Annotated in this window: 80 protein-coding genes and 2 pseudogenes; 43 read left to right on the top strand and 39 right to left on the bottom strand. The window is 43.0% G+C overall.

Annotated features, from left to right (window positions below):
* Positions 1–393: 393 nt before the first annotated feature.
* The 3 genes from QME20_RS05505 to QME20_RS05515 all read left to right on the top strand — a co-directional run bounded on the left by QME20_RS05505 (position 394) and on the right by QME20_RS05515 (position 2,814).
* Complete coding sequence (locus QME20_RS05505) at positions 394–948, top strand: type 1 glutamine amidotransferase domain-containing protein (RefSeq protein WP_281715579.1); 555 nt, start codon at positions 394–396, stop codon at positions 946–948.
* Positions 949–962: 14 nt separating this feature from the next.
* Positions 963–1,655, top strand: coding sequence for an SDR family oxidoreductase (locus QME20_RS05510; protein ID WP_281715580.1), 693 nt, complete (start codon positions 963–965; stop codon positions 1,653–1,655).
* A 271-nt stretch (positions 1,656–1,926) separates the two neighbouring features.
* The gene (locus QME20_RS05515; protein ID WP_281715581.1) at positions 1,927–2,814 is read left to right on the top strand and encodes an SDR family NAD(P)-dependent oxidoreductase; all 888 of its coding nucleotides are present in this window, start codon (positions 1,927–1,929) and stop codon (positions 2,812–2,814) included.
* Positions 2,815–2,881: 67 nt separating this feature from the next.
* On the opposite strand, the gene QME20_RS05520 is transcribed toward QME20_RS05515, so the two are convergent.
* Genes QME20_RS05520 through QME20_RS05535 form a run of 4 tightly spaced genes read right to left on the bottom strand, consistent with a single transcriptional unit; the run spans position 2,882 to position 7,753 of the window.
* On the bottom strand, positions 2,882–4,312 hold the full coding sequence (locus QME20_RS05520) for an ATP-binding cassette domain-containing protein (RefSeq protein ID WP_281715582.1): 1,431 nt from the start codon (positions 4,310–4,312) through the stop codon (positions 2,882–2,884).
* The gene (locus tag QME20_RS05525; RefSeq protein WP_281715583.1) at positions 4,294–5,163 is read right to left on the bottom strand and encodes an ABC transporter permease; all 870 of its coding nucleotides are present in this window, start codon (positions 5,161–5,163) and stop codon (positions 4,294–4,296) included. The genes QME20_RS05520 and QME20_RS05525 overlap by 19 nt, the downstream gene beginning before the upstream one ends.
* Positions 5,160–6,143 carry an ABC transporter permease gene (locus QME20_RS05530; RefSeq protein ID WP_281715584.1) on the bottom strand — a complete coding sequence of 328 codons (984 nt, stop codon included), beginning with the start codon at positions 6,141–6,143 and terminating at the stop codon, positions 5,160–5,162. The genes QME20_RS05525 and QME20_RS05530 overlap by 4 nt, the downstream gene beginning before the upstream one ends.
* A gap of 2 nt (positions 6,144–6,145) precedes the next feature.
* Positions 6,146–7,753, bottom strand: a complete 1,608-nt coding sequence (locus QME20_RS05535) for an ABC transporter substrate-binding protein (protein ID WP_281715585.1) — start codon at positions 7,751–7,753, stop codon at positions 6,146–6,148.
* Between the two features lie 637 nt (positions 7,754–8,390).
* Here QME20_RS05535 and QME20_RS05540 point away from each other — a divergent pair.
* Positions 8,391–8,504, top strand: a pseudogene (locus tag QME20_RS05540) (dienelactone hydrolase family protein); the annotation flags it as partial.
* A 206-nt stretch (positions 8,505–8,710) separates the two neighbouring features.
* Here the strand turns inward: QME20_RS05540 and QME20_RS05545 are convergent.
* On the bottom strand, positions 8,711–8,938 hold the full coding sequence (locus tag QME20_RS05545) for a 2Fe-2S iron-sulfur cluster-binding protein (protein ID WP_281715586.1): 228 nt from the start codon (positions 8,936–8,938) through the stop codon (positions 8,711–8,713).
* A 243-nt stretch (positions 8,939–9,181) separates the two neighbouring features.
* On the opposite strand from QME20_RS05545, the gene QME20_RS05550 reads away from it, so the two are divergent.
* Together QME20_RS05550 and gloA are read left to right on the top strand one after the other, a co-directional pair.
* Positions 9,182–9,832, top strand: coding sequence for a DUF1456 family protein (locus QME20_RS05550; protein ID WP_049587962.1), 651 nt, complete (start codon positions 9,182–9,184; stop codon positions 9,830–9,832).
* Between the two features lie 169 nt (positions 9,833–10,001).
* On the top strand, positions 10,002–10,550 hold the full coding sequence (gene gloA, locus QME20_RS05555; protein ID WP_014950300.1) for a lactoylglutathione lyase: 549 nt from the start codon (positions 10,002–10,004) through the stop codon (positions 10,548–10,550).
* A 171-nt stretch (positions 10,551–10,721) separates the two neighbouring features.
* On the opposite strand, the gene QME20_RS05560 is transcribed toward gloA, so the two are convergent.
* From QME20_RS05560 to QME20_RS05590, 7 genes are all read right to left on the bottom strand, one after another.
* Positions 10,722–14,240, bottom strand: coding sequence for a DUF748 domain-containing protein (locus QME20_RS05560; RefSeq protein WP_281715587.1), 3,519 nt, complete (start codon positions 14,238–14,240; stop codon positions 10,722–10,724).
* Positions 14,241–14,385: 145 nt separating this feature from the next.
* On the bottom strand, positions 14,386–14,976 hold the full coding sequence (locus tag QME20_RS05565) for a DUF2780 domain-containing protein (protein ID WP_061486323.1): 591 nt from the start codon (positions 14,974–14,976) through the stop codon (positions 14,386–14,388).
* Between the two features lie 306 nt (positions 14,977–15,282).
* Positions 15,283–16,524 carry a M56 family metallopeptidase gene (locus tag QME20_RS05570; protein WP_281715588.1) on the bottom strand — a complete coding sequence of 414 codons (1,242 nt, stop codon included), beginning with the start codon at positions 16,522–16,524 and terminating at the stop codon, positions 15,283–15,285.
* On the bottom strand, positions 16,517–16,909 hold the full coding sequence (locus tag QME20_RS05575) for a BlaI/MecI/CopY family transcriptional regulator (protein WP_014950296.1): 393 nt from the start codon (positions 16,907–16,909) through the stop codon (positions 16,517–16,519). The genes QME20_RS05570 and QME20_RS05575 overlap by 8 nt, the downstream gene beginning before the upstream one ends.
* 162 nt (positions 16,910–17,071) lie before the next feature.
* A complete protein-coding gene (locus QME20_RS05580; RefSeq protein WP_281715589.1) occupies positions 17,072–19,057 on the bottom strand; it encodes a class I adenylate cyclase in 1,986 nt (661 codons plus the stop codon).
* A gap of 169 nt (positions 19,058–19,226) precedes the next feature.
* Positions 19,227–19,886, bottom strand: a complete 660-nt coding sequence (locus QME20_RS05585; protein WP_239257960.1) for a hypothetical protein — start codon at positions 19,884–19,886, stop codon at positions 19,227–19,229.
* Positions 19,887–20,073: 187 nt separating this feature from the next.
* Entirely contained in the window at positions 20,074–20,625 is a 552-nt protein-coding gene (locus QME20_RS05590; protein WP_281715590.1) for a DUF4136 domain-containing protein, read from the bottom strand.
* Between the two features lie 275 nt (positions 20,626–20,900).
* Between QME20_RS05590 and QME20_RS05595 the strand changes: the two genes are divergently transcribed.
* Positions 20,901–21,962: an L-dopachrome tautomerase-related protein gene (locus tag QME20_RS05595; RefSeq protein ID WP_281715591.1), complete on the top strand. Its 1,062-nt coding sequence runs from the start codon at positions 20,901–20,903 to the stop codon at positions 21,960–21,962.
* Positions 21,963–21,979: 17 nt separating this feature from the next.
* On the top strand, positions 21,980–22,531 hold the full coding sequence (locus QME20_RS05600; protein ID WP_281715592.1) for a DsrE family protein: 552 nt from the start codon (positions 21,980–21,982) through the stop codon (positions 22,529–22,531).
* Between the two features lie 316 nt (positions 22,532–22,847).
* Here the strand turns inward: QME20_RS05600 and QME20_RS05605 are convergent, their stop codons facing one another.
* Entirely contained in the window at positions 22,848–24,530 is a 1,683-nt protein-coding gene (locus tag QME20_RS05605; RefSeq protein WP_281715593.1) for an acyl-CoA dehydrogenase family protein, read from the bottom strand.
* Positions 24,531–24,779: 249 nt separating this feature from the next.
* Here QME20_RS05605 and QME20_RS05610 point away from each other — a divergent pair, with 249 nt between their 5' ends.
* The 4 genes from QME20_RS05610 to QME20_RS05625 all read left to right on the top strand — a co-directional run bounded on the left by QME20_RS05610 (position 24,780) and on the right by QME20_RS05625 (position 29,684).
* Positions 24,780–25,580, top strand: a complete 801-nt coding sequence (locus tag QME20_RS05610) for a PaaX family transcriptional regulator (RefSeq protein ID WP_039228509.1) — start codon at positions 24,780–24,782, stop codon at positions 25,578–25,580.
* Positions 25,581–25,765: 185 nt separating this feature from the next.
* On the top strand, positions 25,766–26,878 hold the full coding sequence (locus QME20_RS05615) for a hypothetical protein (protein WP_281715594.1): 1,113 nt from the start codon (positions 25,766–25,768) through the stop codon (positions 26,876–26,878).
* Between the two features lie 184 nt (positions 26,879–27,062).
* Positions 27,063–28,988, top strand: a complete 1,926-nt coding sequence (locus QME20_RS05620; RefSeq protein WP_281715595.1) for a GGDEF domain-containing protein — start codon at positions 27,063–27,065, stop codon at positions 28,986–28,988.
* Between the two features lie 228 nt (positions 28,989–29,216).
* Positions 29,217–29,684, top strand: a complete 468-nt coding sequence (locus QME20_RS05625; RefSeq protein WP_014950289.1) for a hypothetical protein — start codon at positions 29,217–29,219, stop codon at positions 29,682–29,684.
* Between the two features lie 204 nt (positions 29,685–29,888).
* Here the strand turns inward: QME20_RS05625 and QME20_RS05630 are convergent, their stop codons facing one another.
* Together QME20_RS05630 and QME20_RS05635 are read right to left on the bottom strand one after the other, a co-directional pair.
* Complete coding sequence (locus tag QME20_RS05630; protein ID WP_101565404.1) at positions 29,889–31,232, bottom strand: M24 family metallopeptidase; 1,344 nt, start codon at positions 31,230–31,232, stop codon at positions 29,889–29,891.
* A 160-nt stretch (positions 31,233–31,392) separates the two neighbouring features.
* Positions 31,393–31,773: a VOC family protein gene (locus QME20_RS05635; protein WP_069944783.1), complete on the bottom strand. Its 381-nt coding sequence runs from the start codon at positions 31,771–31,773 to the stop codon at positions 31,393–31,395.
* Positions 31,774–31,879: 106 nt separating this feature from the next.
* On the opposite strand from QME20_RS05635, the gene soxR reads away from it, so the two are divergent.
* The gene (gene soxR / locus QME20_RS05640; protein ID WP_014977126.1) at positions 31,880–32,356 is read left to right on the top strand and encodes a redox-sensitive transcriptional activator SoxR; all 477 of its coding nucleotides are present in this window, start codon (positions 31,880–31,882) and stop codon (positions 32,354–32,356) included.
* 6 nt (positions 32,357–32,362) lie between these two features.
* Entirely contained in the window at positions 32,363–33,352 is a 990-nt protein-coding gene (gene rlmF / locus QME20_RS05645; protein WP_278346147.1) for a 23S rRNA (adenine(1618)-N(6))-methyltransferase RlmF, read from the top strand.
* Positions 33,353–33,470: 118 nt separating this feature from the next.
* Here rlmF and QME20_RS05650 read toward each other — a convergent pair whose 3' ends face one another.
* From QME20_RS05650 to QME20_RS05670, 5 genes are all read right to left on the bottom strand, one after another.
* Entirely contained in the window at positions 33,471–34,193 is a 723-nt protein-coding gene (locus QME20_RS05650; protein WP_014979915.1) for a TorF family putative porin, read from the bottom strand.
* A 138-nt stretch (positions 34,194–34,331) separates the two neighbouring features.
* Entirely contained in the window at positions 34,332–35,549 is a 1,218-nt protein-coding gene (locus QME20_RS05655) for a BCCT family transporter (RefSeq protein ID WP_187446756.1), read from the bottom strand.
* A 170-nt stretch (positions 35,550–35,719) separates the two neighbouring features.
* Positions 35,720–37,372, bottom strand: a complete 1,653-nt coding sequence (betA, locus tag QME20_RS05660; protein ID WP_281715596.1) for a choline dehydrogenase — start codon at positions 37,370–37,372, stop codon at positions 35,720–35,722.
* An 18-nt stretch (positions 37,373–37,390) separates the two neighbouring features.
* Entirely contained in the window at positions 37,391–38,857 is a 1,467-nt protein-coding gene (betB, locus tag QME20_RS05665; protein WP_281715597.1) for a betaine-aldehyde dehydrogenase, read from the bottom strand.
* A gap of 678 nt (positions 38,858–39,535) precedes the next feature.
* A complete protein-coding gene (locus tag QME20_RS05670) occupies positions 39,536–40,399 on the bottom strand; it encodes an META domain-containing protein (protein ID WP_281715598.1) in 864 nt (287 codons plus the stop codon).
* 187 nt (positions 40,400–40,586) lie between these two features.
* Between QME20_RS05670 and QME20_RS05675 the strand changes: the two genes are divergently transcribed.
* Positions 40,587–41,102, top strand: a complete 516-nt coding sequence (locus QME20_RS05675; protein WP_281715599.1) for an Mpo1-like protein — start codon at positions 40,587–40,589, stop codon at positions 41,100–41,102.
* Positions 41,103–41,160: 58 nt separating this feature from the next.
* Here QME20_RS05675 and QME20_RS05680 read toward each other — a convergent pair whose 3' ends face one another.
* From QME20_RS05680 to QME20_RS05690, 3 genes are all read right to left on the bottom strand, one after another.
* Positions 41,161–41,817 carry a crotonase/enoyl-CoA hydratase family protein gene (locus QME20_RS05680; RefSeq protein WP_281715600.1) on the bottom strand — a complete coding sequence of 219 codons (657 nt, stop codon included), beginning with the start codon at positions 41,815–41,817 and terminating at the stop codon, positions 41,161–41,163.
* Between the two features lie 106 nt (positions 41,818–41,923).
* Positions 41,924–42,130, bottom strand: coding sequence for a hypothetical protein (locus QME20_RS05685; RefSeq protein ID WP_014977119.1), 207 nt, complete (start codon positions 42,128–42,130; stop codon positions 41,924–41,926).
* Between the two features lies 1 nt (position 42,131).
* Complete coding sequence (locus QME20_RS05690; RefSeq protein ID WP_281715601.1) at positions 42,132–42,497, bottom strand: hypothetical protein; 366 nt, start codon at positions 42,495–42,497, stop codon at positions 42,132–42,134.
* A gap of 198 nt (positions 42,498–42,695) precedes the next feature.
* Here QME20_RS05690 and QME20_RS05695 point away from each other — a divergent pair, with 198 nt between their 5' ends.
* The 8 genes from QME20_RS05695 to QME20_RS05730 all read left to right on the top strand — a co-directional run bounded on the left by QME20_RS05695 (position 42,696) and on the right by QME20_RS05730 (position 50,740).
* Entirely contained in the window at positions 42,696–44,729 is a 2,034-nt protein-coding gene (locus QME20_RS05695; protein WP_281715602.1) for an aminotransferase class V-fold PLP-dependent enzyme, read from the top strand.
* 146 nt (positions 44,730–44,875) lie between these two features.
* Positions 44,876–45,157 carry a hypothetical protein gene (locus tag QME20_RS05700; protein WP_014950274.1) on the top strand — a complete coding sequence of 94 codons (282 nt, stop codon included), beginning with the start codon at positions 44,876–44,878 and terminating at the stop codon, positions 45,155–45,157.
* A 4-nt stretch (positions 45,158–45,161) separates the two neighbouring features.
* Positions 45,162–45,467, top strand: coding sequence for a hypothetical protein (locus QME20_RS05705; protein ID WP_014977116.1), 306 nt, complete (start codon positions 45,162–45,164; stop codon positions 45,465–45,467).
* Positions 45,468–45,643: 176 nt separating this feature from the next.
* Complete coding sequence (locus QME20_RS05710) at positions 45,644–46,426, top strand: RNA methyltransferase (protein WP_061486297.1); 783 nt, start codon at positions 45,644–45,646, stop codon at positions 46,424–46,426.
* A 38-nt stretch (positions 46,427–46,464) separates the two neighbouring features.
* The gene (ylqF, locus tag QME20_RS05715) at positions 46,465–47,469 is read left to right on the top strand and encodes a ribosome biogenesis GTPase YlqF (protein ID WP_014977114.1); all 1,005 of its coding nucleotides are present in this window, start codon (positions 46,465–46,467) and stop codon (positions 47,467–47,469) included.
* 94 nt (positions 47,470–47,563) lie between these two features.
* Complete coding sequence (locus QME20_RS05720) at positions 47,564–49,627, top strand: glycoside hydrolase family 97 protein (RefSeq protein WP_281715603.1); 2,064 nt, start codon at positions 47,564–47,566, stop codon at positions 49,625–49,627.
* 13 nt (positions 49,628–49,640) lie between these two features.
* Positions 49,641–50,135, top strand: coding sequence for a WbuC family cupin fold metalloprotein (locus tag QME20_RS05725; protein WP_039228479.1), 495 nt, complete (start codon positions 49,641–49,643; stop codon positions 50,133–50,135).
* 383 nt (positions 50,136–50,518) lie between these two features.
* A complete protein-coding gene (locus QME20_RS05730) occupies positions 50,519–50,740 on the top strand; it encodes an XRE family transcriptional regulator (protein ID WP_014950268.1) in 222 nt (73 codons plus the stop codon).
* A gap of 218 nt (positions 50,741–50,958) precedes the next feature.
* Here QME20_RS05730 and QME20_RS05735 read toward each other — a convergent pair whose 3' ends face one another.
* Positions 50,959–52,242 (bottom strand): pectin acetylesterase-family hydrolase, encoded by a 1,284-nt coding sequence (locus tag QME20_RS05735; RefSeq protein WP_281715604.1) that lies wholly within the window; start codon positions 52,240–52,242, stop codon positions 50,959–50,961.
* 328 nt (positions 52,243–52,570) lie between these two features.
* On the opposite strand from QME20_RS05735, the gene upp reads away from it, so the two are divergent.
* Positions 52,571–53,200, top strand: coding sequence for a uracil phosphoribosyltransferase (gene upp, locus QME20_RS05740; RefSeq protein ID WP_014950265.1), 630 nt, complete (start codon positions 52,571–52,573; stop codon positions 53,198–53,200).
* A gap of 185 nt (positions 53,201–53,385) precedes the next feature.
* Positions 53,386–54,411 (top strand): LacI family DNA-binding transcriptional regulator, encoded by a 1,026-nt coding sequence (locus tag QME20_RS05745; RefSeq protein ID WP_281715605.1) that lies wholly within the window; start codon positions 53,386–53,388, stop codon positions 54,409–54,411.
* 15 nt (positions 54,412–54,426) lie between these two features.
* Here the strand turns inward: QME20_RS05745 and QME20_RS05750 are convergent, their stop codons facing one another.
* The 4 genes from QME20_RS05750 to QME20_RS05765 form a co-directional block, all read right to left on the bottom strand.
* Complete coding sequence (locus QME20_RS05750; RefSeq protein ID WP_281715606.1) at positions 54,427–55,929, bottom strand: tryptophan halogenase family protein; 1,503 nt, start codon at positions 55,927–55,929, stop codon at positions 54,427–54,429.
* A 150-nt stretch (positions 55,930–56,079) separates the two neighbouring features.
* The gene (locus tag QME20_RS05755) at positions 56,080–58,983 is read right to left on the bottom strand and encodes a TonB-dependent receptor (RefSeq protein WP_281715607.1); all 2,904 of its coding nucleotides are present in this window, start codon (positions 58,981–58,983) and stop codon (positions 56,080–56,082) included.
* A gap of 350 nt (positions 58,984–59,333) precedes the next feature.
* A complete protein-coding gene (locus QME20_RS05760; protein ID WP_014950261.1) occupies positions 59,334–59,912 on the bottom strand; it encodes a thymidine kinase in 579 nt (192 codons plus the stop codon).
* A gap of 5 nt (positions 59,913–59,917) precedes the next feature.
* Positions 59,918–61,936, bottom strand: coding sequence for a bifunctional diguanylate cyclase/phosphodiesterase (locus tag QME20_RS05765; RefSeq protein WP_281715608.1), 2,019 nt, complete (start codon positions 61,934–61,936; stop codon positions 59,918–59,920).
* A gap of 478 nt (positions 61,937–62,414) precedes the next feature.
* On the opposite strand from QME20_RS05765, the gene QME20_RS05770 reads away from it, so the two are divergent.
* A complete protein-coding gene (locus QME20_RS05770) occupies positions 62,415–64,925 on the top strand; it encodes a TonB-dependent receptor (protein WP_281715609.1) in 2,511 nt (836 codons plus the stop codon).
* 73 nt (positions 64,926–64,998) lie between these two features.
* Here QME20_RS05770 and QME20_RS05775 read toward each other — a convergent pair whose 3' ends face one another.
* The 3 genes from QME20_RS05775 to QME20_RS05785 form a co-directional block, all read right to left on the bottom strand.
* The gene (locus QME20_RS05775; protein WP_281715610.1) at positions 64,999–65,379 is read right to left on the bottom strand and encodes a hypothetical protein; all 381 of its coding nucleotides are present in this window, start codon (positions 65,377–65,379) and stop codon (positions 64,999–65,001) included.
* Complete coding sequence (locus QME20_RS05780; RefSeq protein WP_281715611.1) at positions 65,345–65,713, bottom strand: hypothetical protein; 369 nt, start codon at positions 65,711–65,713, stop codon at positions 65,345–65,347. Before QME20_RS05780 ends, QME20_RS05775 begins: the two co-directional genes overlap by 35 nt.
* A gap of 143 nt (positions 65,714–65,856) precedes the next feature.
* Positions 65,857–68,106, bottom strand: coding sequence for an acyl-CoA dehydrogenase (locus tag QME20_RS05785; protein WP_061095566.1), 2,250 nt, complete (start codon positions 68,104–68,106; stop codon positions 65,857–65,859).
* A gap of 410 nt (positions 68,107–68,516) precedes the next feature.
* On the opposite strand from QME20_RS05785, the gene QME20_RS05790 reads away from it, so the two are divergent.
* The 4 genes from QME20_RS05790 (at position 68,517) to QME20_RS05805 (ending at position 71,326) form a co-directional block, all read left to right on the top strand.
* On the top strand, positions 68,517–69,071 hold the full coding sequence (locus QME20_RS05790; RefSeq protein ID WP_014950256.1) for an outer membrane beta-barrel protein: 555 nt from the start codon (positions 68,517–68,519) through the stop codon (positions 69,069–69,071).
* Positions 69,072–69,176: 105 nt separating this feature from the next.
* Entirely contained in the window at positions 69,177–69,434 is a 258-nt protein-coding gene (locus QME20_RS05795) for a DUF3081 domain-containing protein (protein WP_014950255.1), read from the top strand.
* Between the two features lie 185 nt (positions 69,435–69,619).
* Positions 69,620–70,555 carry an LpxL/LpxP family Kdo(2)-lipid IV(A) lauroyl/palmitoleoyl acyltransferase gene (gene lpxL / locus QME20_RS05800; RefSeq protein WP_278346159.1) on the top strand — a complete coding sequence of 312 codons (936 nt, stop codon included), beginning with the start codon at positions 69,620–69,622 and terminating at the stop codon, positions 70,553–70,555.
* A gap of 153 nt (positions 70,556–70,708) precedes the next feature.
* Positions 70,709–71,326, top strand: coding sequence for a TcpQ domain-containing protein (locus QME20_RS05805; protein WP_049587172.1), 618 nt, complete (start codon positions 70,709–70,711; stop codon positions 71,324–71,326).
* Positions 71,327–71,336: 10 nt separating this feature from the next.
* Here QME20_RS05805 and glnE read toward each other — a convergent pair whose 3' ends face one another.
* A complete protein-coding gene (gene glnE / locus QME20_RS05810; RefSeq protein WP_281715612.1) occupies positions 71,337–74,270 on the bottom strand; it encodes a bifunctional [glutamate--ammonia ligase]-adenylyl-L-tyrosine phosphorylase/[glutamate--ammonia-ligase] adenylyltransferase in 2,934 nt (977 codons plus the stop codon).
* 314 nt (positions 74,271–74,584) lie between these two features.
* Here glnE and QME20_RS05815 point away from each other — a divergent pair, with 314 nt between their 5' ends.
* Positions 74,585–75,490: a DUF350 domain-containing protein gene (locus tag QME20_RS05815; RefSeq protein ID WP_014950251.1), complete on the top strand. Its 906-nt coding sequence runs from the start codon at positions 74,585–74,587 to the stop codon at positions 75,488–75,490.
* 45 nt (positions 75,491–75,535) lie between these two features.
* On the opposite strand, the gene QME20_RS05820 is transcribed toward QME20_RS05815, so the two are convergent.
* The gene (locus QME20_RS05820) at positions 75,536–75,883 is read right to left on the bottom strand and encodes a GIY-YIG nuclease family protein (protein WP_281715613.1); all 348 of its coding nucleotides are present in this window, start codon (positions 75,881–75,883) and stop codon (positions 75,536–75,538) included.
* Between the two features lie 238 nt (positions 75,884–76,121).
* Here QME20_RS05820 and QME20_RS05825 point away from each other — a divergent pair, with 238 nt between their 5' ends.
* Positions 76,122–77,186 (top strand): XrtA/PEP-CTERM system-associated ATPase, encoded by a 1,065-nt coding sequence (locus tag QME20_RS05825; protein WP_049587179.1) that lies wholly within the window; start codon positions 76,122–76,124, stop codon positions 77,184–77,186.
* 139 nt (positions 77,187–77,325) lie between these two features.
* Here the strand turns inward: QME20_RS05825 and QME20_RS05830 are convergent, their stop codons facing one another.
* From QME20_RS05830 to QME20_RS05845, 4 genes are read right to left on the bottom strand one after another with little or no spacing between them, the layout of a single operon-like run.
* Positions 77,326–78,957, bottom strand: a complete 1,632-nt coding sequence (locus QME20_RS05830; protein ID WP_281715614.1) for a TIGR03016 family PEP-CTERM system-associated outer membrane protein — start codon at positions 78,955–78,957, stop codon at positions 77,326–77,328.
* 10 nt (positions 78,958–78,967) lie between these two features.
* Positions 78,968–79,918: an XrtA-associated tyrosine autokinase gene (locus tag QME20_RS05835; protein ID WP_281715615.1), complete on the bottom strand. Its 951-nt coding sequence runs from the start codon at positions 79,916–79,918 to the stop codon at positions 78,968–78,970.
* A complete protein-coding gene (locus tag QME20_RS05840; protein ID WP_014977097.1) occupies positions 79,918–81,486 on the bottom strand; it encodes an XrtA system polysaccharide chain length determinant in 1,569 nt (522 codons plus the stop codon). Before QME20_RS05840 ends, QME20_RS05835 begins: the two co-directional genes overlap by 1 nt.
* A 31-nt stretch (positions 81,487–81,517) precedes the next feature.
* The gene (locus tag QME20_RS05845) at positions 81,518–82,150 is read right to left on the bottom strand and encodes an XrtA/PEP-CTERM system exopolysaccharide export protein (RefSeq protein ID WP_014977096.1); all 633 of its coding nucleotides are present in this window, start codon (positions 82,148–82,150) and stop codon (positions 81,518–81,520) included.
* Positions 82,151–82,299: 149 nt separating this feature from the next.
* Here QME20_RS05845 and QME20_RS05850 point away from each other — a divergent pair, with 149 nt between their 5' ends.
* From QME20_RS05850 to QME20_RS05900, 11 genes are all read left to right on the top strand, one after another.
* Positions 82,300–83,712 carry a TIGR03013 family XrtA/PEP-CTERM system glycosyltransferase gene (locus QME20_RS05850; protein ID WP_281715616.1) on the top strand — a complete coding sequence of 471 codons (1,413 nt, stop codon included), beginning with the start codon at positions 82,300–82,302 and terminating at the stop codon, positions 83,710–83,712.
* A 2-nt stretch (positions 83,713–83,714) separates the two neighbouring features.
* On the top strand, positions 83,715–84,554 hold the full coding sequence (locus tag QME20_RS05855; RefSeq protein ID WP_281715617.1) for an XrtA system polysaccharide deacetylase: 840 nt from the start codon (positions 83,715–83,717) through the stop codon (positions 84,552–84,554).
* Between the two features lie 53 nt (positions 84,555–84,607).
* A complete protein-coding gene (gene xrtA / locus QME20_RS05860; protein ID WP_281715618.1) occupies positions 84,608–86,095 on the top strand; it encodes an exosortase A in 1,488 nt (495 codons plus the stop codon).
* Between the two features lie 68 nt (positions 86,096–86,163).
* Positions 86,164–87,450: a right-handed parallel beta-helix repeat-containing protein gene (locus tag QME20_RS05865; RefSeq protein WP_281715619.1), complete on the top strand. Its 1,287-nt coding sequence runs from the start codon at positions 86,164–86,166 to the stop codon at positions 87,448–87,450.
* Positions 87,451–87,458: 8 nt separating this feature from the next.
* Positions 87,459–88,607, top strand: coding sequence for a glycosyltransferase family 4 protein (locus QME20_RS05870; RefSeq protein WP_281715620.1), 1,149 nt, complete (start codon positions 87,459–87,461; stop codon positions 88,605–88,607).
* 29 nt (positions 88,608–88,636) lie between these two features.
* Complete coding sequence (locus tag QME20_RS05875; protein ID WP_281715621.1) at positions 88,637–90,058, top strand: oligosaccharide flippase family protein; 1,422 nt, start codon at positions 88,637–88,639, stop codon at positions 90,056–90,058.
* Positions 90,059–90,148: 90 nt separating this feature from the next.
* Positions 90,149–92,128: an acyltransferase family protein gene (locus QME20_RS05880; RefSeq protein ID WP_281715622.1), complete on the top strand. Its 1,980-nt coding sequence runs from the start codon at positions 90,149–90,151 to the stop codon at positions 92,126–92,128.
* Between the two features lie 116 nt (positions 92,129–92,244).
* Entirely contained in the window at positions 92,245–92,835 is a 591-nt protein-coding gene (locus QME20_RS05885; RefSeq protein WP_281715623.1) for a sulfotransferase family protein, read from the top strand.
* Between the two features lie 65 nt (positions 92,836–92,900).
* Positions 92,901–93,707 carry a hypothetical protein gene (locus tag QME20_RS05890; RefSeq protein WP_281715624.1) on the top strand — a complete coding sequence of 269 codons (807 nt, stop codon included), beginning with the start codon at positions 92,901–92,903 and terminating at the stop codon, positions 93,705–93,707.
* Entirely contained in the window at positions 93,694–95,115 is a 1,422-nt protein-coding gene (locus tag QME20_RS05895; protein ID WP_281715625.1) for an oligosaccharide flippase family protein, read from the top strand. The genes QME20_RS05890 and QME20_RS05895 overlap by 14 nt, the downstream gene beginning before the upstream one ends.
* Positions 95,116–95,117: 2 nt before the next feature.
* Positions 95,118–96,446, top strand: coding sequence for a glycosyltransferase (locus tag QME20_RS05900; RefSeq protein ID WP_281715626.1), 1,329 nt, complete (start codon positions 95,118–95,120; stop codon positions 96,444–96,446).
* Positions 96,447–96,485: 39 nt separating this feature from the next.
* Here the strand turns inward: QME20_RS05900 and QME20_RS05905 are convergent, their stop codons facing one another.
* Both QME20_RS05905 and QME20_RS05910 read right to left on the bottom strand, forming a co-directional pair.
* Positions 96,486–96,881: a hypothetical protein gene (locus QME20_RS05905; protein WP_015066045.1), complete on the bottom strand. Its 396-nt coding sequence runs from the start codon at positions 96,879–96,881 to the stop codon at positions 96,486–96,488.
* Positions 96,853–97,038, bottom strand: a pseudogene (locus QME20_RS05910) (transposase domain-containing protein); the annotation flags it as partial. The pseudogene QME20_RS05910 and the gene QME20_RS05905, both read right to left, overlap by 29 nt.
* Positions 97,039–97,110: the final 72 nt, after the last annotated feature.

Here is a 97,110-nt window from a genome sequence, read left to right on the forward strand (position 1 = left end):
TCCTCATGTTTTGCCTAAACGATAGAACTCTTAGAGCTTGATACATGAAAACTTCGCTGTCGGCTTACATCAACTTAAAAAGGAGCGAGAAAGAAGCTCTGTAAATCGTTCACAAAATCTGAATATGTGCGTGGCTATCAATGGTGGTGAAATTGTTGGTATTTCATTTATTGTAATTGAATCAATGGCTTGTGTTTCTTGGTTTGGATGGTTTGTAATTTGCACCTTCAACAGCATCGTAGCTAGATAGTAAGAGCTAGGTTATGCCATGCACAAACTAACGCGTTCACCTGATGGGATTTGCTAAAGGTGGTAGGCGGACAGTTATTCCTGTCGTGCGGCGACCCTGTTTTTACTAGCTTTACATTTCGTCTTTCAAAAGGAGTGAACATTATGAGCAACACCCAAAACCTTAAAGGCAAAAAAATCGCTATTTTGGCAACTAATGGGTTTGAGCAAAGTGAGTTGATTCAACCAAGAGACAAGTTTATTGAGCAAGGTGCTGAAGTTGATGTGTTATCTATTGATGATCAGACAACAATTAAAGCGTGGGATAAAGACAACTGGGGGAAGGACGTCAATGTTGATAAACAAGTTACGTCCGTTAATCCTGAAGATTACGATGCCCTTGTGCTACCTGGCGGTCAAATCAATCCCGATGTGCTGCGTACCAACGAAGATGCAGTTGCCTTCATCAAAAGTGCAAACAGCGCGGCAAGTATTAAAGCAATAGGTGCTATTTGTCATGGACCATGGTTGCTGGTGGAATCTGGATTAGCGAAAGGTGCAGCACTCACTTCGTTTCCTAGTATCCAAACAGATCTGAAAAATGCTGGTGCGACGTGGGTTGATGAGGAAGTGGTGACCCATGCAAAGCTGGTGACCAGTAGAAACCCAGATGATATTCCAGCTTTCGTAGACAAAATTAGTGAAATGGTTGCCCAATAAAAAGGAGGAAGTGTATGCCCACCGCAGCTACAGATAAAAAGGTTATCGCGATAACGGGGGCTTCCAGCGGCATTGGCGAAGAAACAGCAAAGCAACTGGTAAATAACGGTTATAACGTTGCCCTCTTAGCGAGAAGTGAGGACAAACTGCGTGCCTTGGTTGAAGAACTTGGCAATGATAATGCATTTGCTGTCAAAGCTGACGTAAGCGACTTTAATGAGTTAGATAAGGCGTTTAAACAGGTAAGCGAATATTTCGGTCGCATTGACGGCATTTTCGCCAATGCCGGGCGTGGCGCGAAAGCCGCCGGCATTGAAAAGGGGGACGTAGATGACTGGGATGGCATGCTGGGCGCAAACGTAAATGGACTGCTTTATACTGCAAAAGCTGGATTGCCGTACCTGCGCGATACGCAAGGCCACTTCATTATTACGTCTTCGGTCGCCGGTCGAATAGCCCTGAAAGGCTCTGTATATGGGGCAAGTAAGTGGTTTGCTTATGGTTTCGGTCAGAACCTCGCCGAAGAAATGCGCGAGTGGGGCGGCCGCTGTACAACTATCTGCCCTGGCATGGTGAATACGCCATTTTTCGATGAGCCTAAGGAAGATAAACTTCAGCCAGCGGATATTGCAAAATCGGTATTATTTGCCCTAAGCGCAGAAGAGTCAGCCTGCGTTCGCGAGGTTTATGTTATGCCGGCGAAGTAAACGAACTGACCACGGGCAAGAGATATTCTATTCAAGCAAAGGGCAGGGTTAGTCACTGCCCTTTTTTGTTTGCCCCGCCCTTTCTTTTAACCTGCCTTATTAATTTCATGAAGCTATTCAAATTAGCCAAATAAAGTATTTTCCTCATCCTGTTACCCCTAATCTAGGTTGTCAATAAGCGCTAGTTGAGTGAGATAGGCGATTGCAAACTCCTCATTGAAATGGCTTTCCCAAAGGGCCCGCGGCGCAATAACAATAACAGGAGAGTAAGATGTCTAACGAATTTACGGGTAAGACCGCTATTATTTCTGGCGCCGCTGGCGGCATAGGGTTAGCGCTGGCAGAGGCATTGGCAAGGCAGGGTATGAATATCGTCATGGGCGATATTGATAATGCTGCATTAACCGAATCGGGTAACGACTTACGAGAGAAAGGTTTTGATGTATTGACTTGCGCCCTTGATGTTACCGATTACGCTCAGTGGGAAGATATTGTAGCTAACGCCAAAGAGAAGTTTGGCAAGGTTCATATGGTCATCAATAATGCTGGTGTTGGCGGTACGCCGGGGAAAGTCGAAGATTCGGAGCATGAGACCTGGCGCTGGGTAATGGACGTCAACGTTATGGGCGTACTCTATGGCGCACAAGCATGCGTGCCAGCTATTAAAGAGCACGGCGAAGGAGGCTGGGTGCTAAACGTGGCGTCGATGGCAGGAATGATGGGCATGCCATATGCGGCGGCCTACTGCGCATCAAAGGCTGCGGTTGTCTCTATGACAGAAAGCTGGGTACCAGAACTGAAACCTTTTGGAATCCATACTTCTGTATTGTGTCCAGCATTTGTGAAGACCCGCATTCACGAGTCGTATAGAAATAGGCAACAAAAATACGCAGTAGCCGCTGAAAAACGCATTGATAAAGAGAAGCTCAAAGCCGGAGCCCAAGCAGCCACTAAAGCAGTAGAGTCGGGAATCGGTGCCTCTGTGCTAGCTGAGCGCGTGATAGAGGCGCTTCAGTCAGAGCAAACTTATATTTATACACACCCGAATTATCGAAGAGTTACTACGGCGCGTTTTAGCGCTATTGATAGCGCCTTTGTCGATGCTGAGCAGAGTCAGGCTGTTGGTCATCTTATTGATGATGAAATCGTGACTTTTTAGTTCATTCGCGGCTACGGTTTGCGTATAAACACACGAAAGTGCCCTGAATCTTGTCTTCCAAAAGCCGTTATATAACGGCTTTTGATGTTGTGAGACTCTGAAGGTCAATGACTCGGTCACAGACTTTTTCTAGCTGTGTTCTATCGTGGCTGATAAAGAGCACCGTGCAATTTTCTTCTTTGCATTGATCGACAAGTAAGTGAGTAATTGCCTTACTTGTAATGGGGTCGAGCCTAGATGTTGGCTCGTCAGCTATAAGTAGCTTGGGCCTTAGTAGCAGCGCGCGCAGCAATGCAATGCGTTGAAGCTCACCTCCACTTACCTCAGAGGCGCTGCGCTCAAACAATCGCTGGTTAAGGCCTAGTTGAGATGAAAGTAAATCGGCACGCTTTTTAGACACCTTGTGAAGCTTTATTACGTCATCAATCAATGATTTAAGCGTAGTGTGATCGGCAAATGAACTGGGGGGATCTTGATATAGCTTTAGGGTTTGATAACGGTGTAAAAGCGTATGAAACGCAATATTGCCTTGATAGGGTAGAAGCCCAAGTAGAGCATCACCTAGAGACGTTTTTCCACTGCCGCTATCACCACAAAGCCCGACAATTTCGCCTTCCCCTAAGGAGAAACTAAGGCCAGTAAATAGTGTATGGTTACCTCTCATAATTGTGAGATCATTCACCGATACCAGCGGTGCAAACCTATGCGTTTTTTTTGTTGTAGCCGTCCAGTGTTGCGGAGCCGACGCAATAAGGGCTTTGGTATAATTTGATGAAGGGGTGGACAGTATCTTGCGGGTATCACCTGTTTCAACCAGTTTCCCGTTTTTAAGCACCATACATTTACCACCCAGTGCCTCTGCCACTGAAACATCGTGCGTAATAGTAAGTAGCGTACCGTCGTTAGCTTTTTGCTTTAGTTGCTCAATAATATGATGTTTGCGTCCGGCATCTAGCCCTTTTGTGGGTTCGTCGGCTAGAAATAAAGGTGCATTAGTCGCTGATGCACAGGCAAAAGCGACACGCTGTGCCATTCCACCGGAAAGTTGAGAAGGGACCTTATCACTGTCGTCTTTAAGAGCCAGGTTGTCTAGCTGTGTCTTCGCACTCTTTTGTGCTTCGCGAGCACCGTTACCCAATGTAAACCGAAAAACTTCGGCGACTTGCTGGCGAATTTTCATCATTGGGCTTAGAGAATGCCATGGCTCTTGCGGCAGCATAACAATGTCTCGCCCCCACAATTGTTCACATTCACGTCGGTTCGCACGAAGCATATCTACACCGTTTACCAGAACATTTCCCGTAACCCTCAGTGCAGGCGGTAAGTCGCCCATAATTGCTTGCGCTAGCAGACTTTTACCTGCCCCGGTTTCACCCAATATAGTAAGCGTCTCGCCTTGTTCAAGGTTAAGGGATAGATCCTCTACAATAATGGTGTCTTGCGCGTAAATTGATAAGTGTTCAATAGCAATGTATTGGCTCACAGTTTGCGCTCCCATGCATCACTCTTTGATAGTCTACTGCTGCTGTCAAAAATTAACTTATTTAAACGAGGTGTTTTGTCACTCTTCGCAGAAAGTAAGTGAAATCCCAGTACGAGAACGAATAGGGTGAAAATAGGTTGTGCGAGCAGCCAAGGTGCTTCGTGATAGTATGGAAAAAGCTCAACTATCATCAGCCCAAGCTCAGGGCTGGGTGGTTTCAAACCAACATAAACGAAGCCCACCGATGCCATGGCGATAATTGAGGAGGAGGCACCAAAAGCAGCAAGTGATAACACGTCTTGTCGAATGGCGGGCCATATATGCTTACTAAATAAATAGCGTTTTGGAAAACCCATTAGCGCCGAGTTTTCCAGTGCAGGGCCTGTCACTACTGGTAGAGTGATAGCACGTACCAGCCTGAAGTACTCGACGGCCAGTACTAGGGAAATGGCTAAATACAGCATAATGAAAGAGCCTGGTACTAGCGCCGCGAAAAGAAGAATAAGTACCAGTCCGGGGAGCGCCAATATCGTATTGGCAATGAAATTCAACATCGTATCTACCCAACCTCTACACCACGCTGCAATTACGCCCGTTAGCACGCCAATGATTGATGAACTTAGTACACACAGTGCAGCGAGAGAAAGTGATATGCGCAAACCCTCTGAGATTCTGGCTAACATGTCGCGTCCGAACTGATCTGTACCTAACCAATGTTGCGCACTTGGGGCTTCGAGCACTTGCTTTAAATTTTGTTGATTGCCGTTTGTTCCCAATAGAACAGGCTCGCCCAACGCAAGTAATAAGAGCAGCATCAACAGTGAAAAGCCAATCACTTTTTCAACAGGTAAAGCGAATGTCTTCATTGGCTATGTCCTCGATTTTCCCTCACCCTTGGGTCGAGTGCATACTGACTTAAATCGACTAGTGTGTTGACCAATACGAATAACATGCCCATTAGCAAAGCGGTGCCTTGTAACATAGTGATGTCGCGGGCAAAGACAGCATGGGAAAGTCCGTGTCCTATGCCGGGCCAAGCAAAAAGGCTTTCAATCATAATTACGCCTTCAATTAACCCGATAAGTTGTATGCCCATGAAGGCTAGAGCAGGTATTACAATGTTAGGTAGCGCATGGCACCTGAACGCTTCTAGAGCGCTTAACCCTTTTATCTTGGCGAAATGGAAGTAACCCGATTGAACCGCATTAACAGTACTATTGCGAATTACGCGGTTTGATATAGCCGCCAGGCTTAACCCTAAGGTCATTACAGGTAATATGGTATAGACAAAGCCTGAAGAGCCCGCAACCGGTAGCCATTTGAGCTCTAGTGCAAAAATAAAGATGAGAATTAGCCCCAAGCAAAAGACCGGTTGAGAGCGCACGAACGTGGAAAATACTAATGCTGTTTTATCAAAAAGAGAAGCACGGCTCTTAGGAGTATTTTCACTTTTTCGAGCGCTTCTGATGCCGCTATAAATTCCCAGTGGAAACGCAATTAATGCGGATACCAGAATAGCGAGTCCAGCGAGAACAAGGGTGTAAGAAAGCTGATTTTGTAGCTCAACAACAATGGGGGCCCCCGTGACCAAGCTATTGCCTAAATCCAGTGAGGCTAAATCAGTCATCCAGCTTACGTACTGTTCGAAAGCGCTTCTGTGCAGACCAAGTTCTTCTGCTACGGCGTTAGCGGCACTTGTGCTTACCGCATCGTCACCGTAGCGGCCAGCCGCTATTTTGTAAGCCATATCTCCAGGTAGTGAACGGGTTATAATAAATGTGAGTGTGCCTACACTCCACGCCATCAGTACAGCTTGAAGCAGCCGTTGAAGTAGGATTTTTCTCATTATTATGGGGCTATTCTCATTTGAGATACGCGAAAAGAACGCTCGTAAGGGTCGAAGCTGAAGTTTCTTAGTCGGCTAGAAGTCGCCGTTTGCTGCACATAGTACATAACGGGGATAAGAGGAACGTCTTGCTGAACTTCTTGCATAATTGATGATATCAACGATTTGTAAGCGTGTTCATCCGTGGTGCGACTCAAGGTCTTTAAATCGTTAAACACTTTTTCATTTTGCCAGTTCATTGGCCCCCAATCGCCGCCTTCTTTTGAAGAAAAGTCAGCCAGCATTATACCGAGAGGGTCTGGGATGTTAGCAAAGTTACGCGCCATAAGTGCAGTTTGTAATGTACCATCAGCATGCCCTGAAGGAATGGCACTTACATTTTCCATATGGACAGAAAGCTTCACTCCAATGCTAGCCCACTGATCTTGAATTGCCGTGGCAATGGTAATCAGTTCTGGCCGATTGGCGTAGGTAATCATATTCAGCGTTAAAGGTGAGCCATCTTTGTAGCGCACGCCATCCTCACCAACTAACCATCCCGCGTCGGTTAGCAGCTGTGCCGCTTTTTTCCTGTTTAATAATAAGTCGCCATTTTCAACGCTATTTTTAATTGTTGGATTATTGTCAGCGTCACCCATTGAAATAGTATTGGTAGCATTATCTGTAGTAGAACGAATATGCCAGTCTCGAATATTTGGGCCAAATAGCTGATCAGCAGAGATATTCGATATACGCATTACGCCAGATGCAATGCCTTTTCTATCAATCGCTAAACTCAGTGCTTGCCTTACTTTTACATCTGAGAGGATAGGATGGCCGCTATTTAACTTAATTAAAGTGGTGCGAGGGATCCTGTCGCTAAACACGTTTACGTTAGAGTCAGTGCGCAACATGCTAACCGCGGCAGGGTCGAGGTTGTACACAATATCTGCTTGCCCCGTTCGTACCATAAGCGCCCGCGTTTCAGAGCGGTGACCCGTTACGTACTCAACGTTTTCAATAACAGCGGGCTCGCCCCAATAATTGTCGAAGCGTGTGGTTGTAATATTGTGAGGTGGTTCAAAGTGCGTAATCTGATAGGGGCCTGTACCTATTAAGGTTTTAATTCGATTGAACTTGCCGAAGGTAGCAGGTGCCACGATCGCAGTTGCATAATTACTTAACAGGGAAGGGAAAGGACGGTAACTTTGGTTCAAGGTGAACTTGATAGAATATTCTGATACCACCTCCATGTTGGCGATCATATCTTTTGAAAATGGCGTTGGTTTACCAAACGCGACCGAAAGGCTTTTGTAGACGGCGTCGGCGGTCATTAACGTGCCGTCATGAAAATACACATCAGGACGTAAATTAAATGTCCAAACAGTAAAGTCCTCATCATTTGACCATGAGCTAGCAAGCCCTGGGATAAGCTGACCTTGGTTATCCACGTCTATGAGAGTTTCCAGAATTTGCATTCGTGTAAACATGTAGCCGGTACTTGCCGGATCGTTATTGACTGGTTCAAAAGGACCACTGATCAGAATTTTGTTTGTAGGTTGTGAAGGTGTGCAGGCACTAAGTAGAACGCTGGCAACGACGAGTAAAATTGTTAGATGTCTAATCCGCATATTATTTTTATGTATTCCCTTCGAGCCTTTAAGCTTTTTCGTGTCTATTTGAATCCTGTGAATCAGTATCAGTATTCTTAGGCTGACGCCCTGAATAGTAAAACAAAGATCCAGATTGGATAATATACGATTTGTTGAATAAATGTACAGATTGAGTCGGTAGGGCTAAACTACTTTTTGAAAAAATGCACTGGCTAATGACCATCAAGATATTAAGTAATGTTAAGTCGGTGCACAATATTTTCAACTTTTGTAATGGGCAGTTGGTCGTATGTTACATTGTAACTTTAAGCATTTATTAGTAATGCTATAGAGTGATAGTACTACAAATTAAAAAAGGGTTTTGAGCCCTATCAAACACACTGGATAACAATAATGAAAAAGCTTCTTAAGGCGGCAGTTGCTGTATCAGTTGCACTTGCGTGCCCCCCGCCTTTGCAGACAAAAATGACAAGAATCAGAAAATATTCGCTGACCAACATCAGTTTGACCGTGTTTATATCGCCAGTAACTACAGCAAAGTGTCGGATGACGGCGGCAAAACGTGGACGCCCATAACACTAAATGCAAGCGCGTAGACGACCACGCCATGGCGTTCCATCCTACCGCCCCATATTTCGTATTGATGGGACCCGATGGTGGGTATATTGCTAATTTTCTAGCAGCCAGCATACCTGACAAGTTGGACGCTGCCGTTCCTTTCTACGGAACCCCAGCGAAACAGCCCTTAGTTGACCAAGTAAAAGGCCCTTAATTGATTCACTTTGCTACGCCATGGCCGATTTGTTTTCTGGGTGCGGACTGTACTTTATGCTGCCATTTGAAGTTTTGCGCGCCTTGACGAAGGCACTCACCTAAATTGTGGGTAGTAAACCGCGTGCTTGTCATGGGGTGTACGACGGGCAGATTTTTTATGCCAAACGTTTTTGCTTCGGATAACTCAGCTTCCGCAGCTTGCTATATGACTTCTTGGGTTGGTTCAGCGCCTTCTAACTGGAATGCAAACACTAAGCATGCATTAATACGCTTGCCGTCAGCGATAACGGTACAAGCACCACATTGTCCGTGGTCACAACCTTTTTTGGTGCCAAAAAGTGATAAATGCTGGTGGAGAAAATCTAACAAAGTCGTTCGTGGATCATCGGGAAGACTGACGTCTCTCCCGTTGAGATTTAATGTTGCCATGGAAGTATCCTTCTACCAATGAGCTCAATTTCGGTACGCCGATGAAATGAGCGAAACCAGATGTACAATGTCGTTACGCCAAGTACATTAATTTGGTTTCACTATGTGTTGGTGGAAATAACGCTCCTGACAGCCCGCGATAGATGCAAATGGCCAAGTAGTGTAAAATATGCGAAAGCGTGCTTTGCGCTACACTTTAATCCATACCAATTATTGGCTACTCCACTTTTCAGGCCCATTTTCATGATCCACAACGATGTTCTGCGTCGCCTTCGTTATGCATTAGCGATAAACGATACTGCCGCCATAAGTATTTTTAAATTAGTGAACTACGACATGGAAATTGATTATTTACATGCTGTGATGAAGCGGGAAGGCGAAGAGGGCTATCTGCCGTGTCGCGATAAGATTATTGCGCTGTTTCTAGATGGATTGATTATTAAAAATCGTGGTCGTCAAGAAGGGCAAATGCCTCAAGAGCTGGGGCCAAAAGAGCGATTAAGTAATAATGAAGTACTGCGCAAAATCCGTATTGCGATGAGTTATAAAGATGACGATATGATAGCGGTGCTTAAATTAGCAGACTTTAGAATGAGTAAAGGTGAGCTGTCGGCGTTTTTTAGAAAGCCAGACCATCGCAACTTTAAACCTGCTGGCGATCAAGTGGTTCGCAATTTGTTGCAAGGTATGGTGAAAAAATATCGACCGGAGTCCACGCGACAAACTTCGCCTAAAAAATCAGATAGCTCAAGTACTTCTGGTACTAAGCCAAGCTCATTTAATAAAGGCGCTAGCAAACAAAAAGAAGCGGCTGGCAAAAACACCAATACTAAAGTGTCGCCAGTGAAAAAAAGTGATGCAGGTTCGGTTTGGGGAAAGCTCCCTAAAAAATAAAAGCGCTGTAAAAATAGGCGTTGAATAAAACGCATCTGAGGTAAAGCGCGTAAGAGGATAGACTAAGTGCTGTTGTGAAAAGAAAATTACCCCTCACTTCTATGCACTCGTTTTTAGGCAAAGCAAGATTGCCTTGCCTTAATTATCTATATCGCTAAGGACGACTATTATGAGCCGACATTTCGATAAGGCCGAAGGCCTGTATGAAGAGAAAGATGCCGCGACACAAGGTTTTGTGTTCAACCAAACTATGCTGCGCATTGCCGACCCCAAGCGTTCGCTAGATTTCTATACGCGAGTTATGGGAATGACGCTAATTAAGCGTCTAGATTTTGAAGAAATGAAGTTCAGCCTTTATTTTTTGGCGGCAGGTGATGATTTCTCTGATATTTCTGACGATGTAGACGAACGTACTCAGCAAACTTTTGGTCGCCCGGCCATGTTGGAGCTAACCCACAATTGGGGCGATACACCAGAAACGGTTGATTATCATAACGGAAATACAGAGCCAAAAGGTTTTGGGCATATTGGTTTTCATGTGCCTGATGCTGAAGCTGCATGTGCACGATTTGCATCACTAGACGTTCCTTTTCAGAAAGGGCTTAATGATGGTTCTATGAAAGGGATCGCATTTATCAAAGACCCAGACGGCTATTGGATCGAAATTTTCAACGCGTCTAACGTATCCGCAACTTGCGCGCCCCATTTGAAGAAGTAGGCGAGGCACGCACTACGGTACCATTTGCTAGCTGGGTTTTAAGTAGCAAGTAGTATCAGAAGTCACTGTTTACAAAAAAGGGTAGCTTAACTGAATAAGCTACCCTTTTTTATTTAATGACCTTATGGCTCTCTAAATTATCGGGCTTTATTTCTCAAGCCAACCCGTTCGTTACTTCGCCTCTAACGTTAACTCCACACCGCTAAATTCGGTATGTAGGTCGTGCTGAGTATTTAGCAAAAATAGGCGATTCGCTTCAACTTCAGCTTCATTTGCTAAATAACCTTTCACTGCTTTACTGCGCGCGTCAGCCAGAAGGATTAAGTCACTTTCAGGGATATCAATGTTGTTACGTAGTTTGTTGTATCGGGCAATGCTTAATGCTCGGTTTACACTTTCTTCGTTAATGACTTCCTTATTGTTATCCGCACTCTTTTGGCTCTGTTCATTGTCTGAATTTGTGAGTTCAGGGTAAAGCTGTGCCACCATGTTTTCATATTCTTGATTAAGATCAGGTGTAAATACCTCAACATAGTAGGATAAAAGCGCATCGGCTAAAGGGCCTTCCAGTGGGATACTACTGCCACTTATTGAGTCGCGCTGTACGCTGCCAAGGGTGTTGGAACTTTCATTTTCACCGCCAGCAAGAGAATTTTCGTTAGTACTAGCGTTGCCGGAAGTAGCAGATGCATCAGCATAGCCGCTTCTTGTTAAAAGTGTAGTGTTCAACTGACGTTGCGCTAGGGCACTTGCATCAGACATGGCGTTGACTGTACCTTCGATATTAACCCTAAGCCCTGGACGTTTTTTAAGGGCTTTGGCAAGGGTATTCAGTTTTTCTTGAGCGTCCGCATTTAGCGAATGCTCTCCAAACCCGAACTCAACATTGTCGAGTTCGTCGTCACTGCCAACCAGGTTCGCAAGTAGCGAAAAGGGTGCAGTAACAGCTTTTGTAATAATATTGCCAATAGCATTGAGGACAATGGAGCCGAAACTGAAGTCCGGACTATCGATATCGCCAGACACATCCAAACCCAAATCGATAACGCCGTTTCTGTCTTCTAATAACGCAATAGCAAGGCCAAGCGGTAGGCTTAATGCCTGATCAGAGTTCGACTTCTTGCCCAACGTTAATTGGTCAATAACCACACGGTTCTTACCTTCCAGTGCCTTACCGTTTAGTTTGTATTGCACAGCCAATGACAGCAAGCCTTTGTCAATGTAATAGCCCATGTAGGTGCCTGAGTAAGGGTTAACTGAAGTCAGTTCGGCGCCTTTGACTGAAAAATCTAAATCAAGGTCTATATCATCTTTTAATGGGTGAATAGTGCCTGCTAGTTTGACCGGAGCATAGTTGTCTATCTTTCCGGTGATATCAACATTGGCAGGGGAGGTTGAGCGAGAGTCAATTCCCAATACTTTGCCATTTAAACTTTCTATAGCAGACGCAAATTTTGGCGTTAATGAATGGTCAGCAAAGTACGCTTTGCCGTTTTCTATTGATATGGTGTTAACGGCAATGGCCAATTCGTTGGCTTGTGAAGGCTCAGCTGTAGTGCTTGCATGCACGTTTGCGTTTGATGCTTTCGACGTGGTTGCGCTGCCATTTTCGCTGGCACTTTCACTGTTAGCGGACTTGTCTGATGAAGCGACAATCAGCTTACTCACATTGGTCTGTTTAGCTTCATCAATAATAAGTCGTGCAAATGGCGCTTGTAGGTGAATGATGTCTACGCTTAGCTGGTTCGATGCGTGGTCAAATTCGATGTTGTCTACATTTAAGGACTGCCACTGTAGTAGGGGAGAGCTGTCGTCATCCAGCACGCTTAAATTATTAATGCTAGTACTCGCCTTAACGTTTAGTGAGTCGATATTTTCTTTATCAGCGGCGTTCATAAATGCCCCATCAAACTCAACGTTTAAATTAAATAGCCCTTCTTCAAGTGTCACATTTGCGTGGGGGGAAACGTACTGCTGGAACTGACTTAGCACCAGTTGCTCAATCGCTGCTTTACCCTGCACAGTTTGTTCTGCAATAACTACGCTGCCGCTACTGCTTAGTGCACCTTTGGATGTGTCGCTAAACGTCTGTGGGTCGGCAGAGATATGTAAACTGGTGGTGTAGGAAATAGGTTTAGAGAAGTCAGTAGTGACTTTTCCACTTTTAATATTGAGGTTGCTGATGCGGTAGTAGGTCCCGTCACTTACGCTACGCTCTAAAAGATCAATGCTACCGTCATTAAATGCAAATTGGTGAAGCTCAACATACCACGAGGTCTCATGTGCTAGTTCATTTGTGCTGTCGGTTGCTACGTTGGAAACATCCTCATCTTCTGTTTCACTATTTCCCTTTTGCGCTGTGCTATTACTTGTATGCGCTGCGCTATTACCTATATGCGCTGCGCTATTACCTATATGCGCTGCGCTATTTCCTTCTTGCGCTGCGCTGGGGTTAGCGTTAGCTGATGTAGCATCTGCCGCTGGGCTTTTTGGGGTAAACAGACGCTGTAAATCAAGCCCTGACTTGTCAAATAGGCCCGATACTCGAACGTTGTCAAAAGCAACTTCAGCAATGCTAACTTGCTGTTCTAATGCGTTTACGTTTATATCGTGTATGGCAAACGCGGGTATGGCAATGATCTCTTGCGAACTCTTGGCGGTGCCTGTTGTGGCAGGCGAAGAACCAGCGCTAAACACAAGGTTGTTAACAGCAAATTCGCCACGCTCTAGAATAAACTGGAAGGCTGTATCTTGTTCAAAAACTTCAGCATGTAAGCTTAAGTTAATCTTGCCGTCTACTAAATCTGCTTCTATCAAATTTTTCGAAAGTGACCAAAGCGGCGTAAGCGCTACATCGTTTATCGTGATGTCTGTCGTAACTTTTAGTGGAGATAATTGAAACTCGCCATCAATGGCGATGTTACCTTTCTCTGCGGTGAGCAAGTTAAATTGATATTGGTTGAACGCTAACTTACCTTTTGACTGAGCGCTCTCACTTTTATCGCTTTTAGGGTTAGCGTTTTTGTTGCCAACACTGCTTGAACTGATCAAAGCGTGAGTATCCAAATCTTGCAAGTCAACGCTCAATTCTGGGTAATCAAGTAGGGTGTTGGTCACCTTGTCTTCAATAACCACTCGCCCTTCGTTAAGTGCAAAATCACGTAACGTAATTCGCGGAATTTGCCCTTCGCTAGTGTCATTAGGCTCTTCAGGTGCTTTTGTACTGCGTTTCTCTACGTGGGTAAGAATGTCAGAGAAGTTGAAGATTTGTGTGTCTTCACTTTCGCTTAAACGTGCAATGGAAACAAAAGGTTCGTCTATGGTTAGCGATTCAACGGCAGGAGTGAAGGTGAAAAGTGATTGCCAGAATCCAACGTCCAGTGAAACATTGCCTACGCTAAAGAAATGATTTTCTTGGTTCTGGATTACGGCGTTATCTTCGCTTTCATTTGAAGAGTGTATATTTGGATAGATAACAAAATTAGTCACTTCTATTTTTAGCAAGAAAGGGTTGATTGCAATATCTTCAACAGCAGCATCTCTTCCAGTGTTTTCTTTCACTATGTTGGGTAACTTTGCCTTTAACACCGCAGGCGTAACTACGCCGATAAGAAGCGCGTAAGTAAGGTAGATGAGAACAAGATAAGTGGATAGTCGAAACCATTTGGGCTTCGTAGAAAACCGAGACATTGCATTTTGCATAGGCGATTAGGCTGTGTATTTAAGTGTAAAAAGATAAACAGGAGTTGCTATTTCACCAAGCTAAAAGCCCCTGCAAAAAAGTTAAAGCGTATTAATTTGGATTGTAGAAGAGAATTAATACGCCTTATACAGGTTACAGAGCGGTTAGCAAATTATCTAGGCCAGATTTAAACAACGCCTGTGTTTCTTCATCTGCATTTACATTTAAATACGAGCTGATTTGAGTGACAAAGCTGGCAATCATATCGGTTGAAAGGCCTAGCGCTTCAAATTGTTGCTTTAAGTCGTTTACCGATTTAAGTGTAGAGCTGTACTCAGAGGCCTTATTGAGTAAGCCTGATAGTGAAGAGCTTGAGCTTGCTGCTGAGTTACCACTAAGAGAGGGAACATCTTCAAGCAGGGCATCAATACCTGGAATGCTGCTTGCCAACTGGGCGTAATCAGCGCCTGAAAGGTTGCCTTGTACATAGTTCATAATTGACGCTATGCCACCTTCCGATTGGTTTTCAGACACGTTAAGGTTACCTGCAACTGAACTCACTAAGCTAGCCAAGTCGATATTAGATGCTGCGCTGGTTGCCATTTCAGTTAGGCTACTGGAAGTAACTGTCGATTCCGCTTTCTTACCGCCTAACAGACCTTTAAGCTGATCAATATTGGCATTAGCACAAGTAGTAAAAAAAGTAAGGGCAAGCACTGTAGGTGCTAAAACGATACGATTCATTATAGATTTCCTTTTTGTACACCAGCAGCGAAAGCCCGTCTGGAGTAACATGATTGAAAATAACCGTAGCAATTGCGCTATCGACTATTTAAACCTTCCATAAATTAGAAGTTTTCAGGTGTGTGAATACTCACATTCTAACGTAGTGAGGTCGTAAATTCTCTATAGAAATTGTAAAGGCACTTTACATTTTATAAGAGACTTGGGTGATCGAGTGGTAGTGTGCAGTAGGCAGGAACTAAGTCAATTAGACAAAACACTAAAAGGAGCGATACGCTCCTTTTAGTATTCTGACAATTTTGGGGCTTACTTGCTCTGTTTGGGTGGAACGATTATACGCTCTACATCAGGGGAAGCGTTCTTTTCAACACTCGCCGTATCAAGAGAGGCACCAAGTTGATAGTCTAGCTGCACCAGAAGGCCGGTCTGCCTCACGCCTTTGCCACCTTGAATACGAGGCTTGTATTCCCATTGTTTCAGGGCAACTTTTGCACTTTTATCAAATACGCCAGCAGGTACCGATTTTACTACTTTTACATTATCTGTAGCGCCCGTTTCAGTAATATCGAAGGAGAGTACAACGAAACCTTCTACATTTTGCTGCGCTGCTTTTTCTGGATAGCTTGGTGGAACGCGTTTAACCGGCGATGCCTGGTTAATCTTAGCTTCAGATTTGGTCTCTGCTACTGGCGCATTGGCTAAAGCCGTGTTGATGGTGAGCATGGCGGCAATTGAAAGTACGCCTGCAGCTAGTACCTTATTGTTACGCATAGGTTGCTTTATCGCGTTTAAACGTTTGATCATAGTCCTTTTTTCTCCAAAGGTTGGGTAAAGCCCGCGTGTAAAGTGCAGGGCGTCTGAACCATGCTCGGCACACTGCACGAGTGCTTTTGCATAGGTGAGTTTTTCGTTGTCTGTCTTGTCTTTCAGTACTGCGTGATCACAAGCCAATTCTTGATTAATTCTGAAGGATTTTAGCGCAAGCCAAACCAGTGGGTTGAACCAAAATACAATAGCGATAACCAGCGCTAACGCGTTCCACAGGTGATCGTAATGCTTGCGATGTACGTTCTCATGCTCTAATACCAGTGCTTGTTGTTGAATCGAAAATGCACTTTTAAATGAGAAGGGAATAAGCACCTTTGGGAAGATAAAACCAAATAGCATAGGTGTGGTAGCTTTACTGGAATAGTAGGCATTGGTGTGGATAGCGTTGCGCTTTCCTATCGATGCCCATATTTTAAGATGATGCGCTAAGACATAGGCTGTAATTGCGCTTACGCCAATTGCCCATACAGTAAACCAGGTTTCAAACTCAACGGTGTTTAATGTGGGCTTAACGCCAACCACATAGCGAGCAAAGCTATTTGATGGAATGTTAACCAGCGACATTGGAAGGTTGTTGACTATGAGGCAAGCTGGTATCAGCGCCCATAGCTTATAGGTAAGCGAAGCCCCAATTTTATTAGTGAAAAAGTGTTCGCACACCATGAGTAAAACAAGCGCTAGCGACAAAACACCCTGCTGAACAATAATCCAATCAATCATTGTTTTCTTCCCATTTCTTGATAAGGGCTTTGAGCTCGTCCACATCTTGTTTAGATAACGAGTTTTGATTTGCAAAACCAGCGACCATAGGGGCGATCTTGCCTTTAAACAGTCGGCTAACAAAACTTGTGGTTTCTTTTTTTGTATAGTCTTCTTTAGCAATCAGTGGATAATAAAGATACTGGCGCTGCTGCTTTTCAAACCCTAACACTTCTTTTTTTACCAAGCGGCCTAACAAGGTTTTGACGGTTTTTTCGTGCCAGTCTTTTTTGTCATTAAGTCGCGCAATAACCTCGTTCGACGTGGCAGGATGGTCGTCCCACAGTACGTCCAGCACTTCAAATTCAGCGTTTGAAATTTCGGGTTTGTCTGACATTTTACTCATAATTACGACGTCTTTTATTTTGATTACATTTGTAGTCCATGCTTTTAGATTACACTTGTAATTCTAAAGCGCAAGCTTTTTCTGCATGTTTTTTAAACGGAGAGATAGTGTGAGATGGAGTACTACGCTTGGCGCTTCTTTGAAAGCGTTACGTTGGGTGTATCAGTATAAAACGGTGAAATTAAGCTCGTTAGCTTCTAAGAACTCGCCGAGTATTCGTGCTTGTTGATTTCCACGTGGCACCATTACATAGCACGGCGGCTTTGGGGTTACTTCTTGTAAGTCGTACCACAGCGTATCCAGCACGTCGCTGCCGTGTCTCAAAAAGGTTTCACCCCAAGACGTCGTATAAAGAATGGATACATTCTCTACCGTGGCTTTTTGGCGTAGGGTGGGGAAGTTCACAATGGCAAAACATGCCGTTATGCGTTCTGGCGCCAGCAAGTCATTACGCGGTAGTGACGACACTTTGACAGGAGGAAAATACTTGCACAAATGCTTAAGCAAATCGTTCAAGTCTAGTTCGCTCACTTCACCGTAATTGTAATCGAGATAAACCTTACTGTTTGTATCTATTATTTTGCTCGACACAAGCCAGACCATCAGTGCAATGGCGCTAGCCGCTTGAGTAACTTTCTGTGAATCGTCGATAATGCCCGATTTGCTCAGTAAATCACCAGCATAGGCTGACCATACTTCATCACCATTTTTGAGCTGACGCATAGCAATGGTGATCTTTTCACAGTAAAGGCTTTCATCAAAAGCGCGTCGCAAAAACTCAATTTTATCCGGCTTTTTAGCGTAATAGGTACTTAATCGGCGACCTAGAACGGTCATGTCTTTTTGATCCATCACCTGTTGATGATGACTGATCTCTTTGGAGATACGGCGGTAACACTTTAATAAAAAGCGGTGAATTCGACGGCTCAGCTGCACACGTTCATTGAATGTCCAATCTTGTTGGTTATCCAAGTGGGCAAGTAGTTTGCGGCTCCACCCCCACTGTTTTGCATACGAGGCCATAATTTTGCGTTTGAAATTCGCTTGCTCACCTTCTACAAGCGGGTGGCTCAATGTACACCCACATTTCAAATATAAACACTGCTGCAATACAGCAATATCTTCCGCCTGACCATTGGCTTTGTAGTGAGCGATGAGTTCGTCAAACATGAGTGCGTAGGGGTCGATATCTGCAACATGCCCTGGAGCTTCAGCACCGCGGTGTACATGCTTTTTCAAAAGGTTGCACAGTGGTTGTCCGTGGGAGATATTGGCAAGGTATACTTCAAGCTTTGCCATTTTTAATACGGACTTGAATGGCGAGTCCATGGCTTTGCCTAATTGCCAGATGGCGGCGCCAAAAAGTTCGCTTGCGTCTAGTCGCTCTAAGTGACCCAAGTCCATGAACCAGTCTACGTCTGGTGAGCCGCCTTTTTCCAAACTATTGTAAATAGCCTGATACTGCTTCTCTGTTGTTTTCTCTGGAGTAAGCCACCAAAACGGCGCTTTGCCTGCTACTACTATATTGGTGTTGTAAAACTCAGCTTTTAGAAACAGGGCTTGCGCCGAGCCCGCGCTTTCACCTTCAGCGACGCCAAAATTGTTTTGCTTAACTTTATCTATCTCAGATAAAAAGAAATGCACTTCAATACCAAAGGTGTTATCCGCCCATTTTTCAATGGCTGTTAGCTTTTGTTGAAGTAAAGTCAGCTCAGTCGTCGAAAAACGTTTACCGTCAATACACACCCAAAAATCAAAGTCTGAGTCGTCAGTCTGAGCAATAGTCCCCACGCTACCCATTAAAACTAGTGCATCAACCGCCCGCTGTCTTGGCCAAATTTGCTTAATGTCTGAAAACAAGTGACTCTGTGCAGGAAAACAGCGCTGCAAAGCTTGTTCTACATCAGGTCTAAACGAGTAATTGTTGATACCAAATGGAACGGTTTCACCCGAAGTGAGTGGGGCCACATATCCTGGAAGGGCTTCGTGGTTAACATGCACAAGAAAGGGTAGCACATGAAAAAGCGGCCTGTGCTTTTCAGGCATGAGCGTGAGTGCACGCTCAATACGTGCTTTGTTGTATCGCAATACGCGCAATAACCTAATGGTAAGGTTTTGCTGAACGGAAAGCGGCTGTTGCGCTGCCATTATGTCAATCTGCACTTCATCATGCAGTCAAGCATAGCGTTATTTCGCGTCGACTTCCTCTAATTTCGCACAGAAAAAGTGATTCTTAATTTGTGATATTCCGTACTTACCTGCTCTCGTGTAAGAGGGAGGTAATGAATAGAGACTTATTCACTTTGTAAGATTGCCCTTACTGCTTATCAAATGCATCAATTAGCGCATCAGTTTTACCATCGGAAGAAAAGCCGAACCCGTTTTTATTGAATATCAGCGTATTGTCAGACGTCACTGACGTTCGGGCTTCTTTTAAAAATGACTGGATAGTCGCTTCGTCAGTGCCTTTCTCTTGTAGTGTTGATGCAAATGTCGTGGCATCTCCCCATTCTTTGAACTGAGACAGACGAGATGTTTGTTGAATAAGTGACGTAAGGTTGGTGTCCTTTTCTAGGTACTGTTGTAGGCGCAACGTGGTTTTATCAAGCTCTTGCTCGCCCTGACTGCTTTCAATTACCAGCTCGCCTTTACTCACCGTTAGCTTTGTATCGTCTGAAATACCAAGTTTTGCCGCTAAATCACTTAATTCCGAGGCAAGCTTTTGCCGATTAAAATCGAGGTAGTTTGCAATTGTGTTGCCGTTGAGTGAGGCCTCGCCGCTTTCTATTTTTTCAAGATATGTGTCAATTTGATTGCCCTGTAGTTCACCATTAAACGCACTAAACGCATCACCGAGAGCATTGGCCTGCTTGGATTTTTCTACAACATCTTGAAGTGCGCTTTGGGCATTTGCTGTGTCGCCCAAGTAATTGAATAGTGAAGGTGAAGATGACAAGTGGCTGTATGTGGTATCCATTTTTGACTCTGTGTAGCTCACTTCATAGCGTGGGGCATAAAAGTGGGGACCTAATGTAGGCATTCATATGCAAAATAAAGTGCAAAATCAGCGCCAAGTTCATCGTTATGAAGAGTTTTTATGGAGTAAGGGCTCTTGCGAGCCCCTAGCGAAGAAGTCAGTTCTTAATTGTTGACCCAGGTGTGAGCTACCTGTTCGACGGATATTGTTCAAGGAGCTTGATGACGAGTTCATCAAGTTTATTTTGAATGCTGATACTGTCTTTCGACTCCAGCTCTACCGCTCCTGACGCGCTGTAAACAAATGTACCGTCTTTAACCATGTCAATTTGAAGCCCTTGTTGAAGCGTGGTTTGCTCTCCAACCGGAATGCTAAAAATGCTGCCCAATGAAATGCCGCCAGAGCGACCGTAACTTCCAGTGCCCAGCCCTAGATTCAAGGTGGTGCCATCCTCTTTAGTGGTGGTGGAAGGTAGGTATCCCACCGCGATATCGGCGTCCTCCTCCGAAGATGGGGTGAGGCCTTTCTCAATGAGGCGCTGGGTAATGGCTGAGGAAAGATGATTGGCCAGCGTCGCGTTGATTGGGTTTAGAGGAGGCTGAATATAGAACGTTTTAATATCGGCAAAGTTTTGTGTTTCATCCATATTTACCTGAGGCTTACTACTACTGCATGCTGCAACCACGACCATACATGCTGTTAAAAGTAGCACTGTTTTCAAATACTTTGCCTTTTGCATTAAACCAGTTCCACGTTTTTTCATCATACTGCTGTGCATAATTTCAGTAAAGTTTGTTAGCTCTTAACTTAAACGAGAGCATACCGTGTTTTGGATCTCATAAGTGGTAAAGCTAGTTTCACCACTTGATTTTCGTCAGCCTGCATAGATAAGCCGCTAAAAGGTGTTCCACATTCACAATATGACCGTATGCTTTATTCCATTCAGTTTTGTTAATGCGCACCGCTTTGTGGTGTGTGCTGACAAGCTAAGCCACTAATTAAAGGTAAAAGGACATGAATACAAAGCGTATAAAACAAGGGGTACTTGCCACGAGTGTCGCCGCACTTTTTTCTGTAAATGCAATCGCGCAACATTCACCAGACGCGAATGTTGAATTAGTGGGCGACATAAAGGGCACGCAAATTACCGGTGTTACGGTAAGTAATGATGGTCGTGTATTTGTGAATGCGCCTAACTGGCGTGACGGCGTTCGCTTTTCCGTAGCTCAGGTTACCGACACTGGAGAATTTGTCGCTTACCCTAATAGCCAAACAAATGAATGTGTGGCACAAAGTGAAGTAAGAAAAGACTGCTTTTTAGCGGTGCAGTCAGTGGTTGCGCACAAGGATAAGCTGTATGTATTGGACACCCGAAACCCTAAGTTTAAAGGTGTAGTGGATGCACCTCGCTTATTTGTTGTTGATTTAGCCTCAAACGAGATAGAAGGAACCTTGATACTTAGCGAAGACGCTTACCATCCTGATTCGTACATTAATGACTTGCGAGTAGACGAAAAAACGAATCGCATTTATATGACCGACTCGGCTCACGCGGGTTTAGTGGTATATAACCTTGATGACAATACCAGCTATCGTATTTTAGATAACCATAAAACCACTAAAGCTGAAGTCGATGCGTTAAGTATTCAGGGCAAACCCTTTACTATGCCTGTTCAGTCTGACGGGATCGCGCTTGATACGTTAAACGATACACTATATTTTCACGCGTTGTCTGGCTATTCGCTGTATGCCATCAACACATCTGACATCGAGAAATCGTCAAATGACGTGTTGGCAGAAAAAGTGCGAAAAGTAGCGACGACAGGCGCACCAGATGGCATGATTTTTCATCAAGGTAATGTTTATTTGGCCGACTTGGAAAAGCAAGAAGTACAGTACCTTACGCCAAGCCTAGACCTTCGCACCCTTGTGAAGGGTGATGTGGTGAATTGGGCTGATACCTTTAGTATCTACAACAATGCGCTTTACTATACCAATAGCAAAATACAAGATGCGGGTAGTGATGTTAGCGACATGACATTTGAAGTGTATAAGACAGCGCTACCTGCGCGTTAAAGTTCGAGGAATTAGCGATGAGCATCACAAAAGGGAGCGGCAGCGCGTCACTGGGGTTTGCAGCAGCACTCATAGTAGCCGGGCAAGCTTCAGCTAAATCAGATTTTGATTATGGCCCTGTGTTTGACACTTTCGGCAAGCATGCTCATGTTGAGGGCGTAAGTTTTCCTGAAAATCAGACATTCAAGGTTGCGTTTGACGTAGCCAAAGCGGCAAGCCCTGGTGAGGTAAACCGCAAGTTTGAATCACTGGCACGGTTTATCAATATGCACGTAGCCAACGGCGTTAAGCAGGAAAATCTTTCGCTTGCGCTTGTCGTTCACGGCTCTGCCACAGAAGAAGTGCTTAAAACTGCAAACTTCAAAGAGCGTAAGGGCTTACCTAATGGAAACGAAACGCTACTTGTAGCGTTGATGGAGAAAGGTGTAGACATAATAGTGTGTGGGCAGTCTGCCGCTGCCCATGGCGTTGAAAAAAGTGCGTTGATAGACGGAGTGAAAATGGATTTGTCAGCCATGACAGCCCACGCGCGCCTGGCACAAAAAGGGTATTCGGTTAACCCTTTTTAAGTTGTGAGTTAATTCCTCTTGCGCACAGGAGCTTAACTATAGCTTCTGTGCATTGGCTAGGTAGGGCCTGTTGACCTTTGCTGTACATTTTTGCAGCGGTCTGTGTGCCATCTAGACAAGGCGAATGTTTGACGGTTTAGTGGTTCTAAATCGAGAACATTCAACGCAGTATAGATGGCACAAAGGCGCTGCCCGAAGGGGTCGTTATGGAAGCCTTTTACTCTTTGTCACAGTCCTTTAACTTAGCCCGCTAGGCTTGCAGGACTGTTTCGCGATTAAAAGGCTTCCATTTAGACCAAAATTCGTACACCAAAGGTCAACAGGCCCTAGACGATACCTGCCCAAACGCAATAATTTTCTCAAACGGTGTGGTGTCGGGTAATGTACCTAAGGCAAAACCACATGCATTGCCAAGCCTTGATTCACAGAAGGTGTGGGCAATGTCGATAAGGGCGTTGTCGTTATTAAGTGACGTAGCAAGAAGTGAACATGCTTGTAGCGCTAGCGCCATTTGTTCTGTTAAATATCGGCTGCGCGTTTCCATATTCTGCGTGTTTGATAGCTCGTCAAATAGCTTACTAAGATGAATATCATAGTGCTTGTTTTTGCCTGCTTGTGTTTTAAGCTCACTAAACAAAGCCTCTTTAACATTGGGCTCTTTGGCGAGTGCGCGCAGTACATCTAAACATTGTACGTTTCCGCTTCCTTCCCAAATAGAGTTCAGAGGCGCTTGGCGATAGTATCGTGGCATGGGGTTTTCTTCAACGTAACCAATACCGCCTAAACACTCTTGAGCTTCGTTAACAAACATAGGCGTGCGTTTACAAACCCAGTATTTTCCAATGGCGGTGGCCAGCCTTGCCAGTGCAGCTTCATGATTATTGCTCGATGCACTATCAACCGCTTTGGCAACGCGCATAGTGAGTGCAGTAGCAGCCGCACATTCAATGGTGAGGTCTGCCAACACATTTTGCATTAAAGGCTGATTGACTAAGGTCTTGCCGAATGCGTCGCGATGACTTACGTGGTGTAAGGCGTGAATCAGTGATTGTCGCATAAGTGCTGATGAGCCAATCATACAGTCTAACCGCGTAAGCGACACCATATCTATGATCACCGGCACACCACGGCCTTCTTCGCCAATCAAATATGCCGTGGCTTCCTGAAATTCAACTTCAGACGATGCATTGCTCCAGTCACCCAGCTTGTCTTTCAAACGCTGAATTCGCACGTTATTGAGTGCACCATTTTCCAACAACCTTGGTAGTAAAAAACAGGTTAGTCCGCCTTCGGCTTGCGCAAGTATAAGATGAGCGTCGCACATGGGGGCTGAGAAAAAGAATTTATGCCCTACGATATGGTAACTTCCATCAGCCTGTTTAACCGCTGTAGTGGTATTACGCCTAACATCCGACCCACCTTGTTTCTCAGTCATCCCCATACCAATGGTCAGTCCATGTTTCTGACTAGCTGGCAGGGAACGAGGATCATAAACACCATTAATGGTTTTCTCTAGGTATACGGGTGGCAGCTGCTTTCCATACCGCATGGCCGGAATAGCTGCGTGGGTCATAGTCAGCGGGCAAGACGTGCCAGACTCAGCCTGATAATGCATATACATTAGCGCTGCCCTGAAGGTGTGTGCGCCTTCAATGCCTTCATGCTTCCACGAATAGTTGTGTACATTGTGCTGCATCGCACTTTCCATAAGCGCGTGATAGCTGGGATGAAACTCAACATCGTCAATGCGGCGGCCATAGCGATCGAATGTGTGGAGAGTTGGCTTATTCTTATTAGCAAGCTCTCCGTGAGCCATAAGTGCATCCCCCGCGATTTGACCATACTGGCCTAATAACCCTTCGTCATGCTGGTGGGATGATGGCAAATGCTGATCGACTAACACGCGCAGTAAGGTGTCATCACGCCACAAATTGTAGGGCGTGGAAATGGTGGGTTGGTTTTCTACAACGTGCGTAACAAATCGATTTGATGAAGTCATGGCATTTCCACTTGGTGAATATACAAGGTGTACCCTTGAAATGGGCTTTTACTTTAAAGGGCTACGTTAAAGCACTATCTCCAAGTACTACCTTAAAACATTACATTAATAGTTGTAAATTGGTATTTCATGTAATATTTGTGCGCGGCGCGTGTTTATATAATGATGAATGCGTATATGTTTGGCCTTAAGCCAACTTATATTTCAATTAAAATTACGTCCTATCTGAGACAAAGAAGTAAATAGAGTTTGCAATTAGAAAAACAGAAAAAGCCCAATGCAAGAAAGCTACTGCTAAAGCTATTGGGCTCCCGTGACAATATTCAAATGAATGCCAGCGCAGCTGTTCGCGTAGGGGCGCTGTTTGGTATTTCTGAAAATAACATTCGGGTAACGCTCACGCGTTTACAGTCTGCACAGCTTATTACCTTGGTTGAACGCGGTTTTTACAAGCTGGGCGACAAAGGCATTCGTTTTGCAAAGGAAATTCATCAGTGGCGAGAGGATGAGGATGGGCTTGTACCCTGGCAAAACGATTGGGTTGTCGCTCAAACCAGCACGCTTCCTAAAAGTGATAAAAAGCAGCTCAGAAATAATGAACGAGCGCTGAAGCTTTTGGGGATGAGAAAGCTGACAAACGACGTTTACCTCAGACCGAACAATTTCTCAGGCGGAGCAGGCGAAGTAAGAGACAAACTTTACACACTTGGTCTATCGAGAAAGGCGCTCGTGTTTAGTGCCAGCGACTTTGACACTAAATCACACAGCAGGGCGATGGGATTATGGAGCCACCTAAACCTAGAGGCACTTTATAAAGACGGATGCATCGAAATAGAGGAATCTCTTGCTCGATTAACGTCTTTACCCCTTGAAGAAGCAACCAAAGAATCTTATGTGATAGGAGACAGGGCGTTATACCACTTGGTGTTTGACCCCTTATTGCCATCGCCACTTGCAGATGTAGCAATGCGTGAGCGCTACCGTAATCTAGTAAAACGGTACGATGATGCTGGCGCACAAATTTGGCACCGCTTTTTAAATCAAAACTAAGCGAGATTAAAGGTAAACAGCTCAAAAAGAGGGTTACAGATACGTTACACACAGTTGAGCGTAAATTTCACATATAGATGTATTGTGTGAGAACAGTCAGAGAGATGAGACGGTAAGTAATTATTTGGCCGCATAGAACGCTAAGTGTAATTAGCTCTAATGGAAGTAGCGTAAATGGAGAGAAGATGACCGCATCAAGACCGTTATTTAAGCATATTCGTAATCATACAGCGCTTTTCAATGAGCTTTCTCAGTATCGAAACGCCGCTGTAGATACCTTGGGGTTTACGGGGTATGAATTTCATAAAACGCCAAAGTTTGTAACTGAAGGTGGAAGTCGGCTTACCATCGAACCAGAGAGAAGCATTGTACTGCCTAAAGTTCATGCGTTGTCGGGCTTGAAGAATAAGCTGACACAGGCTATTCCCACGTTACATATGGTTGAGCATAGTGAAATAGGCTATCGCTACCCAACGGCAGCGTTGGCTGGGCTAGACGCGCCATTTATTAAACGTATGCGTTCTGAGTATTTTCACAAAGTGGATGAAGATAGAAGTATTTGCCGCCCTGTGAATTTGTCGTTCGGAATTAAAAGTCGCGGAAAAGCTGACAACCGACAAGAATACGAAGTGTGGATGCCAGATGAAGCGCCAGATCAAAATCCGCTTCCTTTGCTCATCAATGCCTATGGCGAAGACTTACCCGATGATGTAAGACACTTTGTTGAACAACCCTCAAGAGTACACGGTTGGATGGGGGTTAAGCGGGCAGCATTTGAAGCGCTTTACACAAACAAGCAACATTGTGGTGATTTGATCATTTGCGTCGCCATGAGTGTAGACGCCTACAACATTGGCGCTAAACCCGATCTAGCTTATTCTCCTGAAGCAGAAAGCTCTATTGCTGTAAGCAACGCAGAGTTTGAGTGGGAAATAGAGGGGTACTATGCTCCGCGAGGCTGGGCGTTTGACCACGATGATGTGTGGGCAGCAATAAATCACACGTTAGAAACTATCAATGCGCCGCTCGATGATTTATACGGCAACGAAATCATTCCTATTGCCGAAAGTAAAACGGAGCGAATTTTGTCAACATTGCAATCACTGGGCGTTAAGCAGGAAGAAGTAGACGAACTCAATCTTCAGCCTTGGGAGTTCATGCTAACCGAAAGTGAGCATAGGGTTAAAGCGCACGATCCCAGCCGTTCGGTTAATTTATTAGGTAGACTAAATCGACTCTTTTACCAACCAGAGCAGCAGTTGCCTTCACTAAATTGGATGCATGACTTAATTGTTTAAGTTGACGAATTAGAGTAATATAAGGGTTTGCTGATGCTTCGAGCCTAGAGGCTAGTTAAAAGTTTGCTAGGATGAAAATGTTGGTTCTTTTTCGACGTTTTTGCTGAAGTATAGGTAAGCGTTTGCTCCTTAAAGAAGTTTTAGTGCTATACATTAAGTTATAACTAAAATAGGGGAGCACGTCTTGAAGCATTCTCAGTCCTTATATTCCCTTCAAATGAAGTCAACTCAAATGCGCCTCAAACATTATCTATTGATCACCTGTCTTTTCAGTCTACAGGCGTTAGCTAATATCAATGATTTTTCTGAATTGAATGCTGATAGGACTTATGCCGATAGCGCTGAAAAATTATTGGAGCGGTTAGCCAATAAATTAGATGCATCTTCTCAAGATAAACTCCATAAACTCGGTGCATTGAGTTCGCCGCTTCAATCAAAGTTCGAGTTGAGTAAATTGTTGATGTATTACTATATATCTTACGACGAATATTCACTCGCTCTAGAGCAAGTAAAGTCAATTGAACAAAACGCTCTGAATACGAAGTCTGAAAGCCAACTCGCTTTTGCGAAGCTATCCGAAATTGCTATTCTCAGCCGTTTGGACAGGGTCAAAGGGAAGCGCGCTGGAAGTGATGATTTAAAAAGGTACTATTCCGGTCTCTCTTCACAGGTAAAAGACGCACTCAAGTTCAACTATATTGTTTTTGTCGCGCTATCTGAAAGGAGTAGTCGAGAGGCCATGCTTCTTGGCACGGAAGTAAACTATTTATCAGAAAATAACTCTGGAGTGGGGGATCTGATGATGGGTTTACACGCTGCCTATGTAGTAGAAAACGTTCCCTCTATCAAAATTGAGCTTTTAAATCGATATATAGACTTCTGTGAAGCTCATGATATACCCGTTAAATACTTCATTCATTTTTACAACGTTATTAGCTACTTTCTAAAGCAAATAGGTGACCCCAATATTGTAGGCACTTACACCGATCGATATTTGGCCTACGCGACCGCATCTGAGGATCAAAACGAGATTTACTTTGCCTCACTAAAGAAAGTTGAACAATTATTTTTATTAGGCAAAAACAAAGAAGCTCTCGTACTGTTGGAGCAGGCTGAAAATGGCCACAATTCAGTACCCGAGCGCTGGAAGTTACAAGGTAAGTTTTTGAAAGTTGAGTTACTCGCCTCCCTTGGTCAACTAGAGCGAGCAAATCAATTGTCAGAGTATTTAAGTAACGTACTTAATTCTAATGGCTTAGACGAGCCTTCAGAATTCAAAATTGCCAACACATTGCTTTCATCGTCACAAGGTAACGTTGCGAGTGCATTAAAGCAGATTCAAGCCGAGTTTAGGCGATTCCGCTTTGACGTAACAATGGACCGTTTGAATTACTTGGAAGAGCTAACGAATGCGAAAGAGCAGGAGCGTAAGGCACTATTTGATTCAAGAGACAAAGCACGTCAGCTAGAACAAACTAATCAACTCCTTGTTTTCTGTATCGTTTCCATTTCATTGATGGCGATATTCTTAGTCAAAATGATTGTAAGCAAGAGAAAAGCCTACGAAAAGCTTGAAATCGCAAACAAAACAGACTTATTAACGGGAATGCTCAACCGTCGATTCTTGCAAATGAAACTGGAGCAAACTTTCTCCATGTTGAGTAAGAGTCGTAGAAGCGAAGAGGCAGTACTGCTTTTTATTGACATCGATATGTTCAAATCTATTAACGATAACTTCGGTCATACAGTGGGTGATAAAGTTATTTCTATGGTCTCTGGGCAAGTGATGGACTGTATTAGAGAGCGAGATTATGCAGGTCGTTACGGTGGTGAAGAATTTGCGGTAATACTTAATAACCTAAATGCTGCGCAAGCCATGGATATAGCAGAGAGGATCAGAGTTAAAGTTAGAGAGCTAGAGGACTGTACTTTGCTTGGACAAAGAAAAGTGTCAGTAAGTATAGGTGTATCAGCATTTGATGATCGATTTAAGTCTCTTAACGAATGGTTGAATGATGCTGACCAAGCTCTTTATGAGGCGAAACGCAGTGGAAGGGATCAAGTCGTTCGGTCTAACTTCAATGAACCACCTCAAATAGTGGAAGTTTAACCCTAGTCGACCTTTTGGAAATCTGTAACTAAAAAGACTTATATGTAAAATTTTATATAAAATATGTTGGTTTTTGTAAATAACTTTCAGTTTTGTCGTGATTTGTCTGTTTATTTTGCTATTTCTGTAATTGAATTACGAAAAATGCTTTATTTTTTGAAAGTATTGTTCATAATGTATTCATCACTCAGGTGATATCTAATTTAGTTACAAAATAGGAATTCAAAAATGAAACTGTCTACTTTCGCTATTGCTCTAACACTATCTGTTGCTGCCACTCAATCTTTCGCAAAAGATGTTGTACTAAAGCCAATTAACGACAACATCGAAACACAAGCATGTTTAACTGCTGCTGAAGATGGTTTTGGTCCTGCATTGCGTCTTATCCGTTCAAAAGGTTTTAATGCAGAAGAGTTCAGTGCATCTGTACGTTGCAACGGCGAATCGCTTCGCACTTTTGCTTACATGTACAAAAACAACAAGGCGACTGAAAACGCGAAAACTGTAGCACTTGTTGCTAAAAACCAAGATGTTGCGTCACAGGCTTGTCTAGAAGCGCTTTCAGTAGGTAAAGAAGCGGCACTAGCGAAGTTTGGTTTGGAAGGTGAGAACATTATTTGTAACCACAAAACAATGTCTGACTTTGTTCGCGAATACAGTGCAGAGAACGTAGTTGTTCGCACTGCTGCTGAATAAGACTGCGTTTTAGGATAGCAACCTACTGCTAATATTTAGTACAGTTTCATGGCCTTTCGCTTGAAAGGGCGAAAGGCCTGATACTTTACGCTTCGCTTAATTTAATTCTACGTAAATCTTCTCGCATCGGCCAACCTTTAGCCGCGCCGTTCAGTTTCTTCATTTCGTATAGGTCTTAAAATAGGCGTAACGCTCCACCTATAGTTATTGGTTTTCATCTGAATGAATCAAATGAAACTCAGTTTGCCTGCCATCTAAATAGGTTACTGACTGACCATCAAAAAATGCATCTTCTTCCAGCATAATTCTAATTTCTTTGTTCCACTCTTTAATAAAGCTTGCTGCATTGAGTTCTATCGAATAAGCCGTTTGTGCAAACACTGGATAGTCACCTTGAACTGGTACTCCTTCCTGTGCATCCCACATTCCTATCGTTGGACCTGCCGCGTGCCCATGAAAACCAAGCGGGTGGGTGTAAATAGCGGGCGTAATGCCTTGTTCGATAGCCTGCTGTCGCGACATACTCAAAATAGTGTTACCTGTTCTGCCTACTTTAAAATTACCGGTCAGAATGTCCTGCAACTGGTTTCCAGATTTAAGTGCTTCCTTAAGTGAAGCTGGCGCGTCTTTTTCACCAGGCTTTAACACGTAAGCATGCTGCTGTTGATCAGTATTAAGTCGAAGGTAAGTAATGCCGAAATCGACATGAATGAGATCGCCCGGCCGAATGATGTTTTCACCAGGACGCTTGCTAAACGCGGTAATTTGGTCGAAGACTTCACTGTCTTTACGTTGAATTGAGACAGTAGGATGAAACCAGTTGGTCAGCCCTAAAGCGCGCGTTTGATCACGCAGCCACCATACTACATCGTCAGTGGTGGTCACGTTAGGGGTTATAACTTCATTTGAAAATGCCGTTGCTATCAATGAATGACCAATTTGAGTAAGTACCGGATAATATTGCATTTCAAGGTCACTGCGCGTTTCCAGCCAACCGATTGAGAGTCTTTCGCCACTTACAACGCGGCTTTTCAGCGCTTCAGGAAGTACGGCCATAAATTTATCGTGTTCGGTAGAGGTCATGCCATCAGCGAGCGCAAATGAATCAGACGTATTAATGGCAATTTTAGCGGGATTCCGGGCTTCGATAACGTGTTTCAATGCCTTCCACTGGTCGGGTTGTGCTTCCTTATCCCACGCTTTTTTAAATAGTGACCCTACCGCATATCTTGCAACGGCCAAACGTTCTAGCGGTTGACCATTGCCGGGGTTATAAATGACTAACATGGTATGACGTCGTGCGGAAATCCAAGTAGAAGGTAACATGGTTTTTAAAACGGGATCTTCGTTGTATTCCCGGGACATTAACACCCACATGTCGATGCCTTCACGCTCCATAATTTGGGGCAGCACAGAATTGAAGCGTTCAACGGTGATTTTATCAATCAGCTCGCTTCGCTGTTTCATACTAAGAATGTTATTCGCCCATGCGTTTGCCGATAGGGACAACATTACTAAACCTAAACTTATCGCTAGTAACTTTCTCATCCATGTTTCCTGTCTATTATTATTAAAATGACCACAGTGCGCGTTCATTTTTAGTAAACAAACCTAGCAAACAAAAATACAAAGTAAAACGCGCACGAGTGGGGTAACGTTAATCTAACACTAAATTTGAAAGTTCAGCTAGGCGTATCAATTAATAGCCCTAGTTATATGAAACGACTTCAATCTCTATGTTTTGCTGAGCCATGAAATAAAAGCGTCTACCTGGTTCATAATCGCCATGGCTAAAAGTATTGAAATTTAGTGCCAGAACCCGCTGCTCTGTTTCGTCTAAATTAGGCACAACAATACCGATGTGGTTGATATTGGCGAGGGTTTTATAATCGCTTTCAATATCATTGATAGCTTTAGGTCTGTAAAGGGCTAGGTAGTCTTTATCGTTTCCTACGTGCACCGTGTAGCCGTCATTTTTGGCGCCGCCGCTCCACCGTACTTTCCAACCAAATAGCGTACAAAGTAAGCTGGCTAGCTCATCTGGGTTTTCAACGGTGATATTCGCGTGCTCTAAGTATGCAGTTGTCATGTGTTTTTCCTTGTGTAGATAATCAACGAAAAACAGCTTAATATCTAAAGCTAACTTTAGATCAAGCATTTTTTACCCGCTATTTCGAAATTGGAAAAGGGGCGTTATGGCACCAGAACCTATGGTAAGCATTGGCTTTATTGCTAAACGTACTGGCAATGCTGTTTCATTAATTCGCTATTATGCCAACGAAGGGCTTATTCCTTCTGTGCGCACAAATGGCGGAAATAGAGCATTTCCTCGCTCTGTCATTCGTAGAGTTTCCTTTATTTTGATCGCGCAAAATATGGGGTATTCCCTTGCTGAGATAAAGAGTCTGTTGTCTACACTTCCAGACAACAGAACGCCAACACAAGCTGATTGGGCAAAATTAAGTACGGTGTTTAATCAGCATATCGAAGCAAAAATTGCAGCGCTGACCAGTTTGAAGACGTCGTTAGAAGGCTGTATTGGCTGTGGGTGTTTGTCATTAGACCGCTGTAGGCTTTACAATACCGACGATAAAGTGGCAGCCCAAGGTAGCGGTGCCCAGTTGCTCGATGAAAACGTGCAATCCCAGTTCTTAGTTTCACACAAAAAGTAGCGCTTCATGCACCCAAAAAATCTTCACAAGAACGGCTATCCTATGGATACGCTGTGCCAGACATACCCAGCGCTCAAGTCTTTTCTTGTTCGTGCTAAAAGCGGCAATACCAGTATAGATTTCACCAGCCCAAAAGCGGTGAAGGTGCTTAATGCGGCCTTACTTCATCACTACTACCGCCTTGAATATTGGGATATTCCTGATGGCTACTTATGCCCTCCTGTACCTGGAAGAGCAGATTATATCCACGGTATTGCTGATTTATTGAAATCAACGAGCAGCAGTGCGCAGGGTGAGCAGAGTCAACAGGGGAAAGATCAAAACGTTCGTGGGCTTGATATAGGCGTAGGCGCAAATGCTATCTATCCTATTATCGGCGTTACATCCTATGACTGGTCGTTCGTAGGGAGTGATGTTGACGACGTCGCAGTAAAAAGTGCTAAAGCTATTGCTAGTAAAAATAGTGTGTTAGCCCATAAATTCCAAGTGCGTAAACAATTGAATAGAGCAAGTATTTTCAACGGCGTGATTGAAGCAAATGAACGATTTACGTTTACTATGTGCAATCCTCCGTTTCATAAGTCTGCGCAAGAGGCACTATCAGGCACGCGAAGGAAGACATCTAATTTAATCCGCAATAAACAGAAACGAAGTGGTGCGAAGTTCACCGATAATCGTGAGCAAGGTTTTGGGCATCGTACATCCAAGCTACAAGGTAAAAATGCCGCTTACCAAGGTAAGGACGCAAACTTGAATTTTGCGGGCCAAGCGAATGAACTGTGGTGCGAAGGCGGTGAACTTGCCTTTATTCAGCGCATGGTTAAAGAGAGTGTCTCTGTAAAAGACAATGTAGAATGGTTCACCTGCTTGGTGTCGAAGAGTGCCCATTTGAAACCAATTAAAACCAGTATTGGTTATTACGGTGCTGCGCAGTGTAAAGTGATTGATATGGGGCAGGGAAGTAAATTGAGTCGTTTTGTTGCGTGGACTTTTTAACCGTCGTATCGCTAAGTTAAATTGACCGAGTACAGTTGAAGCAGCATAGTGCGAGCACGCATAGCATTTGATAAGGAAAGTGGCTCTTGTTCTGAAGAACCACTTTCCAATTCAACGTTTAGAAGCTGAAGGTTTTTGATACACCAAACACAATGCGCTCATCGGCGGTATCAAAATCAAGATTGGTGTTTTCAGCAGCAATTTCGAAATCGAACCCTTCATAGCTTGTTTGGTAAGCCAAACGGTAGTGGTAGAAAGAGGTGTCATCACCATTCCACAGCCACTTGTCACTGTCTAGTGAGTTAGATACGTCAAAGCTTGCACGTAAATGATGGTTGGGTGCTAGTTCAAAGGTATGAGCAACCATTGCGATAGCGTGTTTTGCGCCTGTTCCAAAGTAATCCCACGTGTACCAGAAGTTTAGTTCTGAGCTACCGTAGTCACTGGCATAACCAAACTTGGTATACACCTCTGGGTAATTGCCATCACTTGAATCATCGCCACCGTGATAAGAGTAATAAGCGATGCCGTAGTCCAAACTCACCGTTTCGGTTAGCATTTGGTAACGACCCACGTAAAAATCCCATTCAAGGTTTGTATCGCCACCAAAATCTACATTAGATGCCCACGTGCCTGCATAAGTGCCGTTATCAAATGCTTTATCAACACCGCCTTGTAGTGCAGGGTCGTTTTGTGTTTGGCTAACGCCGTTGAAGGTATAATCTGAAACCGCAGAGATATTGGCGCTCCAATCAGCGAATGAAGCTGAAGAATATAACGCTGCGACAATAGCCACTGTGAAAATATGCGTGGATGTAAAAAAAGAATTCAATTTTTTCATTGTTAAACACCTGTTTTTATCGTTGTTTTATTTGGCCCGCTTCCTAGTTAATGCGCTTTTACGCCGGTTTCGGGCAACACTTACCCCCATTGGCTCAAAGTGAGCCAATGTTAATGAGGTAAGAAGTGATTGATTTAATTAGTTGAGATTTTCTATCTTGGTAAAGTCGATTTTGTTTTCTTTCGGCGATGTTTTGATGGCCGTCACCGATTTAAACTTCTGACTTAGAATGAAAGCAAAGCAGCTAAAGAAGATAGCGATAACTAACGCACCCACCCACTGAATTTGCAAGAAGTCTAGTTTGAACAGCAGCGTGAGTAGCGAAAGCGCCACGATATTGAGAGCAATGTAATTGCCTTTACCGATGCGTTCAACGGTCATGTTTAGATTATCTGTGTACAGTCTAATCAGTGAATCAAGTGAGTTGATCACAAAGACGACACCCACACACACCATGGCTAAATTGGTTATCCCCTCAGTAGGAATACCTGCACTGTGATAGTGGTACAGTACCGAAAACCAAGCCGCAATGGGAATAGATGGAATGACCATCATAGCCAACATGACTTGATAAGTTTTAAGACCGCCCACAAAACGAGACGTAAACTGACCAATCATGATGCTCCAGCTGAACCACCAGAATAGATAGAACTCGTGATACTCATTAATGGGTAATACGAAGTTATCGATGTTCGCAAAGTACCCACCAATAAGACCTAGGTTGGTAAAATAAGCCGTTATCTCACTTTCGCCAAATACAAATGCTGCCGCCCACATGCCAACAATGAGTGCGATGAATACCCATGTGGTTGTAAGGCTTAAAATACGCACGTATTTAATGCTAGTGCTCGAATATACGGCAAAAGCAATGGCTGCAAACACAATCAGGTAGAACGCAGGCACGACAGATTCTCCGTCGCCTACCGACGGTAAATACCACGGAAGGTTAGACAGCAGTAGAAACGCCGTGAAAGCACAGGTTCCGATGATTACAACGTTGTTTACGAACTTAACAACGGGAAGCTCGAAGAACTTTACTTTCGGTTCGATTACGCAGAAATAAAAACAAGTAAGAAAGTAGAATCCCCAAATTAAGAATCCCCAGAACCCAAACTCAATGGCGAGCGGATTGGTGAAGGCATATTCAGGACTTGCGCTTATGTCAGCATAACCAGCAAATTCAGTGAGCGGGAACATAATAAGGCCCACGTCCAAACCTGAGGTAAAGAGAATGGCAATAAAGGTAAAGGTTCTAACTGGCGTTACGCCGACCACTTTCATGTTGCCCCATTTAAACAAAATATAGGCTACAGAAAGTAGAGTGAAAATAATGCCTGCACTAAGCCATACTGTCATTATCACCCTCCCAATATTGATAAAAATGAAACATGTTTTTTCCTTTTTTTCGTTATTAAACAGTCCACCCAACTACACATTAAAGCCTTATAGTAAAGGCGGCATGTAGGCACTGTGGAAGGTGCGCTTGTATTAACAACAAGCACACTGGTGCGAGATAGTTTAAAAATTTAGCGTTGCTCTGTTTGCCAACGCGGGTGAATATCCACGGGTACATTTTGTGGTGGCAAAGCGGGTTTACCCAGAATGATGTCTGCCGCCTTTTCCGCCACCATGATGGTTGGCGCATTTAGGTTTCCGTTTGGAATTGTGGGGAAGATAGAAGAATCCACCACTCGCAATCCTTCAATGCCATGAACATTGGTTTGAGAATCTACCACTGCCATCTCATCTTCCCCCATTTTGCAAGAGCATGATGGATGGTAAGCGCTCTCAACGGCTTCACGCACAAAAGCGTCTATTTCTTCATCCGTCTGAATGTGCTCGCCAGGCTGAATTTCGCCGTCTCTGAAGTCGTCGAATGCTGACTGTGCGATGATTTCTCGTGTAAGTCTTACGCATGCTCTAAACCCTTCGATATCATCTGGATGCTGCAAATAGTTAAACAAAATTTTAGGTGGAACCGTCGGGTTAGCCGACTGAAGGGTTACGCTACCTCTACTTTTAGGTTTGTTGTGACCTACGTGCACTTGAAAACCATCGCCATCAAACGCGGACTTTCCGTCGTATCGAATAGCGGCAGGCAAGAAGTGGTACTGAATGTCAGGCCACTCTACGTCTGCTTTCGAGCGAATGAAGGCGCAAGACTCAAAGTGATTCGTAGCGCCTAACCCAGAACGGTTTAACAACCAGCGAGCGCCGATCAACCCTTTTGAAATTAAGCCCAGTTTGCGGTTTAACGTTATTGGCTGTTTGCACTTGTACTGGAAATAAAACTCCAAATGATCTTGCAGGTTTTGACCCACACCCGGCAGGTGGTGCTTAACATCGACACCTGCTTTTTCAAGAATATCTTTGTCGCCAATTCCAGAAAGTTGCAGGATATGTGGTGAGCCAATAGAGCCGGCACTTAAAATCACTTCGTTAGAGGCGGCGGCAGTTTCGGCTTTACCGTTAACTACATATTCAACGCCTTTTGCGACTTTATCTTCCAGCACGACTTTAGTAACCAGCGCGCCAGTCACTATAGTTAAATTCTTACGCGATTTTATCGGGTCAAGATATTCACGGCTTGCCGAACTGCGTACACCATCTTTAACGGTCATATGCATAGGGCCGAAGCCTTCTTGCTGCTTACCATTGTAATCGCTAGTGATATCGTAGCCCGCCTGTTCGCCGGCTTTAATGAAGGCCGTATAAAGCGGATTCTTCATTTCGTTACCGTTGTTAACGCCGAGTTCACCATTGCCACCTCGGTAAGCGTCGTTACCTTTGTACCAGGTTTCAGCTTTTTGGAAATAGGGGAGGCACGCCTGATAATTCCAGCCCTCTGCGCCGTGAGCTTCCCATTCATCAAAGTCTTTAGCGTGGCCGCGTACGTATACCATTCCGTTAATGGATGACGAGCCGCCCAACACTTTACCGCGTGGGCAGTGCATTTCACGGTTGTTTAAATAGGGCTCTTTTTCAGTGTTGAATTGCCACGCATACTTGTCGGTATTCATAGGAATAGACAGCGCCGTTGGCATCTTGATGAAAATGCTTTTATCTGAGCCACCGGTTTCCAGTAGCAACACCTTGTGCTTTGGGTTTTCTGATAAGCGGTTCGCTAGCACGCAGCCAGCAGAACCAGCTCCAACAATAATGTAATCAAATGTCTGCATATGTACTCCTACTGCGGCTTAAAACGGGCTCTCAATTTGGCTCATACCTACATAAACCGATTTGGTCTGTGTGTAGCTATTAAGCGTTTCAACGCCGTTTTCACGTCCAATGCCAGACTGTTTGTAGCCGCCTACAGGCATTTCAGCCGGAGAGTTACCATATGCATTTATCCAGCAAATACCGGCTTGAAGCTGGTGGATAACGCGGTGCGCGCGCTGGATATCCTTACTAAATACACCGGCAGCTAAACCTAGCTCAGTGTCATTCGCGCGTGCGATCACTTCGTCTTCATCATCGAAAACTAACACGCTCATTACTGGTCCGAAGATCTCTTCTTTAACGATAGTCATATCGTCAGTGCAGTCAGTGAAAATTGTTGGCTCAACAAAATAGCCATTTGGCGCAGATGCCGGAGAGGCAGCGTTCCCGCCGGTTAACAGCGTTGCGCCTTCTTCTTTTCCTTTGGCAATATAGCTAAGTACTAGCTCTTGGTGCTTTTTAGAAATAAGTGCGCCTAGGTTTACGTTAGGGTCAAGCGGATCGCCCATAACAATGTTGTTTTCGGTACGGGCTTTAAGCTCATCAATAAAGGCTTGATAAACAGAACGTTGAACGTAAACACGGGTGCAGTTAGTGCAGATTTCACCTTGGGTATAAAAATTACCAAGCATAGCGGCGCTAATAGCTTGGCTAATGTCGGCATCTTCAAATACCACAAGCGGTGACTTACCGCCAAGCTCCATTGTCACGTCTTTTAAGTTCGACGCAGCGGCGCTTTGCATCACTTTTTTACCTGTGCCTACTTCACCAGTAAACGATACTTTCTCTATGTCAGGGCTGTTTGTAAGCCACTGACCTACTTGTGCTGCGCCTTGAACCACATTAAATACGCCGTCAGGTACGCCAGCTTCGGTGAAAATTTCAGCCAGTTTAAGCGCACCCATCGGGGTTTCTTCTGACGGCTTAAATATAAACGCATTACCTGCGGCAAGGGCAGGGCCTGATTTCCAGCAAGCGATTTGAATAGGGTAGTTCCATGCGCCAATACCGGCACAGATACCTAGCGCTTCTTTGCGCGTGTAGAAGAAATCGCTACCCACAGGTTGCTGGGTACCTAGTTGAGTAGGAGCTAGGCCGGCATAGTACTCAATGACATCAGCGCCAGTTTCAATATCAACACAGTCGGCTTCTTGAATAGGCTTACCGGTATCGAGTACTTCAAGTTTAGCGAGTTCGTCATTACGCTCACGAAGCAATGCAACCGCTTTATTAAGAATGCGGGTTCTTTCAATTGGCATCATTGCTGACCACACTGAAAAACCTTCTTTAGCGCTTTTAATTGCTTCTTGTTGAATAAACTCATCAGCCACTTCTACGTGGTAAATTATCTCACCGGTTGCGGGGTTGGTTACAGCAAAGGTTTCTTTGCTTTTGTTTGCCATCGGCTTGCCGTGAATGAAATTCTGATAAGTCGGTAATGACATGCATAAACTCCTACTTTTAAAAGGACTAAAACTTTCGCCAATTTGCGGGTACTGCGAATTAACTTCTATTACAAATACCTAATACGTAGAAATAGTTTCAAAATGATGAATAGTGTTGAAACTATTTTCTTTATTGAAGTGCTAACTTGCTCGAATAGAACACTTTCGCTTTGTAAAAGTCACCCTGTAAAAAACATCATTACCTACTGCGCCAATGGCGCATTATTGAAGGTTTTAGGACGTAATGTCGCACGTCTTTTTACTGATGTTTTTATTTTAATTGATTGTTCAATAAAAATAAATTGTATAGTGTTCTAACTATTGTTTCAACTTGTGAGCATTGTTACAGAAGCGGAATGGCTAGGAGTAACCTGCGAAGCTTGCTGGTAAGTGAATGATTTTAAACAGTAAAAGTGTAAACATTAAAAATATAAAGAATTAGCTATCCCCATGCTTAATTCGTTTTTGATTGACCAATTAAAGGTGCGAAAATGTTTAACTGAAACTAATTGAGTTGGAGGTAAGGGTTAACCTTGCGGGGCTAAAAGCAATTGCTCTAAGCAATTTGATAGTGTTGAAAAGAGAAGTTAAAAGGGCAGCTGAGGCCCTTTCATCATGTGAGGTAAATATTAAGGTAGAGACTAAGCCTAAAACAGACAAGTAAGCGTCGATTTCGCTTTAGGTGCTTAAACTACAATGGTAATAACCTGAGTTGATCGATAGGGTAGCAACATCACCTTTATTCCAAAACACTATGTTCTTGTTGTTGGTGTATTTTGCCCCCGATGCTGAACGTGATAACTGCACAATGTGATGGGTGTTGTTTAATGATAAAGCCAATGTGTCAGGCCCCAGCGTATTTACACGTAATGTAGCGAGATTGGCATTAGGCGTTTCACATTTGTACGTTTTGGTAGACTCTTGTTCATTTGAGCCAACCACATCTTGTTTTTGCGATGAAGCCAGGTCAGACAATTTCGTATCTACATTACTTTTTGTCGCACTTGCCGATTTGTTTGTCGTCGATTGAGAAATCTGTGCAGCAATCGCTCTAATCGTTTCATTGCCATTACTGTCGTAAAGCACTAACCAAGTATTTTCCACTATCGAATAAGTTGCCGATGCGGCCAACATTTCGATGAAGCGTTGCTCTTGTTTCATCAGTGCAGGCGCACATGCCTTTTTGGTGAGAATGAGCTTATCAGTGGAAAAGGATTCAGCTGAGCTTTTATCACTAAATACCGTATCGGCTTCATCAACATCTAGCGCTCCGGTAAACTGATTACAACCTGTACTGCCGCTTACTCTGCTAGTGTCTCCGTTTGAATTTACGTTAAGCGTAACATGGCTGAAATCGATAATTCCTGCTCGGTCTATACTTTCAACCTGCCAATGACTGTCCGCTAACGTAAGTGGTTTGCCTTCGGTATGCTGTTGACTACCTTCACTTTCATTTGAATAGAGAGAGGAGACCGAGCTGCACGCTGTTAAAGAAAGAAGCGCAGAACCTGTCAAAGCCCAAAGGTACTTCCTGTAAGTCATGAAAACTCCAATTGTTTTTAATCAATTTCACTATGATTCGCGATAGCCAACTAAGTTCATCTTTAATCGTTGAGCTCAAATAGCACGAAGAGCACCACTATACCTCCACTTTGTCGTCAAAACGACAGTTCGTAAGCGAAAGAAGGGAGTAAACTAACACCTTGATATAACTTATGGGTGACGCAGTATGAAAAATTTAGAACAGCACTTGAGTGAGTACGCCAAGTACCACAGAGATCAAAGAAACATATACACCCATTATGTCGGTATTCCGCTAATTGTTTTCTCGGTTTTCTGTCTACTAAGTAAGCCTGTGTTTCTAGTTAGTGCGCCAATTTTGGGGGATATGATCATAAGCCCAGCGCTCTTTGTTTGGGCAATTGGTAATGCGTTCTACATTAAGTTAGATATAAAACTTGGCATAGTGATGACGCTTATCACGGGCGCTATGGTCTATTTCGCCCAACCTATCGCGCAAAATGAAATGGGAACATGGTTTGCTATCTCACTTGGCATTTTTATTGGTGGTTGGGTGCTACAGTTCATTGGTCATCACTATGAGGGTAAAAAGCCTGCGTTTGTCGACGACATTATGGGGTTGGCGATAGGGCCACTTTTCGTGCTTGCTGAATTGAGTTTTGAATTGGGCCTTAGAAGTGCCCTTAAAGAAGAAATAGAACGCCGGTCGGGGCCTGTAAAGTAATCACTTCTAAACAACGCGTTGAAATAACAAAGCTCAACGCGTTGTTGCAAATTAGGGCCTAGGCTTGCATCTTGGCTATTGTTTCTTTACGCAACTGAATTTTAGACTCAGCAAAAGACTGCCTAGGCAACATTTTCAGTTTTTCTGCATAACCCATAGCCGTTGCTAAAACCTGCTCTTGAGGTACTGCAGCGTCTAAAAAGCCCGCTTTAACCGCTTCACTGCCTTGATAAATACGTGAAAAAAGTAAGGCTTCAGTTTGAGACGTGTTAGCTAATCTTGCTTTGGCTAGTTCCATACCGAAAGGCGGGAGAACCATACCAATGGCGGTTTCATTAAGACCATACTTAGTATCTGAATCTTTACCAATGCGCAGGTCAGCAGCCATAAGCATAATTGCGCCCATTGCAATGCTGTGACCTTCAGCAGCAATGACTACAGGTAGTGGGAAGCTATAAAGACGTACGATTAACTCAGCGCCTTTTGATACCAACTCGTGTTGTTTTGCTTTGTCATCGGCTTTCATTACCGATAAATCAAACCCTCCGCAAAACTTGCCTTCACCACCGTGTAATACAACCGCTTTCGCGTTTTGTTCTGCTTCATCTAAGGCATCATTAAACTGCTGAATAAGATCAAAGCCTACAGCGTTAACTTTTCCGTCGTCAAAGGTGATTACTGCAATATCGTTATTAATAGCTAAATTAAACGCCATGGTATGTCCTGTCACTTTCTCAGTAGGAATTAATTTACGTTACACTCTGTTAAGCGCAACTTTCTAGCAGTGATTGTAGGTAATTGATTTCTTTTATGATAGTGCTTTAGGCTTCATCTTCGGGATATGTGCTATGAATATCGGTGATAATTCGCGGAAGTTCTGCAATAAGCTTCTTTTTATATCGGCGTTGCCTGCGACGCGCTTTCGCGTTATTAGCCCGCCATTGCGCTCGCTTATCTTTCACAATTCGCTCTAGGTCTTGGCCATCCTCTATTAAAATTGCGTCGTTAATGGTTGTTCGTTTTGTCATACTAAAACTCCAGCTTTAGCTGCTTAATGCGCCATTGTTTCGAGCGTTGGTTGAGTGCGTGAAGCGAGACACTCTCAGTGGCTATTTGTTTGGCAAGGTTTAATGCAGCGCTGGCTTGCTCGTCGGTCAGGTTTTTATAGGCCGGCGAGGGAATGACCTCATACCACGCACAGCCGACAATATTGTCTAAAATCACCCGCATAAAACAGTGGTCATGATGTATTGGCCAAGTGCTTTTCTTCGTTGAAGCAATAGAAGGGAGCACATTTTTCGCGTAGTGTAAGAATTCTCGTAGGTTACTTTTGTGCTCTGTTGAGTTTGCAAGATAAGCGTGTGGGAATTGGTTTTGAAGGGAAGGTGTGTGCATGAGTGGTTTAGCCCCGGTCCAATTCGTTTAGGCACTATTATTACGACATAGCAAGAGTTTACACGACACCAGTGAAATTCAGAGTTACACTATTTTTAGTTTTACTGTTTTTGTTTATAGATTCTTAGTTTATTGATTCTTAGTTTTATGAGTTTTAGCCTAGCGCTAAATGCTCATTATTAATTACATGGTTGGTTAATGCGCCCTCATTTAAAAATTCTTGTTATAGAAGATGCTGTTGATTTATTGGAACAAATCACCTCGAGTATAGGCAACACCATCACTTACTTTGACCGAAGTGACGTTGAAATAAGCCTGCTTGAAGCGAACTCTGTTGCAAAGGCACTACAATTTGTTCGTGAAGACGGTGACATTCAGGCTGTGGTATTTAGCTGGGATGTGGTGGCGAAGGTTAAAGAGCTGACAGACGTTGTGCCTTTAAATGGCGTACTTAATGAAAATACAAGCCCCGCAGCCGAAAGCGCTAGTTCACAAAACGCGAACGAGAAAGCCACAGGCGAAAAGTCGTCTGCACGCAACGCTGTTATTGATAATAACGCCAGAGTTATAGACGCCATTAAACGCATTCGCCCTGAACTCCCCGTATATGTCTTAGGCGATGCAGTAAAAGGGTTGGATATTGTAAACCAAGCCAATGGCATTGAATCGTTCTTCTATCGTAACGACATTATTTCAGACCCAGAGTCTATTTTGGGTTATATCATCAACGACTTTGATGATAGAAACGAAACGCCGTTTTGGACTGAATACAAAGACTATGTAGTGGAGTCTAACGACTCGTGGCATACGCCAGGTCACAGCGGTGGCGCAAGCTTTAGAAATTCACCCTATATCAGTGATTTTTATCGCTTCTTTGGTCGTAACGTGTTTGTTAGTGACTTATCGGTAAGCGTAGACTCGCTGGGCTCATTATCAGATGGCACTCACGCTATCGGGAAAGCGCAAGCCGCTGTCGCGAATACATTTGAAGTTCGCCATTCCTATTTCGTCACGAACGGCTCTTCGACATCAAACAAAATCATTTTGCAGACGCTGTTGCGCGAAGGCGACAAAGTAATTGCCGACAGAAACTGCCACAAGTCAGTGCACTACGGCATTATTCAGGCGCGAGCCATGCCGGTGTATTTAGACAGTGTATTTAACCCTGAATACGGTATTTTCTCACCGCCTAGAATGGCGCAAATTAAGCAGCTTATTGAAGAAAATACTGACGCTAAACTTATCGTACTGACGGGCTGTACCTACGACGGGTTATTGACTGACCTTAAGCAAGTCGTAAATTTAGCCCACGAGCATGGCATTAAAGTGTTCATTGACGAAGCATGGTTTGCGTATTCCTTGTTCCATCCTGCATTGCGTGATTACTCGGCTATCGCCGCTGGGGCAGACTATATTACTCACTCTGCGCACAAAGTGGTGTCGGCGTTCTCGCAAGCATCCTTTATTCATGTAAACGATCCAGATTTCGATAAAGACTTTTTTAAAGAAGTGTTTGCAATTCACACCAGTACCTCGCCCAAGTATCAACTCATTGCCTCGCTTGATGTATGTCGTCAGCAGCTGGAAATGGAAGGCTACAAAATCCTTAATGAGCTATTGAGCAATGTTGCCGAACTCAAATCGCAAATGGCCAAGTTTAAGCGACTTAAAATACTTTCGCCTAGTGACTTTGCGAATATGTTTTCTCACTTTGAAAGTGACAACATTGGGCATGATCCGCTTAAAATCTTAATTGACGTATCGGCGCTTGATTATTCAAACCAAGAAATACATCGTTTCTTAATGGACGAAGTTGGTTTAGAAATCGAGAAGTTTACTCATAGCACTATTCTAGTACTGCTTACGCTAGGTGGAATGCGCTCTAAAATTGTAAGGCTATACAACGCGTTAAAACGTCTTGATGATGGCGCCGTTAACCTAAGCAAGCGCAAGAGCAAGAGTCCGTTACCGGCAGACATTCCGCCAATTCATTTAGACGACCTTCCGTCAAAAGCGTTTTTCAGCCCTAGGGAAGCCATTCCATGGCAAAACAGCGTTGGACGCACTGCAGCAGGTTTAATTACACCGTATCCGCCTGGTATTCCGCTTATTGTTCCTGGACAGAAAGTGGAACAAGCGCATATTGATTACCTTCAGGCACTGGCAAGCCAGAAGCTTACCGTCCAAGGTATTTACGACGGTGAAATTTATGTTGTAGCTGACCAACAGTAAGAAAAAAAGCGAACCAAACCAGTTTGGACGATGCTTTAGCTCTTAAGTGTTTTAAAACCCGTCCATCGAACAGTTTCTATTTGTTATTCCATTTTTTACCCTGTTTTTGGCTTCGAATGGAAGCCTAATAAAACAAGGAAATGTAAATGAAAGAGTTAAATACAAGTGAAATTGAAATGGTGTCCGGCGGCTTTGATGGTTGGGAGCAGCTAGGCGTTGGCATTGCTATGATTGGTTTGGGTATTGCCATTGTTGGCACAGCAGGGTTAGCAACTGTGCCCATTGCTCTTGCGGGCGCTGCAACGCTTGGTGAAATCGGAGTTGGTGTCGTTGGTATTGGTTTAGCAGGCGCAGGTGGATTTGCCGCTGGCACGTCATTAGCGTCAACGAGTGATGATACTCAAGAAGCAACAACATTAGACGAGTAATTCAATGTTTAAAGTACAAATTCAAGGTGGCGATATCACCTCAGTTGCATCGTTAAGAGTATTGCGTACTTTATGGCCGCTTTCACTAAAAGCGGTAGAAGAGTTGGCTACAGCGTTGAAAAAGCAAAACGAGTTTGTGCTGGTGGAAGGTGTGACGGAAATATTTGCAACAGAACTTGCTCACGAGTTTAAAAGTGCAAATGTTGTATGTCAGATTTTACCAAGTGAAAAAGAAGAGGCCTGCTTATGTATTCCAATTGGTGAGCCACGCAAACGTTGGAACGCTTTAGGTGTCTTGGTATCTCGGTAATTAAAAAGGCGTTTACAAGTATATTTGAAACGCCTTTTTGATACTCCCCTTTATCCTGTATTTCTCCACTACAATCTTTTTCTCTCATTATTTGTTTCACTATTAAGCGTTGCCGCTTTGCGTTTTGGGTTTCATACCTTACACTTGCGCCGAAAGTTATAAAAAGGGCAGTGCAAATGAAACTAAGTGACGTGAAAAAGCTTCATCAAAAGAAATTTAGAACGCAGTTCGGATTCTATTTGGTGGAAGGAGAGCACTTAGTTTTAGAGTTAATTAATGTTGCTCAGCATGACAGCAGTACATTAGGTGATATAACCCTTTATGTGACAGCTGATTATGAGGCGTGGCTGAAAGAAAAACTTGATTCTTCAGTCTCTAATATGAAGGTAGAAACGGTATCGTCTCAACAAATGCAGCAACTCAGCGACACTAAGTCACCTCAAGGTATTATTGCTCGCGTTCCACTTCCTAACTCCGCGTTATATTCAGAGCGGTCACAAACCAGCATTTCAGCAAACAAATCCAGTGCCGAAAAGTACATTTATTTGTATGAAGTTCAAGACCCTGGCAACTTAGGCACCATACTAAGAACGCTAGCGTGGTTTGGGGATTTTACATTATTACTAAGCCCAAATAGCGTAGATCCATACAACTCGAAAGTTGTACGCTCAAGTATGGGGGCTATTTTCCATGTAAACATGGAATTAAACGTGGCGCTTGAAAGCCTAGGCGAGCGGTTCGAACGTTTCGCTTTCTTGGATATGAATGGTAGTAATATCACCTCTAACACCTTTGGTGATTATCAGTGTTATCTGTTTGGTAACGAAGCCCGTGGCGTGCCTGTTGAGGCACTATCAAAGCTAAACGCAACGGCGTATACCATTGCGGGAAGCGGTAAGATTGACTCGTTAAACTTAGCCAGCGCTGTGAATATCTGCGCTTATGAATTAACCCGTTAAGCACACTCCCCTCAACTCGATTACGATAGGAAACAACCATGGCATTACAATGGTTCCCAGGGCATATGCACAAGGCCCTGAAAGAAATTAAAGAGTCGCTTAATCAAGTAGACATTCTTATTGAGGTGCTTGACGCACGTATTCCATATTCAAGTGAAAACCCTGAAATTGCAAAAATACGCGGCGATAAGCCCTGTATTAAAATTCTTAATAAGTATGATTTGGCAGACCCAGAAATTACTGCGCGCTGGCAGGAGAGCTTAGAGAAAGAGCGCGGCGTGAAGACGATCACGACCTCTAGCGATAACCCGGGCAACAGCAAGCAAATTATGCAGCTGGTTAAAAGCATTTGTTCGTATAAAGAAGGTCAGCCAAAAGCAATTAAAGCTATGATCACGGGTATACCTAACGTGGGTAAATCGACGCTAATTAATATTTTAGCCGACCGAATCATTGCTAAAACAGGCAACGAGCCAGCTGTAACGAAAAGCCAGCAGCGCATAAATTTAGGCAGCGGTATTATCTTGTTTGATACACCGGGAGTACTGTGGCCTAAGCTTGAAAACCCACATTCAATTTATCGGTTAGCTTCATCGGGCGCTGTTAAAAATACTGCCATGGAATACGACGATGTCGGTTTTTTTGCGGCAGATTACCTTATTAAAGCGTATCCAGAAGTAATGAAGGAGCGCTATAAGCTGGACGAGTTGCCAGATACTGAAATAGAGTTTTTGGAAGCCGCAGCCAAAACGCGTGGAGCAATTCAAGCGGGTGGTCGCGTAAATCTTCATAAAATATGCGAGATCCTGCTTAAAGAACTGCAGTCGGGTAAGTTGGGGCGAATAACCCTAGAGACACCAGAAATGCTGGAAGTCGAAAAAGAAGAAATGGCACTTGAGGCGGCGAAGAAAGCTGAAGCGAAAGCCAAGCGTAAAGCAAAATTCAAAACAGGTTCGTTAACGCCGGATAAGAAAGATCGGAAAGAAAAACGAGAAGAGAAGCGTCAAGAACAAAGCCGTAGGATGAAGAAAAACAAGCGCTAACCAAAAAATAGGCTTAATCGATTAAGGAATGGGTTGCAAAAATTCACTATTACTTGATACTAACATTAGGTTAACAACTTTTGTTGGATAATTTATGCGCGTATTTTTGCTCCTTCTATTGGCCGTCTCCTTGCCTTCAATAGCTAATGAGTTGTCGGTTCTCTCCCCAGATAAAAAAGTAAAGTTATCGTTCACAGATGATGGCGAATTAGCGCAATATCGGGTGTCATTTAACGGAGAACCCGTTTTAGGGCTCGGTAAGCTTGGTTTTACTTTTGCAAAAGCCGCCCCTTTATATCGCGACTTTAAAGTAGAAGAGATAAGCAGGAATACGGTGGATCAAACATGGCAGCAGCCGTGGGGAGAGCAGCGAGACATTCGCGACAACCACAATGAGCTTTTGGTCAAGTTCTATAACCCAAGCGATAAAGACCGCACTTTTCTTGTAAGGGCAAGAGTTTTTAACGATGGTATCGGCTTTCGCTACGAGCTACCTGCAAGCGGTAATCGCATAATTACTAGAGAGCTGACTGAATTTAACTTAGTCGATTCTCATCAAGCAAAAGCGTTTTGGATCCCTGCCCATGGTCGAGATAGATATGAATATGTTTATCAATCCACTAATCTGCAAGACGTTCACACCGCTCACACGCCATTCACGGTGAAGTATGAAAACGGCACTCATGTCGCTATTCATGAAGCTGCCCTTGTTGATTACGCGGGTATGAGCCTTAAAAGACAAGAGTTAGGGCGTTTTACAGCGTCGCTGGCACCTCGTCACGACGGAAGTTTGGTGCATAAAACTGGTAGTTTTGTTACCCCATGGCGCACTATTACGTTAGGAAATGACGCAACGGATTTGGTTAATTCATACCTTGTTTTGAATCTTAATGAGCCAAATAAACTCGGTGACGTGAGCTGGGTTGAACCAGGAAAATACATAGGTATTTGGTGGGGAATGCACATTGATGAGTATACGTGGGGCTCTGGAGACAAGCATGGTGCTACTACTCAGCGCACAAAGCAATACATGGACTTCGCCGCTAAACACGGTTTTGATGGTGTATTGGTTGAAGGTTGGAATAAAGGTTGGGATGGTGATTGGATAGCGAATTCAGAGTTATTTTCTTTCACAGAAAGTTATCCAGACTTTGATATTGAAGCGGTGACCAGCTACGGCGAGAAAGTTGGCGTGAAGTTAATAGGACACCATGAAACATCAGGAGGAATAACCAACTACGAAGCGCAGATGGAAGACGGTTTTGCCCTGTACAACAAGCTGGGGGTTTCTCAAATTAAAACGGGCTATGTTGCCCATGGCCAAAATCTCAAAGTGCGCGACGACAACAACGTACTGCGCTATGAATATACCGACAGCCAGGACGTGGTAAATCATTTCATTAAAAACGTCACAACCGCTGCGAAATATCAGTTGTCTATCAACACTCATGAATCGGTAAAAGATACTGGCCTTCGCCGTACATATCCGAACTGGATATCGCGAGAAAGCGCTCGAGGTCAGGAATACAACTCAGGGTGGGCGGCACCTAATCCGCCTAACCATATTCCCATGTTGGCGTTTACTCGCATGCTCGCTGGTCCGATGGATTTCACACCTGGCATTTTCAACTTTGACTATGTAAGAACTAATGACGGCGGAATCGAGTGGGGCAAAGGAGAGGTTATGCGCCCTCAAACAACGCTTGCCAAGCAACTGGCCCAATATGTAGTGCTGTATAGCCCTATCCAAATGGCTGCAGACTTGCCTCGCAATTATGAGAATAATTTACCGGCGTTTCAGTTTATCAAAGACGTCCCTACAGACTGGTCTCATAGTAAAGCGCTTCAAGGGGAAGTGGGCGAATATATTGTAATGGCGCGTAAAGCGAGCAAGCACAAATCCTATTCTGAAAACGATTGGTATGTTGGTGCAATTACGAATGAAGAAGCCAGAGAGTTATCATTGCCATTAACCTTTCTAGAGGAAGGTCAGCAGTATGAAGCGCGGTTCTATCTGGATGGAGAGAAAGCGCATTGGAAAACAAACCCCTACGCAATGAACATCGAGAAAAAGGTAGTGACGTCTGCTGATGTCTTGTCATTAAAGCTTGCACCATCGGGGGGAGGAGCGATACGCTTTAAATTACTATCGCAATAATAGACAGGGTGTGATGTTGGATAAGATTCAGTATTTTGATAAGGCGTTGTTTGAAACGCTTAAACAGTCGGCTGAGGAAAGTCCTCGCCGACGGGCTAATTTGAACGTACATAAATCTTATACCGACATGGTACAGCGTTTGTTTATTGCAATGATGCCTGACTCCTACGTGCGGCCTCATCGACATGTACAGTCTCATAAGTGGGAGTTCTTCATGGTGGTAGAGGGCGAGTTAGACATTCTATTTTTCAGCGACGATGGCGACGTTGAAAACAGAGTGACGCTAACGGCTCGTGGAGAGACCAGCGGAATTGAGATTCCTCCTAATACCTGGCACGCAACGGTGTGTCACAGCCCGGTAGTTTTCATGGAAGTTAAACAGGGTCCTTACGAAGTCACCGATGATAAAGGCTTTGCAAGCTGGTCTCCTGAAGAAGGAAACGACCAGGTCCCCAATTTTCTAGCATCACTGAAGAAAGCGGCGGTGGGTGATAGCGTAGCCTTTTAAAGGCACTTCTTGTCTAATCACGCACTCATAGCATGCTTTAGGCACTTTCCTTTTTGGAAAGTCATTGCTATTGCTTATCTACATGGTATGGTTAAGGATAAGTGACATAAGGCCGCTGCTGAATTTTTGAAAAGCACCGAAGCCTCAACATTTAGCTTAGTCGCGGCACAGGGTCGTTTGTACAAGCACATTGTGAAAAGAGAATTATCATGCAAAACGTTTCAACTGGTTATTTTTATAATTTTAATTACTGATTGCACCTGACCGTCGGTGTTCAGGGGCAAGTATTGGCTTCTGGGCACTGCAGGTAGAACGTTTTGCAAAAGCCCAGAAGGTATCACCATCTGGGCTTTTTTAATGCCCGTAATTCTCGGTAAAAGACAATGAAAGAAATCACATTAGGTGACATCAGAAAGCAGCACAGAGTTAAACAGGAAGTCGTGGCAATGGCGTTATCGGTCACAGCTTCTGGTGTAAGTAAGTTGGAATCAAAACGTATTCAGGACGTTTCACTTCAACGTGCGGCTGCATATTTAGCTGCGGTTGGCGGGAACATGAAAATTGAAGTAACTATGCCTGATGGCGCTACTTTACAAGTAGGGTAGTAGGGCGTGTTAATTTGTTGCTGCATAAATGCACAGCAAGGAACGACAAATCCTAGTTTTAATACCAGTCCTCATAGATAATTACCCACTCAGCGAGACTTAAAATGTTCGTAATCGCGGCGTGTTACCGCAGGTAAAAATATGGCTAATCCAACCACTGCTGGGTTGGACTTGCCATGTTATTGATTACTTTTTATTACAAGTTCGCACTACGTATCCTAGTGATAGTATGCCGCGCTATTTTCTCTAAAGCGGCGTGACGTAGCAAACGTGTGTAGCCATTCGTTAAAGGAAATACCCCGCGCACTCTGCTCATTATAAAATGGGCTAGGTGAGGATACTGGGAAGGCATTATCTTCACAAAAATCGTTTAGCACCATGTGGCAGGTGCCTTCACCAAGGTAAAATTGATAATTCCATGTGAAAGCTGACAGCGCATGAAGTGACGTATTAGCCTGAAGTTGCCAGCCAAGTATGTAGCCTAAATCAGATTCTGTTACACCCCATGTCGTTGGGTCTAAATTATCTCTAGAGACCTGATCAGAGATTTTAGAAAACTGAATTTGAACAATGTCGGTTCCTGTTGAATATTGCGCAAAACGGTTCCAAGGGTACTGATAAGCTAATCGCAGCATCACCTGCTTATTGAGCGTTAGATGGTTAAAATTGCCAATCAGTGATTGGAAATTACGTGGTAGTGTATCTTCTATCCCCCATGGTCCTTGATAGTTTAGGACTGTTTGCGTAAAGCCTCGGGATATAACACCAAGCGACGCATCAGCGAAGAGGGCAACCTTTGTGCGACCAAACAGCGATTGGAAGTAGGGGAAGTTGAACGTTGCACCATAACCGCCCGCACTGCTTCCACTGAGTAGCACTTTGTTGGGTGATAAATCATCGTTGTTCAGTTTTTCTTTAATCCACTGCATAACAACTAGCGCGTTGTCGTGACCACGGTGCTTTAAAGTAACTTCGGCACCAGGTAGACCTGTAACGATACCAAGCTCGTCAACGTACTGCGTGTCTTTTGAGCCTAAGTGTAGGTCGCCAGTACAGTAGGGAATGAAAACTTTTGACCAAGTTTGAAAAGGGTTCTCTTGTGTATCTTCAAATATTCCGCCTGAAATAAATGGTGTATTTTCGATTACGGCTGATGGGTTATAAGCGGCTCGCGACATCGGGTTGTCGTCAAACTCAAGCTGCATTGACGCTAAGCAAGTGGCACTGTCCCAGCATGCGCCGCCACCATTGAAGTAGATAAGTAGGTTATCACTTTCTCCTTGTTCGAAATAAAACGAGAATGGGTTGGGGGCTAACCCCTCTGGTCCCGGTAAAGCGGGAAGAGAACATGATGGGTACACGGTTTTTTCACCGCCGCCAGGTACTGATACCACCACCTCATTTTCAGGAGTGATTTGCTCCCATTGTGCAAAGGCATTATGGGCACAGAAACTCAGTGCCATTACAGCAAAATAGCGAAAACGTTTAGCGTAAGAATGCATAAACAATTCCTTTTGACATAGATAAACATGGTTTGAATAGTAAGTTTGATTCGGCTGTTTTGAGAAAATTGAACTTCCTGAAACTTTCTCAATCGATCTCATTAGCGCGTAACTACGACAATTCATAGCGAGCGCTATACATTCATGATCGTGAATTGCGCCACGAACTGTGGCTATAGCCTACGCAATAGGTTATAGCATTTATCCACTCTGTCTAGCGTTGATGTGGCGTTTTAAAGCATTGAATAAACATATTTTTACGACTAATCGCTTTAACTAAAATACTTCTGGGTTAAAATATAGCTAAATCGATTACAAGGAGTCTTACATGGCCGTTCACGAAATTACCCACCCGCTTATTGCGCACAAACTAGGGCTTATGCGATACGCTAAAATTAGCAGCAAAGACTTTCGCGAGCTTGCCTCTGAAGTAGGGAACCTTCTGACTTATGAAGCAACGCGAACACTGCCTACGGAAAGAGCGACGATTAAAAGTTGGTCGGGAGATGAGGTAGAAGTAAGACAAATTAAAGGTAAGAAAATAACTGTTGTCCCTATTCTTCGTGCTGGCTTAGGTATGCTTGAAGGCGTACTGGAACTTATTCCAAATGCGAAGATTAGTGTAGTCGGTCTGTACCGTGATGAAGATACACTGCAGCCAGTTGCCTATTTTGACAAGGTAGTAAAAAACATTGATGAACGTACCGCACTGATTGTTGACCCCATGCTGGCAACAGGCGGAACGTTGATTGCAACAATCGATCTTCTGAAAAAGAAAGGCTGTCGAAGAATAATGGGACTATTCCTTGTTGCTGCGCCTGAAGGCATTAAAGCCGTTGTTGAAGCACACCCTGATGTTGATATCTTTACCGCCGCAATCGATGATAGATTGAATGAGAAAGGCTATATCCTACCGGGATTAGGAGATGCTGGAGACAAAATCTTTGGCACGCGCTAAGAGCGAAAATCTCTAAAAATTAAGCCATTGAGCAATTTGTTACACAACTCATCGAATTAGCGCTAAATTTCACGCGTTAAACGTTTAAGTTAATGATATAGTCAGAGGGTAGTCAGAGCGCACGCTTGCTACCCTTTTTTGTTTTTAAATCTGGGTAGTTAGTTTCGTGAAAAGAGCTAAAAATAATGAATAAAACAAAACTTACCCTAAAAGATGTTGCTGAACAGTTGGGCGTTTCAACGGCAACCATTTCAAATGCATTTAACCGCCCGGACCAATTATCAAAAGCGAAGCGCGAAGAGATTTTAGCGCAGTGCAAAAAGATTGGTTACAACGGCCCCAATAAAGCAGCACAGATCCTCAGAAAGGGCACATCAAATATTGTGGCTTTAGTATTAGCCGACAGCATTTCATATATGGTGAGTGACCCCGTCGCGAGTACTTTTATTAAAGGTGTTTCTTCTGCGCTTCAAGAAAATGGCAAGCATTTGTTACTGTACGCGGGCGACTCTGACAGCATTCTTGATGTTGTAGATTTTGTTGATGGTTTTATTTGTTACGGACAACCGCGCAACAGCAACTTGGTAGCGGAGTTGGCAGTGTCGCCAAAACCTGTGGTCACCGTTGACTTTGATATCGAAGACAAGCCATCTATTAATATTGATAACGAAGAGGCGGCCTATCGCGTTGCGTCTCATACGTTAAATGAAGGTGACAATGTGGCAATCTTTGGGCTTCGCCTGATTGACTCGCCTTCTACATGTCGTATTTACGATAGTCCGTTGATTGACGTAGACAGCTCAATTGCTCACCGTCGACTTGATGGTTATTTAAGGGCCGCTGAAGAAAAGAACATCACGGTAAGCAATGAGCGTATTTGGCACCTTCCAGAAAGTGACAGACACTTTGCAAGACAGGCAGCCAAAGAAGTACTGACCAGCTCTCCAAGACCTAATGTGGTTTTGTGTATGAGTGACATTATAGCCCTTGAGCTACTTCACTTAGCCTTGGATATGAATATTAAGGTACCGGAAGAGCTGAAAATTACAGGGTTTGATGGTATTGGGGAAGCCGAGCGTGCGCGCCCGCGTCTTACTACAGTTTGCCAATCCAGCAGTGGCAAAGGCGTAGAAGCAACAAAAGCACTGCTTAATCAAGTAACAGCAAAGAGTACGCTGCCTTTTGAATTGCAAGTCGGCGAGACGGTATAGGCTGAGCCAAGAGGTTCAGCCCGCGTTAAATAAGGTAGATTGCTTATCAAAGTTTAACGAGCAGCGATTAAAAAATGCGGCAAGCTTCTTTTCTTCAAAAAGATCGCCGCTTTCCTTCAAAGAAGCGGGCTGATTGAGTGCCGGTGGCGGGAATACACCATAGCCAGACAACAAACAGTGCCATGACGTAGTGCTGAAATGTCGACCAATACCTTGGCGCTTTATTTCCTCAACAATATCCCCTTTTCTGTACCACACATCAAGCAAACTTAGCAGTGATTCGGACAGCTTCATGTTAGCTCTGTTGTCTCTCCAATAGTCACTGTCGTTGCGCCCGTTTAGCTTGTAATGACACACGATATAATCTCGGACGCGTTCAAAGCGCTCTGAAACTTCCCGATTAAACGCCTGTCTCTGTTGTGCACTTGTTTCGTTGAAAGAATAGTTGTCCGCGAAAAGCTCGATGCTCGTTTGAACTAGGTGTAGTGCCGTTGCTTCTAAAGGTTCAATAAACCCTTGCGACAAGCCTAGTGCAAGACAATTCTTCTCCCAATGCCTTTCACATTGACCTACACGCATAGACAAGTGCTTTGCTTCAACATCGGTATTTTCCATCCCCAATGCGCGTCGCAATTCACATTCTGCAGCGTCTTTCTCTTGGTACTGCTGACTATACACATATCCGTTTCCCGTGCGGTTGCGAAGCGGTATCTGCCAGCGCCAACCGTTCGACATGGCAACCGACTCGGTTTCAACCGGTAAATTAGCGCATGCTGGTGTAGGCAACACAACGGCCGAGTCATTGAATAGGTTGTCACTAAAGTCCCTAAACGGTACGCCTAGCGTCTTTTGTAAAAGGAGTCCTGAAAAACCCGTGCAATCTATGAACAGATCTCCATCAAGTTTTTGTCCGTCTTGACAAACGAGATGTGAAATGTCGCCAGATGGTGAGGTATGCACCGATTCAATATTACCAACAACGTGATATACGCCTTTTGATTTAGCGCGCTCGCGTAAGAATCGTCCAAGTTTTAGAGAGTCAAAGTGGTAGCCGTATTCTATATCGAATGGAAAATTATGTGAGGGAAGAGGGGCAAGGTTTTTCTTTGCCAAATACCCCGCCATAAGAAACTTATCAGGTCGAGTTTCAACATCGAGACCCAGCCTTCTGGTTAAGGCATTAACGTGAAATGCTCGTTCACTAAAAACATCTAGCTGGCTAATAAAGGGGTGAGAGTAGCTGTGTGAATTATTGCCATTCCAGCCCGTGAACTTGATATTAACTTTATACGTTGCTTGGCACTCTTCCATCCAATCATACTCAGGAATATCAAGAGTTTGGAAGAAACGCTTGAGAGTAGGTGTCGAGCCTTCGCCTACGCCTATTGTGCCAATGTCTTCTGATTCTATGAGTGTGATGGTCACAGCTTGATTAGCCCAGCGGTGAGCTAAAAGGTTGGCAGCCATCCAACCTGCTGTGCCGCCTCCAGCAATAACAATTCGGTGTGGTGTTGTCATTAAAGGCTCTGCAATAAAAGAAGGGTGAAATTAAACAGTATCAGAGTTGCGCATTACTGCCACACTTTACATGGCAGTAATGCAAGGTACGTATCCACTATCTAAAGATGCGTGCCATTATTTTCGTACGTTCAAAAGAGATGGTCCCTTTTAATAGAACGAATAGTTGAGGTTTAGCATATAAGAAGGACCAAACTCACGGCGGAGCGTAACAATGCCCGCATCATCAATGGTTTCTTCTTTCTCATCAGTCAGGTTGACGCCTTGTAACGATACTCTTAGCCCTTCCAAGTACTCAATTCCGCTATCTGCGAAATCGTAGCTAATTTGAGCATCGACTTGGGTAACGGCGTTACGAGTTGCTGGCTCAATTTTGTTTGAACCTCCACGCTGATATGTAAGGAACTCAGAACGATCGGTTGCCGCAACCCTAACCTCAAAGCCGTTCATCTCATAGTACGCTGTAATGCTGTACGTATTGTCTGATTGGCCTGGAATGGCTGTGCCATCTTCAAGCTCCGCATCTAGGATTGTTGCAGAAGCGGCAATACCAAATCCATCCAGAGAGTCAGTGAGCATTCTTAAAGGAACATTGGCCGTTAGCTCAACCCCTTTCATTTCACCTTTTAGGCCATCTTCGAAGAATGAATAGAAGCCTTGGTCTGGCGGAGTTACTAAATCGCCCACTTCGTAAGGCGTGTCTTGCGGGCCGTAGTTACCCGCAACGTCCACGATCCTGTCATGGAATCCAGGGATGAAGTAGTTAGCACCGTCATTGGTCACGTCATTCGTGAAATCAATAAGCTGGTTGCCGTCGCGGGTCCAATTAACCAAATCTTTATAGAAAAGCGCAATTGAGACATAACCTTCTTCATCGAAGTAGTTTTCAAATGAAATGTCAAAGTTATTGGCTTCTAACGGACGAAGGGTGGGGTTACCCGTAAATTTAGACCAAGGCGACCCGAACTCTCTCACCGCCGCCTCAGAATTCTCTGTAGCAATCAGCTCAATATTTTGATCAAACTTAACAAAGCCCGATGCTTTCATTTGGTCGATACGCGCTCGACTAATGGTTTTCGATGCCGCCAAGCGCAGGTAGCGATTCTCATTAAGTTCGACACTTACGTTCAGGCTAGGTAGGAAGTGAGAGTAATCATCGCCATCGGTAATAATACAGTCCGCATCAACCACTTGATTGCCATCGTCGTCACACACGGCAAAGTTCGGGCCTACAATACCAATGAAACCCGTTGAGCTTTGGTCCGTTTGTACATATTGTGCACCCACGTTACCTTTTACATTGAAACCTTGAACTTCAGTCTCAAAGTCTAGCTGGGCGTATAATGTAGTTACTTCTTCATCAATGGTGTAGGTATCACCTAAACGATCAGGCTCTAGAAGCCCTGCATCATTAAGCGTATATTCACCATCGTTATAAGGGGCAAAGCCGTCGTAGGCTACAACGTAACCCATGCCAGCCCAGGTTAAGTCAGCTAACCCGTTATACAGATACTGCTCAGGGATTGCCTCAGAAAATGGATATGACGACGCAGTTGCAAAGAAACCTTTATTGTCTTTTGCTTTGTATCGGTCGCTATAGTTTACGCCGGCCGTAAAAGTGTTGAAGATTCCCCAATCTACATAACCAACTGCCTCAAAACGTATTGTGGTCAGCTCTTCTTCAAAATCAGCAAAGTTCAGGAAGCCATCTTGAGCGTTGAAGTAGCTGTAGGGTTGACCATTTGCTTGTAAAACATCGGTAGTAAACTGGTCGGCAATGTTAGCCATACCGCCCCCCCAAACTTGAGGGCCCGCTAGTTGTAACATGGTGGGATCAGAGAATGCATCAAGGCCGCTACTGCCGCTAAAGTAAATACCATCAGTGCTCATTTCGAATTGACGTGAACCTAATTGCCCTTCGCCGAGCGCACCAGAACGCGCTAAACCAGCGTATGATTCACCACGCAAGTCACGTTTGTTCGACTCACTGTCTGCCACGTCTAAAGTAAGAGACCACTCATCGGTTATGTCGTATTTGATATTTAAACCGAAGGTTTGAAGCTCGCCATCTTTTTGCGCGGGATCTGTACGCAATACTGGATTCGCGTTAACTTGCGTGCCCGAGTTGTTAATGCCTGTACCGCTAACATTTGCCGCAGCGAAGGGTTCGATGAAACCGCGAATAACACCTGAGTCGGAATAATCAATATCTAGCGCATCAAAAACAATGTCTAGTCTATCGGTGGGACGCCATTGAAGAATGGCTGAAATCGTGTCGCGTTCTAGCACGCGGCTAATGGCCTGAGTGTCTAAACCAAACGGAAGCACCTGACCATCGTCATTCTCACCATATCCCCAAACACCGTATTTTCTCTCGTTTCTGGGGGACTCCGTTGATGCAATGGCAAGTGCGAGACCTACCGTGTCATCGGCAAACTTTTCTACAAAGGAAAGGGCAAAACGGTTGCCGCTATTGTCGAACTCTGGATTATCTGAATCGTTGCCACCAAGTTCATAGACCCCAGTGACGGTAAGGGTTTCCTGGGCTGCTAGAGGGCGTACTGTTTGCAAGTCTACTGTACCGCCAATACCTTGGACAATAAGCGACGCGTCAGAGGTTTTGTAAATAGTGGCGCCTGTCATGATTTCAGCAGGGTATAAGTCGTACTCTACGCCACGGTTGTCACCAATACCGATAAGTTCGCGGCCGTTCAGTGAGGTGCCGGTAAAGTCTTCTTTGAAGCCACGTACCGAAATACCCGACGTTCGTCCGCCTACGCGCTCACCTGATAGGCCCGGCAAGCGGGCAAGTGATTCTGCGATTGAAGAGTCTGGAAGCTTACCGATGTCTTCTGCGGAAATGGCCTCAACAATGGAATCGTTGTCCATTTTCACCGCTTGGGCGCGCATTAAAGAGCCTCGAATACCCGAAACTTGAATAATTTCTACTTGTTCGTCGTCTGGTGTGTCTTGTGCTACTACTGAACCGCTGTTAAGGGCGGCGGTAATTGAAATAGCGATTAACGCAGGTTTAAACGTACTGGTGTGCTTCATGAGTCATACCTTGCTGAGTGTGTTAAACAAAGGTTTATTATTTACAACGTTTTAACAATAGTAGTTGTTTTACTCATACGCAAGTGTTTTCTTAATTGTTTAAGAAAAGTGTTTTCAAATACAGGTCATAAACGGCTATTCGTGGCTAGCAAGAATGCTTAATGCTTTTTCTTGCTACTTCTAGATAGTACCGAGAAAGTTTGGATAACGCCGATTGAAATCTGGCAAAGAGCAGAAGGGGGAGTGGCAAATTTTTTAGAGAATGAGAAGCGGACAATAAATGCTATAGCCCGCAACAGATATGAGGTTCAGTGACTGCTTATTTTAGTTAGGTTACTTGACGTTGGGATTTAGTCCCAAACCAGTTCTTTAAAGTGCTTGCGACACATTGATTCATAGGTGTCGTTGCCGCCAATTTGTACTTGATCACCATTTTTTACTGCATTGCCATTTTCGTCTAAACGCACCACGAAACTTGCTTTTTTACCGCAATGGCAAACGGTTTTTAGTTCAGACAGTTTATCTGCCCAAGCCAGCAAATAATGACTGCCTTCAAAGGTTTCACCTAAAAAGTCGGTACGCAGGCCGTAGGCTAGTACCGGCACATCAAGTTCATCAACTACGTCCACTAGCTGCTTTACTTGTGCCTTTGTTAAGAACTGTGCTTCGTCAATAAAAATGCAGTCGGGCTTTAACGCTTCGCAGTCTTTGCTTATTGAGGCAAACAAATCATCGCCTTTTGCGTATAGCTTGGCATCTGCTTGTAAGCCGATACGAGAAGTGACTTTCCCAACGCCGTACCGATCATCAAGCGCTGCGGTATAAATCACGGAATGCATACCGCGTTCACGGTAGTTATAAGCTGATTGGAGGAGTGATGTAGACTTCCCTGCGTTCATTGCAGAGTAATAAAAATAAAGTTGAGCCATGGTTATTAGTAGTTTTCGTTATACCAAGAAATAAGGTCGTTGGCGTTCATTGGTCTAGCGAAGTAAAAGCCTTGCAAATAGTCGGTTCCAAGCTGGGACAAGTGTTGCCTTTGCTGCTCAGTTTCGATGCCCTCTGCAATGGTTTTACAGCCAAACTCTTTAGCCATTAAAAGTGTTGCTCTTATTATGGTATCACTCTCTTCAGAGCTATTCTGTATAAAAGAGCGGTCAATTTTAATAAAATTGAATGGCATAGATTGAAGACGGTTTAAAGATGAATAACCTGTACCAAAGTCATCAATTGATATTTTGACATCACGGGCTACGAGTTCGCTCACTCGTTTAGTCACTAGATCTTTATCAATAGCGAATACGCTTTCAGTTATTTCTAGATAGAGGCGTTCTGGTGAAATTTTAGTTGTGCTGAGGGCATTGTCTAAAACTTTAAAGAAGCTGTCATCGAGCAGCTGCGCGACTGATACATTTATCGACATTGCGAGGCCGGGTTTGAACTGCCAATGTGAAAGGTCGATAAGCGCTCTATTTAATACCCACGCACCTATTTCTGGCATTAGCCCACTGCGCTCTGCTAGGGGGATAAATACCGCAGGAGAAATGTTTTCTCCGTCGCAGTTCCACCGTAACAGCGCTTCTACTGACGACAAGGAGTTTGTCGTGACGTCAATGATAGGTTGATAAAAAACAGTAAATTCACTATTTTCAATGGCTGAACGCAATCGTTCACAAAGACGTTGCTCTCGTTTAATTTCGTTGTGCAGTGTTTCATTGAACACACCGATAGAGCCCCTTTGTTTGCGCTTTTGATCGTACATAGTCAGGTCGGCCTGTTGAATTAAATCAACAGCACTGTCGCCATGCACGGGGAACATGGCGATACCTATTGTGGCGTCTAGAGTTATTTGGTTGTCGTTTGCAATAATGGGAATAGTGACGCCACTGCGCATAGCGTGTGCTACGGCCTTTGCGGTATCAACATTAGCATAAGGAATTACGGCGACGAATTCGTCTCCTCCCCATCTTCCCAGGTGATTTTCTTCCGTATAGTTACGAAGTCTGTTGGCAATTTCGGCAAGGACAATATCGCCGACTTTATGTCCTAAACTGTCGTTAACTTGCTTGAATCCGTCTAAGTCGATAAATAGAAGGGCGAGCGAGTTATCTAGGGCACGTGTGGTGTCTATCAAATTGTTGAGATGCTTGAGAAAGCCGTTGCGATTAAGCAAATTTGTCAGTGGATCTCTGTTAGACAACCGATATAAATCCGCCGTTCTTCTTTCCACTTCCGCTTCAAGGTTGGCGTTAGATGCATCGAGCTTTTCGTTTGAAGCTATGAGTAGTTTGTTTACTTTAACTGTTTCACTACGCTCAATACGCATCTGTTCCATCAAACTATTATTCTTAGCTTTAAGGTGTAACGTACTGATGAAAAAGCGATGGTAGCGAAAAGCACTGGCGAAAATACCAAACCAGAAAACCAAGCCAAGCACACCTAAAATAAAAAATTTCCCGCTAGCATCAATTAACGCACATAACGACATAGGTACAAGAAGAGCAGTAGAGTAGAACCCGACGAGTTTTATGTTCGGAGACAGGACGGTAACAGCTCCGCCGGACATCGCGGCGAGTACAACCATAGTCGCTGCTAGTTCGACAGTTGCCATGGATGAATAGAAAAGCACTGAATAAAGCGCCCAAATACAACCCGTAACATAAAGCCCGGTCGAAAACCGAATCAAAGCAGGGCGCGGGTTATAAGCTTTTCCTGCCAAATTAGTGCGCCAATACAATGCATCAACTAGCCTCAGAAGTGAGACGCACACCATTACTCCCCAAATCTGTAGTTTATTTGCAAATGTTGAAGGGGAGTCGCTTTCAAAGAAAAATACCAAGCCAGAAAAGGCAAATATCGTCATCAAGAAGCCGACAAAGCTATTGCCAATTAGCATGTCGGTGGTGTCTCGTTCTATTTCAGTTTGTGATATCGATTCTTGATACGTGTTCAACCGGATAAAGCCTTAATTACATTGTGATTCAAATTTAATGCGTTACTTCAAAAGCAAATTTAGTCGTACAGAATAGAGCGAAGCGTACAAACTTAAGTGCACTAAATGATTGTAGTATAGGCTAAATATAATACATATGACGGAGGCATTTTAAAATTCGACTAAAGCAACTCGCTTTTTGTCTATCTATGTTTTTTCACAGTTCGCTCTAAACACCTGAAAGTGTAGTGTTCTTAATCGATATTGCTTTTTATTTCTTATCTGCGATGTGAATCGCTCAAAATAGCTAAAACTTTAGTATATAAAAGTTAAATAAGGCGCTGCGCAAGAGTAAAAACTCTTCACAGGATGTTTACAATGTTGTTCCTTTGTTATAAATTCTTAATCGATTAAGTTTGAATTGTGTTGCCGCCTCCCTACGTTAAAGGGGCAGAGGCTACCTTGGATTTAACAAATTCAACACATTGCCGGAGAAAAAATGAACAAAAATCATACACTCAACGCTTTGACCCTAGCGATTTGCGCCGCTTTTTCGGGCTCGGTTATCGCGCAGGAATCATCAACAGCTGATGCTGACGCAAAGTCGAAAGAAAAATTCGAACAGATTGTGGTTACCGCTGCACCGAGTGGTGCAACGATGCAAGAAGCTAGTGTTTCTGTAAGTGCATTCGACGAAGACGATATTCTTAAACTAGCTCCTCGTTCTACCGCTGAGGTATTTCGCGCGTTACCCGGTATTCGTGCCGAGTCTTCAGGCGGAGGCGGTAACGCAAATATTACTATTCGCGGTATTCCACTTGCGACGGGTGGTTCTAAATTCTTGCAAATCCATGAAGACGGTTTACCTGTTTTAGAATATGGTGATATTAACTTTGGCAATGCCGATAACTTTTTACGCTACGACTGGTCAGTAGCGAATGTGGAAGCAGTGCGCGGTGGTTCAGCGTCAACATTCGCCAGTAACTCGCCAGGCGGTGTTATTAACTTGATCAGTAACACGGGCGAAGTAGGTGGCGGTGCCGTTGGAACGTCATTTGGCGTTGATTACGAAGAATTTCGTTTAGACTTTCGCTATGGCGGTGAAATTAGCGACGACCTTTACTACCACATTGCTGGCTTTGCCCGTGGTGGAGAGGGCCCGCGAGAAACGGGATACAATGGCGACCAAGGCGGTCAGGTTAAGTTCAATATCACTAAGATGCTAGATAACGGTCACATCCGTTTCTTCTATAAAAACCTTGATGACAAAGTATCAACATACCTTCCTTCTCCGGTATTGGTGAAAGGCGATGGTGAATATGGCCCGGTACCTGGTTACGACGCCAGCTCACAGGCATTAAACTCAGCTTACAACACAAACATTTCTACTTTTGACAGCTATGGTAACCCAGAGAATCGCGACGTCCGCGATGGTATCGAATCAAAAGTAAACTCATTTGGCGTTGAAGTTGACCTCGAAGTGGCTGAAAACTTGTTCTTATTAAACAAGTTCCGTATTTCAGATATCTCAGGTGGTTTTATTGCTCCATTTACTGATGGATTTCCAGCGGGCCCTGGCGATGTATCGAATTTCGCTTCTGCACTTTGTGCCGGCGCTACTGACGGTGACGGAAATGCGCTGAATTGCGACAGCACAAGTGTTGTGCTCGCGAACGGACCTGGCGCTGGTGAAGTGTACACAGGACAAGCATTTACAAACCTTCAGTTCGACACAAGAATCAACGATCTGGGTAACATGATCAACGATTTCAGCTTGCGTAAAGAATTTGATAACGGTATCGACCTCACAGTAGGTTATTACTACTCAAACCAGGACATCGCCACAAGCTGGTCAAGCTGGCAGACATTTATACAAACTCTAGACGGTGACAATTCACAGCTTCTAACAATTACAGATGGCGATGGCGTGGAACTTGTTTCAAACGGTTTATTGTCACCAAGCTTCCTTTCGTGGGAGTGGGACTTAAACTATGTAACAAAAGCGCCGTACATGAACGTTGGTTTTGAATTGTCAGATAACATTCTTATTGATGCATCGGTACGTCATGACACGACCGAAGCTTCAGGTGAACTCATCAGCTCGTGCTGCGGCGGAAATGCTGACTTCGACATAAACGGTAACGGAACTATTGAGCAAATTGAAGATGCTTCAGCAATCAACAGCGGCTTCATTAGCGGTGGTGTCATCAACTTAAATCGCGCCAGTGCGTCTTCTCAAATTGTTGATTACAGCGCGAATAATACGTCTTATTCAATCGGTGGTTCGTACCTTCTAAGCGCCAGTCAGACATTCTTTGCTCGTTACTCAAAAGGTGGCCGTGCTATCGCCGATCGTTTACTACAGATTGGCGGTACATTGAATACAGACGGCAGCTTAACAAGCACAACATCGGGTTACGATACAACGAAACAATTCGAGGTAGGTTACAAATACGGTACGAAAGACCTCATGGTTAACGCAACCTTGTTTGATACTGTTACTGAAGATACGCAAGCAGAGGTAACCAGTGGTTTAACCTTTATGCGCGAATATGAAGCAACAGGTTTAGAGCTTGAAGGCCGCTGGACAGCAACTGATAATTTCGTGCTATCCGGTAACTTAACGTGGACAGACGCTGAAATCAGTAAAGACGTAAACAACCCTGCACTTGAAGGAAATACTCCACGCCGCCAAGCAGATTGGATTTGGACTATTACCCCTGAGTACGTTACTGATACATGGTCTGTTGGTGCCTCACTACAAGGCTCGACAGAGTACTATGTTCAGGACAATAACGACCTGAAACAAGAGGGTTATAACCTTGTAAACTTGTTTGCCACTTATTGGGTGAACGACCAATTTTCTGTGTCGCTTAATGTGAATAACGCCACTGATGAATTTATCATCACTGAGTCAGAAGAAGGTTCAGCAGAAGTTGGTAGCTACATCAGAGCACGTCCATTGAACGGCCGTACTACAGTGCTGTCGCTTAAATATATGTTCGACTAACGAGCAAGTATCTAGTGCAAAGGTACTAGTTATTGTTCAATTAACGCCCGCACTCAATGCGGGCGTTTTTTATTTATTCATTCTCTGCGGTTTTGAGTAATTGATGCTGCTTGGCGATTGCTGCAGAAAGTTGGTCAATCAAATGGCTATGTTTCTTATGAATAACGTGTACCAATTCGTGTTCCACTAGAGGTATATACTCAATTCCAGATTGTTCGAAAATGGCTTCTTCAGAATAGTCACTCGGTAAAATAGCGTAGTCAAATCGCCCGTTGAGCAGTAAATTTATGACGTGGTGAAAGTCATCAAATTCAAAGATGTTGGCATTTAACTCGCCAGGTTTGACGTGCATATTGAAGAAAAATTGGGTAGTGACGGCTATTGCCTTATCAGGTTGTTGAATTATGCTTTTATTGCACTCAGCTCCCCGTATACAATAGAAATGATGCGCCATGAGACAGTGCTGGAGGAACAATTACAATGTTATTGTCAGGCTGAGACACTACGTCATAGCGAATAATATCTGCATCTGTCATTCCTTCATCTAAAAGCCGTAAGCCTCTTTCCCCACCCACTTTTTCGAATGTAACCTCAATGCCGATATCTTGGTACGCACGTGCTATTAGGGGTTTATAGAAGCTACTTACTCGAGGATGAGTTAGTTCTCCAATGACGAAGTTAGTATCATCGTGCTGGGCACTGGCGTTTGAATTGAATAGCAGCGACGAGAAAAAGAGAATAAAAAATATTGAAACGGTTTGAATGCCAATAAAGCGCATCGTTTTCACTTTACAAATCCTTGTTTAAGAAAACCACGATAAGCTAAAGGTAGAGTACGAACGAAACAATAGAAAGATAATTTAACGGGCAAATAAAAAGCCCCATCTCAAGGATGGGGCTTTGTTAATCAAGTTACTGCAATTATGACAGTTTACGCAGCGTTTTGACCGCCATCAATCGCTTTAAGCGTTTGAGACGCTGGAACAAGTTCCATATCGAACGTGTATTCGTCTACACGAACTGCTAGCTTGCGTTTTTCGTTATAGTCGTGAAGCTTAGCGGCTTCATCAGCAGTTACCACGCCTTTTTCTTGAAGCTTGTTAAGTGCATGTTCAAAAGAAATGAACGGCACTACAGGCTCTTTGCGAAGTGCTTTTTGCACTTTACCAAGAAGGTGAGCTACCGCGTGCTTCGCTTTGAACGCTTGCTCGTTGATGTCGTTGCCATCTCCAGGCGTAACGCGAACAAGGTGAGTAAGCTGCTCTTTCACGCTGTTATCTTGCATAGATGCAATAGAAAGCTCACGCACTAGGTCATCGCTAATACCCGCAACACTGTTGGTGTAGGTGTTCGTAAGAAGACGCATTAGACCACGTGTCGCCGTGTTCGGGAAATTGTTGATAAAGTTAACAATTGCCTGATCCGCTTGTTGTAACGACCACTGCATCGCGTATTCGAAATACGGTAGCGCAAGCTTTCTGTCTTCAATGCGCTGCTCGTAGAAACGAATTGCTGCCATTGCACCGTATAGGTAGCTCATTACGTCACCTAGACGTGCTGATAAAAGCTCAGCTTTCTTAAGGTCACCGCCTAGTACCGCAAGTGACAAGTCAGCAAGTGGTGCTAGTTTTGCAGAGATGCTGTTAACACGCTTCTCGTACTTGCGAACTTCTGGTAGTGCAGACTCGCTCTCGCGTAGGAAGGGAAGGTATCCTTTACCAAGGCTGCGGAATGCATTTTTAACGCTGAAGCCAACAGTCTTCCGAAGTACCTTGTTGAACTCTGCATCCGCTGAACTTTCGTTGCTGTGGATTAGGTCAACCATGTCTTTAAGGTAAGGGTGGCAACGCATTGCACCTTGACCGAAGATCATTAGATTTCGTGTAAGAATGTTTGCACCTTCTACTGTAATCGCGATAGGAAGCGCAGCATAGCCGCCCGCTAACGTATTCTGAGGACCGCGTTGAATCGCTTTACCTGCCTGGATGTCCATAGCAGAGTTCATCACATCACGACCTAGTTCAGTCATATGATATTTAGCAATAGCGGTAACTACTGATGGTTTAACACCTAGGCCTAGACCTTCAGTTGTTAACACACGCATCGCTTCAAGTAAGAACGTCTTACCCGCGATGTCTGCCATTTTCTCTTGAATACCTTCAAAGCGACCAATTGGGAGACCAAACTGCTCACGTACGAATGAATACTCAACCGTGCCTTTAAATGCAGATTGTGCAGTCGCTACGCCCATTGCTGGAAGTGAAATACCACGACCTGCACCTAGACAGCTAACTAGCATCTGCCAACCACGACCAATGTTCTTTTGACCACCAATGATGAAGTCCATAGGAATGAACACATCTTGACCACGAGTAGTACCGTTGTAGAAGCGTACACCCATTGGGTCGTGACGGTTACCAAGTTCAACACCTGGGTGAGACTTAGGTAGAAGGGCACAGGTAATGCCAAGCTCTAGTTTGTCGCCAAGTAGTTGGTCTGGATCGAATACTTTAAACGCAAGACCTAGTACGGTCGCAATTGGTGCAAGTGTAATGTAGCGCTTGTCCCAGCTTACACGTAAACCAAGCACTTCTTCACCGTTGAATTCGCCTTTAGTTACGATAGCCGCGTCAGGAATAGCACCTGCGTCAGAACCTGCTTCAGGGCTGGTAAGCGCGAAGCACGGAATATCGCGACCGTCTGCTAGACGAGGTAGCCAGTAATCTTGCTGCTCGGTCGTACCGTAGTGCATAAGAAGCTCGCCTGGACCTAATGAGTTAGGAACCATTACGGTTACTGCAATTGCACCGCTTTTCGCTGCGATAGTGGCAACGATTGTAGAGTTTGCATACGGGCTGAACTCAAGACCACCAAATTTCTTTGGAATGATCATAGAGAAGAAGCGGTTCTTACCTAGGAAGTCTAAAACGTCCTGAGGAATGTGCTTGCCGTTGCCTAATTCAAAATCATCGATCATGTTCAGCAACTCGGTTACTGGACCGTCCATGAATGCTTGTTCTTCTGCGCTCAGTTTTGCCTGAGGGATATCGCGTAGCGCCTGCATGTCAGGCTTACCCTGATAAATAGAAGATTCAATCCACACGTCGCCTGCATCTAAGGCTTCTTGCTCTGTGGTTGAAATTGGGGGTAATACTTTCTTTAAGCTAGTTCTGATACTCATAATAACTCATCCGCTCATCTGACCAGTTGTTTAGGTTAATACTACACCTAATTTAAAAAAGATCAAATTTTGTAAAAATTATCAGATAATCATGTGGTTATATAAACTATCTGCGTCTTTTTTATACGAAGGTGTGATGCAAGGGATTAACATTGCTGATATTTAATGGTCAAAAAACGCTCTGGTTGTTGTGTCACCTTGATGTAGAACCACTATACCTGCTGTAAAACGCCCCGATTACCAACATCTTATCTCTCGCTGAGTGGGTAATTATCTATGCGGGCTGATATTAAACCCGTTTTTTCGTGCAGCTATCAGTTAACTGTATCCATCTAAACTCGGTTTGTTCGTTTTAATCAGAGGCATTGTCTTTTATAGTGAGCGCTCTTTAACATGGAGAAGTAATTAAAATGCGCCGTCTTTCATCATTTTTCGCTAAGTTCCTTATTGGAAGTGCAGCTTTAACAAGCTTGGGTTTTTCTGGACTAGCATCAGCCAACGGATATGCAGTGGCAAATATTGGCTTTGGCAACGTAGATACTGAAATAGATAATGAGTCTGATATTAGCTATTCAGCTGCTTTAGGCTATCAATTTCACCGTCAGTGGTATGTAGAAGGTGGCTATATCTCTTTTATTGATACAGATAACGACGAACAATCAATCTCATCTAAAGGCCCTTATTTGGCGTTACTAGGTAAAGCGAGTAGCCAGAAAGGTGAGCTGTATTATAAATTAGGCGTGGCAAGCGTTGACATCGAGCACGCGTCGATAGATAGCTCTACCTGTGGCCCAGAAGCCGCTGTGTGTGGATACGATGACACAATTATCGCAGGATTAGCTGGGCTAGGCTTCGATTACTACTTAGGCTTACAGTCGATGGTACGCGTGGAATACACCTACTTTGGTGGCAAAGATGATTTTTCTGCGCATATTGTAAATTTAGGTTTTCGCTACAACTTTTAGGTTGTAGTTATTAACTCGCATAGTCGTTTTAAATATAGGCCCTAGATAAATCCAAAAATCGTTTGATTGTGTAAAAATAGATAAATTCTCAACAATGGATTTACAATGAAAAACGAATTAGACAGCAAGTTCTTACTTCAGGTTTTCGACAAGATCCGCCAGCATGGCGCGAAAGAAGATGAACAGTATAAGCTTAATGGGATTACTGCGTTTACAGATCACGATGGCTATACGCTTTACATTGAAGACGTTAATGTGAAGCTGCAGTTCGGCTTTCACAATCAATACCATTTTGACTATGACTCAAAAGAGCAATATGAATCGTTTGAGAAAAAGTTGAAGCAAATCGATAAAGAATATTAGTGACCTGATTTCAGTTTGTATTGCTAACAAGCAATATATTTCTTAAGCAGAGAAAGCAAGTATGGGCTCTCTCTGCTTAAGTGCTTCTATTAATCGCAAGAGCACTGTGGGCTGTCTGTCTCAATTAGCCCCACCAAAAACCTTCTGCTACAATGCCGCCCACTTCGTTTCAAAGGATACAGACATTGGCGGCGGCAATTAAAGCTCCTAAATTTAAACTAGCATTTTTAGGCCCTAAGTTTTGGCCTGTATGGTTAGGTGTTTTCGTTCTTTATACAATTACATGGTTGCCTTTACCCGTGATACGCGCTATCGGTGGCGGTACCGGTAAACTTATCGCATTAATTGTTCCTAAACGGGCAAAAGTCGCAAAGCGTAACTTGACGCTCTGGAACCCTACACTTTCCGCCAGTGAAGTAGAGGCGCTTTACAAAGAAAATGTGCGGCGTACAGGCATGGCACTATTTGAAACTGCTATGGGGTGGTGGTGGCCTAGCTGGCGCGTAAAACGAGCTATTGAGATTGAAGGCACTGAGCATGTTGAAGCGGCCCTTGCAAATGGCAAAGGTGTCTTTGGTATGGCACTTCACAATATGAATCTGGAATTTGCCTGTAGAGGTATTGGCTTCTTCCGTCCAAGCATCGCGTTTTATCGCAAACACAACAACCCTCTCGTTGATTACCTTCAGTATCATGGGCGAAACCGCTCGAACAAATACATGATTGATAAACGCAACGCAAAAGCCTTACTTGCTGCACTTGACGATAAAGAACTTTGTTTGTATTTGCCCGACCAGGATTATGGCCCGAAACAAAGTATCTTTGTGCCATTCGGTGGGGTGAAAGATACCGCGACAACTACAGCAACGCTGATGTTTATTCGACGCAGTCACTCTGAGCCAATGATCATCACGTCGCAATACACCAAACGCGGTTACAAAATTAAAATCTATCCACCGCTTTCTCAGTTAGGGGTTATGGAAGACGCTGAAGCACTAACATTATTGAATCAACATGTAGACGCTGCGGTTAAAGAACAGCCAGAAAGCTATTTGTGGATGCACAAGCGATTTAAAACCAGACCGGAAGGTAACTCTGAATCGCTGTATAAATCACTATAGCTGTGTATGAATAAACACCTAGCGATGAAAATTAGATAAATAGAATAATAGGCTTTCCGTTCGAAGGTAGACTAAAATAGAAGAATTATGCTTAAGTTCATACACATAGCATAAGCTGATTTTCGATTAAAAGTGGCTACACATTGGTAAGGTATGGGACAGACAAGTTATTCAAGTTCATCGTTTTGGGCAAAGCAAATTGGCATAGCAGCAGTGCTTGTGATCATTGCTGGCGTACTCATTTACATGCTTCAAACACAGGACCAAGAGCCTGTTCCTCAAGGGCAAGCGGAAGAAAAGTCTGTATCACGTGGGTTAAGTGAGTTCTATCGAGACTTCCGTATGTCTGCTACTGACCCAGCAGAAGATGAGCAGGGAGATTTTGTACTGGATATTGCGGGCGTTGATCCTAATTTAGACAACAAGCTTGCACAAATGTCTAGCCAAACCCGTCCGGTTGAAAAGAATTGGACCGGCGAACATAAATACCGCACGTTCCAGGAAGGGAACACACTGCGCGAAGCTATTTCGCAATATGCTCAAGCTGAAGGCATGCAGGTGATATGGAACCTGGAGCAAGACTTTGTTATTAAGCACCAGTTTCAATTGGACAACACGGTTGCAGGATCGCTTGCTAAAATTGCCAGTGCCATAGACAGTAGTTTTGAAGGGCAAGTAAAAGCATATTTATGTGCAGAGCAACGCTCGCTGGTGGTGACTGCCCAAGAAACAGAATTTCTCACCACCAACTGTCGTTTGGTTAGAGGTTAAGCTTCATCGCCTAGCCGCTACACGTGCCAAATAGCGCATTCCAGTGAATGGTTACTTGTTCTCGTATGGCATCTAGTTCTTCGCTCTGATCTGCGTACTTGGTATCTGCTAACGTTAAATGGTGGTATTGCTCTCGCAACTTTAAATACGCCTTTTGCAGTTTGTGCGCAGTGGCGACATCAATAATGTTGGTCTTGGCTGCGGCGTCAAAAATGCGAAGATTGTCAGGATATTCTGTCATGGCAGCCTGTGACTTTGCATTAGCGAGTACAAGGTATTGAGCCATGAACTCAATATCGGTAATACCACCTACACACTGCTTTAAGTCTACCTTGTCGTTGTCCTTTGAAAGCAAGTGCTCCCGCATTTTTAAACGCATTTTGCACACATCGTCAGCCAACGTTTTAGCGTTTCTAGAGCGAGTTAGTATAGAATTTCTTACCTGCGTGAAGTCATTCAAAAGGCGTGGGTCTCCGCAAATGGCTCTTGCACGAACCAGCGCTTGATGTTCCCAAGTCCATGCTTCTTCCGTCTGGTATTTTTCGAAACCATCGATATGGCAACATAACAATCCCGCATTGCCAGAAGGGCGTAGACGCAAGTCGGTTTCGTATAATTGTCCAAACAACGTCTTCGTATTGAGAAGATGCATGATGCGCTGCGCCAACTTAATGTAAAACTGTTGCGCTTCAATAGATTTCTTACCGTCTGTACTTATGCCGCGAGGGGCATTGTGCAAAAACACTAAATCTAAGTCTGAGCCGTAACCTAATTCATACCCGCCTAGTTTTCCATAGCCGATCACTGCAAATCCTTTGTCAGTTCCCTCTAGGTGTGCTGGAACGCCATAGCGCTGGTGCATTTGCATCCAGGCAGCATCTACTACGTTCTCCAATATCACTTCAGCTAGCACCGTAAGCTTATCGCTCACGTTGTTTATAGGTAGTGATTCACTGATGTCGCTGGCGGCTATGCGAAGCTGTTGGCAAAGTTTGAACTGCCTCCATCCATCCATAAGCATTTCAACATCGTCTTGTTCAATACGAAGCATGATTTCACGCAGTTCCAGCTGATATTCCTGCTTGCTGGTACGGATATCGGTATTTTGCTGACCGAGGTATAACGGCGTGAGTAATTCGTCTAATAGTAATGGGAAGCGCTTAATTTCTTGAGCAATCCAGTCGCTTCGTTCACATAGCCTTACTAACTGTTTTAATACATCCGGATTTTCAAGTAGTAAGTCAAGGTAAGTGGTTCGGCCTGTAATCGCTTCTATAACACCGAGTAAACGGTCGAGTACCTGAGGGATGTAGTTTGGATGTTGGTTGATGAGCACATACAAGATTTCGGGAAGCAATTTATTTAACGTGTCTTCACCTTTTTGGCCTATGCGATAATTGCGTTGCTTATCCTTAAAGGCGACAAGAATAGAATATATGCCTTTAATATCGCTAGCAGACAGGTATTCGCCAAAGGTTTCAGTAAACTCATCCTCTTGCAATGCAAGACGCCACGCATCTTGGCAGGCAGTGAAAAGCTGGTCTTCTTCTGAGTGCGTATCATGAGACTCTTCTACTAACTCGTTGAAATGGGCATGAATACGCGCCATTACAGTATCTAAATGCACTAAAAATTCACTGTAAGAATCAAAACCCATGACTTCAATAAGCGCAGCTTGTTGCCAAGGTAACTCAGGAAGAGTCTGGGTCTGGCGATCTTGAGCTTGTTGAAGCGTGTGCTCTACTTTTCTTAAGAATAAATAGTCACTTTTTAGCTGTTGCGTCACGTCGCGTTCGACTATATCGAGTTCAGTTAATGCGTCTAACGTGCGAAGTAATGACTTACTTTGTAATGCTGGCTCTCGTCCTCCGTGAATCAGCTGAAAACTTTGGGCAAAAAACTCCACTTCACGAATGCCACCTGCGCCGAGTTTTATATTGTTACTCAGTCTGCGTCTGCGTATTTCTGTGGCGATCAGCTTTTTCATGTTACGAAGGGCATCTAATGTGGTGAAGTCTAAGTAACGACGGAAGGTAAACGGGTGCAAAATGCTCTTTAACCATTTCACATCTTGCGAATTATCATCGTTAATCACCCGCGCTTTTACCATGGCAAAGCGCTCCCAGTGTCGACCTTGGTCTTGATAATAATCTTCAAGTGCCGCGAAATGCATCACAAGGGGGCCTGAATCGCCGAAGGGGCGTAAACGCATGTCGACGCGATAGACTTGACCGTCATTAGTCACTTTGTTCAATGCTTGAATAAGTTTTTGCGCGAGTTTGGTAAAAAACTGCTGATGCTCTACGCTTTTTCGACCACCTTGGGTTTCGCCTTTTTCTGGGTACGTAAAAATTAAATCGATATCAGAAGAAAAGTTGAGTTCCTTTCCTCCTAATTTCCCCATACCTAAGGTATACATGTGCATGTCTTGGTTATGGCTTTGTGGTTTTCCATAGCGCGCAGCTAAATGTTGATAAAGCCAGTGGTACGCACCGTTAATAAGTACATCAGCTAATGCTGAAACCTGCATAAGTGATATTTCGATGGGTTGCTTGTTCAATACGTCGAGGAAAGTAATCCGCGCCATCTCTTTATTTCTAAATTTCCTCAACACTTGCAGTAAGTCATCTTCGCTAGCGACGGTGTGCAATTCATTTTCTAGGTTTGCGAGATAGTCAGATGACATGGTATTGCTAAGAGATTGAAGCGTTTCACTTTTCTCAGGTGATTGATAAGGCTCAACGATGCGAGAAACAAATGAAGGGTTTTGAATCAATGTCTCAGCCAAGAAGGAGGAACGCGTGAAGGAGAGCATTAGTGTTTCACAATGAGCCTCAATTACGGCTTTTTCACTTTCGCTAATTGCTGGCGCTGTTAACAACTGCTGCCAAAATTTTTCGGCAAGTTCTACGTTTGTCATGCTATTTTCGTTGTCTGTTGGCATAATGCTCGCGTCTTATGAGATATCGCTCGTGTTTTACGGTTGAATACTCACAATTGCCATTGCAAGTACTCAAAACAAGGTCTGCTAAGTGCGCTAACGTGCAGCTCTGCATTCAATGTGGTTAAGTGCCTGCTAACCCAGGGTGTGATCTACAGGTCATTTAGCCCTAACTAAAATAAATCTGAACAAGTTCGATGTCATCGTTGTACAAGTTTGTATTAGATGAACGCTATTCAATTAGCCATCACTGATTTTTCGAAACTACATCAAAAACTAATCAGAAGAACTTTGTGTGTTCAAGGAGTAAAGATAACGTGGAAGCCTTAGTAAAACTAGTACCTCTAACGCAAGAACTGCTGATATATCTCGCTATGGATGTCGCAATTGCGTTAGTACTGCTAATGATTATGAAGTGGCTGACAGGCGCATTTAGGAAATACTCGGTAACAGAAGAACTAGGTGTTAAAGATAACTTCGCATTTGGGATAAGCATTGCGGGAGGCATGCTGTCGTTGTGCATAGTATTGAGCTCGGTTGTTGGCCGTCATATTGGCGTGGGTTATAAAGAAGCGGCGATTGGAATGGTAACTTTCGGCATTGTGGGCATTATATTGGTGAAGTTCGGACGCTTCGCTCACGATAAACTAGTACTTAATAAAGTTGATACTCACGCGATGATTGCCGAAAGGAGTGTGAGTGTGGCGTTGGTTGATGCGGCTAGTTTGGTGGCAAGCGCAATTGTTTTACGCAATATTATGGTGTGGGTTGATGGCAGCGACATGAACGCAATCATTGCTATTGTGACCGGTTTTACCGTAGTTCTGACCATGTTGCTTGTTATGACGCGTATTTTAGAGTTTAGATATGCAAGAGATAATCAAAACGACTCATTTCAAGGAGCGCTAGAGAAGGGGCAGTTAGCACTCGCTATCGAGCACACTGGTAATTTACTTGGAACTGCTATGATTGTGTCGGCAGCGAAGAATTTACTCATTTATAACCCATCAGGCTACGTGAGCAATATAACAGGTTGGCTGATTGTTAGTGTTGGCTTAGCAATCGCACTTCATATTTTGGTACTAGCGAGCAAAAAAATTATTTTATTTGGCATGAATTTCCGGCAGGAAGTCGATCAACAGCATAACGTTGGTGTAGCTGCACTTGGGTTTACCCTTAGCATAGGAAACGCCATGATCATTAATGGTGTTTTAGGCGGGTAGGGGAATACTCTTTTCTGGATAACGAACCTAACGCAACCCAATGTCTTAATCTTCAAATTGGGTTTTCATACACATTAGCTCATTGAGTTGCCCTTTACGAATAATCCCGTTTTTTTGAGGGCGGCTCATTCTCTTTACCTTATATTCAAGCTTTGAGGCATGTGACTTGTCAGTCATTTCGAATATGGCTTTAAAGGTCAGTGGTGCCTTACCTTTTAAGGCCTTGGCGCCCCCTTTTAACTCTCCTCGGTGTTGCGCTATGCGGCGCTTGGGGTTAGTGGTAATTCCTGTGTAGAGTTGGCCAAGCTTATTTTCAACTAAGTAGAGATACCACGTAGCTTTTGTACTTCCCTGGTGGGTATTGCCTGCGTTGGCTGGTATACTTTGTGCCAATGTAATTCAATGTATAGAAATTTCTCGTAGCTTTATGTTAGCAGAATTAACTAGTGCTTGTTGACCTTTGCTGTACAACATAGATCAACCAGCCCTAAAGACTCGGCGTAAATATAATACTTCGATAATCGCGCGATGTTGGTTACCATATATACGAGAATAAGCGCGCTGTTTCGAATTCACGTGTTCGCACTCATGTTTTCGAACGCACATTTTTAATGGAAAAACGGTAAATTGCATGTACGAAAGTTATTATGGACTTAACTCGAAACCGTTTCAGTTAACCCCAGATCCAGAATTTTTCTTCGCAAGTAAATGGCACAAACGCGCCATGTCTTATCTACAGTATGGACTTTCTCAAGCTGAAGGGTTCATTGTTATTACCGGCGGAATTGGAACCGGGAAAACTACCGTAGCAAACAGCTTGCTTGAAGAAATTGAAGACGACATTGCGGCAGCTCAAATAGTTACGCCAAAGCTGTCGCCAGACGAACTGGTAAAAATGGTCGCGTCTAAATTTGATATCCCCACGGAAGGTCGCTCAAAAGCCGATATTTTAAAAGCGCTTGAAATTTTCTTATACGATCTAAACAAAGCGGGTCGCCGCGCCTTACTATTGGTTGATGAAGCGCAAAATCTGCCGTTAGAGACCATTGAAGAATTAAGAATGCTGAGTAACTTTCAGCTGAACGGCAAACCGTTGATTCAAAGCTTTTTGCTGGGGCAAGAAGAACTGCAGCCTATTCTACGCGCACCGAATATGGAGCAATTTAGGCAACGTATTGTGGCGTCTTGCCATCTCGCTCCGCTTTCATTGGAAGAGTGCAAAGAATACATTGAGTACCGATTGCACCACGCGGGATGGAATGGCTCACAGTTATTCAGTGAAGAGGCGTTCGAACGAATTCATATGTTCTCTCGCGGTATTCCTCGTAAAATTAATACCCTAATGGATAGGGTAATGCTTTATGGCTTTTTAGAGGAACTAGAGAACTTCGACGCGGACGCGGTAAATGAAGTAATTGAAGAAGTAAAAGCCGAGATGTTCGAGCCAGATAAAACAGGCGCAGAAGTGACGGAGCATATGGGCTTTGCTGACCACCCTGAAAGCCAAACTATCATGACACCTAAAGGCAATGTCATTCGCGACACCAAATACTACTTGGATATGTTAGCTGAATTAGTTGATGCCTTAGATGACGCCATTTCACAAAAAGTGAAAATGACGCAATACGTTGATAAGCTTATGAAAAAGAAGTTCAAAACGTATGTCAGACTTAAGAGTGATGATAAGAAAGAGTGATACTTTCTTTGTAGCCACCATCATTTGATAAACAAAAAAAGCGCCTTTTTACTAACGTAAAATCGGGCGCTTTTTTTGGAGTTTAGGTGACTTGCACTGCCTACAAACTACAGCCAGTATATTGAAAAAATTCAGTGAATTAGTCATAGGTGTAGGTAATAGAGGCGCTTAAGCGTCTGTCGGTATAGTTGTTACCAAACTGTCCCCCAGCGTTCAAATCTCCCTCTTGTTTAAGGTACCTAGCATCAATACTTGCTTTTAACCGGCGACCGAACTCTCTTTCTAAACCTATGGATGCATTCCAGTTGTCGCTTTCGCCTCTAAATACGTCTTCTGAACCCTGACCCGTGATATTGGCGTAGTTAATACTGCTAGTTATGTTGGTATAGCTACCAATTTTATAGGCTACGTTTGTACCGAATGAGTAGGTGCGTCTTAGTCTATCTTCGTCTAAGTAATCATCTTCGGCATATCGCCAAGAAAAAGCGAGGGTAATTCTAGAAAAGTCATAACCTGCTTGAAAATTTGCACTTTTTCGCAGAATGATGTTGTCGTCAAACTCTAGATTTTGAGAAGTAAGCTGCACCAATTGCTCTCCCGCGGAGGGTGTATAACTTAAGCTATTGGGCTGAAAACAGTCAGCAATGGATGTCGATGAAGCTGGGCAAACAAATACGCCTAAGTTCTCTGGATCAGCTAACAAGCGAGAAGTGTTTGTAACGTCTTCCGAATAGCTGAACGAGGTTCGTAAGTATTTGGAATTGTAGCTAATATTCGCTGATGCCGATTCACCATAAAAACGACGCCCGTATGTAGCCGCAATGCGAGTACGGGTACTCAAAGCCCATTGCATATCAACACCTACGAATGTTTCACCGTCGTCATCCTCTATATCGGAATCACTTTTATTTGTCGTAATTGAGACATAACGATTTTCAGCTTGTCGATAGGTCAAGCCCGCGCCATATGAATTAAACTCTCTGACTAAACTACCCGTGTCATTTCTGTCAGAGATCTGGTTGGCTTCGTGCCTTGCAGTTAAACGAATGGCCCAGTTGCCATAAATTCGAGTATCAATATAACCGTCACCGGTTCTCGATTCAAAGTCGCCTGCACTTGCTTGACCTCTCTCAGTATTCTGATAAGTACCTGTAACTGACCAGATGAAATACTTGGCTTCATCGCCGTTGAGTAAAGTACCTGAGAGTTGATAACTGTCATTATCCAGAGCATTGCTGTTAGTTAATGAGCGCTCCGATGCTGTATCTGAGTATGAGGCTGTGCCTTGCCCCCTTACCCAGTCGCCTTGATCTAGTGTAAGCGTAGAAGATAGTCGATTCGAGCGAGTTTTCGCCAAACTGTCAGAGTTTACAATAAAATCACTCACTAAAAAGTTTGCTGAATTAGTGTTTTGGTAATTCAAAGCCCCAGCCGCTTGAAAGGACAGTAGATTTTCAAAAGGTACCCATTGCGCTGAATAGCTGTACTCTGCGTAATCTTGGCGCTGGCTCGCATCGTCGTTATCGCGCTCAAGATGGGTGTAGGTACCAGACCATAACCCTTGAAATGTTCTTGTTTGATAAGTAGCGTTTACTTTAGGCGCCACAGTTACTGTGGTAAGTGAACGGTTGCCATTTTCCTCAGTATCGACACTTTGATAGATTGTTTCAGCTGTGGCAATAGCATTAACGTTAAGCTTTGCAAAAGCCGGTAGACTTGTTGCAACGGCTGCGGCAACAAGTGTCGGCTTTATTATTCTACTTTTACGCATTGTATCGCGCCTATTCGCTGCGCTCTGAGTAATAATACCCATAATATCCGCTTCCATCGGTGTCGTTATGTACAGACTTGTTCACTACAAATCCTATGGCCATTTCTGGGTTCAATCGCTCCACAGACATTTTAATATCGCCTATTTTTGCTTTGCCCTCTTCAACGACAACAACCGCTTGTCCTGCAAAATTAGCGAGAATAGCACTCTCGTTTATACCAATGAGAGGAGGCGTATCAAAAATAACTATTCGATCTGGGTATCTGTTAGCAAATTCATTCACAGTGTCATGCATTTTTTGACTTGCTAGCAATTCGGTAGATAAATGGTGCGACTTTCCTGCAGGAATAATTTTCAGCTTATCGATGTTGGTTGGGTACAGCACATCTGAAATATCGTCAACGTCCCCGGTCAAGTATTCCATCAGCCCTATACGACGCTCTAACCCTAAAGTATTTAATACGTTAGGCTTAAGTACATCAGCATCCACTAGCAGTACGGTTTTATCCTGCTCTGATGCGATACTCATTGCCAGGTTGGTTGCAGTGAATGTCTTCCCTTCAGAAGGGCGACTACTGGTAACCATAATAATGTTCGGGTTGTGAAGGGTTTTCGCTAATGAACCAAAAGCATTTGCTAAAAGCTTACGCTTTATTTCTCGGTACTCTTCATTAATTTGTTTTCTCTCACCGTTAAGCGAAATATGCCCATTCTTATCGAGGCGGGCAAAATCAATAACAAATTCGTCGAGTGGAGATTTCTTATTGATAAATTCCTTTTCATCAGCGATCACGGTTTCAGCAGGAAGCTCCGCGGGTGCAGGTTTGTCAATTGATACCTTCGACTCTTCAGGCAAGTTTGAATGATTAGCGTCTTCAAGCTTTTCCGTAGACGAATTATTTTGACTTGCTGCTTTCGCTTCTTTTTGTTTTTGAAGTGCTTTCTCAATTGTATTTTTCATTAAAGAAGCCCTCCAAATAAATCTATATTCATAATTTCAGCGGCGACCAAGGCACCGTACATTGCCAAAATAGTACCACTGGAAAGCAGAAACACTAAGAGTCGGTTTCTGTTTGTTTTATTTATTTGCTCAATGTTCAAGTGGGTTACAGTACCCCAAATAGGGTAATCTGACACATTGAGTAACTGCTTAGGTCTAATCAAGATAGGATTAAGTTGACTTATGAGAAATGCAATTGCAATGCCTGAACCAAAACCTATAACTAACACGGCGGTGTAAAAAATAAGCCTGTTTGGACCTGAAGGTCGCTTGGGAAGAAGCGGCGGCTCTATAATTCGAAATTGAAGGTCTTCTGCAGACACATCAGCTCTTCTTGAAAGATCAGCTGACTCTCTACGAGAGAGTAACTCTTCGTATTTTTGCTTTGTAACACCATACTCTCGGTTGAGCGAAGATGATTCTGCTTCAATTTGAGGAATTAAGTCTACTTTGCTTTCTAGTTCAGAGATCTTACGTAGTAAATCGGTTTCTTTTACCTGAAGTGAAGCAATTTGACTCTCTAGGCGACTAGCTTCGAGTTTTATCTCTCGATTTAATTCAGAAAGCGGTTGATTCTGCCCGTCGCCATCAGCACTTAGAAACGCTTTAATTTCTTGGTCACGAGACTTTTCTAAGCTATCTAAGAGCGCTTTTGTTTCAATAACATCGGGGTGTAAATCTGTAAAGCGAAGGCTTAATCGGTCGAGCTCTTCTTCTAGCGCTTTGATACGCTCATCATAACGGGTTCGGAGCACCGGTTCATCTTGGTTGGTTACTCCAAAACTATCATTTTGCTTTGCACTACTAATTTGCTTTTTAAGCGTTTCTGCTTGTTGTTGGGTTTGTCTTATTTGTAAGCGGGTAGCTTCAAGCTCGTCATTCAAGTTCTGTAAGCTGGAATAGTAAGAGCCTGCAAGTGGTAAAATGTCATTATACTGACGTTTAAAATTGGCTAACCTTTGTTCCGCTTCACTAAGGCGAGATTCATACTCGGCAATCTGCTCATCTAAAAAGCGTCCCGCGGTATCCGTATCTTTTCTGTTGTTTCCAAGCGCACCTTCTACAAACAGATCTAAAGTTTCCTGAACTACTCTTTGCGCCACAGCAGGAGCTTCATTCGAAAATGAAATGTTGTAGATGTTATCTCTTCCAGTTGAAGATAATTTGATGTCCTTTGTTAATGAAGTTACAAGAGATTCAAATTCGTTTTCTGTAGTAGTAGTAATGTCTAGGTCGCTTTCTCTGGCAATTTTCTCGACATTACTTCTACTGAGCAATGTTTTAGCCATCATCTGAATTTCTTGGTCGGGATTTGTTTGAATCGCTAACCCGCGAAGTAATGGTTGCAACACCGATCGAGTATCCACGAATACTTGGGCTTTTGAAGAGTAGACATCGGGAAGGCTGGCAACGTATAAAAAGCCAATAGGGCAGATAAGCCATGAAAAAATAATCACGTAACGCTTTTTAATCCAAACCCCTTTAATGTAATCAAGAATTTGGATTAGCGTTTGTTGTAAGTCCTGCATTTTATTATTTGTTCCGTTTACTGCTTTACAACTAGAACCAAGCTTCTGGAATAATTACAATATCACCAGGTAGCATATCGACATTTTTTGAGATATCACCATCTCTAATCAAATCGTCAATGTTTATTTCGAACGTTTTTTGTTTTCCGGCGATTACTCGAACCAGTTTCGCGTTATTGCCGTCTGCAAATTCCGTTAAACCACCTACGGCTATCATTAAATCCAGTAACGTCATGTGCTCGGAGTAACTTACCGCACTCGGATTTGTGGCTTCACCAATCACGCGAACCTGTTCACTCAAAGGGCCTGTGAAATTGTTCACACTTACCGTCACTCTCGGGTTGTTTATGTAGGTAGAAAGCTGTTCTTCTATTTCCCTGGCAAGCATTGTTGGCGTTCTACCAGCTACATCAATATCTTCCACTAGAGAAGTGGTCACTTTTCCGTCCGGTCGAACAATAAAATTGCCAGAAACCTCTGGATTTCTCCATACAAAAATAGTTAGGGAATCACCTGGGCCAATTAAATATTGGTAATCGTTAACATTGGTAGTTAGTGAAGGTCGGGTAGTTGCTTCGGGCAGAGTGCCAGTGTTACTGCAACCATTAAGACCGATAAGTAAAAGTGGAGCACAGCACGTTATTAGTTTTTTAAAGCGGAACATAAGAGATCATCCTACACTCATTATGGTTAATTTATGGCTTTTGCCGTTTACCCTACGGTAAATGTCACTATAATGCCAATAACAATTGTAGTCTATTGGAATAAATCCCTTTATGATGGGAAAAACGCCGCAGTTTTAGGGGGCCAGGGGTGGCAGTAAACAAGCGCAATCAAAATAAACGCTCAAATATACTAGTAATAACAGAAGCGTTGCTCATTGCTTACATGGGCTATATTTCTCATTTTATTCTTACGCAAATTGGAATGTCGCCGAATGTGGCGGTGGAAAAACTGATTATCAACGTTGGAATGCTTACAGTTTCAATATTGTTATGTTCGTTATCCGTTGGGTTGTATGAAGCGAAGTTAAGAGAAACTTTCCGAGGTATTATCCGTCGCATATTTGTAAGCGTGGGACTGAGTTATTTTTTAGTCGAAGTGCTAAGTCGAGCATTTTTTGATGACTTGGTCATGGATCCTTATTTCCTGCCAGCATCCGTTTGTTCAATTATTATTACCTTAGTTGTTTTCAGGTATTTCACAAACCGTCTCGGCTTGTTAGGCCTAGGGAAAGTGCGCATATTAGTCCTTGGGGCAGGGGAAAGAGCTTCAATTATTGAAAAGCGTATGCGCAGGGATGTGGATAGAATTGGGTTTGAGCTTGTAGGGTTCATCCCAATTCCAGGAGACAATCGCGAAGACGGAATTCGAAAAGAGAAGATTATTCATCTTAAGGTAGACGAGAGTTTTCAGCAGTTCATTGCAGACAATGAAATAGAAGAAATAGTCATTGCTTGCGACCAACGTCGTGGAACGCTTCCTGTAGAAGTTCTTTTTGACTGCAGGCTAAGAGGGATTGAAGTTACCGAGCTTTTAGATTTCATGGAGCGTGAAACAGGGCAAATAGTGGTAAACCTGATGTACCCGAGTTGGGTCATTTATTCTAATGGATTCCAAAGTCAGAATTATTTGCGAGACGCGCTAGATTACACCCTCAACGCGTTCCTAGCGTTCATCATATTCCTATTTGTTTGGCCAATTATGCTGATTACCGCGTTCATTATTTATTGCGATGATGGCAGACGTACAGGTGTGTCCGTTTTCTATAAACAAGAGCGAGTGGGGTTAAACGGAAAGCTTTTCAAAATAATTAAATTCAGAAGTATGCGACCTGATGCAGAAAAAGATGGCGCTAAATGGGCAAGCAAGAATGATGATCGCGTTACTCGTATTGGCCACTTTATTAGAAAGTACCGCGTAGACGAATTACCACAGCTTTTAAATGTGTTTAAAGGTGAAATGGCATTTATCGGACCTCGTCCAGAGAGACCTCAGTTTGTAGAGCAGCTTGTACGCGAAGTGCCCTATTACAATCAGCGTCATAACGTTAAACCAGGTTTAGCTGGCTGGGCACAGCTCAATTACCCTTATGGCGCCAGCGTAGAAGACTCTATGGAAAAGCTTAAGTTCGATCTTTATTATGTAAAACACCAAAGTTTGCTGTTAGATATTTTGATACTTATCCGTACGGTTGAAATTGTACTATTTGGCAAAGGGCGATAATCATGAAGCTAGATAATCGACTCAATGCCATGACAGTAGATGTGGAAGACTACTTTCAAGTTTCTGCCTTTGAAGGCGTAGTAAACAAAAGCGATTGGAATTCAATAGGCCTGAGAGTAGGGGACAATACCCATCGCCTGTTAGATTTATTTGCTGAAAATGATGTTAAATCGACGTTTTTCACACTTGGCTGGGTGGCGCAGCGCTGCCCAGATGTTATCAAACGGATAGTAAGTGAAGGTCACGAGCTAGCGAGTCATGGACTAGCGCATCAGCGCGCAACAACGATGACCGAACAAGAGTTTTTCGATGATATTAAGCAAAGCAAAGAGATTCTTGAAGATATAGGCGGTGTGGCGTTAAAAGGCTATAGAGCGCCGAGTTTTTCAATTAACGATTCGAACACGTGGGCGTACGATATCCTAAAGGAGCTCGGCTTTGTTTATTCTTCTAGTACTTATCCAATCAACCACGATCTCTATGGTGTACCAGATTGGCCGCGCTTTAAATACAAGCGTGAGAATGGTCTGATAGAGATTCCAATACCAACAGTTCGTAAGAAAGGAACAAATATTGGAATAGGTGGTGGCGGTTATTTTCGTCTTTATCCTTATTGGTTATCTAAACGCCGTATTACTGAGTTCATGCAGTCTGAAAGTGCGCCATACAGTTTCTATTTCCATCCTTGGGAGATAGATGCTGAACAACCAAAATTTAATTCTGCACCATGGAAGTCTAAAGCTCGTCACTATATCAATCTTTCAAAAATGGAAGGAAAGATAGAAAAATTACTTGGTGACTTTAATTGGGTTACTATGGCTAGAGCCTACGGCATTGAGTAAACCCGACGCCTTCTAAATGAACTAAGGAAGCTAGTGAGATAGGATGCTGTAACATGGACAAAGGTGATAAAGTGACACAAGAAGAAAAAGCGGGAAGCCAAGAACAGTCACTTTCTTTAGCGTTCGATAAGCAATTTTATTTATCGAGTGCATGCTTTCTTTTTTTATGGATTTGGCTGTGTTGGGAAGGATTAGTATCCGTAATTGATATCTGGTACGGAAATGAAATATTCAATCATGGATTCTTTATTATTCCCGGCGCACTCTACCTTATTTACTTAAAGAAAGAGGCGTTACTAGCGTCTCCAAAGTCGACATCAAGTCTGTCTTTAGCTTTGATTATTCCTGCAATTCTGTTATACGCAGTTGGTATAGCAGGTGATGTACAGCTCTTTACTCATACTGCGACGTTTACTCTTCTTCCCGCGCTTATCTGGTTGCTAATCGGTGATGTTGCTGCAAAAAAAATCTTTTTTCCTCTTTGCTTCATGCTATTTAGCATCCCTGTTGGTGAGCAACTTATACCGTATCTTCAAGAAATTGCTGCGACAGGTTCAGTAGCATTACTAAATTTAACTGGTATTCCTTTGTTTAGAAGCGGTTTGTACATTGAAATACCGCAAGGGCGTTTTTTAGTAGCAGAAGCTTGTTCGGGCGTAAGCTTTTTCATAGCGAGTTTTGTTATAGGAAGTCTTTACGCTTATCTGAACCTACACTCGTTTAAAAGAAAGATTATTTTCGTTTTCATTTCTTTAATTTTTCCTGTTGTGGCAAATGTGGTTCGTGTATATGGGATTATCCTTATTGCTTACTCGACTGATATGGAGTACGCAGCTGGTGCCGATCACCTCATATACGGGTGGTTCTTTTTCGCTTTTGTAATTATTTGTTTGCTTTGCATTGGTGAGCTCATGAGAGATGCGCAATCCAAAGTTAACGATGATTCAGCGTTTTATAAGAAAGTAGAAAACCGAAAATTCGTTCTATTAACTGTATTTTTGATATTGGTCGCGTCAATAACTTGGACTAATTGGTTAATGCATAACACTATGAAAGAATCACAGCAGGGCGACCCTATATTTTCTCATCTATCGAATGGGTACTTATGTACACCCAGCAAAGAATGGCAACCTATTTTAAACAAACCAACATACCAAGCTACCAAAGGGATTCAAGCTAGTGATGAGTGCGTTACAGTTGTTTACGCTTGGTATGACGGTATTGACAATGAACTAGTTAGTTCACTAAATCGCTCTTTCTCACCTGACATGTGGTCGCGTGAAAGCGCAAACTCTTTTGACAATATAAAAATTGCTAACACATCCATTGAAGTTACTAAATTGGCATCACCGTCTGGTAAAACGCGATTTGTAACTAAGTGGTTTGTTATAAATGAAAAGATTTTCAGTAGTGATTTAAAAGCGAAACTGTATCAAATTTATTTGGTGTTCTTAGGTCAACCTGTATCCGGAAGTCTGATTTTTGTTTCAAGCGAAAATCAGGAGTATGTACCTGAAGCTATTAGCACCCTTTATCATTAAATTAGGTCTGTATTTCTTTTTTAGAAAAACTCTAAAACCTCGCTCTGCACTAGAGAACCTTGTTAGATATGAAAAAGTTTATAAAGAAGTTGTTGGACGGAATGGTCATGGGGCTGGGCTTCACTATATTTTGTTTGGTGATCGGCGGCGTTATCTTTTATTTTTTCGCTGACTTTAAAACGAAAGCGAGTGTGCGGGCAAAGCTTGAAGATAAAGGGATTGTTGAGGAGGTAGTGCAAGAGCCTGATAGCGTTCCCACCACAGTAAAGCGCGCCTACATGTCTCCTCCTCTTGATACTCCGCAGGGCTACGAAGAAATATGGGTAAGTGACTCTGACGAATTCATAAAAGCCATGAGGAAAGCTAATGAACAAGGCTTCACAGCAGTAATTCTTGAACGAGGTAATTATAAAGTAAAAAATACTATATATGTAAAAGCTGAACATATTATGGTGAAATCGGCCACCGGAAACCCTTACGATGTAACTCTTAAAGGTACCGGCATGGCTAAGAGCGGAAGAGTGAAAGGAATATTTCGGGTCAACGCGAATTATTTTACGCTTGATGGTGTGACACTAACCGATGTACCTAACCATTTAGTTCAAGTTGCAGGCGAGATTAACGCCAGTTATCCACATTTTCGCCACGTTATTTTTCAAGACTCCTACGAGCAAATGCTAAAAGTTTCATACAATTACAAAACTAAGGAGTCACAAAAAAACAGATCGATTGGCGGCATAGTTGAAGGTTGTATCTTCCAATATACAAAAGGTATAGGGCCCAACTATTATATAGGTGGTGTTGACGCTTTAGGTGCAGTGAATTGGACTGTCAAAAATAGTATATTTAGAGATATAGCAAGTCCGAAAGGTAGAATTTCTCAGCATGCCGTACACTTTTGGGATAATTCAGAAGATAACACTGTTGTAGATAATATCTTTATTGATAACGATCGCGCCATAGGTTTTGGTATGAGGCTCCGCGATAGAGGGGTCCGTTTTGCACACAGAAATGGTGTAGCCAAAGGTAACGTAATCTACCATACGAATAATGGCGACCCTTTTGCCGACGTCGGCATAGTTGCTGAAGGCAATTTAGGATTACTCGTAGAAGGAAACCTTATTTACCAAATGCACCTATACGACAATGCTATTGAATACCGTTGGGATAACTCAACGGGTATAGAAGTCAGAGGAAACGCTACAAATAAAAGTATACAGTCGCGTGATGGTGCGGATGCTTTGCTTGAGCTGAACAATGATGATTTATCGTTAGACGACTTTCTAATTAAGTTTCAGGAAAAATCAGATTCATTAAATGTCGCCGATTATAAACGACCTATTCAAGGACAGTAGTAAATAAAATGAAAAAGGTTTTGTTACTCACCGAAAATTTTCCACCTATAGAGGGCGGTAGTGGGCGTTGGTTTTGGGAATTATATTCAAGGCTCCCAAAAGATAAGATTGTTGTTTGCACTCACCACTTTGACGAAGGTTTTGCTTTTGACAAAACGCATAATATTCCGGTTATCCGCTTTCCGCTTCACTCCCCAGAGTGGGGATTCAAAAGTATCTCTGGTCTGCGCTTTTATATTGCCTGTGTAAGAAAACTTTTAAAGATTATCAAAGAGTATGAAATAGAAGAAATTCACTGCGGTAGAGTTATTCATGAAGGCGTTACTGCATGGATTGTAAGTATGCTAACTGGTACCCAATTTCGATGTTATATTCATGGAGAGGATGTTGAAACTGCAGCTACAAGCAGGGAACAGTCTTTTTTGGTGCGCAGAGTTTGTAAGTCTGCGAGGCAGCTTGTATGTAATAGCTATAATTCGCGTAACTTAGTTGTTAGTTTAGGTTTTGAAAACGATGATAAATGCTCGGTTTTGCACCCAGGTGTAGATGTAGAACGGTTCAAACCAGCTCCGCCAGACCACGAGTTTCGAAACGAAATGGGGTGGAGCAATAGAAAAATATTGCTCACAGTAGGACGCCTACAGCAGAGAAAAGGGCAAGATTATTTAATTAAGGCCATGCCAGACCTTATCGAAGCCACTCCTGATTTACTGTATGCGGTAGTGGGAAGAGGAGAGTGTGAAGAAACTCTTAAGAACTTGATTGCCGAATTAAAATTAGAAAACCACGTAAAATTGTATACCGACTTAAACGATGAATATTTAATTAAGTGTTATCAACAATGTGATTTCTTCATTCTACCGAATCGAACCATTGATAATGATATTGAAGGATTTGGAATGGTTCTCGTAGAAGCTCAGGCCTGTGGAAAACCTGTCATTGCTGGTAATTCCGGAGGAACTGCTGAGACTATGGTAATAGGTGAGAGCGGCGAAATAATTGATTGCTCTAATCCCGAAAAAATATCAAAAGAGCTAGAACCATTACTAAATTGTTCAAAGTTATCAAGCTATGGGGATAAAGGGGTTGAGCACGTGAGGAAAAACCTCATTTGGGATACTCACGTTAAAAATGCTCTTGAGATTTTCCGACGATGACCGTAACGCGCAAGGTCGTTAGCAGTGCTATGTTTGCAACATCAGCTAAGTTGTTGAGTAAGGCCTTAAGTATTTTGAGCACTATGGTGCTTGCGCGTATATTAGCCCCAGAACAATTCGGCTTTATTGCAATAATTAGTATAGCGTTATACTTCTTTGACATTCTTTCCCATACAGCTAGTGAGCAGTATGTAATACAGAGGGCTGTAGTCACTAAAAAACAATTAGACACTGCATGGTCGTTAAACTTAATTGTGAAGATTGTGATAAGCGTGGTGATCGCTTCAACAGCTCCTTGGGTAGCATTGTTTTTTGAACGTCCAGAATTGTCTAATGCAATAGCGCTAAGCGCAATAATACTTCCTATTCAGGCGTTAAAATCTCCACTCTATATTTTACTTAAACGACAGCTTAAGTTTTCTCTTCTTTTCTGGAGTTCACTAATTGAACGAGTGTTAGCAGTTCCTTTTTTAATAACAATGGCAATTTTTTTTAAAAGTTACTGGGCTTTTATAGTGACCGATATTTTCGCTGCTGTAGTTGCAGTGATAATTTCATATATTATTGCTAAAAAGCGTCCTTCTTTCACCCTTATAGAGTTCTCTACACAGTGGGCGTTTTCTAAATGGTTATTGGCCAAAAGTATAGTGGGTTATACACGTTCTCAAATAGACACAGTAGTTGTATCGAGAACTTTTTCCAGTGGAGTATTAGGGAATTATCATATGGCTAGGGAGCTAGCCATGATGCCGGCGCATTTTCTACTTAGTCCTGCTATCGAACCTTTACTAAGTGCGTTTAAAAACGACAAAGATAGAACAGACGAGTTACTTAACAATGTTGCTTTTACTTTGATCGCTGTTCTAATAGTAATAATTCCATTATGCGCTTATATTTGGAAATTTTCCGAAGAGTTAGTTTTTCTCTTTCTAGGTGATAATTGGAATGAAGCAGGAAAGCTCTTATCGATATTATCGTTTTTGTTTTTGTATTGGACAATGCTTCACGTAGTTGAAACTGCGCTGATTGCCCAAGAAAGGGTTAAGCTGATTTTTTGTTTTGACTTATTTTCACTTGCTCTTATCACCACGAGCCTTTTAATTGGTGTTTACCTCTCTCTTTCAATAGATGAACTTGTATGGGTAAGAGTCGGCTCGGGGCTATTCGGTACCCTCATTTTGTTGGGAGTACTCTTTAGCGGGCATATGCAAAGGTTAACTCCTGTTGTCTTGGTTGGTGCGGTGGTAAGTTTTGTCTCTTACCTGTGGATTGGTATTGAGCAATACAAGCTGAATACTGATTCTTATTGGCGTTTGGCAACTGAATTAATTCCTCAAGGGCTTTTGCTATTTGCTTTTGTCGTTTGTTCGATTCTCACACTCGCACTATTTACAAAGCAGCATCACCTAAGTAGGTTAATTAGCGTAGTTCACGCTTCTGTTATTAAATAAAGTGAAAGTATCTAAAGTTCTAAATGAGCAAGTTTTAGTGTTAACAAATTCTTATAATATTAGTAGAGTAATACTGGGTAGGGAAGAGGAATGAGGTATCGCGGTGATATAGATGGGTTGCGTGCAGTGGCTGTTCTACCTGTTGTCTTTTTTCATGCGGATTTTGGCTTTTTCAATGGCGGTTATCTTGGTGTAGATGTATTTTTCGTAATAAGTGGCTTTCTTATTACTAAGATTTTAATTTCCGAATTTGAAAAAGAAACTTTTTCTATCCAAAGCTTTTATGAACGACGAGCAAGGCGGATTCTACCAGCGTTGTTTTTTGTGCTAGCAATTACAACGATTTTAAGCGTCGTTTTCATGAACCCTGTTCAGTTGAAAAACTATAGTCAAAGTTTAGTGTCCGTACTGTTATTCATTTCTAACCTGTTTTTTTATTTTGAAATCGATTATTTCTCTAGTGCGGCAGAAGAAATGCCTCTTCTTCACACATGGTCACTTGCAATTGAGGAGCAGTTTTATCTCATATTTCCCCCTCTAATGTTCGCGCTTTTTAAACTCAATAAACATATAGTGCTTAGGACACTATTATTTTCAGCGTTGATTTCTTATACCATCATGCTGGCACTTGGAGAGTTTTATAACCAATCTTCTAGTTTTTATTGGCCGGTTGCTAGGGCGTGGGAGCTCATGGCTGGTTCAGTGTGCGCGCTTTTGATAGGACAAACAAAACCGAATAAATTGTATCTCAACGATATAGGCTTCTTTATATTGCTTACATCTCTAATATTCTGGCCTGATGAAATTGCCCACCCGAATGCCTTTTTGGTATTACCTGTTTTAGCTACTTGTTTGATAGTATTGTTTCCTAATGAAAATACTTTGTCTCATAAAGTCCTAACCAATAGAATTCTCGTATCTATAGGCTTGATTTCATATTCCCTTTATTTGTGGCACCAGCCTATCTTTGCCTTTTTCAGAATGAAAACTGTTGGACACCCATCTCACCTAATATTTATTTTCGCGATATTTCTTTCGTTTCTGTGCGCATACATAAGTTATAAATTTGTGGAAACTCCATTTAGAGAAAGACACCGGTTTAGTAAAGAGGCAATATTTAAGTTTTCACTCGTAGGTGCTTTTTGCTTCATTTCAGCTGGTTTATTTGGTCATTTCACTCAAGGCTTACCAGAACGATATCATGGGTATAACTCATATCTTTCAGATGGACCTTCTTACAGTCCTATGCGTGAGCGTTGCCACTCGAGCGATAATAAATATATTAAACCAAGTGACTCTTGCACTTATCCTGATGATGGAGATGTCTCTTGGGCTGCTTTTGGTGACAGTCACACCGCAGAACTATCTTATGCAATGTCAAAGATATTAAATGAAAGAGGGCAAAGCATAAGCCATCACAGTTATTCGGGGTGCCCTCCTGCGCTAACCTATCAGGCCTCATATCGCAAGCGCTGCAAAGAATGGATAAATGCCACGTTGAATTATTTAGAACAGAATAAAAATATAAAGAATGTATTAATGGGTTTTAGATACAGCTATTATCTTTACGGCGAACACATGCATGACTATCCTCACGTACCAGTAAAAGTAAATAGTTTCATTGCTGAAAAATCAAAAATATCAAATGAAGATGCATTGGAAATTTTTTGGGTTGATTTAGAAACTATTGTCAAAAGGTTGATTAATTCAGGTAAAAAAGTATGGCTTGTTTACCCAATACCCGAATTACCTATGGACATAAACAAAGGTGTGCACCCTTTCTCTGTTTTTAATAACGACACAGTATTAAATTTAGAAGTTTCGACAACGAAAAACTACTTTTTAAAGAGACATGAGTATATTTTGAAAAAACTCAATTCGTTTGAGAAGCACCCCTCTTTAATCCCAATTGATGTGTATAAAGCGCTTTGCAGTCACGAAGGGTGCCCTGCGGTTATTGATAATGAGAAACTTTATTTTGATAATAACCATTTAAGTGTAGCGGGCGCAGATATTGCTCTTAAACGATTTTTTATGAACGAGAAAAATAAACTTTATTTTGTTAATTGAGCGTGTATTGGGAATACTAACGCAAATTTCGGATCATCGCGTTAATTTCAAAAATTAGTAAATTAACACGGATTTTATAATGAGACACAACCGGCTTTAACAGGAACTCGTATTTCATGCCGATATATGATAGACACAAGTTAATTTTCATACATGTACCAAAGTGTGCAGGAACCTCTATAAATAATTACTATTGCCCAGGCCTTAAGTCTCGCTTTACTCATCCTAGTAAGTTTTCTTTGAATTTAATGTACGGAAGGGAATTGCAACATATTACAGCGCGAAGAATGTCACTTTTGGCCCCATTTAGGTTTAGAAAGTATTTTAAATTCGCTTTTGTTAGAAATCCTTACCGCCGTATTGAATCTGAGTTTAATTGGCGGAAAAGTTGGGATTCAGCTACAAACAAAATGTCTCTCTCAACATTTATCGATACTATTCCTTACAGGCTTAACGAGCCGCACTTTATGCCAGCCAATAAATTTTTACTTACTTCGAGCGGGACAGTTTTAGTCGATTTTGTAGGCAAGTTTGAGAATATGGAGTCGGATCTACAGAAAATTAATCAACTAGCAGGCGTAAATGTAGATGGAAATATTGGGAAAGCAAATGTTTCTCATAAAGTTACGTTATTGACTGAAAATGATAAAAGAAAGATATACAACATATATCAAGAGGACTTTAAAGCTTTTAATTACGATGTTTAATATATGCTTGTTTACTTCAAGAATATAGTTAGCATTGGCGTAACAGTTCTTAGGCAAATCACACTATGCTCTACAGACTTTCACAACTACTCTTAATTTTAGGGTTACTCTTATTAATCCTCAACATCTACGGGCTGACTCAATCGTTAAGACCTGAAGGTTTAGAAGAAGAAGTATTAAGATTTAAACAAAACGACTTGCTACTTTCAAAAGAAGAGTTTTCTAAAAAAGTTAAGATGCTACCTGAAGAATCTCAGTCTGAATATGCTCAGCGCTTAACAAAAGTTATTGCAGATGGTATTGCCCATGTGCATTGGGGGAAGTATGACCCAGACAGGTTTCATCAGCGCGTACCTATATGGGAAAATTATATACTCTATTTAATGGGGGGCTTCTCGGGTATTCCAGAGTTTGAACGGTATCACTTTACCATAGCAGAGAAAGCGATAGAGAGAGGGGTTGGTTTATGTGGTGATGCTTCGATGTTGATGTCGGAACTACTCAGTAAAGAAGATATCTCTCATAAGATTGTTACCATACCGGGCCATGTAGCTATTGCTGCAAATGCTGACGGAAAAGACTTTTGGTTAGACCCCGACTTTGGTGTAGTCATAGAGAGTACACTACAAGAGTTAAAGTACAAGCCAAGGCAAATAACTGAAGCCTACAACGAACAGGGCTTCATAAACAACGGCGAAACTGTTGTAAGCACTGGGTTCGAAAAGCATTCTTACCAAACATGGAATGGTGTAAAAGAATTCGTAAAAAAGAAGTATTACTTCGAAAGATTTAGCTATTTTTTAATTTGGCTAATTCCTGCATTCCTCATTTTAGTAAGTATATTTTTAGGTAAGAAATATGGGCGTCGGTAGTTTTTTCAGAGTCTCACTTATTACAAAACCTTTAACTATCGTAATGTCTTTCCTTGGGATGGTGCTCATATCACGCATTTTGTCCCCGGATGAAATAGGGGTGCAGGTTTTAGCTGCTTCAGTAGTCTTAGTCGTGGCTGAATTAAAAAATATGGGAGTTGGGTCTCTGATCATCAGAGAGAAAGAGCTCACAGATGCTATCGTTTACAGGGCTTTTACTGTTTTAGTTATTACTTCGTTCAGTATCGCCTTAGTACTCATAGCTATGTCAGGCTTAATAGCAGATTTTTTTAAAGATGAAAGAGTAAGTTATAGTCTTGTAGTTGTAGCTATCTCTTTTGTATTTATTCCTTTTTATTCGGTAACAACAGCCGCACTCGCTAGAGAGTTCTCATTCTATAAAGTGGAAACGATTAGAGTGACCGAGGTTTTCTTACAGCAGTGTATTCCAATAGCCTTGGCGCTTTATGGTTTTGGTTACATTAGCTTACCTTTAGGTATCTTGGTGGCATCTGCAGTCGCTGCTATCTTGTCAACAATATTAAAGCCCGAAAAAATTAGATTTAGACTACAATTTCGCGGAATAGCATCAGTATTCAAGAGAGGAGGGCTGATATCTATTGCGGCAATGCTGAAAAGGCTGGCTACTCAGTTTCCCGAAATGTGTCTAGGTTTTGTTTCAAATGCTTCGAGTGCAGCGTTTTATTCAAGAGCTAATGGTATTCCTAATTTTACGGCCAAGTCAGTCAACAATCTTATAAGCCCCGTTATTAGCCCTTATTTTTCACGGGAACAAAGAGGCGGTGAGCTACAGTCAGCATTCATTTTGTCAAATACACTAACTCAACCATTAATTCTGGCGCCTCTCTTATTCCTGTCGGTTTATGGCGCTGAAGTTGTTTTATTTGTGTTTGGTGCTGAGTGGAGCACGGCTGGTAACCTTCTTCCCGTAATAGCAATAGCTTTAATATTGAATAATGTTTGCATGTACTTTGAACAATTGATGGTAATGGCTAAACATGAAAAAGTTCTTTCCGTTTACCAACTCGGAAATCTATTAGTTACGGTAGTTAGTTGTGCCTTAATCGTTTATCTTGAGAGTTGGCTGTCCATTGTCTATGGAATTCTTATATCTAGTGCAATCGCTCTAATCGCGAAGCTTATTTTACTGCGTGTGTACTTTGAAGGCGTAGTCTCTAGACTAATACGTTCGATGATCAAAAACATTTTCATACTTTTATCGTTCACTGCGTTTATTTGGGTCGTTAAATACATCTTCCACGATATAGAAATGTCATGGAAACTAGCGTTAGAAATTGTCGTATTAGGTTTTATATATCTAGCTACCTTACTCGTAGCTAGGCATGAGCTAATCAGTCGCGTTATTTCAATAGTAAAGGGCAAGTAAAAGTGTCACTCAGTTCCAAAGTAAAAGAGTTTATCAAATACGACTTTAATCAATATAAGCAGCCATTGGTTTTTGCAATTTCACTAGTAATTTCTATTCTTAAATTATTTGGTAAACATCAGCTAGCTTTTAAGATTACCGCAAGTACGTTTCGTTCAGGATGGAAGGGAAGTGAAAAACTAGCGCAAAAAGAAATCAATTTTTACTTCGTTCAAAAACCAAATCTTGGATCGAAGATAGCGACTAAAGAGATAAATGATATTGAGCCTCAAAGCAACACAGAGAGGCTGTTTCGCAAACCAGATCAAATGGTCGGTAAAATTGTTACAGTTATCTGTAATCCTACTGAATCATCTAAAGGTGTTGTAATTGTTAAGTACAGTGTTTACTTTGGTTTATTTGCTAGATTTTTTGATATCGAAAAAATCAGCAGTAAATATTATATTATTTTGGAGCCAAGTTGGGCTGGTCTCTGTGAATTACCAATTTTCTTTTACACATCATTGAAGTCTCCCGTTTTCGTTCAAACTTATGAAGAAAGGGATTTTGAATTAATAAGTAATTCGAAAACGAATCTTATTCCAATTCAAATAGGACCTTCATGGTTTATCAACCATGAAGTATTTGTTCCGCAACAGTTACAGAAATTATACGATGTCATAATGGTGGCTGCTTGGGCTAAATTCAAACGCCATGACGAATTTTTTAAAGCAATAAAACCTTGCATAGAACGAAACAAAGATTTTAAGCTTGTACTTGTTGGCTATCCGGTTGATATGACAAAAGAAGAAATCCGTCAGTTGACCCAAAAGCATGGTATTGAGGAAAATGTAACAATCTTCGAAAAAATTTCTCGAGATAAAGTCTCAGAGGTTTTATCTAGTTCCAAAGTGAATGTTCTGTGGTCAAAATTTGAAGGCAATAATAGAGCCATTATCGAAGGAATGTTCTGCGATATTCCAGTAGTGTTGAGAGAGGGCCATAATTACGGAGAGCACTATGATTTCATAAACGAAATGACAGGGTGCTTTGCGAACGAGCAAACCTTGTCAGACGCTGTAGAGGAGATTATAGACAACCTCGATTCTTTGGCTCCAAGAGCATATGTTTTAAATAATAGAAATGCTATCCAAGCCACTAGAGCAATTGAAAAGTGCATCGCAAACCAAGAAGGTGTGAGTTGCGATATGTGGCATGAAAAACTGGCCGTTAAAACGAATGACTTAGTAGGTATGAGTTACCTAAAAGCAGACCCTCAGCATTTTGCGAAAGCTAACGATGAAATTAAAAAGTGCCCGTCCGGTAATACCCACATTCAATTCATAAGTTAGCTACGGAGTAAGCGATCAATATAGACCGTTGTGATTCGTTTAGTGTTTGAGGCTATCTTCGTTTAAGGAGATGCGTTCTATATCTAACCGTGCTTCACAGCCGAAAATAAAGTCCCCTTGCTCTTCTCTTATCCAGTGATCTCCAACCGCGCGGATATCATCGCTAAACTTGGTCTTCTTTCTTTTTATCAATCGTTTTACTTGAAGTTGTCCTTCTTTAGGCGCTTGAGAGAGTGCATCAAGCACCATTTTTTCATTTTTGTCTGTGTTGTGCCAAGTGTCCAGTACGATGGCATTCCACACGGTTATTATCGTCAGCATAGCATCTTCCATTTCTGACTGGCTGTAATCAGCAGGGAGTGCATTTAACACTCCTTTACCGAACTCCATAATTGTGGCCGAGATTTTAGTGTTGGGAAGTGAGTATTTTGACATCGCTGACTAACCTGTTTTGATTGTATTTTTGTTTCCAGAGCCGCGGCGTGAGGTCGATTACGTCCCTGGCCGGATGTAATGCCACGCGTTGTAATACATCCACCAGATAATGGTAGGGATTAACTCCTTGCAGTCGGCAAGTCACCATCAGGTGACGTGGTCAACCAAAATTGACCAACCCAGTTAAGCTACTTTTTTCAATTTCTTCATGTCCGCCTCATATTGATTT

This window comes from Alteromonas sp. CyTr2 (assembly GCF_947311905.1).
Classification (GTDB): Bacteria; Pseudomonadota; Gammaproteobacteria; order Enterobacterales; family Alteromonadaceae; genus Alteromonas; species Alteromonas macleodii.

Bases quoted from the DNA above. Each gene is read 5' to 3' on its own strand.
- QME20_RS05505 (WP_281715579.1), top strand. From the start codon at position 394: ATGAGCAACACCCAAAACCTTAAAGGCAAAAAAATCGCTATTTTGGCA.
- QME20_RS05510 (WP_281715580.1), top strand. From the start codon at position 963: ATGCCCACCGCAGCTACAGATAAAAAGGTTATCGCGATAACGGGGGCT.
- QME20_RS05515 (WP_281715581.1), top strand. From the start codon at position 1,927: ATGTCTAACGAATTTACGGGTAAGACCGCTATTATTTCTGGCGCCGCT.
- QME20_RS05520 (WP_281715582.1), bottom strand. From the start codon at position 4,312: ATGGGAGCGCAAACTGTGAGCCAATACATTGCTATTGAACACTTATCA.
- QME20_RS05525 (WP_281715583.1), bottom strand. From the start codon at position 5,163: ATGAAGACATTCGCTTTACCTGTTGAAAAAGTGATTGGCTTTTCACTG.
- QME20_RS05530 (WP_281715584.1), bottom strand. From the start codon at position 6,143: ATGAGAAAAATCCTACTTCAACGGCTGCTTCAAGCTGTACTGATGGCG.
- QME20_RS05535 (WP_281715585.1), bottom strand. From the start codon at position 7,753: ATGCGGATTAGACATCTAACAATTTTACTCGTCGTTGCCAGCGTTCTA.
- QME20_RS05545 (WP_281715586.1), bottom strand. From the start codon at position 8,938: ATGGCAACATTAAATCTCAACGGGAGAGACGTCAGTCTTCCCGATGAT.
- QME20_RS05550 (WP_049587962.1), top strand. From the start codon at position 9,182: ATGATCCACAACGATGTTCTGCGTCGCCTTCGTTATGCATTAGCGATA.
- gloA (WP_014950300.1), top strand. From the start codon at position 10,002: ATGAGCCGACATTTCGATAAGGCCGAAGGCCTGTATGAAGAGAAAGAT.
- QME20_RS05560 (WP_281715587.1), bottom strand. From the start codon at position 14,240: ATGTCTCGGTTTTCTACGAAGCCCAAATGGTTTCGACTATCCACTTAT.
- QME20_RS05565 (WP_061486323.1), bottom strand. From the start codon at position 14,976: ATGAATCGTATCGTTTTAGCACCTACAGTGCTTGCCCTTACTTTTTTT.
- QME20_RS05570 (WP_281715588.1), bottom strand. From the start codon at position 16,524: ATGATTGATTGGATTATTGTTCAGCAGGGTGTTTTGTCGCTAGCGCTT.
- QME20_RS05575 (WP_014950296.1), bottom strand. From the start codon at position 16,909: ATGAGTAAAATGTCAGACAAACCCGAAATTTCAAACGCTGAATTTGAA.
- QME20_RS05580 (WP_281715589.1), bottom strand. From the start codon at position 19,057: ATGGCAGCGCAACAGCCGCTTTCCGTTCAGCAAAACCTTACCATTAGG.
- QME20_RS05585 (WP_239257960.1), bottom strand. From the start codon at position 19,886: ATGGATACCACATACAGCCACTTGTCATCTTCACCTTCACTATTCAAT.
- QME20_RS05590 (WP_281715590.1), bottom strand. From the start codon at position 20,625: ATGCAAAAGGCAAAGTATTTGAAAACAGTGCTACTTTTAACAGCATGT.
- QME20_RS05595 (WP_281715591.1), top strand. From the start codon at position 20,901: ATGAATACAAAGCGTATAAAACAAGGGGTACTTGCCACGAGTGTCGCC.
- QME20_RS05600 (WP_281715592.1), top strand. From the start codon at position 21,980: ATGAGCATCACAAAAGGGAGCGGCAGCGCGTCACTGGGGTTTGCAGCA.
- QME20_RS05605 (WP_281715593.1), bottom strand. From the start codon at position 24,530: ATGACTTCATCAAATCGATTTGTTACGCACGTTGTAGAAAACCAACCC.
- QME20_RS05615 (WP_281715594.1), top strand. From the start codon at position 25,766: ATGACCGCATCAAGACCGTTATTTAAGCATATTCGTAATCATACAGCG.
- QME20_RS05625 (WP_014950289.1), top strand. From the start codon at position 29,217: ATGAAACTGTCTACTTTCGCTATTGCTCTAACACTATCTGTTGCTGCC.
- QME20_RS05630 (WP_101565404.1), bottom strand. From the start codon at position 31,232: ATGAGAAAGTTACTAGCGATAAGTTTAGGTTTAGTAATGTTGTCCCTA.
- QME20_RS05635 (WP_069944783.1), bottom strand. From the start codon at position 31,773: ATGACAACTGCATACTTAGAGCACGCGAATATCACCGTTGAAAACCCA.
- soxR (WP_014977126.1), top strand. From the start codon at position 31,880: ATGGCACCAGAACCTATGGTAAGCATTGGCTTTATTGCTAAACGTACT.
- rlmF (WP_278346147.1), top strand. From the start codon at position 32,363: ATGCACCCAAAAAATCTTCACAAGAACGGCTATCCTATGGATACGCTG.
- QME20_RS05650 (WP_014979915.1), bottom strand. From the start codon at position 34,193: ATGAAAAAATTGAATTCTTTTTTTACATCCACGCATATTTTCACAGTG.
- QME20_RS05655 (WP_187446756.1), bottom strand. From the start codon at position 35,549: ATGACAGTATGGCTTAGTGCAGGCATTATTTTCACTCTACTTTCTGTA.
- betA (WP_281715596.1), bottom strand. From the start codon at position 37,372: ATGCAGACATTTGATTACATTATTGTTGGAGCTGGTTCTGCTGGCTGC.
- betB (WP_281715597.1), bottom strand. From the start codon at position 38,857: ATGTCATTACCGACTTATCAGAATTTCATTCACGGCAAGCCGATGGCA.
- QME20_RS05670 (WP_281715598.1), bottom strand. From the start codon at position 40,399: ATGACTTACAGGAAGTACCTTTGGGCTTTGACAGGTTCTGCGCTTCTT.
- QME20_RS05675 (WP_281715599.1), top strand. From the start codon at position 40,587: ATGAAAAATTTAGAACAGCACTTGAGTGAGTACGCCAAGTACCACAGA.
- QME20_RS05680 (WP_281715600.1), bottom strand. From the start codon at position 41,817: ATGGCGTTTAATTTAGCTATTAATAACGATATTGCAGTAATCACCTTT.
- QME20_RS05685 (WP_014977119.1), bottom strand. From the start codon at position 42,130: ATGACAAAACGAACAACCATTAACGACGCAATTTTAATAGAGGATGGC.
- QME20_RS05690 (WP_281715601.1), bottom strand. From the start codon at position 42,497: ATGCACACACCTTCCCTTCAAAACCAATTCCCACACGCTTATCTTGCA.
- QME20_RS05695 (WP_281715602.1), top strand. From the start codon at position 42,696: ATGCGCCCTCATTTAAAAATTCTTGTTATAGAAGATGCTGTTGATTTA.
- QME20_RS05700 (WP_014950274.1), top strand. From the start codon at position 44,876: ATGAAAGAGTTAAATACAAGTGAAATTGAAATGGTGTCCGGCGGCTTT.
- QME20_RS05705 (WP_014977116.1), top strand. From the start codon at position 45,162: ATGTTTAAAGTACAAATTCAAGGTGGCGATATCACCTCAGTTGCATCG.
- QME20_RS05710 (WP_061486297.1), top strand. From the start codon at position 45,644: ATGAAACTAAGTGACGTGAAAAAGCTTCATCAAAAGAAATTTAGAACG.
- ylqF (WP_014977114.1), top strand. From the start codon at position 46,465: ATGGCATTACAATGGTTCCCAGGGCATATGCACAAGGCCCTGAAAGAA.
- QME20_RS05720 (WP_281715603.1), top strand. From the start codon at position 47,564: ATGCGCGTATTTTTGCTCCTTCTATTGGCCGTCTCCTTGCCTTCAATA.
- QME20_RS05725 (WP_039228479.1), top strand. From the start codon at position 49,641: ATGTTGGATAAGATTCAGTATTTTGATAAGGCGTTGTTTGAAACGCTT.
- QME20_RS05730 (WP_014950268.1), top strand. From the start codon at position 50,519: ATGAAAGAAATCACATTAGGTGACATCAGAAAGCAGCACAGAGTTAAA.
- QME20_RS05735 (WP_281715604.1), bottom strand. From the start codon at position 52,242: ATGCATTCTTACGCTAAACGTTTTCGCTATTTTGCTGTAATGGCACTG.
- upp (WP_014950265.1), top strand. From the start codon at position 52,571: ATGGCCGTTCACGAAATTACCCACCCGCTTATTGCGCACAAACTAGGG.
- QME20_RS05745 (WP_281715605.1), top strand. From the start codon at position 53,386: ATGAATAAAACAAAACTTACCCTAAAAGATGTTGCTGAACAGTTGGGC.
- QME20_RS05750 (WP_281715606.1), bottom strand. From the start codon at position 55,929: ATGACAACACCACACCGAATTGTTATTGCTGGAGGCGGCACAGCAGGT.
- QME20_RS05755 (WP_281715607.1), bottom strand. From the start codon at position 58,983: ATGAAGCACACCAGTACGTTTAAACCTGCGTTAATCGCTATTTCAATT.
- QME20_RS05760 (WP_014950261.1), bottom strand. From the start codon at position 59,912: ATGGCTCAACTTTATTTTTATTACTCTGCAATGAACGCAGGGAAGTCT.
- QME20_RS05770 (WP_281715609.1), top strand. From the start codon at position 62,415: ATGAACAAAAATCATACACTCAACGCTTTGACCCTAGCGATTTGCGCC.
- QME20_RS05775 (WP_281715610.1), bottom strand. From the start codon at position 65,379: ATGGCGCATCATTTCTATTGTATACGGGGAGCTGAGTGCAATAAAAGC.
- QME20_RS05785 (WP_061095566.1), bottom strand. From the start codon at position 68,106: ATGAGTATCAGAACTAGCTTAAAGAAAGTATTACCCCCAATTTCAACC.
- QME20_RS05790 (WP_014950256.1), top strand. From the start codon at position 68,517: ATGCGCCGTCTTTCATCATTTTTCGCTAAGTTCCTTATTGGAAGTGCA.
- QME20_RS05795 (WP_014950255.1), top strand. From the start codon at position 69,177: ATGAAAAACGAATTAGACAGCAAGTTCTTACTTCAGGTTTTCGACAAG.
- QME20_RS05805 (WP_049587172.1), top strand. From the start codon at position 70,709: ATGGGACAGACAAGTTATTCAAGTTCATCGTTTTGGGCAAAGCAAATT.
- glnE (WP_281715612.1), bottom strand. From the start codon at position 74,270: ATGCCAACAGACAACGAAAATAGCATGACAAACGTAGAACTTGCCGAA.
- QME20_RS05825 (WP_049587179.1), top strand. From the start codon at position 76,122: ATGTACGAAAGTTATTATGGACTTAACTCGAAACCGTTTCAGTTAACC.
- QME20_RS05830 (WP_281715614.1), bottom strand. From the start codon at position 78,957: ATGCGTAAAAGTAGAATAATAAAGCCGACACTTGTTGCCGCAGCCGTT.
- QME20_RS05835 (WP_281715615.1), bottom strand. From the start codon at position 79,918: ATGAAAAATACAATTGAGAAAGCACTTCAAAAACAAAAAGAAGCGAAA.
- QME20_RS05840 (WP_014977097.1), bottom strand. From the start codon at position 81,486: ATGCAGGACTTACAACAAACGCTAATCCAAATTCTTGATTACATTAAA.
- QME20_RS05845 (WP_014977096.1), bottom strand. From the start codon at position 82,150: ATGTTCCGCTTTAAAAAACTAATAACGTGCTGTGCTCCACTTTTACTT.
- QME20_RS05855 (WP_281715617.1), top strand. From the start codon at position 83,715: ATGAAGCTAGATAATCGACTCAATGCCATGACAGTAGATGTGGAAGAC.
- xrtA (WP_281715618.1), top strand. From the start codon at position 84,608: ATGGACAAAGGTGATAAAGTGACACAAGAAGAAAAAGCGGGAAGCCAA.
- QME20_RS05865 (WP_281715619.1), top strand. From the start codon at position 86,164: ATGAAAAAGTTTATAAAGAAGTTGTTGGACGGAATGGTCATGGGGCTG.
- QME20_RS05870 (WP_281715620.1), top strand. From the start codon at position 87,459: ATGAAAAAGGTTTTGTTACTCACCGAAAATTTTCCACCTATAGAGGGC.
- QME20_RS05875 (WP_281715621.1), top strand. From the start codon at position 88,637: ATGTTTGCAACATCAGCTAAGTTGTTGAGTAAGGCCTTAAGTATTTTG.
- QME20_RS05880 (WP_281715622.1), top strand. From the start codon at position 90,149: ATGAGGTATCGCGGTGATATAGATGGGTTGCGTGCAGTGGCTGTTCTA.
- QME20_RS05885 (WP_281715623.1), top strand. From the start codon at position 92,245: ATGCCGATATATGATAGACACAAGTTAATTTTCATACATGTACCAAAG.
- QME20_RS05890 (WP_281715624.1), top strand. From the start codon at position 92,901: ATGCTCTACAGACTTTCACAACTACTCTTAATTTTAGGGTTACTCTTA.
- QME20_RS05895 (WP_281715625.1), top strand. From the start codon at position 93,694: ATGGGCGTCGGTAGTTTTTTCAGAGTCTCACTTATTACAAAACCTTTA.
- QME20_RS05905 (WP_015066045.1), bottom strand. From the start codon at position 96,881: ATGTCAAAATACTCACTTCCCAACACTAAAATCTCGGCCACAATTATG.